At 67.9% G+C, this 112,467-nt stretch carries 111 protein-coding genes and 1 other RNA gene (1 of these 112 only partly in view); 63 read left to right on the top strand and 49 right to left on the bottom strand.

Features of this window, described 5'->3' with window-relative positions; all coding sequences use genetic code 11:
* A protein-coding gene (locus GVN21_RS05070; protein ID WP_166573635.1) for a hypothetical protein crosses the window boundary here: on the bottom strand, positions 1–129 show its start. It extends 606 nt beyond the left edge of the window; 129 of the gene's 735 nt are visible here — the first part of the coding sequence; the start codon lies at positions 127–129; its stop codon lies beyond the left edge, outside the window.
* A 9-nt stretch (positions 130–138) separates the two neighbouring features.
* Positions 139–2,106: a transketolase gene (gene tkt / locus GVN21_RS05065; RefSeq protein WP_166573634.1), complete on the bottom strand. Its 1,968-nt coding sequence runs from the start codon at positions 2,104–2,106 to the stop codon at positions 139–141.
* Between the two features lie 122 nt (positions 2,107–2,228).
* On the opposite strand from tkt, the gene GVN21_RS05060 reads away from it, so the two are divergent.
* From GVN21_RS05060 to GVN21_RS05020, 9 genes are all read left to right on the top strand, one after another.
* A complete protein-coding gene (locus GVN21_RS05060; protein WP_166573633.1) occupies positions 2,229–2,498 on the top strand; it encodes a DUF4164 family protein in 270 nt (89 codons plus the stop codon).
* A gap of 3 nt (positions 2,499–2,501) precedes the next feature.
* Entirely contained in the window at positions 2,502–2,834 is a 333-nt protein-coding gene (zapA, locus tag GVN21_RS05055) for a cell division protein ZapA (protein ID WP_166573632.1), read from the top strand.
* Positions 2,835–2,885: 51 nt separating this feature from the next.
* Positions 2,886–3,046, top strand: a non-coding RNA gene (gene ssrS, locus GVN21_RS05050) — 6S RNA.
* 13 nt (positions 3,047–3,059) lie between these two features.
* Positions 3,060–3,659 carry a 5-formyltetrahydrofolate cyclo-ligase gene (locus tag GVN21_RS05045; RefSeq protein WP_166573631.1) on the top strand — a complete coding sequence of 200 codons (600 nt, stop codon included), beginning with the start codon at positions 3,060–3,062 and terminating at the stop codon, positions 3,657–3,659.
* Complete coding sequence (locus tag GVN21_RS05040; RefSeq protein ID WP_166573630.1) at positions 3,660–4,499, top strand: TIGR00282 family metallophosphoesterase; 840 nt, start codon at positions 3,660–3,662, stop codon at positions 4,497–4,499.
* Positions 4,500–4,552: 53 nt separating this feature from the next.
* Positions 4,553–4,831 (top strand): AbrB/MazE/SpoVT family DNA-binding domain-containing protein, encoded by a 279-nt coding sequence (locus GVN21_RS05035; protein WP_166573629.1) that lies wholly within the window; start codon positions 4,553–4,555, stop codon positions 4,829–4,831.
* Positions 4,812–5,210 (top strand): type II toxin-antitoxin system VapC family toxin, encoded by a 399-nt coding sequence (locus tag GVN21_RS05030; protein ID WP_166573628.1) that lies wholly within the window; start codon positions 4,812–4,814, stop codon positions 5,208–5,210. Before GVN21_RS05035 ends, GVN21_RS05030 begins: the two co-directional genes overlap by 20 nt.
* A gap of 55 nt (positions 5,211–5,265) precedes the next feature.
* Positions 5,266–5,679, top strand: coding sequence for an organic hydroperoxide resistance protein (locus tag GVN21_RS05025; protein WP_166573627.1), 414 nt, complete (start codon positions 5,266–5,268; stop codon positions 5,677–5,679).
* 185 nt (positions 5,680–5,864) lie between these two features.
* Positions 5,865–9,119 (top strand): carboxyl transferase domain-containing protein, encoded by a 3,255-nt coding sequence (locus GVN21_RS05020; RefSeq protein ID WP_166573626.1) that lies wholly within the window; start codon positions 5,865–5,867, stop codon positions 9,117–9,119.
* Positions 9,120–9,123: 4 nt separating this feature from the next.
* On the opposite strand, the gene GVN21_RS21145 is transcribed toward GVN21_RS05020, so the two are convergent.
* Together GVN21_RS21145 and GVN21_RS05010 are read right to left on the bottom strand one after the other, a co-directional pair.
* Positions 9,124–10,194: a calcium-binding protein gene (locus GVN21_RS21145; RefSeq protein ID WP_166573625.1), complete on the bottom strand. Its 1,071-nt coding sequence runs from the start codon at positions 10,192–10,194 to the stop codon at positions 9,124–9,126.
* Positions 10,195–10,265: 71 nt separating this feature from the next.
* Positions 10,266–10,865 carry a TetR/AcrR family transcriptional regulator gene (locus tag GVN21_RS05010; protein WP_166573624.1) on the bottom strand — a complete coding sequence of 200 codons (600 nt, stop codon included), beginning with the start codon at positions 10,863–10,865 and terminating at the stop codon, positions 10,266–10,268.
* Positions 10,866–10,940: 75 nt separating this feature from the next.
* Here GVN21_RS05010 and GVN21_RS05005 point away from each other — a divergent pair, with 75 nt between their 5' ends.
* The 9 genes from GVN21_RS05005 (at position 10,941) to GVN21_RS04965 (ending at position 18,272) form a co-directional block, all read left to right on the top strand.
* The gene (locus GVN21_RS05005) at positions 10,941–11,996 is read left to right on the top strand and encodes a DUF2855 family protein (RefSeq protein WP_166573623.1); all 1,056 of its coding nucleotides are present in this window, start codon (positions 10,941–10,943) and stop codon (positions 11,994–11,996) included.
* Between the two features lie 13 nt (positions 11,997–12,009).
* Positions 12,010–13,407: a carotenoid oxygenase family protein gene (locus tag GVN21_RS05000; RefSeq protein WP_166573622.1), complete on the top strand. Its 1,398-nt coding sequence runs from the start codon at positions 12,010–12,012 to the stop codon at positions 13,405–13,407.
* Positions 13,408–13,594: 187 nt separating this feature from the next.
* On the top strand, positions 13,595–14,257 hold the full coding sequence (locus GVN21_RS04995) for a beta-ketoacyl synthase chain length factor (RefSeq protein ID WP_166573621.1): 663 nt from the start codon (positions 13,595–13,597) through the stop codon (positions 14,255–14,257).
* The gene (locus GVN21_RS04990; RefSeq protein ID WP_166573620.1) at positions 14,257–15,036 is read left to right on the top strand and encodes a lysophospholipid acyltransferase family protein; all 780 of its coding nucleotides are present in this window, start codon (positions 14,257–14,259) and stop codon (positions 15,034–15,036) included. The genes GVN21_RS04995 and GVN21_RS04990 overlap by 1 nt, the downstream gene beginning before the upstream one ends.
* A complete protein-coding gene (locus GVN21_RS04985) occupies positions 15,033–15,299 on the top strand; it encodes a phosphopantetheine-binding protein (protein ID WP_166573619.1) in 267 nt (88 codons plus the stop codon). The genes GVN21_RS04990 and GVN21_RS04985 overlap by 4 nt, the downstream gene beginning before the upstream one ends.
* Before the next feature lie 11 nt (positions 15,300–15,310).
* A complete protein-coding gene (locus GVN21_RS04980; RefSeq protein WP_166573618.1) occupies positions 15,311–15,553 on the top strand; it encodes an acyl carrier protein in 243 nt (80 codons plus the stop codon).
* Entirely contained in the window at positions 15,550–16,146 is a 597-nt protein-coding gene (locus tag GVN21_RS04975) for a hypothetical protein (RefSeq protein ID WP_205689936.1), read from the top strand. Before GVN21_RS04980 ends, GVN21_RS04975 begins: the two co-directional genes overlap by 4 nt.
* The gene (locus GVN21_RS04970; RefSeq protein ID WP_166573617.1) at positions 16,143–17,771 is read left to right on the top strand and encodes an AMP-binding protein; all 1,629 of its coding nucleotides are present in this window, start codon (positions 16,143–16,145) and stop codon (positions 17,769–17,771) included. The genes GVN21_RS04975 and GVN21_RS04970 overlap by 4 nt, the downstream gene beginning before the upstream one ends.
* Positions 17,772–17,927: 156 nt before the next feature.
* Positions 17,928–18,272: a hypothetical protein gene (locus GVN21_RS04965; RefSeq protein ID WP_166573616.1), complete on the top strand. Its 345-nt coding sequence runs from the start codon at positions 17,928–17,930 to the stop codon at positions 18,270–18,272.
* Between the two features lie 60 nt (positions 18,273–18,332).
* Here GVN21_RS04965 and GVN21_RS04960 read toward each other — a convergent pair whose 3' ends face one another.
* Positions 18,333–18,542, bottom strand: coding sequence for a cold-shock protein (locus GVN21_RS04960; RefSeq protein ID WP_166573615.1), 210 nt, complete (start codon positions 18,540–18,542; stop codon positions 18,333–18,335).
* 290 nt (positions 18,543–18,832) lie between these two features.
* Here GVN21_RS04960 and GVN21_RS04955 point away from each other — a divergent pair, with 290 nt between their 5' ends.
* The 3 genes from GVN21_RS04955 (at position 18,833) to GVN21_RS04945 (ending at position 22,386) form a co-directional block, all read left to right on the top strand.
* Positions 18,833–19,072 carry a hypothetical protein gene (locus GVN21_RS04955; protein WP_166573614.1) on the top strand — a complete coding sequence of 80 codons (240 nt, stop codon included), beginning with the start codon at positions 18,833–18,835 and terminating at the stop codon, positions 19,070–19,072.
* Positions 19,073–19,184: 112 nt separating this feature from the next.
* Positions 19,185–20,705, top strand: coding sequence for an ATPase domain-containing protein (locus tag GVN21_RS04950; protein ID WP_166573613.1), 1,521 nt, complete (start codon positions 19,185–19,187; stop codon positions 20,703–20,705).
* A gap of 118 nt (positions 20,706–20,823) precedes the next feature.
* Complete coding sequence (locus GVN21_RS04945; RefSeq protein ID WP_205689935.1) at positions 20,824–22,386, top strand: ATP-binding protein; 1,563 nt, start codon at positions 20,824–20,826, stop codon at positions 22,384–22,386.
* A 3-nt stretch (positions 22,387–22,389) separates the two neighbouring features.
* Here GVN21_RS04945 and GVN21_RS04940 read toward each other — a convergent pair whose 3' ends face one another.
* The 14 genes from GVN21_RS04940 to GVN21_RS04875 all read right to left on the bottom strand — a co-directional run bounded on the left by GVN21_RS04940 (position 22,390) and on the right by GVN21_RS04875 (position 36,495).
* Positions 22,390–23,583: an acyl-CoA dehydrogenase family protein gene (locus GVN21_RS04940; RefSeq protein ID WP_166573611.1), complete on the bottom strand. Its 1,194-nt coding sequence runs from the start codon at positions 23,581–23,583 to the stop codon at positions 22,390–22,392.
* 12 nt (positions 23,584–23,595) lie between these two features.
* Entirely contained in the window at positions 23,596–24,693 is a 1,098-nt protein-coding gene (locus GVN21_RS04935) for an acyl-CoA dehydrogenase family protein (RefSeq protein ID WP_166573610.1), read from the bottom strand.
* Positions 24,694–24,761: 68 nt separating this feature from the next.
* A complete protein-coding gene (locus GVN21_RS04930) occupies positions 24,762–25,370 on the bottom strand; it encodes a LysE family transporter (protein ID WP_166573609.1) in 609 nt (202 codons plus the stop codon).
* Entirely contained in the window at positions 25,370–26,587 is a 1,218-nt protein-coding gene (locus GVN21_RS04925) for a beta-ketoacyl-ACP synthase (protein WP_166573608.1), read from the bottom strand. Before GVN21_RS04925 ends, GVN21_RS04930 begins: the two co-directional genes overlap by 1 nt.
* Positions 26,587–27,327, bottom strand: coding sequence for a 3-ketoacyl-ACP reductase FabG2 (locus tag GVN21_RS04920; RefSeq protein ID WP_166573607.1), 741 nt, complete (start codon positions 27,325–27,327; stop codon positions 26,587–26,589). The genes GVN21_RS04925 and GVN21_RS04920 overlap by 1 nt, the downstream gene beginning before the upstream one ends.
* On the bottom strand, positions 27,324–27,779 hold the full coding sequence (locus tag GVN21_RS04915) for a 3-hydroxyacyl-ACP dehydratase (protein ID WP_166573606.1): 456 nt from the start codon (positions 27,777–27,779) through the stop codon (positions 27,324–27,326). Before GVN21_RS04915 ends, GVN21_RS04920 begins: the two co-directional genes overlap by 4 nt.
* A complete protein-coding gene (locus tag GVN21_RS04910; RefSeq protein WP_166573605.1) occupies positions 27,776–28,972 on the bottom strand; it encodes a beta-ketoacyl-ACP synthase in 1,197 nt (398 codons plus the stop codon). The genes GVN21_RS04915 and GVN21_RS04910 overlap by 4 nt, the downstream gene beginning before the upstream one ends.
* The gene (locus GVN21_RS04905) at positions 28,969–29,559 is read right to left on the bottom strand and encodes a DUF3261 domain-containing protein (protein WP_166573604.1); all 591 of its coding nucleotides are present in this window, start codon (positions 29,557–29,559) and stop codon (positions 28,969–28,971) included. Before GVN21_RS04905 ends, GVN21_RS04910 begins: the two co-directional genes overlap by 4 nt.
* A gap of 10 nt (positions 29,560–29,569) precedes the next feature.
* Positions 29,570–30,808 carry a tryptophan 7-halogenase gene (locus GVN21_RS04900; RefSeq protein WP_166573603.1) on the bottom strand — a complete coding sequence of 413 codons (1,239 nt, stop codon included), beginning with the start codon at positions 30,806–30,808 and terminating at the stop codon, positions 29,570–29,572.
* Entirely contained in the window at positions 30,792–33,071 is a 2,280-nt protein-coding gene (locus GVN21_RS04895; protein WP_166573602.1) for an MMPL family transporter, read from the bottom strand. The genes GVN21_RS04900 and GVN21_RS04895 overlap by 17 nt, the downstream gene beginning before the upstream one ends.
* 6 nt (positions 33,072–33,077) lie before the next feature.
* The gene (locus GVN21_RS04890) at positions 33,078–33,662 is read right to left on the bottom strand and encodes an outer membrane lipoprotein carrier protein LolA (protein WP_166573601.1); all 585 of its coding nucleotides are present in this window, start codon (positions 33,660–33,662) and stop codon (positions 33,078–33,080) included.
* Entirely contained in the window at positions 33,605–34,030 is a 426-nt protein-coding gene (locus tag GVN21_RS04885) for an acyl-CoA thioesterase (RefSeq protein WP_166573600.1), read from the bottom strand. Before GVN21_RS04885 ends, GVN21_RS04890 begins: the two co-directional genes overlap by 58 nt.
* A gap of 5 nt (positions 34,031–34,035) precedes the next feature.
* Positions 34,036–35,601 carry an aromatic amino acid ammonia-lyase gene (locus tag GVN21_RS04880; RefSeq protein WP_205689934.1) on the bottom strand — a complete coding sequence of 522 codons (1,566 nt, stop codon included), beginning with the start codon at positions 35,599–35,601 and terminating at the stop codon, positions 34,036–34,038.
* A 21-nt stretch (positions 35,602–35,622) separates the two neighbouring features.
* Complete coding sequence (locus GVN21_RS04875) at positions 35,623–36,495, bottom strand: lipid A biosynthesis acyltransferase (protein WP_166573598.1); 873 nt, start codon at positions 36,493–36,495, stop codon at positions 35,623–35,625.
* 242 nt (positions 36,496–36,737) lie between these two features.
* Between GVN21_RS04875 and GVN21_RS04870 the strand changes: the two genes are divergently transcribed.
* The 5 genes from GVN21_RS04870 (at position 36,738) to GVN21_RS04850 (ending at position 39,534) form a co-directional block, all read left to right on the top strand.
* Complete coding sequence (locus tag GVN21_RS04870; RefSeq protein WP_166573597.1) at positions 36,738–37,199, top strand: excinuclease; 462 nt, start codon at positions 36,738–36,740, stop codon at positions 37,197–37,199.
* A 79-nt stretch (positions 37,200–37,278) separates the two neighbouring features.
* Complete coding sequence (locus GVN21_RS04865) at positions 37,279–37,740, top strand: hypothetical protein (protein ID WP_166573596.1); 462 nt, start codon at positions 37,279–37,281, stop codon at positions 37,738–37,740.
* 28 nt (positions 37,741–37,768) lie between these two features.
* Entirely contained in the window at positions 37,769–38,218 is a 450-nt protein-coding gene (locus tag GVN21_RS04860; RefSeq protein WP_166573595.1) for a hypothetical protein, read from the top strand.
* 104 nt (positions 38,219–38,322) lie between these two features.
* Positions 38,323–38,766 carry a hypothetical protein gene (locus GVN21_RS04855; RefSeq protein ID WP_166573594.1) on the top strand — a complete coding sequence of 148 codons (444 nt, stop codon included), beginning with the start codon at positions 38,323–38,325 and terminating at the stop codon, positions 38,764–38,766.
* A 24-nt stretch (positions 38,767–38,790) separates the two neighbouring features.
* A complete protein-coding gene (locus tag GVN21_RS04850; protein WP_166573593.1) occupies positions 38,791–39,534 on the top strand; it encodes a glycosyltransferase family 2 protein in 744 nt (247 codons plus the stop codon).
* A 16-nt stretch (positions 39,535–39,550) separates the two neighbouring features.
* Here the strand turns inward: GVN21_RS04850 and GVN21_RS04845 are convergent, their stop codons facing one another.
* Positions 39,551–40,036, bottom strand: coding sequence for a 4'-phosphopantetheinyl transferase superfamily protein (locus tag GVN21_RS04845; RefSeq protein WP_166573592.1), 486 nt, complete (start codon positions 40,034–40,036; stop codon positions 39,551–39,553).
* 7 nt (positions 40,037–40,043) lie between these two features.
* The gene (gene secA, locus GVN21_RS04840; protein WP_166573591.1) at positions 40,044–42,812 is read right to left on the bottom strand and encodes a preprotein translocase subunit SecA; all 2,769 of its coding nucleotides are present in this window, start codon (positions 42,810–42,812) and stop codon (positions 40,044–40,046) included.
* 236 nt (positions 42,813–43,048) lie between these two features.
* Here secA and GVN21_RS04835 point away from each other — a divergent pair, with 236 nt between their 5' ends.
* From GVN21_RS04835 to GVN21_RS04825, 3 genes are all read left to right on the top strand, one after another.
* The gene (locus GVN21_RS04835) at positions 43,049–43,444 is read left to right on the top strand and encodes a DUF4282 domain-containing protein (protein ID WP_166573590.1); all 396 of its coding nucleotides are present in this window, start codon (positions 43,049–43,051) and stop codon (positions 43,442–43,444) included.
* A 9-nt stretch (positions 43,445–43,453) separates the two neighbouring features.
* Entirely contained in the window at positions 43,454–43,894 is a 441-nt protein-coding gene (locus GVN21_RS04830; RefSeq protein WP_166573589.1) for a hypothetical protein, read from the top strand.
* Between the two features lie 73 nt (positions 43,895–43,967).
* Positions 43,968–44,453 (top strand): hypothetical protein, encoded by a 486-nt coding sequence (locus GVN21_RS04825; protein WP_166573588.1) that lies wholly within the window; start codon positions 43,968–43,970, stop codon positions 44,451–44,453.
* On the opposite strand, the gene GVN21_RS04820 is transcribed toward GVN21_RS04825, so the two are convergent.
* From GVN21_RS04820 to cysS, 9 genes are all read right to left on the bottom strand, one after another.
* On the bottom strand, positions 44,450–45,502 hold the full coding sequence (locus GVN21_RS04820) for an endo-1,4-beta-xylanase (protein WP_166573587.1): 1,053 nt from the start codon (positions 45,500–45,502) through the stop codon (positions 44,450–44,452). The two genes, GVN21_RS04825 and GVN21_RS04820, sit on opposite strands and share 4 nt — an antisense overlap.
* Positions 45,499–45,909: a flagellar export protein FliJ gene (locus GVN21_RS04815; protein WP_166573586.1), complete on the bottom strand. Its 411-nt coding sequence runs from the start codon at positions 45,907–45,909 to the stop codon at positions 45,499–45,501. Before GVN21_RS04815 ends, GVN21_RS04820 begins: the two co-directional genes overlap by 4 nt.
* On the bottom strand, positions 45,906–47,243 hold the full coding sequence (fliI, locus tag GVN21_RS04810) for a flagellar protein export ATPase FliI (protein ID WP_166573585.1): 1,338 nt from the start codon (positions 47,241–47,243) through the stop codon (positions 45,906–45,908). Before fliI ends, GVN21_RS04815 begins: the two co-directional genes overlap by 4 nt.
* An 88-nt stretch (positions 47,244–47,331) precedes the next feature.
* Positions 47,332–52,221 (bottom strand): ELWxxDGT repeat protein, encoded by a 4,890-nt coding sequence (locus tag GVN21_RS04805; protein WP_166573584.1) that lies wholly within the window; start codon positions 52,219–52,221, stop codon positions 47,332–47,334.
* Positions 52,222–52,351: 130 nt separating this feature from the next.
* Positions 52,352–54,274, bottom strand: a complete 1,923-nt coding sequence (gene thrS, locus GVN21_RS04800) for a threonine--tRNA ligase (protein ID WP_166573583.1) — start codon at positions 54,272–54,274, stop codon at positions 52,352–52,354.
* Positions 54,271–54,516, bottom strand: coding sequence for a membrane protein insertion efficiency factor YidD (gene yidD / locus GVN21_RS04795; protein WP_166573582.1), 246 nt, complete (start codon positions 54,514–54,516; stop codon positions 54,271–54,273). Before yidD ends, thrS begins: the two co-directional genes overlap by 4 nt.
* 57 nt (positions 54,517–54,573) lie before the next feature.
* Positions 54,574–55,026, bottom strand: coding sequence for an iron-sulfur cluster assembly scaffold protein (locus GVN21_RS04790; RefSeq protein WP_166573581.1), 453 nt, complete (start codon positions 55,024–55,026; stop codon positions 54,574–54,576).
* A 7-nt stretch (positions 55,027–55,033) separates the two neighbouring features.
* On the bottom strand, positions 55,034–55,492 hold the full coding sequence (locus tag GVN21_RS04785) for an SRPBCC domain-containing protein (protein WP_166573580.1): 459 nt from the start codon (positions 55,490–55,492) through the stop codon (positions 55,034–55,036).
* Positions 55,492–56,904, bottom strand: coding sequence for a cysteine--tRNA ligase (gene cysS, locus GVN21_RS04780; RefSeq protein ID WP_166573579.1), 1,413 nt, complete (start codon positions 56,902–56,904; stop codon positions 55,492–55,494). The genes GVN21_RS04785 and cysS overlap by 1 nt, the downstream gene beginning before the upstream one ends.
* A gap of 182 nt (positions 56,905–57,086) precedes the next feature.
* Between cysS and folE the strand changes: the two genes are divergently transcribed.
* Together folE and hisI are read left to right on the top strand one after the other, a co-directional pair.
* Positions 57,087–57,719: a GTP cyclohydrolase I FolE gene (gene folE, locus GVN21_RS04775; RefSeq protein ID WP_166573578.1), complete on the top strand. Its 633-nt coding sequence runs from the start codon at positions 57,087–57,089 to the stop codon at positions 57,717–57,719.
* A gap of 18 nt (positions 57,720–57,737) precedes the next feature.
* On the top strand, positions 57,738–58,124 hold the full coding sequence (hisI, locus tag GVN21_RS04770; protein WP_166573577.1) for a phosphoribosyl-AMP cyclohydrolase: 387 nt from the start codon (positions 57,738–57,740) through the stop codon (positions 58,122–58,124).
* Here the strand turns inward: hisI and GVN21_RS04765 are convergent.
* Positions 58,121–59,782 carry an alkaline phosphatase D family protein gene (locus GVN21_RS04765; RefSeq protein ID WP_166573576.1) on the bottom strand — a complete coding sequence of 554 codons (1,662 nt, stop codon included), beginning with the start codon at positions 59,780–59,782 and terminating at the stop codon, positions 58,121–58,123. The two genes, hisI and GVN21_RS04765, sit on opposite strands and share 4 nt — an antisense overlap.
* A 66-nt stretch (positions 59,783–59,848) precedes the next feature.
* Here GVN21_RS04765 and GVN21_RS04760 point away from each other — a divergent pair, with 66 nt between their 5' ends.
* Positions 59,849–60,157: a ferritin gene (locus tag GVN21_RS04760; RefSeq protein ID WP_166573575.1), complete on the top strand. Its 309-nt coding sequence runs from the start codon at positions 59,849–59,851 to the stop codon at positions 60,155–60,157.
* 223 nt (positions 60,158–60,380) lie between these two features.
* On the opposite strand, the gene GVN21_RS04755 is transcribed toward GVN21_RS04760, so the two are convergent.
* Entirely contained in the window at positions 60,381–63,068 is a 2,688-nt protein-coding gene (locus GVN21_RS04755; RefSeq protein ID WP_166573574.1) for a TonB-dependent receptor, read from the bottom strand.
* Positions 63,069–63,240: 172 nt separating this feature from the next.
* Between GVN21_RS04755 and GVN21_RS04750 the strand changes: the two genes are divergently transcribed.
* Together GVN21_RS04750 and rpoH are read left to right on the top strand one after the other, a co-directional pair.
* Positions 63,241–64,224, top strand: a complete 984-nt coding sequence (locus tag GVN21_RS04750; RefSeq protein ID WP_166573573.1) for an RluA family pseudouridine synthase — start codon at positions 63,241–63,243, stop codon at positions 64,222–64,224.
* Between the two features lie 351 nt (positions 64,225–64,575).
* Complete coding sequence (rpoH, locus tag GVN21_RS04745) at positions 64,576–65,463, top strand: RNA polymerase sigma factor RpoH (protein ID WP_166573572.1); 888 nt, start codon at positions 64,576–64,578, stop codon at positions 65,461–65,463.
* A 202-nt stretch (positions 65,464–65,665) separates the two neighbouring features.
* On the opposite strand, the gene GVN21_RS04740 is transcribed toward rpoH, so the two are convergent.
* The gene (locus GVN21_RS04740) at positions 65,666–66,427 is read right to left on the bottom strand and encodes a response regulator (protein WP_166573571.1); all 762 of its coding nucleotides are present in this window, start codon (positions 66,425–66,427) and stop codon (positions 65,666–65,668) included.
* A gap of 211 nt (positions 66,428–66,638) precedes the next feature.
* On the opposite strand from GVN21_RS04740, the gene GVN21_RS04735 reads away from it, so the two are divergent.
* Genes GVN21_RS04735 through GVN21_RS04720 form a run of 4 tightly spaced genes read left to right on the top strand, consistent with a single transcriptional unit; the run spans position 66,639 to position 69,629 of the window.
* The gene (locus GVN21_RS04735; RefSeq protein ID WP_166573570.1) at positions 66,639–67,634 is read left to right on the top strand and encodes a peptidyl-prolyl cis-trans isomerase; all 996 of its coding nucleotides are present in this window, start codon (positions 66,639–66,641) and stop codon (positions 67,632–67,634) included.
* The gene (argJ, locus tag GVN21_RS04730; protein ID WP_166573569.1) at positions 67,631–69,064 is read left to right on the top strand and encodes a bifunctional glutamate N-acetyltransferase/amino-acid acetyltransferase ArgJ; all 1,434 of its coding nucleotides are present in this window, start codon (positions 67,631–67,633) and stop codon (positions 69,062–69,064) included. The genes GVN21_RS04735 and argJ overlap by 4 nt, the downstream gene beginning before the upstream one ends.
* Positions 69,064–69,471, top strand: coding sequence for a (deoxy)nucleoside triphosphate pyrophosphohydrolase (locus GVN21_RS04725; protein ID WP_166573568.1), 408 nt, complete (start codon positions 69,064–69,066; stop codon positions 69,469–69,471). Before argJ ends, GVN21_RS04725 begins: the two co-directional genes overlap by 1 nt.
* A complete protein-coding gene (locus GVN21_RS04720; RefSeq protein ID WP_166573688.1) occupies positions 69,456–69,629 on the top strand; it encodes a Flp family type IVb pilin in 174 nt (57 codons plus the stop codon). Before GVN21_RS04725 ends, GVN21_RS04720 begins: the two co-directional genes overlap by 16 nt.
* Here GVN21_RS04720 and GVN21_RS04715 read toward each other — a convergent pair.
* Positions 69,626–70,537, bottom strand: a complete 912-nt coding sequence (locus GVN21_RS04715) for a methyltransferase domain-containing protein (RefSeq protein ID WP_166573567.1) — start codon at positions 70,535–70,537, stop codon at positions 69,626–69,628. The genes GVN21_RS04720 and GVN21_RS04715 overlap by 4 nt on opposite strands.
* On the opposite strand from GVN21_RS04715, the gene GVN21_RS04710 reads away from it, so the two are divergent.
* From GVN21_RS04710 to GVN21_RS04695, 4 genes are read left to right on the top strand one after another with little or no spacing between them, the layout of a single operon-like run.
* Complete coding sequence (locus GVN21_RS04710) at positions 70,536–71,309, top strand: ComF family protein (protein ID WP_166573566.1); 774 nt, start codon at positions 70,536–70,538, stop codon at positions 71,307–71,309. The genes GVN21_RS04715 and GVN21_RS04710 overlap by 2 nt on opposite strands.
* 59 nt (positions 71,310–71,368) lie before the next feature.
* Positions 71,369–71,623, top strand: a complete 255-nt coding sequence (grxC, locus tag GVN21_RS04705) for a glutaredoxin 3 (RefSeq protein WP_166573565.1) — start codon at positions 71,369–71,371, stop codon at positions 71,621–71,623.
* Entirely contained in the window at positions 71,620–72,447 is an 828-nt protein-coding gene (locus GVN21_RS04700) for a carbon-nitrogen hydrolase family protein (RefSeq protein ID WP_166573564.1), read from the top strand. The genes grxC and GVN21_RS04700 overlap by 4 nt, the downstream gene beginning before the upstream one ends.
* Positions 72,444–72,875: a DUF1178 family protein gene (locus GVN21_RS04695; RefSeq protein WP_166573563.1), complete on the top strand. Its 432-nt coding sequence runs from the start codon at positions 72,444–72,446 to the stop codon at positions 72,873–72,875. Before GVN21_RS04700 ends, GVN21_RS04695 begins: the two co-directional genes overlap by 4 nt.
* Before the next feature lie 95 nt (positions 72,876–72,970).
* Here GVN21_RS04695 and ubiG read toward each other — a convergent pair whose 3' ends face one another.
* Positions 72,971–73,729: a bifunctional 2-polyprenyl-6-hydroxyphenol methylase/3-demethylubiquinol 3-O-methyltransferase UbiG gene (gene ubiG, locus GVN21_RS04690; RefSeq protein WP_166573562.1), complete on the bottom strand. Its 759-nt coding sequence runs from the start codon at positions 73,727–73,729 to the stop codon at positions 72,971–72,973.
* A 168-nt stretch (positions 73,730–73,897) separates the two neighbouring features.
* On the opposite strand from ubiG, the gene GVN21_RS04685 reads away from it, so the two are divergent.
* Both GVN21_RS04685 and GVN21_RS04680 read left to right on the top strand, forming a co-directional pair.
* The gene (locus GVN21_RS04685) at positions 73,898–75,145 is read left to right on the top strand and encodes an aspartate kinase (protein WP_166573561.1); all 1,248 of its coding nucleotides are present in this window, start codon (positions 73,898–73,900) and stop codon (positions 75,143–75,145) included.
* 346 nt (positions 75,146–75,491) lie between these two features.
* Positions 75,492–76,910 (top strand): MATE family efflux transporter, encoded by a 1,419-nt coding sequence (locus GVN21_RS04680; RefSeq protein WP_166573560.1) that lies wholly within the window; start codon positions 75,492–75,494, stop codon positions 76,908–76,910.
* Here the strand turns inward: GVN21_RS04680 and GVN21_RS04675 are convergent.
* From GVN21_RS04675 to GVN21_RS04650, 6 genes are all read right to left on the bottom strand, one after another.
* On the bottom strand, positions 76,889–77,710 hold the full coding sequence (locus GVN21_RS04675) for an enoyl-CoA hydratase-related protein (RefSeq protein WP_166573559.1): 822 nt from the start codon (positions 77,708–77,710) through the stop codon (positions 76,889–76,891). The genes GVN21_RS04680 and GVN21_RS04675 overlap by 22 nt on opposite strands.
* 12 nt (positions 77,711–77,722) lie before the next feature.
* Positions 77,723–78,496, bottom strand: coding sequence for an SDR family oxidoreductase (locus GVN21_RS04670; RefSeq protein ID WP_166573558.1), 774 nt, complete (start codon positions 78,494–78,496; stop codon positions 77,723–77,725).
* 59 nt (positions 78,497–78,555) lie between these two features.
* On the bottom strand, positions 78,556–78,705 hold the full coding sequence (locus tag GVN21_RS04665) for a hypothetical protein (RefSeq protein ID WP_166573557.1): 150 nt from the start codon (positions 78,703–78,705) through the stop codon (positions 78,556–78,558).
* Positions 78,689–79,708 carry a cytochrome d ubiquinol oxidase subunit II gene (cydB, locus tag GVN21_RS04660; protein WP_166573556.1) on the bottom strand — a complete coding sequence of 340 codons (1,020 nt, stop codon included), beginning with the start codon at positions 79,706–79,708 and terminating at the stop codon, positions 78,689–78,691. Before cydB ends, GVN21_RS04665 begins: the two co-directional genes overlap by 17 nt.
* Positions 79,708–81,099, bottom strand: coding sequence for a cytochrome ubiquinol oxidase subunit I (locus GVN21_RS04655; RefSeq protein ID WP_166573555.1), 1,392 nt, complete (start codon positions 81,097–81,099; stop codon positions 79,708–79,710). The genes cydB and GVN21_RS04655 overlap by 1 nt, the downstream gene beginning before the upstream one ends.
* Positions 81,100–81,226: 127 nt before the next feature.
* Positions 81,227–83,074, bottom strand: coding sequence for an ABC transporter transmembrane domain-containing protein (locus GVN21_RS04650; RefSeq protein ID WP_166573554.1), 1,848 nt, complete (start codon positions 83,072–83,074; stop codon positions 81,227–81,229).
* A 128-nt stretch (positions 83,075–83,202) separates the two neighbouring features.
* On the opposite strand from GVN21_RS04650, the gene rpmE reads away from it, so the two are divergent.
* Complete coding sequence (gene rpmE, locus GVN21_RS04645) at positions 83,203–83,427, top strand: 50S ribosomal protein L31 (protein WP_166573553.1); 225 nt, start codon at positions 83,203–83,205, stop codon at positions 83,425–83,427.
* A 519-nt stretch (positions 83,428–83,946) separates the two neighbouring features.
* Here rpmE and GVN21_RS04640 read toward each other — a convergent pair.
* Together GVN21_RS04640 and GVN21_RS04635 are read right to left on the bottom strand one after the other, a co-directional pair.
* The gene (locus GVN21_RS04640) at positions 83,947–84,465 is read right to left on the bottom strand and encodes a DUF1465 family protein (protein WP_166573552.1); all 519 of its coding nucleotides are present in this window, start codon (positions 84,463–84,465) and stop codon (positions 83,947–83,949) included.
* Positions 84,466–84,556: 91 nt separating this feature from the next.
* Positions 84,557–84,766, bottom strand: a complete 210-nt coding sequence (locus tag GVN21_RS04635; RefSeq protein WP_166573551.1) for a DUF1192 domain-containing protein — start codon at positions 84,764–84,766, stop codon at positions 84,557–84,559.
* Between the two features lie 86 nt (positions 84,767–84,852).
* On the opposite strand from GVN21_RS04635, the gene GVN21_RS04630 reads away from it, so the two are divergent.
* The 4 genes from GVN21_RS04630 (at position 84,853) to rplA (ending at position 87,981) form a co-directional block, all read left to right on the top strand.
* Positions 84,853–85,830, top strand: coding sequence for an NAD(P)H-quinone oxidoreductase (locus GVN21_RS04630; RefSeq protein WP_166573550.1), 978 nt, complete (start codon positions 84,853–84,855; stop codon positions 85,828–85,830).
* Between the two features lie 29 nt (positions 85,831–85,859).
* Positions 85,860–86,501: a glutathione S-transferase family protein gene (locus GVN21_RS04625; RefSeq protein WP_166573549.1), complete on the top strand. Its 642-nt coding sequence runs from the start codon at positions 85,860–85,862 to the stop codon at positions 86,499–86,501.
* A gap of 354 nt (positions 86,502–86,855) precedes the next feature.
* Entirely contained in the window at positions 86,856–87,287 is a 432-nt protein-coding gene (gene rplK / locus GVN21_RS04620) for a 50S ribosomal protein L11 (protein ID WP_166573548.1), read from the top strand.
* A gap of 4 nt (positions 87,288–87,291) precedes the next feature.
* Positions 87,292–87,981 (top strand): 50S ribosomal protein L1, encoded by a 690-nt coding sequence (rplA, locus tag GVN21_RS04615; protein ID WP_166573547.1) that lies wholly within the window; start codon positions 87,292–87,294, stop codon positions 87,979–87,981.
* A 74-nt stretch (positions 87,982–88,055) separates the two neighbouring features.
* On the opposite strand, the gene GVN21_RS04610 is transcribed toward rplA, so the two are convergent.
* On the bottom strand, positions 88,056–88,328 hold the full coding sequence (locus GVN21_RS04610) for a hypothetical protein (protein ID WP_166573546.1): 273 nt from the start codon (positions 88,326–88,328) through the stop codon (positions 88,056–88,058).
* Between the two features lie 160 nt (positions 88,329–88,488).
* Positions 88,489–89,427, bottom strand: coding sequence for an oxygenase MpaB family protein (locus tag GVN21_RS04605; RefSeq protein WP_240902764.1), 939 nt, complete (start codon positions 89,425–89,427; stop codon positions 88,489–88,491).
* A 66-nt stretch (positions 89,428–89,493) separates the two neighbouring features.
* Here GVN21_RS04605 and GVN21_RS04600 point away from each other — a divergent pair, with 66 nt between their 5' ends.
* The 4 genes from GVN21_RS04600 (at position 89,494) to rplL (ending at position 92,534) form a co-directional block, all read left to right on the top strand.
* Positions 89,494–90,168: a CerR family C-terminal domain-containing protein gene (locus tag GVN21_RS04600; RefSeq protein ID WP_166573545.1), complete on the top strand. Its 675-nt coding sequence runs from the start codon at positions 89,494–89,496 to the stop codon at positions 90,166–90,168.
* Between the two features lie 166 nt (positions 90,169–90,334).
* A complete protein-coding gene (locus GVN21_RS04595) occupies positions 90,335–91,273 on the top strand; it encodes a beta-1,6-N-acetylglucosaminyltransferase (protein ID WP_166573544.1) in 939 nt (312 codons plus the stop codon).
* Between the two features lie 307 nt (positions 91,274–91,580).
* Positions 91,581–92,096, top strand: a complete 516-nt coding sequence (gene rplJ, locus GVN21_RS04590; RefSeq protein WP_166573543.1) for a 50S ribosomal protein L10 — start codon at positions 91,581–91,583, stop codon at positions 92,094–92,096.
* Between the two features lie 51 nt (positions 92,097–92,147).
* Complete coding sequence (gene rplL, locus GVN21_RS04585; RefSeq protein ID WP_166573542.1) at positions 92,148–92,534, top strand: 50S ribosomal protein L7/L12; 387 nt, start codon at positions 92,148–92,150, stop codon at positions 92,532–92,534.
* Positions 92,535–92,646: 112 nt separating this feature from the next.
* Here the strand turns inward: rplL and GVN21_RS04580 are convergent, their stop codons facing one another.
* Together GVN21_RS04580 and GVN21_RS04575 are read right to left on the bottom strand one after the other, a co-directional pair.
* Positions 92,647–94,569, bottom strand: a complete 1,923-nt coding sequence (locus tag GVN21_RS04580) for a peptidase M61 (RefSeq protein WP_346764222.1) — start codon at positions 94,567–94,569, stop codon at positions 92,647–92,649.
* Between the two features lie 48 nt (positions 94,570–94,617).
* Positions 94,618–95,253, bottom strand: a complete 636-nt coding sequence (locus tag GVN21_RS04575) for a DUF2306 domain-containing protein (protein ID WP_240902763.1) — start codon at positions 95,251–95,253, stop codon at positions 94,618–94,620.
* Positions 95,254–95,364: 111 nt separating this feature from the next.
* On the opposite strand from GVN21_RS04575, the gene GVN21_RS04570 reads away from it, so the two are divergent.
* The gene (locus GVN21_RS04570; RefSeq protein WP_166573541.1) at positions 95,365–96,129 is read left to right on the top strand and encodes a LytTR family DNA-binding domain-containing protein; all 765 of its coding nucleotides are present in this window, start codon (positions 95,365–95,367) and stop codon (positions 96,127–96,129) included.
* On the opposite strand, the gene GVN21_RS04565 is transcribed toward GVN21_RS04570, so the two are convergent.
* Positions 96,121–96,576 carry a GFA family protein gene (locus GVN21_RS04565; protein WP_166573540.1) on the bottom strand — a complete coding sequence of 152 codons (456 nt, stop codon included), beginning with the start codon at positions 96,574–96,576 and terminating at the stop codon, positions 96,121–96,123. The two genes, GVN21_RS04570 and GVN21_RS04565, sit on opposite strands and share 9 nt — an antisense overlap.
* A gap of 336 nt (positions 96,577–96,912) precedes the next feature.
* On the opposite strand from GVN21_RS04565, the gene rpoB reads away from it, so the two are divergent.
* From rpoB to GVN21_RS04550, 3 genes are all read left to right on the top strand, one after another.
* On the top strand, positions 96,913–100,992 hold the full coding sequence (gene rpoB, locus GVN21_RS04560) for a DNA-directed RNA polymerase subunit beta (protein WP_166573539.1): 4,080 nt from the start codon (positions 96,913–96,915) through the stop codon (positions 100,990–100,992).
* An 88-nt stretch (positions 100,993–101,080) separates the two neighbouring features.
* Positions 101,081–105,259: a DNA-directed RNA polymerase subunit beta' gene (gene rpoC / locus GVN21_RS04555; RefSeq protein ID WP_166573538.1), complete on the top strand. Its 4,179-nt coding sequence runs from the start codon at positions 101,081–101,083 to the stop codon at positions 105,257–105,259.
* Between the two features lie 111 nt (positions 105,260–105,370).
* Positions 105,371–105,847 carry a hypothetical protein gene (locus GVN21_RS04550; RefSeq protein ID WP_166573537.1) on the top strand — a complete coding sequence of 159 codons (477 nt, stop codon included), beginning with the start codon at positions 105,371–105,373 and terminating at the stop codon, positions 105,845–105,847.
* On the opposite strand, the gene GVN21_RS04545 is transcribed toward GVN21_RS04550, so the two are convergent.
* Positions 105,844–106,527: a hypothetical protein gene (locus tag GVN21_RS04545; protein ID WP_166573536.1), complete on the bottom strand. Its 684-nt coding sequence runs from the start codon at positions 106,525–106,527 to the stop codon at positions 105,844–105,846. The genes GVN21_RS04550 and GVN21_RS04545 overlap by 4 nt on opposite strands.
* 125 nt (positions 106,528–106,652) lie before the next feature.
* Here GVN21_RS04545 and GVN21_RS04540 point away from each other — a divergent pair, with 125 nt between their 5' ends.
* The 6 genes from GVN21_RS04540 to GVN21_RS20755 all read left to right on the top strand — a co-directional run.
* Entirely contained in the window at positions 106,653–106,985 is a 333-nt protein-coding gene (locus tag GVN21_RS04540; RefSeq protein ID WP_166573535.1) for a zf-TFIIB domain-containing protein, read from the top strand.
* A 105-nt stretch (positions 106,986–107,090) separates the two neighbouring features.
* Positions 107,091–109,082, top strand: coding sequence for an alpha/beta fold hydrolase (locus tag GVN21_RS04535; protein ID WP_166573534.1), 1,992 nt, complete (start codon positions 107,091–107,093; stop codon positions 109,080–109,082).
* Positions 109,083–109,314: 232 nt separating this feature from the next.
* Positions 109,315–109,686: a 30S ribosomal protein S12 gene (gene rpsL, locus GVN21_RS04530; protein ID WP_166573533.1), complete on the top strand. Its 372-nt coding sequence runs from the start codon at positions 109,315–109,317 to the stop codon at positions 109,684–109,686.
* Between the two features lie 12 nt (positions 109,687–109,698).
* A complete protein-coding gene (gene rpsG, locus GVN21_RS04525; RefSeq protein WP_004624018.1) occupies positions 109,699–110,172 on the top strand; it encodes a 30S ribosomal protein S7 in 474 nt (157 codons plus the stop codon).
* Positions 110,173–110,252: 80 nt separating this feature from the next.
* Positions 110,253–112,331, top strand: coding sequence for an elongation factor G (fusA, locus tag GVN21_RS04520; protein WP_166573532.1), 2,079 nt, complete (start codon positions 110,253–110,255; stop codon positions 112,329–112,331).
* A gap of 50 nt (positions 112,332–112,381) precedes the next feature.
* On the top strand, positions 112,382–112,467 hold an 86-nt coding region (locus tag GVN21_RS20755), incomplete at its 3' end, for a GTP-binding protein (RefSeq protein ID WP_173315436.1).

Here is a 112,467-nt window from a genome sequence, read left to right as displayed (position 1 = left end):
GACGATGCGGGGGAAGGCGTCGGCCGTCTCGCTGAGCGGGTTCTGGCCCTGCAGGGCGATGCCGCCCGCGGCGAGGGCCGGGCCGGCAAGCAGGCCGAGAGCGGTCAGGGTGAGAAGGGTGCGGCGCATGAAGGGCTCCTAGAGCTTGGCCTTGGCGGCGGCGGCCACCGCCTCGGGCGTGATGCCGAACTCCTTATACAGCCGCTCGAACGGGGCGCTGGCGCCAAAGCCGGTCATGCCGACGAAGACGCCGTCCTCGCCGATGAAGCGTTCCCATCCGAAGCGGACGGCGGCCTCGACCGCCACGCGGACGGGGGCGTCGCCGATCGTGGCCTTGCGGTAGGCGGGGGACTGTTGCTCGAACAGCTCCCAGCAGGGGGTGGAGACGACGCGGGCGGCGATGCCATCGGTGGCCAGGATCGTGCGCGCGGCCAGGGCGACGCCGACTTCGGTGCCGCTGGCGAAGATCGTCACCTGGGCCTTGCCGTCGGCGGGGGCGATTTCATAGGCGCCCTTGGCCGACAGGTTCTCCGGCGCGAAGGTGCGGCCGACCGGGGTCTTCTGGCGCGACAGGGCCATGATCGACGGGGTGGTCTTCTGCTCCAGCGCCGTTTTCCAGCATTCGGCGGCCTCGACCGCGTCGGCCGGGCGGAAGACCAGCAGGTTGGGCATGGCGCGCAGGGCGGCCAGATGCTCGACAGGCTGGTGGGTCGGGCCGTCTTCGCCCAGGCCGATGCTGTCGTGGGTCATCACGTGGATGACGCGGACGCCCATCAGCGCCCCCAGCCGGATCGCGGCGCGGCTGTAGTCGCTGAACACCATGAAGGTGCCGCTGAACGGGATGACCCCGCCGTGCAGGGCCATGCCGTTCATGGCCGCGGCCATGCCATGCTCGCGCACGCCGTAGTGGACATAGGTCCCCGCGTAGTCGGGCGCGTCGAAGGGGATCATGCCCTTGACGTAGGTGTTGTTGGAGCCGGTCAGGTCGGCCGAGCCGCCGATCATTTCGGGGATCGCCGGGGTCAGCTTGGCCAGGGCCGAGCCGCTGTGGACGCGGGTGGCGTTGGCGACCGGCTCGTTCAGCAGGCCGGCGATGTAGGCGTCCAAGGCCTTGAAGGCGCCCTCGGGCAGGTCGCCCTTCATGGCACGGGTGAAGTCGGCGCCCTTGTCGCTGGCCTTGAGCCGGGCGTCCCACTTGCGGCGGACCGAGGCGCCCTTGCGCCCGGCCTTGCGCCAGGCGTCGGCGATGTCGTCGGGGATTTCGAACGGCGGCAGGGGCCAGCCCATGGCCTGGCGGGCCAGGGTCGCCTCCTCGTCGAACAGGGAATAGCCGTGGCCGTTGACGTCGCCCTCCTTGGCCCCGGCGCCCTTCGAGATCAGGGTGCGGCAGGCGATCATGGTCGGGACCGACTGGCGGGTCGCCCAGCGCATCGCGGCAGCGATCTTGCCATGGTCGTGGCCGTCGACGGCCTTCACCGCCCAGCCGGCGGCCTTGAACCGGGCCAGCTGGTCGCCGGTTTCGGAGATGGTGGCGGCGCCGTCGATGGTGGTGTTGTTATCGTCGAACAGCACCGTCAGCTTGGACAGCTTCAGCCGGCCGGCCAGGCTGATGGCCTCCTGTGATACGCCTTCCATAAGGCAGCCGTCGCCGGCGATGACCCAGGTGCGGTGGTCGACCAGGTCGTCGCCGTAGCGGGCGTTCATCGAGCGCTCGGCCATGGCCATGCCGACGGCGGTAGCGATGCCCTGGCCCAGCGGGCCGGTCGTGGTCTCGACGCCGGGCGTGTGGCCGTATTCCGGGTGGCCGGCGGTCTTGCTTCCCCACTGACGGAAGTTCTTGATCTCATCCATCGTCACGGCCTTGGAGCCGGTGAGGTGGAGAAGGCTGTAGATCAGCATCGAGGCGTGGCCGGCCGACAGCACGAAGCGGTCCCGGTCGGCCCAGTCCGGCTTGGCGGCGTCGTACTTCAGGAATTTGGTGAACAGGACGGTGGCCACGTCGGCCAGGCCCATCGGCGCGCCCTGGTGCCCCGATTTCGCCGCATGGACCGCGTCCATGGAAAGCACGCGGATGGCGTCGGCCATCTTCACGGGACTGACGGACATGGGGGACTCGCTCTGCTGCCGGTTTTCGGGGGCGTTCGCATGTGTGGGCCGCCTGCGCAACCCGCCTTCCGGCGCCGGGGCGACGCAGTCTATAGAGTCGTTGTGATCACGGAGCGGGACGAATGAGCGGAGAGTCGGAGGGCGGGGCCCTCGACCTGGCCGTGCGCCGCCTGGAGCGGGCGCTGGGTGTGCTGGAGCAGCGGATGAGCGAGCGGGTCCGCGAGGCGGGCGCCGAAGCCGGTGGGCTGTTCGACGCCGACCGCGCTCGGCTGGCTGCCGAACTGGACGCCAGCCGCGCTCGCGAGCGGGCGCTGGAAGAGGCCGGGGCGCAGGCGAGCGAAGCGCTGGGCCGGGCGATCGGCGAGATCCGTTCAGCGCTGGGGGAGGCGTAAGCGATGGCCCAGCTGAATGTGACGGTGAACGGCAAGCCCTTCCTGGTCGGCTGCGAGGATGGCCAGGAACGGCACCTGATGGAGCTGGCCGCGACCTTCGACCAGCAGGTGCGGGCCGTGGGGCAGGAGGTGGGGCAGCTGGGTGAGACCCGGTTGTTCCTGATGACCGCCCTTTTGCTGACCGACGAGCTGTCGGATCTGAAGCTGCGGGTCGGGCATCTGCAGAACGAACTGGCCAAGGCCCAGGCCGAACAGGCGCGGGTGGAGATGAAGGCGGCCGCGGCGCTGGAGAACGCGGCGAAACGCATCGAGAAGATGGGCGGCGGCGGGGCGTAGCACGCGCCGCCTTGAGAACGGCGCCGTCCGCGCCTACCTTGTCCGGTGGCGGGTCTGCTGCGGTTCGCGTCGGGAGCGATCTATCCTTCTGACCTTAATTCTCTCGAAGGGAGCTGTCCCTGTCTCTGGCCGTGGCTGGAGGTATATGGCGCCCACCTGGTTATCCGGGTCTGAGGGGATAAAACTGTCTTTCACGGTCCTCGCGGCGCCGCCACTCTAACCCCCATGACACACGATCCCGTCCTCGACGCCCAGAAGGCCGCCCTGCGGATCGAGGCGCGCAGGCATCGCAAGGCGCTGCAGGTGCAGCATCCCGAAGCTGATTGGATGATCGCCGACCAGGCGGACGCCGTGCTCGAGGTCTTTCGACTGAAGCCGGGGGTGGCGGCCCTCTACAAGGCGCTGGGGGCGGAGATCGATCCCCGGCCGCTGGGCGAGGCGCTGATGCGCAGGGGCTGGCGGCTGGCCCTGCCGGCGGTGATCGATCTGGAGGGACCGCTCGAGTTCCGCAGTTGGAAACCGCGCGACATCCTCGCCCACGACCTGGCGGGCCTGCCGGCGCCGCTGGACAGCGCTCAGCCGCTGGCGCCTAGCCTGATCTTCGTACCGCTGCTGGCCTTCGACCGGCGCGGCCATCGTCTCGGCCAGGGAGGCGGCTTCTATGACCGCACCTTCGCCGCCATGACGGACGGCGGAGCGGCGCCCAGGATCGGTCTCGCCTACCAGGGCCAGGAGGTCGACGCCGTGCCGCACGGACCGCTGGACCAGCCGCTGGATGGGATTCTGACCGAGGCGGGCTATAACCCCGCCCGAAAGGATTTCTGAATGCGTATCGCCTTCTTCGGGGATGTCGTCGGCCGGTCCGGCCGGGACGGGCTCTCCGATCATCTGCCCGGTCTTCGCCGCCGTCTCGGCCTCGACTTCGTGATCGTCAATGCCGAGAACGCCGCCGCCGGCTTCGGCATCACCGAGAACACCGCCCGCGAGCTGTTCGACGCCGGGGCCGACTGCCTGACGCTCGGCAACCACAGCTGGGACCAGAAGGAGGCGCTGACCTACATCGTCCGCGAGCCCCGGCTGATCCGCCCGGCCAACTATCCGATCCTGTCCGACGCGCCGGGCCGGGGTTCGAACCTGTTCGAGCTGCGGGACGGCCGCCGCATCCTGGTGGTCAACGTGCTGGGCCGTGTGCACATGGACGCCATGGACGACCCCTTCGCGGCGGTGAACCGCGAGCTGGACAGCGCCCCGCTGCAGGTCGTCGCCGACGCGGTGGTGGTCGACATGCACTGCGAGGCGACCAGCGAAAAGATGGCCATGGGTCACTTCTGCGACGGCCGCGCCAGCCTGGTGGTCGGCACCCACACCCACGTGCCTACCGCCGACGCCCAGATCCTGACCGGCGGCACCGCCTACCAGACCGACGCGGGGGCCTGCGCCGACTACGACAGCGTCATCGGCAACGACAAGGAAGAGCCGCTGCGCCGGTTCACCACCAAGATCAGCCAGGGCCGGTACCGCCCGGCGGACGGCCCGGCGACGGTGTGCGGCGTCTATGTCGAGACGGACGACAAGACGGGCCTGGCCAAGCGGATCGAGCCGATCCGGATGGGCGGGCGGCTGAAGGAGACGGTGCCGGAGGTCCAGGCGCTGGTCAGTGCGTGAAGCTTGATGGCCGTTGGTAAGATGGTTATCTTACCAGCTGAATGAGGTCGCCAATGGCTACGAAATCTTTGACAACGACCGTGTCGACAAAGGGGCAGGTTATCCTGCCCAAGGAGGCCCGCGAGATCACCCAGTGGGGCGCGGGAGCGAAGTTGCGCGTTGAGGTTTCGCCTAATCGGGTCGTGCTCACCCGGCAGCCGCTTTTCCCGGAGACCCGGCCGGAAGACGTTTTCGGCATCCTCAAATACGATGGGCCTCCGGTGTCCATTGAGGAGATGGACGCTGCGATTTCCGAGGAAGTGCTGAGCCGGCATGCTCGCGGTCGATACTAACGTGGTGATCCGCTATCTGGCGGCTGACCACCCGGACCAATCAGAGCGCGCTCGCGCCCTCCTGACCAGCCAGGACATCTGGATCCCAACGACCGTTCTTCTGGAGGTCGAATGGGTTCTCCGCCGTGCCTACAGACAGAGCCCCGTCCAGATCGAACAGGCGTTGAGGCAACTGGCCGGCATGCCGAGGGTGGCCGTAGAAGACGCCGAACTTCTTGCCCGCGCTCTTGAGGCCTTCAATGCCGGTATGGAAATGGCCGATGCCCTTCACTACGCCTCAGCCAGCGGCCGGGATGGCTGCCGGGGCTTTGCGACGTTCGATGAAGGTCTGATCCGCTCGGCCGCCGCCGCCGGCGCGCTGCCGGTTGTCAGGCCGTGAGGCCTTTCGCCTGACCGAGCAAGTTCTTACCTGCAATGTCGCAGAAGGAGCCCCCATGACCGACCCCATCTACACCGCCAAAGCCCACGCCGTCGGCGGCCGCGCCGGTACCGCCAAGTCCGATGACGGACATCTGGACGTCAAGCTTGGCTACCCGAAGTCGATGGGCGGCGATGGCAGCGGGACCAACCCCGAGCAGCTGTTCGCGGCCGGTTACGCGGCCTGTTTCCTCGGGGCGCTCGGTCTGGTGGCCCGGGGCGCGGGGGTGAAGCTGGGCGAGCACAGCCTCGACAGCGAAGTCGACCTGATCAAGGACGACACCAGTTTCCATATCGGCGTGCGGCTGACGCTCACCGCGCCGGACCTCGACAAGGCCCAGGCCGAAGAGCTGCTGCACAAGGCGCATGAGGTCTGCCCCTACTCGAAGGCGACCCGGGGCAATGTGAAGGTTGAGCTGGCCGTCGCCTGAGGGCGCTAGACGGTCAAAGTTATCGGGCCGACGGCGCCTGTGCGGACGCGCAGGGCGCCGCCGGCCTGACGTTCTTCCAGAGAAAGGCGGGGCGTCACGCCGTCCAGGACCCGCAGCCTCACCCTGGCGCGGACGGCGGCAATCCCTATGCTTGCGCCGAACACCTGTATGACACGGACCCCTCCATGGCTTTCAAGCGCCTGCTCATCGCCAATCGCGGCGAAATCGCCATCCGGATCGCCAGGGCGACGGCGGGGCTTGGCCTGACCAGCGTGGCCATCCACAGCCAGGACGACGCCGCCAGCCTGCATGTTCGGGCCGCTGACGAGGCGGTCGAGCTGCCGGGGACCGGAGCGGCGGCCTATCTGGACATCGGCGCTGTGGTGGCCGCGGCAAGGGCCGCAAAGGTGCAGGCGGTCCATCCGGGATACGGCTTCCTGTCGGAAAACGCCGCCTTCGCGCGGGCCTGCGCCGAAGCGAACTTGGTGTTCGTGGGGCCATCGCCCGACGCGCTGGAGACCTTCGGCGACAAGGCCGCGGCGCGGGCGCTGGCGGCTCGGCTGAATGTGCCGCTGCTGGCCGGGACCGGGGCGATCGATCTGAAGGGCGCGGAACGGTTCCTGGCCGAGCATGGGGCGATGATGCTCAAGGCGGTGGCCGGCGGCGGCGGGCGCGGCATGCGGATCGTCCGCCAGGGGGACGATGTCGAGGCGGCCTTCGGCGCCTGTTCGCGGGAGGCCAAGGCCGCGTTCGGCGACGGGGCGGTCTATGCCGAATGGCTGGTCGACAAGGCGCGGCACATCGAGGTGCAGGTGGCCGGGGACGCGGCGACCTGCGTGGCGGTCGGCGAGCGCGACTGCTCGGTCCAGCGGCGTCACCAGAAGATCATCGAGATCGCCCCGGCCCCGGCGTTGGGTGAGAAGCTGCGCGGCGCCCTGCACGACGCGGCGGTGAAGCTGTGCGCGGCCAAGCACCTCAAGGGGCTGGCCACGGTGGAGTTCCTGGTCGACGCCGGCTCGGGCCGGTTCGCCTTCATCGAGACCAACGCCCGGCTGCAGGTCGAGCACACTGTCACCGAGGAGGTCACCGGCCTGGACCTGGTGGCGATCCAGATCCAGCTGGCGGCGGGGGCCTCCCTGGCCCAGGTCGGCCTGAGCGAGACGCCGCCCTTCGCCGGGGCGGCGATCCAGGCGCGGGTCAATCTGGAGACGCTGGAGGCGGACGGGTCGGCGCGGCCGGGCGGCGGGCTGATCCGCGCCTATGAGCCGCCGACCGGCCCGGGGGTGCGGGTCGATGGCTATGGCTACGGGGGCTACGTCACCAGCCCCCACTATGACAGCCTGCTGGCCAAGGTGATCGGGCGGGGTCCCAGTCACGCCGCGGCGGCAGGACGCACCGAACGGGCCTTGATGGAGTTCCGGCTTGAGGGGGTGGAGAGCAATATTCCGCTGCTGCGGGCGCTACTGGCCGATCCGGCGGTGGCCCAGGGCAAGGCGACCACGCGCTTCCTAGAGGACAATCTCGAGCGTTTCCTGTCCGAGGCGCAAGCCCTGACCCCGGAGGGCGACGAGGGGGGCGGTTCGCAGCCGGTGGAGACGGCGCCGGCATTCGAGGCGGTGGCGGGGACCGACGCGGTGCCGGCGCCGCTGCAGGCCACCGTTGGACAGGTCGAGGTCACCGAGGGCGATCTTGTCCGAGCCGGCCAGACGCTGGTCATCCTCGAAGCCATGAAGATGGAGCATGTAGTCGCCGCGCCCGTCAGCGGTCGGGTCGTGCGGGTGGCGGCGACCAGGGGTGAGACACTGTTGAAAGGCCAACCCCTGCTTTTCATCGCTCCCGAGGAAGTCGAGGGTCTGGAAGCAGCGAAGGAGGAGGCAGTCGATCCCGATGCGATCCGGGGTGACCTGCAGGAGGTCATCGACCGGCATGCCTTCACCCTCGACGAACACCGCCCCGAGGCGGTGGCCAAGCGGCGGCGCACCGGCCATCGCACGGCGCGGGAGAACATTGCCGACCTGGTCGATGAGGGCAGCTTCATCGAATACGGCGCCCTGGCCATCGCGGCTCAGAGGCGGCGGCGCACGGTCGAGGACCTGATCGCCAACACCCCGGCCGACGGGATCATCACCGGCATCGGGACGGTCAACGCCGACCTGTTCGGGCCGGAGACCACGCGGGTGGCGGCGCTGAGCTACGACTTCACGGTGCTGGCCGGAACACAGGGCCATTTCAATCACAAGAAGACCGACCGGCTCCTGAGCATCGTCGACGAACAGAAGCTGCCCGTCGTCTGGTACGCTGAGGGCGGCGGCGGCCGGCCGGGGGATACCGACACCCCCGGCGTGGCGGGGCTGGACGTCACCACCTTTGGCAAGATGGCCGAGCTGGCTGGCGAGGTTCCGAAGATTGCCATCGTCGCGGGGCGGTGTTTCGCGGGGAACGCGGCCATCGCCGGGCTGTCGGAGATCCTGATCGCCACCCGCGACAGCAACCTGGGTATGGGCGGGCCGGCGATGATCGAGGGCGGCGGCCTGGGGGTATTCAAGCCGGAGGATATCGGGCCTTCGGCGACCCAGTGGTCCAACGGGGTGATCGACTTGCTGGCCGACGACGAGGCGCACGCCACGCGGATGGCCAAGCACGCGCTGTCGATGTTCCAGGGCCGCGTGCGCGACTGGAGCGCGCCGGACCAGCGGGCCTTGCGCCGGGCTATCCCGGAGAACCGGCTTCGGGTTTACGACATCCGGGCGGTGATCGAGGCGCTGGTAGACGCCGGCTCCTGGCTGGAGCTGCGCGGCGGCTGGGGCGCCGGCCTGGTCACCGGGCTGATGCGGATCGAGGGGCGACCGATGGGGCTGATCGCCAACGACTCCAAGCATATCGGCGGGGCGATCGATTGCGACGGGGCGGAAAAGGGCGCGCGGTTCCTGCAGCTGTGCGACGCCTTCAACCTGCCGGTCCTGAGCCTCTGCGACACGCCCGGGTTCATGGTCGGGCCGGAGAGCGAGGACGCCGGGGCCGTGCGGCGGGTGTCTCGCCTGTTCGTCGCCGGGGCCAAGTTCGGGCCGCCGCTGCTGACGCTTGTCCTGCGCAAGGGCTATGGGCTGGGGGCCCAGGCGATGGCGGGCGGGGGCTTCCACTCGCCGCTGTTCATCGCCAGCTGGCCGACCGGGGAGTTCGGCGGCATGGGCCTGGAGGGAGCGGTGAAGCTCGGCTACCGCAAGGAGCTGGAGGCCGAGACCGACCCGGTGAAGAACAAGGAGCTCTACGACCGGCTGGTGGCCAACATGTACGCTCGCGGCAAGGCGACCAGCATGGCGGCGGCCCTGGAGATCGACGCGGTCATCGACCCGGCCGATTCCCGGCGCTGGATCGTGGCGGGACTACAGGCCAGCCAGGCGCGCAGGCGGCCGGCGCGTCACTGGGTGGATATGGGGTAGGGGCTCAGAGCACCCAGTCGCCGGACTGCAGGGTCACGTCGCCGTTGATCTTCACGGTGAAGTCGGCCTTTCCATCCCCATCGACGTCCAGCTTCAGCAAGGTCTTGCCGGCCTTGTACTGCAGGCTCATCTCGCCGGCCGCACCGGTGAACTCGGCCACGGCGACAAAGGCCTGGTCGCCCTCGAGGCCGGCGTTGGCGTCGATGCCGGAGAGGTCCAGCTTGTCGCTGTCTCCGACCTTGAAGTCGGTGATGCGGTCGGTCTCGCGGCGGCCGATGCTTTCCTGCAGGAAGGCGAAGGTGTCGCCGCCGGCCCCGCCGATCAGGGTGTCGTTGCCGATGCCGCCGGTCAGGGTGTCGATGCCGCCGCCGCCGTTCAGCGTGTCGGCGCCGGCCTTGCCGAACAGCTTGTTGGCGCCGCTGTTGCCGGTCAGCTTGTTGCCGTCCGCGTTGCCCGTCCCGTCGATGGCGGTCGAGCCGGTCAGCTGCAGGTGTTCGAAATGGCCGCCCAGGGTCCAGATCACACCGGACTGGACCAGGTCACGGCCGCCGCGCTGGAACTCCTCGATGATGTCGCCCACCACGTCGACGACATAGGTATCGTTCCCGCCGCCGCCGCGCAGGGTATCGACCCCGGCCCCGCCGGTCAGCGTGTCGTCGCCCCAGCCGCCGAGCAGCAGGTCCTCGCCCGCGGCGCCGTCGAGCTCGTCGTTGCCCCGGCCCCCGTCCAGCAGATCGTCTCCCTCGTCGCCGCTGAGGGTGTCGCCGCCGCGGTCGCCCAGCAGTTCGTCCACGCCTTCGCCGCCGTTCAGGGTGTCGGCGTCCGCGCCGCCGAACAGGAAGTCGTCGCCCTCGGCGCCCGACAGGGTGTCCCCGCCGCGCAGGCCGCGGATGATATCGTCGCCTTCGCCGCCGCTGAAGGTGTCCGCGCCGCCGAGGCCGACGATCACGTTGTCCTCGTCGGGATCGCCCAGGGCGAGGCTGGGGGTCTCGGACAGGATCAGGCGCTGCGGGTCGTCGCTGCCGGCGGCCGCGGCGGCGGCGAGACGTTGGGCGGCGGTATTGGACGCGGACACGGTTTGATAATCCCCTGTTTGGACGCTCACCGATATCCCGGCCTTGGGCGGGCGGCAACGGGGTGAGGCGATCAGCCCTTGGCCAGGCCCTTCAGGATGGCCTGGAAGGTGTTGCGTCGCAGGGCCGAGGGATCGATCGAGGGGCCGAGCTTGCCGGCCAACTGGAGCACCAGACCGCCGTGCAGGGCGGCCCACAGCATATGGGCGATCAGCACCGGGTCGCCCTCGATCTGACCGGCGTCGACCATGCCCTTGGCCTGGCCGATCAGCATGTCTCGGGCCCGGCTGCTGGCGGCGACCAGCTCCGGATAGTCGGCCTCGTTCGGTTGGGAGAGGTCGAACATCAGGCGATAGGCGTCGGGCTGCTCGAGGGCGAAGCGGGCGTAGGCGCGGCCGACCGCCTCGGAGCGCTTCACCGGGTCGGGCTCGCCATGGAAGGCCGCCTCCATGGCCTGGGCGAAGCGGCCGAAGCCGGCGGCGCGAACGGCGGCCAGGATGTCGTCCTTGTCCTTGAAGTAGCGGTAGGGGGTCATTGGGCTGACCCCCAGTTCGGCGGCCAGCTGGCGCATGGTCACCGCCTCCGGCCCATGCTCAGCGAACAGATGCTCGGCGGCGGCGCAGAGGCGTTCGCGGAAATCTTCGACCTGGGCGGGAGAGAGGGCGCGGGGCATGGTTCGACACGGATACGGGGTTGTGACAGCCTATAGCTTACGATATAAGTTTACGACGTAAAATATAGGTGGACGATGAGTGCCTGGGATTTTCTGGTCGATAAGCGGGACCTTACGGCTGGTCAGCGCCGCGATTTTGCGCCGGCGCCTCTGGCCGCGGGCGAGGCGCGGCTGGCGGTGGAATCGTTCGCGGTCACCGCCAACAACGTCACCTACGGGGCGATCGGGGACGCCTTCGGCTATTGGAAGTTCTTTCCGGCCCCGGAGGGGCTGGGGCGGATCCCAGTCTGGGGCTTTGCGCGGGTAACCGAGTCACGGGCCGAGGGGATCGAACCAGGACTGCGCCTGTTCGGCTATCTTCCGATGTCGAGCGAGTTCACCGCCCGGCTGGTGAGGAGCGGGGGCGGGGTGGTGGATGCGGCGGCGCACCGGGCGCAGTTGCCGCCGACCTATAACCAGTATGCGGTGGCCCAGGAGCCTACCGCGACCGACGACCATCGCTCGCTGCTGCGGCCGCTGTTCGGAACCAGCTGGCTGATCGACGACATGTTCGAGGAGCATGGCGACTTCGGCGCCAGGAGCGTGGTGATCACCAGTGCGTCCAGCAAGACCGGGCTGGGCTTCGCCTGGCGGCTGGCCAAGCGGGGGGTGAAGGCCATCGGACTGACCTCGCCGGCCAGCAAGGCCTTCCTTGAGGGCCTGGGGATTTTCCATCAGGTCGTCACCTATGACGAAGCCGATGCGTTCGAGCCCGCGCGTCCGTTGGCCATCGTCGATTTCGCCGGCAATCGCGGGCTGATCGCGAAGCTTCACCGCCGGTTCGGCGACGACATCGTCCATAGCGCCATCATAGGGGTCACCCACTGGCAGGCCGAGGCGCCGGACCCCGAGCCGCTGGCCGGCCCACAGCCGACCCTGTTCTTCGCCCCGGACCAGATCCGCAAGCGGGCCAAGGAATGGGGAAGCGAGGGTTTCGACCAGCGGTTCACCGCCAACCTGGCGGAGTTCATCGCGGCCAGTCCCTGGCTGAAGCTGCAGACGGGCCGGGGGCCGGACGGGCTGGCGGCGAGCTGGGACGCGGTGGTGCGTGGCCGGGCTCCGGCCGATGTGGGGATGATCGTCAAACTATAAGGGGAGCGAGACCATGGACGGCGAGATCGACATCAGGGCGCAGAACCCGTTCCTGCGCGGCAACTTCGCGCCGCTGCGCAGCGAGGACGATTTCGAACTGGAGGCCAAGGGCGCCTGGCCGGAAGAGCTGTCCGGGACCCTGTATCGGATCGGGCCGAACCCGCAGTTCGATCCGACCGACAAGCGCTACCACTGGTTCGGCGGCGACGGGATGGTCCACGCCTTCGATATCGCCAAGGGCGCGGTGCGCTATCGCAACCGCTATGTCCGCACCCCACGCTGGCAGACCGAACATGCGGCGGGCCGGGTTCTCTATGGGGTGATGGGCAATCCGATGACCACCGACCCCAGCGTCATGGGGACCGACAGCGGGGTGGCCAACACCAACATCATGCTCCACGCCGGGCGGCTGCTGGCTCTGGAGGAGGCGCATGCGCCGTTCGAGGTGGCGATCGATGACCTCTCGCCGGTCGGGTATCGCGACTTCGGAGGCAAGGTGACCGCCCATCCCAAGGTCGATCCGCGCACCGGTGAGATGGTGTTCTTCGCCTACGCCGACGACCAGACGCCGCTGTCGAACAAGGTGAGCTGGGGTGTGGCCGACGCCGACGGCGTCCTGAAGAAGCGCGAGACCTTCGAAGCGCCCTACTGCTCGATGATCCACGACTTCGCCCTGACGGACCGGTTCGTGGTCCTGCCGGTGCTGCCGCTGACCGGGGATCTGTCGCGGGCGATGGGCGGCAAGCCGCCTTTCGCCTGGGAACCCGAGAAGGGGGCCATGCTGACCATCATCGACCGCGAGCGGGGTGTCGAAAGCCTGCGCTGGGCAAAGGTCTCGGCCGGCTACGCCTTTCACGTGACCAACGCCTGGGACCAGGGCGACACCGTGATCGTCGATGTGATGCGCTATCCCCAGGCGCCGTTCTTTCCCCTGGCCGACGGATCGCCGGGGAAGGAGACGGGGGCGGTGTCGCTGCGCTGGACCATCGACCTGTCGGGCGATGAGCCGGTGGCAACCGAGACCGTGCTGGACGACCTGGCCGGGGAGTTTCCGCGCATCGACGAGCGCCGCGCCCAGGTCCCGCACGGTCACGCCTGGTTCTCCGGCCAGGCCCGGCGGCCGGGCGACATCCGCGGCGACTGCCTGGCCCATCTGGACCTCCAGACAGGGGTGCGGGCGGTCTGGACACGGGAGGGCCTGGGCGGGGTCGGCGAGCCGGTGTTCACCCCGAAGTCCGCCGACGCGGCCGAGGGCGAAGGCTGGATTCTGACGATCCTCTACTGGCCGCGTGAGGACTACAGCGAACTGGCCGTGTTCGACGCCCTGGACGTCGCCGCGGGCCCGGTCGCGACCGCTCCGGTCCCAAGGCGCATCCCCTTCGGCTTCCACGCGAACTTCGTGGCGGCTTAGCGAACCCGGGGCTTCCAGATCCGCCGGGGACCGAGAGACACAGTGGCGCGAAGATACGCCGCCCACCCCCATTCCTAGGTTGTGCGGCGGTGCGCGAGGACTAGGATACGGGCAACGGTGGCAAGGGGGTCGCCGGGAGGGATTCGCCGGGCGCGTTATGGTCCGGCCAGTGTGCAGAATGGGGCAGATGAGCATCGCCACTCTGGCGGTCAGGGACTGGGGCGCAATCGTCATCGATGCGGCCGGCGTCGAAGCCGTGCATGGCCGGGCCGCGGGGCCTGACGCTGTGCCCATTGGGCTGCGCCGTCGGATGCCGAAATTCTCCCTGGCGGCGGTGCGCTGCGCGGCCGGGGTGGCCGCGCCCGGCTGCGAACTGGTTTTCGCCTCGCGCTATGGCGATGTCACCACGGCCCTGACGCTGTCGGAGACCATCGTTTCGGCAGAGCCGCTGTCCCCCTCGGCCTTCTCCGCCTGCGTCCATAATGCCGCGCCGGGCCTGGCGGCCCAGGTGCTGGGCGAGAAGTCCAGCCATACAGCGGTGGCGGCCGGCGAGGGCAGCCTGGCCGCTGGCCTGCTTGAGGCCTGGCTGCGGCTGTCGTCTGGCGAGGCGTCCGAGGTGCTGGTGCTGTTCGCCGAGCAGCCGCTGTCCGGCATCTATGGGGAGTTCGAGCACGAGCCGGGGGTTCCGTTCCTGGCCCTGGGCATGCGGGTGGGTCTTGGCAACGGCGTGGGCGACGGCGAGGGCGCGTCGGCCGGAACTGGAAGAGTGGGAGCTCTGGCGCTGCTCTCGGCGCTGGAGGCCGGTGTGGGCGCCATCCTTGTCCAGCCCATCCTTCGGGCCGCCGCGTGATGTGGGCGCCCCTGCGCAAGCTGGAACAAGGCGGCCGGGTGGTGACTACCGGCATCTCCTTTTTGCTGTTCGGCATTGGCGGCCTGGCCCTGGCCCTGGCGGTCTTCCCGCTGATCAACATCGGCTTTCACGCCCGAGACCTGCGCCAGCGGATCGCCCAGCTGATCGTCCAGCGCACCTGGCGCCTCTACATCCGCATCATGTGGCTGATGGGCACGCTCAGCTACGAGTGCCGGGGCGAGGACAAGCTCAAACGGGACCATGGGGTGATGGTCGTCGCCAACCATCCCAGTCTGCTCGACATCGTCTTCATGATGGCTTTCATGCAGCGCACCAAATGCGTGGTGAAGGCGGGGGTATGGAATAACCCGTTCATGGCCGGGGTGGTGCGGGCGGCGGGCTATATTCCCAACCTCGGCGACCCCGAGCGGCTGCTGGAAGACTGCGCCACAGCCCTGCGAGAGGGGAACAATGTGGTGATCTTTCCGGAAGGCTCGCGCACAGTACCGGGCCAGCCCCGGGTGATGCAGCGGGGCTTCGCCTATGCGGCGCTGAAGGCTGGCGCCCCGGTGCGGCTGGTCACCATCACCTGTGTGCCGCCCAATCTGCAGAAGGGTGTGCCCTGGTACCGTGTGCCGGTCACAAAGCCGCACTGGACCTTGACCGTGCATGATCGCATTGAAGTTTCTGAATTCGCGGGGCAAGACCCGCAACCTGTCGCCGCGCGCCGCCTGGTCACGCGAGTCGACGAGCTTATGGAAGAGAAGCTGCGCGCATGAGTGACCTGGAACACGACATCAAGGTGATGATCATCGATGTCCTGAATCTCGAGGACGTCAGTCCCGAGGACATCGACGCGCAGGAGAACCTGTTCGGCGACAACGGCCTGGCGCTCGACTCCATCGATGCGCTGGAGATCGGGGTCGGGGTGCAGAAGAAGTACGGCATCAAGATCAATGCCGAGGACAAAAGCACCCGGGCCCACTTCCAGTCGGTCCGCTCGCTGGCGGAGTTCGTCGCCGCGCAGCAAGCCGCTGCGTGACGGAGGGTAAGATGGACAGACAGGCTGTTTACAAGGAAATCGCCGACTTCCTGGTCGAGAGCTTCGAGGTGCCGGAGCATGAGCTGAGCCCGGACGCCGACCTGGTGGAGAACCTGGGGCTCGACAGCATCGATGCGGTCGACCTGATGGTGAAGCTGCAGGAGATCACCGGCAAGAAGGTGACTCCCGAGCAGTTCAAGACCGTGCGCACAATCAACGACGTGCTCGACGTGGTGGAGCAGCTGTCGAAGTGACGGCGGAGCCCGGCCCGGGCCCGGCCCGCCGGCGGTTCGACCCGTGGGCGCTGGCGTTGGCGCTCGTCACCCTCCTCTATCCCTTCGCTGCCCTGCTGGCGGTGAAGACGGTCGGTCCCGTGCCGGTCGTCCTGGTGCTGTGCCTGCTGCTGCTGCTGCGCGGGCTGTTCGGGGTCGGGCAGAAGATTCCCCTGCCGCTCGCCATTGCCCCGTTGGCGGTGGCGGTCGGCATGGGCCTCCTGATGCTGTGGAACGCCGAGCGGGCGGTCCGCTTCTATCCCGTGTTCATGAACGCGGCGATGCTGGCCGCTTTCGGCGCCAGTCTGTTCGTCGGCCAGAGCATGATCGAGCGGCTGGCTCGCATCGCTGAGCCGGACCTGCCGGAGGCTGGGGTGCGCTATACCCGCAAGGTGACCTGGGTCTGGTGCGGCTTCCTGCTGCTCAATGGCCTGGTGGCGCTGTGGACGGCGCTCTACGCCAGCCTGGAGGTCTGGACCCTGTACAACGGCCTGATTGCCTACCTCTTGATGGGCGCGCTGTTCGGCGGGGAGTTCCTGGTGCGGAAGGTGGTGCGCAGGGGCGAGGCGGCGTGAACGGGCTGATCGCGACGCTGCTGGCGGCTTCGGCCGATCGCGTCCTGTTCACCGGGGAGGCGCCGGTCACGGCCGGACAGGTGCGCGCGACCGCCGCCGCGCTGGCGGCCCGGATGGCTGGAGAGGCCCCGCTGTTCCTGCATACCGCTTCGGCCGCCCTGTTCACCGCGGCCCTGTTGGCCGCCGCCATCGCCCGGAGGCCGTTGGCCCTGCCGGCCCATACCCAGGGCGGCTATCTGGCCGAGGTCGGCGGGGCGGAGGCCCAACTGCTGGACGACGGGGCCATTGCGCTGGCCGACGCGGCGGACGCGACCCTGGGCGATGTGGCGGGCGACGTCGCCCTGACCTTCTTCACCTCCGGCTCGACCGGCGCGCCCAAGCGGATTGAGCGGCGGCTGGCCCAGCTGGAAACCGAGGCGCGGGTGTTGGAGGCGACCTTCGGGACCGAGGCGGGCGCCGTCCAGGCCACCGTCTCGCACCAGCATATCTACGGCCTGATCTACCGTATCGTCTGGCCGATGATGGCCGGGCGGCCCAGCGCCGAGCGGGCGGCGGAATACTGGGAACAGCTCGAGGGGCGGTTGGGCGCGGCCACCACCCTGATCTCCAGCCCGGCCCACCTGACCCGTCTGCCCCCGGCCATGGACCTGGCCGCCCAGGCGCCGGGGCTGATCTTCTCCTCGGGCCAGCTGCTGGCCACCCCCGCCGCCCTGGCCTGCACAGCCGCCTTCGGCCGGCCGGTCACCGAGGTGCTGGGCAGCACCGAGACCGGCGGCGTCGCCTGGCGCCGCCAGCAGGCCGGTGACGAGCCCTGGACCCCTTTTGCCGGTATCGGCATTGAACAGGACGCCGCCGGCGCCCTGGCGGTGCGGACGCCTTATCTCGACGGCGAGGAGCCCTTTCCGATGGGCGACCGGGTGGAGCCGCTCGATGGCGGTCGCTTCCGCCTGCTCGGCCGCGCCGACCGGATGGAGAAGATCGACGGCAAGCGCGTGTCGCTGACCCGCGTTGAAGAAGCCTTGGCCGGGCTCGACAGCGTGGCCGAGGCCGCCGCCCTGACCCTGCCGGATCGCAAGGGCGCCCTGGCCGCCGTGCTCGTGCTCAGCCCCGGCGGGGCCGCCGCCCTGGCCGAGGTCGGCGCCTTCCGCTTCGGCCGACAGCTGCGCGGCGCCCTGGCCGATAGACTGGAGCCCATCGAGCGGCCTAAACACTGGCGGTTCGTCGATCGGATGCCGACTGACGCCCAGGGAAAACGTCGCTTGAGCGATCTACGCGCCCAGTTCGAACCGATGCGCGTCCCGCCCCACGAGGTGGTGTCCCGCGAAGGCGATACCGTGCGGCTGTCTGTTGTCCTGCCGCCGGAGCTGGCCTACTTCCAGGGCCACTTCCCGGGTGAGCCGATCCTGCCGGGTATTTCCCAGGTCCACATGGCCGTGCTGTTGGCCGGCCTGACCCTCGACTTCCAGCCCGCCGGCTCGGAACTGACACGCGTCAAGTTCAAGGACCTGGTCCACCCCGGCGAGACCCTGGATCTCACCCTGACCGCCGACCGCGCCAAGGACCGGCTGACCTTCCGCTGGCTGCGCGCGAGCGGCGGCGAGGCCTCGTCGGGGACGGTCGGGTGACTCTTCGGCCGTTTTGGGGTAGAAGGTAACCATCGTTGGCAAAGGCCTTGGGCGCCAGCGGCTGAGAGATGCGGGTTCGCCCGCCTACTCCCGCCTGAAGGCTGTGGAATGGCGCTGATCGCGTCTCGTCGCGCCGTCTCAAGAACTGGATACAAGATGATCGAGGAAGGCTTCGTTCGCCTCTATGCCAACGACTTCGCCACCCTGGCCGCGCGGGCCGAGAGCGGAAGCGATGTCGAGCCCCTGGTCCGCAAGCGTATTGCCGAGGCGCGGTCGCATGCGGCGCTGATGGATGCCCGCAAGGGCGAAGGCCACCTGCCTGCCGTGGCCGAGCGGCTGGACCAGGAAGCCGTGCGCTCCAGCACCCGGGTGCTCCGCGAGAGCGAGGACGTCGCCGGCGCGATGGCTCGCCGCAAGGCCTTCCTGCAACGGGTGGCCGAGATCCTGCGCGCGCCGCTGATCGATGAGACCTCGGGCATCGCCCTGCGCGCGGTGAGATAGACAAAAAGAAAGGGCCGGCTCCGAAGAGCCGGCCCTTGGATGCATTCGGCGATGCGAGCCTTAGACGGCTTGCAGGCTGCCGGCCGACATCTTGCCGCTGCGGGCATCGCGTTCCAGCTCGAACGAGACCTTCTGGCCTTCGTCCAGGGAGCGCAGGCCGGCGCGTTCGACGGCCGAGATGTGGACGAAGACGTCATTGCCGCCGTCGTCCGGTTGGATGAAGCCGAAGCCCTTGGTTCCGTTGAACCATTTGACCGTGCCTTGGGCCATTGTGGGTAGTCCTTTAGTTCAGAGTTTTCGCCCACGCGAAGGTCGCGAGGGCGATCAATTTCGAGAAGGTCTGGGAGCAGGTCCGGGCGCTTCAGCCTGTGAAGCATTGGGGATATACGGCCGAACCGAAACGAATTCGATATGAAAGAATGGCAGATAATTCTGCTCAGGGCAAACCTAATATTTGAGAAGTATTTTTTGCGAGGAATCGTCTTCGCGCGGCATCCCGTTGGACATTCAAAACGTTTGATGAAACTGGCGGCGAATTTCCTCCGCCCATCGGAGCCCGCATGACCCTTATCGACCGCCTGCCTGGCCTGACCGACGCCGAGGTAACCAATCTGCTGTCCAACGCTCGCCGCCTCAGCGAGGGGACCGATATTCGGAAGGATGCTGCCGCGGAGATGCTGCCGGCGCTCGAGGCAGAGGCGGAAAGCCGCGCCGCCGCGCGGACTGCGACCCTGTCGGCCGCCCGCAAGGCGCGGGCGCCCGCCCGGCGGAAGGCGACTGACCGCCTGGTCGCGGCCTAGCCCCGATCCAGCCGGAAAATCCTCACCGACAGGCGCAACCCTGATCGCACGAAAGCCGTTCCACAACGCTTGGGCAGGGCGCGACTGTGTCCCGCGAGCGCTGGAGGGGGCCTTGGCTGCAGATGTAACGTCCTCGCTGGTTGAAGACCCGCCTCGGATTTCAACCGGCAACGAGGGGCTGGACGAGGTGCTGCTGGGCGGCCTCGATGCCGACCGCATGTACCTCTATGAAGGTCGGCCCGGCACCGGCAAGACGACCATCGCCCTGCAGTTTCTGCTGGAAGGCGCCCGTCGGGGCGAGCGGGTGCTCTACATCAGCCTGTCGGAAACCCGGCGGGAACTGGAGCTGATCGCCCGTCGCCATGGCTGGACCCTGGACGGCATCGATATCTTCGAGCTGTCGCCGCCCGAGAACATTCTCGATCCAGAGCGAGAGCTGACGGTTCTGCATCCGGCCGAGGTCGAGCTGTCCGAGACCACCAAGCTGATCTTTGAACAGGTTGAGACGATCAACCCGGCCCGGCTCGTGGTCGACAGTTTGTCGGAGCTGCGGTTGCTGGCCCAAAGCTCCCTGCGTTATCGGCGCCAGATTCTGGCGCTGAAGCACTTCTTCACCACACGCAAATGCACGGTCGTGCTGCTCGACGACCTGACGGCGCAGGAGACCGACCTGCAGCTGCATTCCATCTCCCACGGGGTGGTGCTGCTGGAGCAGCTTGCCATCGAGTACGGCGCCGAGCGGCGTCGCATGCGGGTGATCAAGATGCGCGGCATCAACTTCCGCGGCGGCTTCCACGACTTCAAGATCGAGAAGGGCGGACTGGCCATCTATCCCCGGCTGGTCGCGGCCGAGCACCACACCTCCTTCGCCGGCGACGTTACACCCAGCGGCAACCGCGAACTGGACAAGCTGCTGGGCGGCGGGCTGGAGCGGGGAACCAACGCTCTGCTCATCGGCGCCGCGGGAGTCGGCAAATCGTCGGTGGCCCTTAGCTATGCCATCGCGGCGGCGGAACGGGGCGAGCATTCGGTCTATTTTGCCTTCGACGAGGGGCGCGGCACCCTCGAGGCCCGGGCCCAGACCCTGGGCTTGGCGCTGAGGGGCAAGCTCGACAGCGGGATGATCCGCTACCAGCAGATCGACCCGGCGGAAATGTCACCGGGCGAATTCGCCGCCAATGTGGTCCGCAGCGTCGAGAATGATGGCGCCCGGATCGTGATCATCGACAGCCTTAACGGCTATCTCAACGCCATGCCGGACGGGCGTTTCCTGATCCTGCAGATGCATGAACTGCTCAGTTACCTGGCCCAGCAGGGGGTGCTGACCCTTCTGGTGCTGGCACAGCACGGGCTGGTCGGGCCGATGGATACGCCTCTGGACATCAGCTACCTGAGCGACGCGGTGATCATGCTGCGCTATTTCGAGCATGGCGGCGCCGTGCGCCGGGCCCTGTCAGTGGTGAAAAAGCGCAGCGGTAATCATGAGCACACCATCCGCGAATTCAAACTGTCGTCGGAGGGCATCTCGGTTGGCCCTCCGCTGAGCAATTTCAGCGGCATCTTCTCCGGCACCCCGACCTATCACGGTGACGAGGCGCCCCTGCTGGATGTCCGGGACCATGGCGACCACTGAGGCTCCTCCAAGTCGGGTTCTGGTCTTCGCTCCGATCGGCCGGGATGGACCGGCCTCGGCCGAACTGCTGAGGCGGGTGGGTATCGAGGCTGTGGTTTGTGAGGATCTGCCCTCTCTCATGCGCCACCTGCTTGAGGGAACGGCGGCGGTATTCGTGGCCGAGGAGGGCTTGTTCGGCAAGGACCTGGCGGCGCTGTCGGCCTGGATCGACGCCCAGCCAGCTTGGTCCGAAATGCCGTTCGTCGTGCTGACCAGCCGCCATGAACAGCCCAGGGTGGCGGCTTGGCGCAAGTCTATCGTCGAGACCCTGCGCAACGTCTCCCTGCTCGAGCGGCCGGTGCAGCCGATCACCCTGACCAGCGCCGTACAGGCGGCGCTGCGAGCTCGGTCGAGGCAGTACGAGGTGCAGGCCCTAATCCAGGCCCGCGAGAAAGCCGCCCAGGAACTGGAGGCGCTGGTCACCGCCCGGACGGAGCAGTTGAAGGAGGCCAATGCGGCCCTGGTCGACGAGATCGCCGAGCGAGCCCGGATCGAGGAGAACCTGCGCCAGGCCCAGAAGATGGAGGCTATCGGCCAGCTGACCGGCGGGGTGGCGCATGACTTCAACAACCTCTTGATGGTCATCCAGGGCGGTCTGGATATGCTCGACCGCCAGGAGGACCACGCGCGCCGCGCCCGCCTGTTGCAGGGCATGCGTCAGGCGGCCGACCGGGGCTCGGCCCTGACCCGCCAGTTGCTGGCCTTCTCTCGCCGTCAACCGCTGGCGCCGGAAGCGGTGGACTTGCGGGCCAGCATCGGTGGCATGCGCGAGCTGCTCGATCGGTCGCTGCGCGGCGACGTCCATGTCGATCTGGAGATCGAGACAGCTGTCTGGCCGGTGGAGGTGGACGCGGGGGAGCTGGAACTGGTGATCCTTAACCTGGCCTTCAACGCCCGCGACGCCATGCCCAAGGGGGGCGAGATCGTCATCTCCGCCAGCAACCTGGACGACTGGCGAGAGGGCGACATCATCGGTGACTTTGTCCGGCTGGAGGTGCGCGACACCGGCACGGGCATGAGCGAGGCGGTCCGCACCCGTGTGTTCGAACCCTTCTTCACCACCAAGGAGGTGGGCAAGGGCTCGGGCCTGGGTCTGGCCCAGACTTACGGCTTCGCCCGGCAATCGGGCGGTTCGGTGCGGATCGAGTCGGAAGAAGGCGAGGGGACCTCGGTCATCCTTATGCTGCCCCGCTCCCGCAAGCCGGTGAAGGACGCCCTGCGGTCCCAGCTCGACAGCCGGCCGGCCAAGGCGGCCGGCCGGTTCACGGGCTGCGTTCTGCTGGTCGAGGATGACGATGAAGTGGCCGCCCTGGTCACCGAGATGTTGCGGCAGATCGGCTTTGAGGTCACCCGCGCCGCATCCGCCGCCGGCGGGCTGGGGGCCTTGGCCAACGGGCGGATGATCGATGTGGTGTTCAGCGACATCATGATGCCGGGTGCGATGAACGGGGTCGACCTGGCCCGCGAGATCCACCAACGCCGACCCGACCTCCCGGTCCTTCTGACCAGCGGCTTCGCTGAGGCCTCGCGGCGGGCGGCCGAGGATGCCGGGGTGCGCGTGCTGCCCAAGCCCTACAGGTTGGAGGACTTGGCGAGCGCTATCCGCGAGACGATGGACAGGGCGCGGGGCTCGCGGCACTAAACTTCAGGTCAGCTCCTCGGAGGAGTAGCCGAGGATCTCACGCGCTATGATCAGGCGCTGGATCTGGCCAGTGCCTTCGTAGATGTCGCTGATGCGGCCATCGCGAAGGTACTTCTCCACCAGATGGTCGTGGCTGACCGACATGCCGCCCAGCACCTCCATGGCCCCTTGCGGGATGGTGCGGCAGACCTCGCCGCCCTTGGCCTTGCAGACGCTGCTTTCCAGGTTGTTGGGCCGGCGCTTGTCACTCAGCCAGGCGGCGCGCAGCACCGTCAGGGCGGCGGCCTCGGTGTCGGCCTCCATCTCGATCAGCTTCTGTTCGACCGCCGATCGCTGGTTGAAGCTTTTGGACCAGTCGACCTCGACCCCCTCCTTGGCCAGCGCCTCGGTGGCGAAGTCGAGCGCGCCCCGGGCCTTGGAGACCCCGCCGCTGGCCACGGCCGGGCGGGTCATGTTGAAGGTCTTCATCACCCCCTTGTACCCGGCCGAGCCGCCCTCCTTGGGCACGGTCTCGTCGCCGCCCAGCAGGGCGTCGCGCGGCACGCGACAGTCGCGGAAGGAATAGGCCGCCGTGTCAGAGGCGCGGATGCCCAGCTTCTTCTCCTGGCGGACCAGTTCGAAGCCGGGGGCGCCCTTGAGCACCAGAAACGATTTGATGCCGGCGCGGCCGGCCGACTTGTCGATGGTGGCCCAGACGATGGCGCCGTCGCACTTCACGCCGTCAGTGACGAAGATCTTGTCGCCGTTGATCACCCACTCGTCGCCGTCCAGGTAGGCGGTCGCCTGGATGGCCTTGGTGTCGGAGCCGACGTTGGGCTCGGTGATCGACATGGCCAGGAACAGGTCGCCCCACTTGGCCTTCTGCTCCGGCGTGCCGGCCGACTGCAGGGCGGCGTTGCCGAGGCCACTGGCCTTGCCCATCGGCATGGCCAGGCCCAGGCCCCGCACCACGCCGCGGGCGGAGCCGCGGGCGATGCTGACCGCCATCATGAAGGTCATCAACGGGGTGTCGTCGGGCTTGCGCTGGCCGAACAGCGGGAAGACCTCCTCGAAGCCGCGCTCGCCGTCGAGGCGGGCCGGTGGGGTCTCGTGCTCATGGTCCTCGTAGTAGCGGGTATGGGCCTGCGTGGAGTTCCCCACCTCTACGACCTTGGCGAGGATCTGCTGGTCGATCTCGGAGAAGCGGAAGTCAGCCATGTTCGTCTCTCCTCAGACCGAGACCGGACCGTCGAGGACGGTCAGGGTGCGGGCGTTGCGCAGCCACATTTCCAGCGGCAGGTCGCGGATGAAGCCGTGGCCGCCGAAGATCTGCAGGGCGTCGTCGGCGATCTTGATCGATTTGCGGCGGACGTAGTCCTGGGCCAGGACGCAGGCCTTGGCGGCGCCGGGATCGTCGTGCTCCAGCAGGCTGGCGGCCTTCCAGACCATCCAGCGCATGGACTCGCACTCGATGTGCATGTCGGCCAGCATGAAGGCGATCGACTGCTTCTTGCCGATCGGCTCGCCGAAGGCGACGCGCTCCTTGGCGTAGGGGATGGCGAAGTCGGTGGCCTGGCGGGAGAGGCCGACGGCCATGGCGCAAGCGCCAATGCGGGCCTGGTTCAGGAGCTTCTGGGCGTCGATGCCGGCGTCTCCGCCGAGCCGAGCCGAGCCAGGGAGTTCGACCGATTCGAGGGTGACCTTGGCCTGGGGCAAGGGCTTGAGGCCCATGCTGCCGCTCTCCGGCGTGACAGTCAGGCCCTTGGCGTCGCGGGGGACGACGAAGGCGGAGGCGCCCTCCGCATCGCCGGCCAGGACCAGGAAATGCTCGGCGCGGTCGCCGAACGGCACAAGCCGCTTCTCACCATCCAGCACCCAGCCGTTGCCGGATCGGCGGGCGGTGGTGCGAAGGGCCTCGGCGGCGAAGCCGAACTGGCTCTCCTGAAGGGCCAGGCTGGCGAAGACCGGTTCTGATCCGGTGAAGCGCGGCAGGTGTTCGGCCTTCTGTTCCTCGGTGCCGAAGTCGATCAGGGCGTTGACGAACTGCCCCGGCGCCATGATCGCCGCCCCCTGGCTGGCGCAGCCGCCGCCGAGCGCCTCGAGGATCACCGCGTTGGTCATGCAGGACCGCTCGCCCCCGCCGCCGCCATAAGCCTCCGGGATGGCCGCGGCGATGAGGCCAAGCGCCCAGCCCTGCTGGATGACTTCGTCGGGGATGGCCCCCGCCTCGTCCACAGCGCGAGCTTGTGGGGCCAGAACCTCCGCGGCGAAGCCCTGCAGGCTCTCGCGGATCATGGCCTGCTCTTCGGTCAGGTCGAAATCGATCATGGTGTCTCCGTCCCAGAGGAGGAGGCTGGCAGATCGACGGCGCGGAAGGCAAGGGGTCCGGAAGGCGCCTAGTGCGCCATGGCCGCGGCGGTGGACCAGGCCGAGCTGCCGAGGATGGCGGCGAAGACGACCAGGGCGCCGGCGCCGATGCGGCGGACCCAGCCGCCAATCTGGATGTCGCCGCTGCGGGCGCGCAGCCCCGCGCCGAGGGCGATCCAGCTGCCGCCGACCAGGAAGATCAGCGCGCAGAGGCCAGCCAGGTAGGGAATGGCCTGGAGCGGGCGGCCCTCAGCCAGGTGCGGGACGATCACGAAGGCGAAGATCACCGCCTTTGGGTTCAGGAGGGTGGTGGTGAAGACGCGCCGAAACTTGACCGGCGATGAGGAGACCAGGCTGCTGGAGCCTTCGCGCCAGAGCTTGACGGCCAGCCAGATCAGGTAGGTGGCGCAGGCGGCCTTCAGCACGATGCCGACGGCCGGGTTGTCCTTGACCAGCGGGCCAAGCACCACCCCGAGGGTGAGGATCGAGATCATGTAGCCGCCCAGCTCCGCGCCCAGCAGGCGCAGGGACGGCCGCAGGCCCGCCGCCGCGCCGGACATGGCCAGAAGGGTGTTGGTCGGGCCGGGGGTGGCCAGCAGGGTCAGAGCGGCCAGGATGAAGGCGACGGGATCGATCATCACGCGCGTCCGAAGATCACCGAGGTGTTGATTCCGCCGAAGGCGAAATTGTTGCTGGCGAAGAAGTCGCCCTGGATGTTGCGGCCCTCGCCGTCGATGTAGTCGAGCGCCGCGCAGCGCGGGTCGGCTTCCTTGAAGTTGGCGATCGGGGCGGCCCAGCCGCTGTTGAGCATCTCGATGCCCAGCCAGGCCTCGATGGCTCCGCAAGCGCCCAGGGTATGGCCGAAGTGGCCCTTGAGGGTGTGGAAGGGGACCTTGTCGCCGTAGACTTCAAAGGTGGCCTGGGCCTCGGAGGTGTCGCCCGCCACGGTGGCGGTGCCGTGGCCGTTGATGAAGGCCAGGTCCGAAGGCGACAGGCCGGCGTCGCGCAACGCCTCGCGCATCACCACGGCCTGGACCTCGCCGTTGGGGTGGCTGATGTGGGAGCCGTCGGCGTTGGTGGCGAAGCCCTTGATCTCGGCCAGGGGCTTGGCGCCGCGAGCCAGGGCGTGTTCCAGCTCCTCCAGCACCAGGAAGGCGGCGCCCTCGCCGGTGACCAGGCCGTCGCGGGAGACGTCGAACGGCCGGCTGGCGGTGTGGTCGTTGATCTTGCTGGTGGCGTAGAGGCGGTCGAAGACCATGGCCATGGTCGGGCAGAGCTCCTCGGCCCCGCCGGCCAGCATGATGTCGGCCTTGCCGGCCTGGATGGTCTCGACGCTGTAGCCGATGCCCTGGCTGCCGGAGACGCAGGCGCTGGAGGTGGTGATCACCCGGCCCTGCAGGCCGAAATAGACGCTGACGTTGACCGGGGCCGTATGGCTCATCATCCGGATGTAGCTGGTGGCGTTCAACTTGCCGGCCTTGCCGGTGCTGATGAAGTTGGTGAAGTCGATGGTCGGTTCGGTCGAGCCGTAGGACGACCCTGCGGCCACCCCCGTGCGGCCGGTCTTCAGCACCGGATCGTCCTTCAGCCCGGCCATCTGCAGCGCCCGGTCGGCGGCGTCCACCGCCATGACCGAGACCCGGCCCATCGAGCGCATGGCCTGGCGGGGGAAATGGCCCTCATGGTTGAACCAGTCGGCGCCGCCGGCGACACGGATGCCCATGTCGGTCAGCCGTTCCCATTCGGGCATGTAGCGGATGCCGGTCTTGCCCGCGCGCATCCCACCCTCGATCTGGGACCACTCCTGGCCCATCGAGGTGATGCCGGCCATTCCGGTCACCACTACGCGACGCATCACACCAATCCCCCGTTTACCCCGATCACCTGGCGGGTGATGTACCCTGCCTCTGGGGAAAAGAGAAATGCAATCAGGGCGCTAACCTCGTCCACCTGGCCGATCCGGCCCATCGGGATAGCCTGGATGACCTCGGGGCGAACCTCGCCGATCATGCCGGTGTCGATCAGGCCCGGCGCGACGGCGTTGACGCAGATCTTGCGGCTGGCCAGCTCGACCGCCAGGGCCTTGCAGGCGCCGATGATGCCGGCCTTGGCGGCGCTGTAGTTGACCTGACCCCGGTTGCCCATCACCCCCGAGACGCTGCTGAGGGCGATGATCCGGCCCCCGTCGCGGCGGCGGATCATCGGCATGGTGAGCGGGTGGACCACATTGTAGAAGCCGTCGAGGTTGGTGCGCAGCACCGCGTCCCAGTCCTCGCCGCTGATCGCCGGGAAGGCGTTGTCGCGGGTGATGCCGGCGCTGAGCAGCACGCCCCACCAGGCGCCCTTCTCCTCCAGCCGCGCGGTCAGGGCGGCGGTCACGGCGGCGCGGTCGGAGACGTCGAAGCTGATCAGCTCGGCTTCGCTGCCGGCCTCGCGGATGGCCTCGGCGGTTTCCTCGGCGCCCTTGCGGTCGCCGCCGTAGTGGACGGTGACCGGATGGCCGGCCTGGCCGATGCGGATGGCGCTCGCCCGGCCGATACCCTTGCTGGCCCCGGTGACCAGGACCGGGCGCTTGGCGTTCAGTTCACGGCTCACAGCTTGGTCCCTTCCAGATAGCCGGCGATGTCTTCGGGTTGGAAGACGTTGACCGTGGCGGTCGCCACCACTGCGCCCTCGGCATCCAGCACCCGGCAGTCGTAGCTGGAGGTCTCGCCGTCCAGCAGGCAGATGGCTTCGATGGTCAGCAGCTCGCCGGGCTGCAGCCAGTCACGGGCGGCCGCGAACTTTCGGCAACCCAGCAGGAAGCCCAGCTCCGGTCCCTGGCCCCGGCGCCAGCGGCGCAGGCCGTCGGTGGCGCAGATGCCCTGAGCCATCATCTCGAAGGCGATATAGGTCGGCACGCCCTTGCCGGGGACCAGAAAGAGGGAGTCGGCCGGAATGGCATGCTCGGCCCGGGTCACGGCGCCTTCTTCGCCGAGAATCCTGTCGACCAGCAGCATCGGGGCGCGATGAGGGACCAGGTGGTCGATGGTGGGATAGTCGGTCATGCGTGGGCTAGGATGATGGCCGCGTTGTTACCGCCGAAGGCATAGCTGGCCGACAGGGCGTGTTTGAGGCTCGGAACCCTGTCGCCGGGCGCGGCCAGGTTCACCTGGGCCAGTTCGGGATCGCGCTCGCCGTCCCAGATGTGCGGCGGCAGGGCGCCGCCGGCCTCGAAGGCCAGCAGGCAGAAGCTGGACTGCACCGCCCCCGCCGCGCCCAGGGTGTGGCCGGTCAGGGGCTTGGTGGAGCTGCAGGGCATGTCGGGGCCGAACACCCGGTTCACCGCGCCGGACTCCATCCGGTCATTCAGCTCGGTGCCGGTGCCGTGCAGGTGGACATAGCCGATGTCGGCGGGGCTGAGACCCGCCATGGCCAGCGCCTTGCGAGCCGCGCCCTCGGCGCCCGCGCCGGTGGGGTCCGGAGCGCTGATGTGGTGGGCGTCGCTGGTCTCGCCCCAGCCGGCGACCCGCACGGGCGCCTCGTCGATCGTCAGCAGGAACAGGCCGGCGCCCTCGCCGATATTGATGCCCCGGCGATTGACGCTGAACGGGTTGGTGACCTGGTCGGACAGGGCTTCCAGCGAGCCGAAGCCGTTGACGGTCAGGTCGCAGAGGGTGTCGATCCCGCCGCAGATCACCGCGTCGCACAGGTCGGCGGCGATCAGCCGAGCCCCGGCGGCGATCGCCTTCGCCCCGCTGGTGCAGGCGGTGGAGACGGCATAGGCCGGACCGGTGGCGCCGGTCAGCAGCTGGGCGACGGCGACCGGGTCGTCCAGCTCCTGGACGTCGAAATGGTAGCCGTCCGGCCAGGCCCCTTCGGCCAGCCTTCGGCGCAGGGCCTGTCCGCCCTCATCGACGCCGGACGTGCTGGTGCCCAGGACGACGCCGACCCGATGGGCGCCGTAGCGCGAGACGGCCAGCGCCACCGGTCCGTCGATGTCGGCCAGGGTGTGGGCCAGCAGGCGGTTGCTGCGGCTGCGGATCAGCCGGTCCTTGAAGTCGACGGGCGGCAGCTCGAAGCCCAGGGCGCCGACCGGGACCTGGCGGCCGTCTGCGAGGGTCCAGCGGCCGCCGACCGTCGAGGGAGCCGCGCTGAACAGCGCCTCCGCCACAGCCCGCTTGTCGGCGCCAAGCGCGCAGGCGACCGCATGGCTGCTGACGAAGGCTCGGCGTCCGAAGCTTTCCCGGGGGCCGGTCACTGGGGGTCCCGGCTGACGATGGTCAGGCTGTAGTTGAAATCGTAGTGGGTCAGAACCCGCTTGGTCGAGCCATCCGCGTCACGCACGGGCGGGGCGATATCGACCACCAGCTCGCGGCCGCGCACCAGTCGGCGGCGGCCGTCGGGATAGTCCCAGACCTCCAGCCTGCCGCCGAGCGCCTTCTCCAGCGCCGCTTTTGGCCAATGGGTCATGACCATGTCGGCCAGCACGTTCTCGGCCCGAAAGCCTGGCGGCGGCGTCCCTTCGGTCTTGGTGGCCACGCCCGCGGCCGTCCAGTCGATCTGGGCGACGCGGGGACCGGCGGGGGCGGTGACGATCACCGTCACTTTTTCCGGTCCCAGGCTGACCAGGGCGTCGAAGGCGGCCTTGCGGGGGCCATAGGCGGCCACGATGGACTGGGCCATCTCCCGCTCTTCCGGATAGCCGGGGGGCATGGGAAGGGTCAGGTAGAGCTGGTCGCGCGCCACCACCGCCACGCCCGCGGGCGGCGGTGGACCACTGGGCGCGGTGGCGCAGGCCGTGGTCAGGGCGGCCAGGGCACAGAGAAGAAGAAGACGGGCGGTCACGTCGTCCCGATCAGGACGCCATGGTGGTCAGGTAGCGGTCGACCGTCTTCAGGTACTTTTCCGGCTGCTGGACGATGGGGTTGGCGCGGTCCCAGGCGTAGCCGGCCAGGATCGAGGTCAGGTGGCGGACGATGTCGTTCACCTCCTCGGGTTTCTTGAAGATGATCCGCTGCAGGCTCTCGTCGTACCAGCCGGCGACGCAGGCGCGGAAGGTGTCGATGCCCACGTACAGCTCGTCGGCGAAATCCTTCTGCCAGTCCACGGTCTCGCCGTTGAGCTGACGATCGACCAGATCTGTGGCCAGCTGGGCCGACTTCAGGGCGATGGTCACCCCAGACGAGAAGACCGGGTCGAGGAACTCGGCGGCGTTGCCGAGCAGGGCGTAAGAGGGGCCATAGAGGCTCTTCACGCTGCAGGCATAGCCGTGGATCGTGCCGGGTTCACGGTAGGGCTGTTTGTTCTTCAGCACTTCGGCCATCCGGGTGGTCTGGCCGACCAGGTTGTCGAGCCGCTCCTGCTCGTTGGCGCCGGCCGCCGCGATGATCTCGGGCGAACCGACGACCCCCATCGAGGTGATGCCATCGGCCAGCGGGATCAGCCAGTACCAGACATGGCGATGCTCGGGGTGGACCGAGACGAGGATCTTGTTCCGGTCGAAGGTCGGGTCATCGATGTTGTCGATCACTTGGCAGAAGACGCCCTGGCGGGGCGGGAACTTGGAGGGGACCTCCAGGTCCAGCAGCCGGCTGAGGGTGCGGCCGAAGCCGCTGCCATCCAGGCAGAAGCGAGCCTCGATGGTGCGGACGCTGCCGTCCTCGTTCCTGACCGTCAGCTTGACGCCGTCCTCGTCGCTTTCGAAGGCGGTGACCTCCTCGCCGTAGGTCACCTTGGCGCCCATGTCGGCCGCGCCGTCGGCCAGCGCCTTGTCGAACCTGGACCGCAGCACCTGGTAGGTGGTGCCCGGCCCTTCCGCCGATTTGTGCGGGAAGTAGATATCGACGTACTCGTCCTTGTACTGGAAGGCGGCGCCATCCTTGAACTGGAACTGGTCCGGCTTGACGTAGGGCAGCAGGCCGGCGTCATCCAGGATGGCGATCGACTGGGCCAGCAGGCTTTCGCCGATCGAGAACCGCGGGAAGTGAGTTTTCTCGATCACCTCGACCGTCCGTCCCTTCTTGCGCAGGAAGGCGGCGGCGGCGGCCCCTGACGGGCCGGCCCCAATGATCACCACATCAAGCTTCTCGGACATCGGTATCCCCAACTCTTGCCGCGACTCTGGCCCCAAACCACGCGGCGACAAAGGAAAACCCGTAAGAGATGGCGAGGCCAGCCGCAACGGCTATGCCGAACGCTCTCACCGGATAGGTAGAACTAAGGCTTAGAAGACCCATGGAAAGGATGGCGGTCAGCGCCGTGATCAGGATCGGCAGGCCGGCCAGGGGCGAGCGTTTGCCGATCGCCGCCTCGTAGCGGAGGATCGAATAGTCGGCCCCGGTGCCGACCACTACGAAGGCGCCCATCATCGAGAAGAAGCTGAGCGGCGTGCCGAGCAGGGAGGCGGCGATGATCCCGCCGGCCACGCCCAGGGTTGGAGCGATCAGCACGCTGAGCGACGATAGGCGCCGGTAGACGGCCACCAGGATCACCCCGATCGCTCCGAAGGCGGCGACCACCGCCCAGCCGGCCAACCGGCGATAGGCGCCGAAGGCGTCGCTGTAGGCGTTGGCCGGATCGACGTAGGCGGCGTCTGCGCGGCCCTTGGTCGCGGCGATCACGGCGGGGGCGGCGGCCTCCGGGACCGGCGCGATCAGGTAGTTCAGCTGGCCGGCCTGGCCGCCCAGTCCGGCGATCCAGTCCGGCAGCTTGGCGTTCGGCGGGACCTCGAAGGGCTTGAGCTCCGCTTGCGGGATGCCGAGCAGGGCGGCGCGGGCAGGCAGGTGGGGGTCGATCAACTGGGTGCGGACGCGATCCTGGGTGGCCTTGCGTTCGGCGAGGGAGGGATCGAAACGGCCGGGCGCCAGGATGCCTGCCCGGGCCTCCGGCGGCAGGGCGGCCATGACCGACGCCTCGCTGGCCTTGGCCGCGTCCGCGCCTTGGCCCCAGGAGAGCAGGAAGTTCGGCGAGAAGCCGACGCCCGAGGCTTTGCGGACCGCCTCCTCCTCGGCGACCAGGGTCGGCGAGCGGGCCTGGAAGCGGCGCACGTCGTCCAGGGTGGCGGTGTGGGTGATGGTCCAGACCCCGCCGATGGCGAACAGGATCAGGAAGGCGGAGACGCCCCAGGCGTTCAGGGTCAGTCTGGCGCGCAGGGCCTCCAGCTTCGCCCAGACGGCGGCGAACCGCTCGGCCCGCTGGGGGCTGACGGCCGGGTCGAACAGCGGCACGACCAGGAAGGCGCAGGCCCAGGCCGACAGTAGGCCGCCGACCGCGAACACCGCCATCTGGCTGAAGATCGGCACCCCGAAGAGGCCGAGGCAGCCGAAGCCCATGGCCGAGGTGACCATGCAGACCGTGACCGGCCGGAAGACCAGGCGGTGGCGCTCGGCTTTCGACTGCCAGCCGGTCATCGGCCCGGTGGCCAGGTAGTAGATGGCGTAGTCGGCGGTGACCCCGACGAAGGCAGAGCCGAACACGAAGGTCAGCATGTGGACCGTCGGAAAGACCGCGAGCACCGCCGCCAGGGAGCCCAGATAGCCGGCCCCCACCACCAGGATGGTCAAGGGAAGGGCGCGGAAGCGGCGGAAGACCACCAGCAGCAGCAGCACGATGCCCAGGGTCGAGGCGACCCCCACCGTGGAGATGTCCTTGCGCGCGTGCCGGGCGCCGTCCTCGGCGTGGAAGGCGGCGCCGGCCCGGGCGATGGTCACCCCCTCGGACTCGTGGGTCTGGCGCCAGGCTTCGACCACCTCGGTGAAGCGGCCTTGCGTATCGAGGCGGAAGGCCGAGCCGGTCAATCGGCCGCTCACCAGAACAGAGCCGTCCTCCGACGGCGCCCCAAAACCGGTGGTCGGCAACAGGCATCCGGTCAGCCGCAGGGTCAGCAGGAAGGGATCGCGCTGCAGCATGTCGCCGCTGATCGGGGCGACCGGGGAATAGAGCTGGACCAGGGAGGACTGCACCACGCCCTCGGCCACCGCGGCGTCGAATTGCTCAGGCGTCGGCTCGCAGCGCAGCTGATTGCGGCCGGCGAACAGCCAGCGGCCGGTCTGTTCGCCGTCGATGGCGGAATCGATGAAGACGCCGCTGTCCTTCAACCGCCTGGAAAGGTCGGCGGCGGCGGCCTGGGCCTTCTCGGGCGTTGGGGCGGAGACCAGCATGGCCACCCGGCTGGAGGCCGCGGCGCCGGCCTGGACCATGGCTTCGCGGACAGGCGGCTTCAGCGCCTGGGCCGGCAGCAGGCTCTGGATGTCGGTGTCCAGCGCGCCGCCGCCCAGCAGGCGCGCGGCGATGAACACGGCCGCCAAGATGCAGGCGACCAGATAGGCCAGCAGGTATTTGGTCCGTCCCCCCAGCACGATCCCCTATCCCTTGCGCGACGCGCCCATCTCAATGGCAATGGTGTCGCCGTTTGCCTGGCGGATGGTCACCGCCTCGGCCCGGCTGCAGCCGGAAATCTCGATGGTGCTGAGGAAGCGGGCCAGGCTCGCGTCCTTGGGCTTGAGGCTGAGCTTCCAGGCCCCGCCCGGCGAGGCCGGGCCGCCGGTGACGGTGTAGTAGCGGCGCAGCGCGGCATAGTCGCCGGTCAACAGCTCGAACATCCCCGAGCTGCGCAGGAAGGGATCGGCGCTGGCCGGGCCGACGGCCTGGGCCGGGCCGCCCTGGACCGACTGGGTGATCTTGCCGGGCGTGATGGTCAGGCGCACGTCCACCGGCTTGACCACGCGCCAGTCGACGCGGCCCGGCCTGACGTTGGCCACGCCCGTGGAGACGAGAGGCGTCTTCATGCTGGCCAGGCGGCGGGTCTGCTTGAAGTCGAAGGTCCCGGTCTCGGCCTTGAGCTTGAACGGATCGACGCAGGCGGCGAAGGAGGGAGCCGCAGCAACCAGGCTCAGGCCGGCGACAGCCAGGGCGACAGCTTTTCGCGCAGAATCGGCGGGGTTTCCCAAAGCATGGTCTCCGTCTTGATCTCGACCGCCACCTGGACGCTCGAACAGCGGTTCAGCCGCTGGCCGGTGGCGGCGTCGCGGAATTCATAGTCGATTTTGAGGCGATTTTCCCACTCGACCACCCCGGCGACGATCTCGATCGGCTGATGCAGCCGCATCGGCCGAGCATAGCGGAAGCGCATGTCGATGATCGGCCAGCCGTAGCCCGACGCGATCATCTGCTCATAGCCGTAGTCGATCTTATCCAGGATCGCGACGCGGCCCAGTTCCATGAACTTCGGATAGTAGCCGTGCCAGACGATGTTCATCGAATCGATGTCGTAGAACTCCGGACGCGCCCGGACGCTGGCGGTGACGATCGCTTTCATCGGGGTCAGATGTCCGCCAGCGGACCCGTCCACTGGGCCGCCGCCAGGCCGGCGCAGAGGGTCCGCAGCGTCTTGTCCAGCGGGGCGTCCTCATCGATGAAGGGCACGATGTCGTCGGCGTGCTTGAGGAAGTCGCCGACCCGTTGACCCAGCTCAGCCTCCTTCAAACCGCCGTCGCGCAGGCGCAGGCGGACCGCCTGGGTGCAGGCGATGATGTGGGCGGCGGCGACCTGTTCGGTCAGCTCCAGCACCCGCAGGCAGTCGCGGGCGGCAATGGTGCCCATCGAGACCTTGTCCTGGTTGTGGCACTCGGTGGAGCGGCTGAAGACCGACGCCGGCATGGTCAGCTTCAGGGCCTCGGCGGTCCAGGCGGAGACGCCGATCTGCACGGCCTTGAGGCCATGGTTGATCGGGGCGCGATCGCCGGTGGCGCCGGAGAGGTTTGACGGCAGGCCGTTGTTGTAGCGGGTGTCGACCAGCAGGGCGAGCTGACGGTCCATCAGGTCGGCCAGGTTGGCGATCAGGTTTTTCAGGCTGTCCATCACGAAACAGATGTGACCGCCGTAGAAATGGCCCCCGTGCAGGGTGCGGCCGGTTTCGGGGTCGAACAGCGGGTTGTCGTTGGCGCTGTTGATCTCGGTTTCGATGACCTGCCGGAAGTGGCCGAGCATGTCCTCGAGCACGCCGACGACGTGCGGGGTGCAGCGGATCGAATAGCGGTCCTGCAGGCGGGTGGGGGTGTGCAGCCGGGCGAATTCCGCCAGGTCGGCGCGGATCCGGGCGCCGACCCGCATCTGGCCGGGGTGCGGCTTGGCGCTCATCAGCGCTTCGTCGAAGTGGGCCGGGTTGCCCAGCAGGGCCAGGCTGGCCATCGAGGTCAACCGGCAGACCAGCTTGGACATCTGTTCGGCGCGGTGGAAGGCCAGGGCGGCCAGGCCGGTCATCACCGCCGTGCCGTTCATGACCGCGAGCCCTTCCTTGGGCTTCAGCTTGATGGGGGCCAGGCCGGCCTTGGCGAAGGCCTCGGCGGAGGACATCACTTGGCCCTGGTAGAGGACGTCGCGCTCACCGGCGAGGGCGCCGGCGATGTAGCTGAGCGGGGTCAGGTCGCCGCTTGCGCCGACACTGCCTTCCGAGGGGATCAGCGGCAGGATGTCGAGCCGCAGCATGTCGGCCAGCAGCTTGACCAGGTCCAGGCTGACGCCCGACCAGCCGCGCATCAGGGTGACCAGGCGAACGGCCATCACAGCGCGGGTCTCGTGCGGGTCGAGGATGCGGCCCAGGCCACAGCCGTGGAAGCGGGTCAGATGCAGCGGCAGCTCGGTGACCAGCGGGTTGGGCACGCCGCGGGTGACGCTGTCGCCATAGCCGGTGGTGACGCCATAGATGACGCCCTCGCGGGCCAGGGTGTTGGCCACATGGTCGGCCGAGCGGGTGATGGCGGCCAGCGCGGCCTCGTCGGTGGTGAGACGCAGCGCCACCTGGCCGGTCGAGAGCGCCCAGACGTCCTCGATGGTCAGTTCGGAATCCCCGAACGTGATGCCCTGGCCGTAGCCCGAAAAATCGTTCACGCCGTCCATATCCCCCACACCCTACAGTCGCCAGAAATCATAAAAGTTGAACCATTGGAACGGGTTGGCGAGGGCCTGTTCCTCGAGCACGGCGGCAAAACGTGTCGCGGTGTCCTTCAGGGCTGCTTCGCGGTCCTTGCGCGGAAAATCAAGCCGTTCACTGAACTTGCGCAGCATCACCCGGTATCTGCCGTTCTGCCGTACGGAGAAGAGGGTGTAGACAGGGCATTTGAGCGCAGAGGCCAGGATGAACGGCCCCATGGGGAAGGGCGCCTCCTGGCCCAGGAAAGGCACCCAGACAGCTGGGCTCTTGCCATGGGGCGCGACGCGATCGGCCAGGATCACCGCCCATTCGCCGTTCTCCATCGAGGCTGCCAGGGTCATCGCGGCGCTCAGGCCCAGGTCGGAAACCTCGATGATCCGAACGCTCGACAGCGGGGCCATCTTGGCCATCAGCTCGGCGAACTTCACCGCATTGCCGCTGTGGGCCAGGATGTTGACGTTGCGCCGCTGGCCCAGGATGGCGATCGCCCGCATCACCTCCGGCACGCCCAGGTGCGCTGACAGCACCACCGCGCCACGCGGATCGGCGCGGGCCGCCTTGAACTCCTCGTCGTAGAGGCCGGTGGTCTTTTCCGGCGGGATATCGCCCAGCCAGGCGGAGAAGCGGTCCAGCGCTCCGCCGGCGAAGGTCATCATATGCTTGAAGCCGGTCCAGTGGTTGACCTCGCCGACGTCGGCGCCATGCGCCTTGGCCCGCCGCAGCCAATCCAGTGAGCCTTCCCGCTGACGCTTCCCGGTCAGGTAGAAATAGGCGACGAACGGGGCCATCACGGCCAGGCAGACGGTGCGCCCGAGCAGGCGATAGACGGTCGCCGCCAGCCAGAGGCCCACGAAAGCCCCCCTCTCAGCCGTCGACGCCCAGGTCGCCGCCATACGCTCGCACCGTTCCCTAATTCGCCCGCCTCGTCGCGGACGCCAGCCCCCAAGTCCGACCCCGGATCGTCGCGGTCGCACCGCGCGTCTCTAACCCGTTGAAAGCCGCCGCGTCCACGTTGAGTCCGGTCGGTCGGTGTGTATTCTGGCGTTGCTGTTGTTCGCGGGTCGCGGACCCGGTCAGGATCGGGAGTTTTGAGATGAAGAAGATTGCTGCCGTCGCGCTTCCACTGGCGCTGCTGTTCGCCGCTACGCCGGCGGCCATGACCCCTGGCGCCTGGGCCAAAGGTCGCAATGAACTGATCAACTTCCCGATCGCCGATGTGATGTCCAACCCGGAAATGCAGGCCAAGCTGCCGCAAGGTGTGAAGTTCTACTTCGGCACCCAGCGGGCGGGCGTCTCCAAGACCCTCGGTGAAACCAAGACCAGCAAGAAGACCAGCTCATTCAAGAAGTCCGACAAGACCGCATGCGAATGGGCCTTCCTGAGCGCCTTGATCGCCATCGGCGAAGACGCCAAGCAGCGCGGCGGCAACGCCGTGATCGGCATCAAGTCGAACTACGAGAACAACGAGACCTCCAGCAACGAGACCTTCGTCTGTGGCGCCGGCGGCATCATGGCGGGCGTCGCCCTGAAGGGAACCGTAGCGACCGTTCGCTAGGCGGGCCATACAGCGGTCTTAGAGAGCGGTGGGGGACCCGAGCCCGTGTCCCTCCGATGTGTCGCGTGAGGGGGAAACGATGAAGACGATAAAGGCCGCGGCTGCGGTCGCCCTGATCCTGGCGGCTACGGCCGGGGTGGCCACCAGCGCCGCCGCGCCGGGCCAGGGCGATGTTCTGACCTATGCTTTCAAGGCGGCGTTGGAGGACCCCAAGGTGGCCGCCAAGCTGACCCCCGACGTGAAGCTGTTCTTCGGCGACCAGCCGGCCAAGGTGGTCAAGGAGATCGGCCCGACCAAGACCAACACCCGGGGCGTTCGGCCGGCCCGCAAGACCCCGGTCGGCGAGCGCTGCGTCCGGGTTGCCGGCAATGCGCTGATCGCCCTGGCCAATGACGCCAAGGAAAGAGGCGGCAACGCCGTGATCGGCATCCGCTCCCACGCCGAAGGACGCCCCGCGGCCGCGCAAGGCAAGTTCGATTGCGTGCTGGGCCTGCAGATGGTGGTGGTCAACCTGACCGGCACGGTGGTCGTGGTCGAGTAGACCAGGGAAAAAATACGGGGGAAGCCGAATGAAGTTCGCGAAGATCACGGCGACCACGTTTGCCGCCCTGGCCCTGTCCATGCCGACCGCCGCGCCGGCCGCCAAGCCGCTGCCGACGGTCCAGACCTACGATCTGGCCGACGTCCTGAACGACCCCAGCCTGGCCAAGGAGTTGCCGGCCGGGGTGCGGTTCTATTTCGGCGACAAGCCGGCCAAGGTGGTGCGCACGATCGGCCCCGTGAAGGGCAGCAAGCGCACCGGTCTGGGCAAGGATCCCTCGGTCAGCTGCCGCAAGGCCATGGTCAATCTGATGGCCGCCTTAGCCCGCGACGTCCAGGACCAGGGCGGCAACGCTCTGGTCGCGGTCCGGTCGAACCTGTTCAACGCCCCGACCTCCAGCGACACCCAGTTCCGGTGCGCGCTGGGTGAAAAGAAGGTCAGTGTCGCCCTGACTGGTCAGATCGCAGTGGTAGAATAGAGGCCCCGGCGGTCGCGCGATTTGACCTGTTGGCGCCCGGTTTCCGAGTATAGATTGCGATGGCGACAGCGCCGTCGCTCAGTGAATCCTGGGGGAGTTTTTACGTGAAGAAGTCCGTTGCCGCCATCCTGCTGGCCGCCCTGCTGGCCGTTCCGACTGCCGCCTCGTCCGCCAAGGCGCCGCCGCCGGTTCAGATGATGGATATCTACAACGTCATGACCGACCCGGAGCTGACCAAGCTGCTGCCCGAGGGCGTGAAGTACTACTTCGGCAACCAGCCGGCCGCCGTGGTCAAGGTGATCGGGCCGTTGAAAGTGACCCGCCGCACCACCAAGGGCAAGGGCGAGGTCGTGGCCTGCCGCTGGGCGATGACCAGCGCGCTGATCGGCCTAGGGACCAACGCCAAGGTGCAGGGCGGCAACGCCGTGGTCGGCATCCAGTCCAACCTGGAGAACATCCCGAGCTCCAGCGACACCCAGTTCAAGTGCGCCCTCGGCGGAATGATGGTCAACGTCGCGCTGATCGGCAACGCCGCGGTCGTCGAGTAGCGCCCCGTTCGGTAAAGCACCGCCATGAGCTTCCGTCCGTGCGCGGTGATTCCCGCCTACAATCACTATCTGCGTCTGGGTCCGGTGATCGAGGGTCTGCGGGCGCTGGAGCTGCCGGTGTTCGTCATCGATGACGGGAACGTCGAGCCGGCCCAGTCCGGCCTGGCGGCCTTCCACGCGCCGGAGCGCGGCGTGGAGGTCGTCCGCAAGCCGGTCAACGAGGGCAAGGGCGCCGCGGTGATCGACGGCTTGCGGCTGGCGGCGGGGCGCGGCTTCACCCACGCCCTGCAGATCGACGCCGATGGCCAGCATGAACCGGCCCAGGCGGCCCGGTTCCTGGAGCTGGCGCGGGCCAACCCGACCGCTGTGGTGACGGGCGCGGCGGTCTATGACGAGACGGTGCCCAAGGCCCGCAAGTTCGGCCGCTACATCACCCACTTCTGGGTCTGGGTGGAGACAGCCTCGCTCGACATCGCCGACAGCATGTGCGGGTTCCGGCTGTATCCGCTGGGGTCAACGGTGAAGATGCTCAGCCAGGAGCGGATCGGGCCGCGCATGCAGTTCGACACCGAGATCCTGGTCCAGCTGCACTGGCGGCGCGTGCCGGTGATAAACGTGCTGGTGAAGGTGATCTATCCGCCGGACAACACCTCGAACTTCGCCATGCTGGAAGACAATGTGCGGATCAGCCTGATGCATCTGGGGCTCATCGTGCAGGCGCCGGTGCGGCTGGTGATGAAGCTGTTTCGGACGCGGCCGAAGCCGTGAAATTCCTCCCCCGTCGCTACGCGCCGGAGGAGGAATTGACGCTCCAGACGAGGCTGAGGGCGAACCCCGGCTCTGACAGGTCCTGCAACAGCCACGCCTCACCGATCTGAACCGGTTCTGCCGACACATTTTCCCCCGCTATCAGGATCAAATCCGGTGTCGGGTCAACGCCAAACGCCTTGAACCAGGCCTCGCCGAACGTCCAGCCGCGGAAGAACTGCTCAGGCGTCGGCTCAGCCGCCTCGCCCAGATAGTGCGCGGCGATGTCGGCCATCCGCCGGCGGGGATCGATCCACTCGATATCGATGCCCAGCCGTGTCACCGGCGGTCGCGCCACCGCAGCGGCGATCAGGCCACGGCCGTGGCTGCGGGAGAACAGTGGCGCGGCCGGGTCGAGTTCGGCCTGCAGTGCTCGGCAGGCGGCGCTTTCAACCGCCTTGGGCGGCCTCTGCCCCGGTTCAAATCCCGGCAAACAGCGGACGGCGTAGCGTACGCCGTCCATCACCGGATCAGACCAGCGAGCCGTGACAGTGCTTGAACTTGCGGCCGGAACCGCAGGGGCAGGACGCATTGCGGCTGGTGCGTTCCCAGCCGTCCGGCAGGGCCGAGATCGGCAGAGCGGCGCGCTGCTGGGCGTCCAGGTCGGCGCCGGCGCCGGCCAGGCTGAGCGCCCGCTCGTTCTCGCCGGTGTGCGGATCCATGTGGATTTCGGTCAGGCCGGCCAGGGGTTCGGGCTCCGGATCGGCGTACTGGAACTCCACCGTCATCAGCCAGCGGGTGGTGTTGACCCGCAGGTTGCTGAGCAGGGTCTCGAACAGGGTGAAGGCCTCGGTCTTGTACTCGTTCAGCGGATCGCGCTGGCCGTAGCCGCGCAGGCCGATGACGTTGCGCAGGTGGTCGAGGTGCATCAGGTGCTCGCGCCACTGAAGATCGATCATCTGCAGCAGGAAGTTCTTCTCGACCGACCGCATCTGTTCGGCCGACAGGATGCCCTCCCGCTCGGCGGCCCGGGCGTCGGCGGCGGCGTTGAGCCGCTCCTCGATCTCCTCGTTGGCGATGCCTTCCTCGGCCGCCCACTCGGCGATCGGCAGCTCCAGGCCGAGGATGGCCTGTACCCGCTCGGTCAGGCCGGCGACGTCCCACTGCTCGGCATAGGCCTTTGGCGGCAGGTGGCGGTTGACCATCTCCTCGATGGTGTCCTTGCGCATCTCGGTGATGAACTCGGACAGGTCGGTGGCTTCCATGAACTCCTGGCGCTGCTCGAACACGGCCTTGCGCTGGTCGTTGACCACGTCATCATACTTCAGGAGGTTCTTGCGGATCTCGTAGTTGCGCTGCTCGACGCGCTTCTGGGCGGTCGCGATGGCGCTGTTGAGCCACTTGTGGGTGATGGCTTCGCCTTCCTGGACCCCGAAGGAGCGCATGATGGCGTCCAGCCGGTCGCCGGCGAAGATGCGCAGCAGGTCGTCCTCGCAGCAGAGGAAGAACTTCGACTTGCCGGGGTCACCCTGACGGCCCGTCCGGCCGCGCAGCTGGTTGTCGATCCGGCGGCTTTCGTGCCGCTCGGTGCCCAGGACATAGAGGCCGCCCTCGCGCAGGGCGTGGGCCTTGGCCTCGGCGATCTGCGCCTCGAACGCGGCCTTTTCCTCATGCTCGACCGCCGGATCGGGCTCGATGCCCAGGCCCAGCTGCTCCTGGCGCCACTTGGCCATGTGCATTTCGACGTTGCCGCCGAGCTGGATGTCGGTGCCGCGGCCGGCCATGTTGGTGGCGATGGTCACCGCGCCGGGCACGCCGGCGTCGGCCACGATCAGCGCTTCCTGCTCGTGATAGCGGGCGTTCAGCACGTTGTGCGGGATGCCCTTGACGGTCTTGCCGTCCATTTCGAAGTTGTGGGCCTGCAGCAGTTCGCTGAGCTGCTCGGACTTCTCGATCGACACCGTGCCGACCAGGATCGGCTGGCCACGGCGGTAGCAGTCCTCGATCTGCTTGATGATGGCCGCGTTCTTCTCGGCGGCGGTCCGATAGACCTCATCGTCCTCGTCGATCCGCGCGATCGGCCGGTGGGTGGGGACCTCCAGCACGTCCATCTTGTAGATGTCGCCGAATTCCTGAGCCTCGGTGGCCGCGGTGCCGGTCATGCCGGACAGCTTCTTGTAGAGGCGGAAGTAGTTCTGGATGGTCACCGAGGCCAGGGTCTGGTTCTCGGGCTGGATGTCGGCGCCTTCCTTGGCCTCAATGGCCTGGTGCAGGCCCTCGGACAGCCGGCGGCCGCTCATCATCCGGCCGGTGAACTCGTCGATCAGGATCACCTCGCCGGCCTTGACGATGTAGTCCTTGTCCCGGGTGTAGATGACGTTGGCGCGCAGGGCCTGGTTGACGTGGTGCACGATGGAAACGTTGGCCGCGTCGTAGAGGCCGGTGGTGTCCTCGCCCAGGCGACCCTCGGCGATCAGCCGCTCCTCGATGATCTCCTGGCCCTTCTCGGTCAGCAGAACCTGGCGCTGCTTTTCATCGTAGTCGTAGGTTTCCTTATCCTTGATCAGGTCTTTCACCAGCACGTCGACGATCTGGTAAAACTCGCTGCGGTCCTCGGTCGGGCCGGAAATGATCAGCGGCGTGCGGGCCTCGTCGATCAGGATCGAGTCGACCTCGTCGACGATCACGAAGTTATGGCCGCGCTGGACCATCTCGTTCACGTCGTAGACCAGGTTGTCGCGCAGGTAGTCGAAGCCGAATTCGTTGTTGGTGCCGTAGGTGATGTCGCTGCGGTAGGCCTGCTGGCGCTGGTTCTGCGACAGGCCGTTGACGATGACCCCGACGGTCAGGCCCAGGAATTGATAGACCCGGCCCATCCACTCGGCGTCGCGGCTGGCCAGGTAGTCGTTCACCGTGATGACGTGGACGCCCTTGCCGGCCAGGGCGTTGAGATAGGTCGGCAGGGTGGCGACCAGGGTCTTGCCTTCGCCGGTCCGCATCTCGGCGATGCCGCCTTTGTGCAGGATCATGCCGCCGACCATCTGCACGTCATAGTGCCGCTGGCCCAACACCCGCTTGGAGGCCTCGCGGACCACCGCGAAGGCTTCGTTGAGAAGCTGGTCCAGGGTCTCACCCTTTTCCAGCCGGGCCTTGAACTCCTCGGTCTTGGCGCGGAGCTGATCGTCGCTGAGCGCCGCCATCTGCGGTTCGAGGGCGTTGATCTTGGCGACCTGGGCGGTGAAGCCCTTGACCTGACGGTCGTTGGCGGAACCGAAGAGCTTCTTTGCAAAGCCGAGCATGTAGGGATGACGTCCGTATAAGTGACTGGCGGGGGCGAAAGGGCCCTCAAGAACACGCCAGAAAAACCGCATTTCGAGCGCGCCGGAGACTTAAGCAGCGACCCCCCCGAAGTCAACGCGACCACCGGTCCTTCCCCTTGGCCGCGCGGCGCCATTGCGGGCCGGCGCTCGCGCTGATAGCCATGCGGCCAACGGGGCGGCCGCGTAGGGTTGGGGCGCCAGCCAAGAGGTTTGGGATGTCCAGGAAGCCTGTTCGCAAGTCCGGTGAGTTTGGCGACGTGTTGCGGGACGTGCTGACTTTCGAGCGGCTGCTGACCGGGCCGGTGATCCATCTGATCTACTGGGCGGGCCTGGGGGTGATCATCCTGGGCGCCTTCGGCTCGATCGGCGCGGCCATTGGGGTGGCGCTGAAGGAGCAGGAAATCCTCGGCAAGATCCTGGCGATTCCCCTGGCCGTGGCCGGGGTGCTGGTCTGTTTCGCCCTGGTGCTGCTGTGGCGGTCGTTCTGCGAATTCTATGTGGCGGTGTTCCGCATCGCCGATGACCTGAAGGGCCTGCGCGCCGCCGCCGAGCAGACGGTCGGCACGGTCGAGCCGGTGAACAACCCGCCCCGGCGCCCGTTCGCCGGCTAGCCGCGCTTCGTGCCGACCCTCGAGACGACCCACTTCCTGCTGACCCTGGCCGACGACTGGCAGCCAGTCGAGAGCGACGATCCCGACCGCTTCATCTTCGAGTCGGATCGGCGCGACACCAGCCTGACGCTGTCGCTGATGCGGATGGAGGCGACCTTCGAAGACCTGCCGGAGATCGCCGACAGCTTCGTCCAGTCCCGGATCGACGCCCACTATACCAACGCCCAGGAGCACGGCTGGCTGTTCGAGATGGCCGAGCCGCAGGTCTTCGACCGGGAGTTCGGACAGGTGGTCGTCTACCACGGCCGGCTGATGGCCGGCGGCCAGTTCGGCTTCACCGGCCTGGTGCTGCCGACCGGGGTGATCAGCATCTTCGTGGAGTCTGACACCGCTTCGGAGCAGGCGTTGAGCGAGACGCTCAGCGAGATCGCCGGCGGGATGGAAATCTAGGCCTCGGATCCGCGCGGGCGTATTGCGGTAGTCTGCAACCTCACGGATAGTCGCTTCCTTTCGGGAGCTTTCCATGGCCATCGCTGGATTGATTGCTGGCCTCGTGGCGTTGGCGGCGGCGGTTGATGCGCCGAACAACTGCGGCGTTGATGGGGCTCGCTACGTGATGCGGGGCGCCCCGCAGTTCACGGCGGTATTCCGGCAGGTGGAAGGCGCGCCTTCGGCGCACGACCTCATCCTCGACGTTTGGTCAGGCGACACCGGCCGCACCTACAGCTTCACGATCAACCGCGGGAATGGCTACGGCGAGGCGACCTTGAGCCCGATCGGTGGAACCATGCCGAGACAGGTGGAACTCTACACGGTCGACGAAGAGGGCATCTTCGTCGACTACTTTGGCGCCGTAGAAGGCCCCGCACCGAGGCAACTGCTGGCCCCAAAGCTCGGCCCCGCGCTCTGGTACGACGCGGATTCGCTGTCCGGCGAACAGACGGCGGGGCGCGTCCGGGAACAGATGCCGCGCGCCTTCTTCGACCGCGTGGCCTGCGGGCCGGCCTAGCCCCTGAGCGCCGCCTCCAGCGCCCGGAACGTTCCCTTGGCTCGTCCCTGCCCGTCGAACAGCAGCGGGGCGTCGGAGGCGTCTTCCCGCACCAGCCAGCTGTCGGGATCGCGGACGCCCCAGATGGTGAAGGCGAACTGCTGCTCCGGTCGCAGGGCGGCGAAGGCGGTGATGGCCTCCGCGTAGAGGCGGGCCTGGGCGGCTTCCTTCTCCTGGCGGCTGACGAACCGGCCGCCGGCGCGGACCAGGGAGACGTCGATCTCCGAGACGTGGACCTTCAGCCCGAAGCGGGCGAGGGCGTTGATCGTGCGGGTCAGGGACCCGGCGGGCAGGTCGGCGTTGCAATGGGTCTGGCAGCCGATGCCGGTCAGCGGGGCGCCGGCGCGCAGCAGCCGCTCGATCAGCCGCTGGTACTGGTCGAGCTTGGCCGGGTTGGATTCCAGATTGTAGTCGTTAATGAACAGCGGGATGTCCGGGTCCGCCGCCTGGGCGACCTGGAAGGCGCGGACCATGTGGTCGATCTCGCCGAGGCGCCGACTCCAGAGATGCTCGCGCAGGCCCGAGCCGTCATCGCGGATCGGCTCGTTGACCACGTCCCAGCCGCTGGCCTGGCCGCGATAGCGACCCACGGCGGCGGTGATGTAGCGATCATAGGCCTGGCCGAAGCTGGCGCGGGTCTCGTCCAGCCGCTGGAAAGCCGGCGGCTCCTGGGCGTACCAGACCAGGGCGTGGCCGAAGAGGCGCTGGCCCCGCGCCCGGGCGAAGGCGGCGATGGCGTCCGGGCGGTCGAAGCGGAAACTGCCGTCCTCGAGGACGGTATACTCCATCTTCATCTCCCACTCGGGCGTGAGCTGGGAGAAGTGCTCGGTGACCAGGGCGGCGAATGCCGGGTCGGTCAGCTGGCCGGCCTGGACGGCCGTGCCGATGGGGAAGGGCGCGAGAGACTTCAGCGGCGGGACAGGGCCGCCCGTCGGCTGGCTGTTGGCTTTCTGGGAGCAGGCGGCGAGGGCCAGGCCGGAGCCGAGGACCGCGCGGCGGGAAAGGCTCACCGCGCCGCCACCCGGCGCAGGCCAAGCTCGTCCAAGGCCGCCGTTTCACGCCTGGCGGTCTCCCGCAGCGCTGCGTTGGCCGCGCCCTCGGCGACCAGTTCGTACTTCTTCAGCGCCTCGAAGGCCTCGCTCAGCGCATCGCGGGCGCCTTCTTCCTCGGCGGCCAGGCTGTCGAGGGTGTCCTGGATAGCCTTGCGGCGGACCTTCACCCCCTCGCGGAAGCCGACTAGGTACCAGCCGGCCTCGGCGTCCGCGCGGGCGTTGGCCAGTTCCATCTCGGATTCGGCTTCCAGCACGGCCATCTTCAGCTCGGACTGGGTGCGGGCGTCGACGATCTGGGCGAGGCGCTTCTGGAGGTTCTCGACCTCGAAGGTGGAAATCCGGATCAGGGAGCCGACGGCCTTCATGCGAACTCACCCTGCAGGATCTGGTCGAGGTGGGCGAAGCTGTCCTCCAGCGAGGTCGCCTCATGGGCGTCCTGGCTCAGGAAGCCTTCGATGGCCGGGTTCAAGGCGATGGCCCGATCGACCACCGGATCGGCCCCGGCGCGGTAGGCGCCGATGCGGATCAGCTCCTCCATGTTGGCCCAGGCCGCCATCACCTGGCGCGCGCCCTTGACCACGTCGCGCTCGTCCATGTTCTGGCAGGCGGGCATGGTGCGGCTGATCGATTTGAGGACGTTGATCGCCGGGAAGCGGCCGCGCTCTGCGATGGCTCGCTCCATGACGATGTGGCCGTCGAGAATCCCGCGCACGGCGTCGGCGATCGGCTCGTTGTGGTCGTCCCCGTCGACCAGCACGGTGAACAGGCCGGTGATCGGCCCCGCCGTGGTGCCGTCCGGGCGGATAGGGCCAGGACCGGCGCGTTCCAGAAGCTTGGGCAGCTCAGTGAAGACGGTCGGGGTATAGCCCTTGGTGGTCGGAGGCTCGCCGGCGGCCAGGCCGATCTCGCGCTGGGCCATGGCGAAGCGGGTGACGCTGTCCATCAGGCAGAGGACCTCCAGGTCCTTGTCGCGCAGGGCCTCCGCGACCGCCAATGTCATGTAGGCGGCCTGGCGGCGCTTGAGGGCGGGCTCGTCGGACGTGGCCACGATGACCACGGCGCGCTTGAGGCCCTCTTCGCCGAGGGTCTCCTCGATGAACTCGCGCACTTCCCGGCCCCGTTCGCCGATCAGCCCGACCACGACCGCGTCGCAGTCGGCCTGGCGCGCCAGCATCGACAGCAGCACCGACTTGCCGACGCCGGAGCCGGCGAAGATGCCCAGCCGCTGGCCCCGGCAGGTGGTGGTGAAGACGTTCATCGCCCGCACCCCCAGGTCCAGCCGCTCGCCGACCCGGCCGCGGGCGTGGGCGGCGGGGGGGCTGGCGCGCAGGGGATAGCTGGCCTCGCCCTGGGGCAGGGGGCCCTTGCCGTCGATCGGATTGCCGAAGGCGTCGATGATGCGGCCAAGCCAGGCCTTGCTGGGGCGCACGCTGGCGCCGTCCGGCTGGATGCGGATCTCGGCGCCGGGAGCCACGCCCTCGACCGGGCCAAACGGCATCAGCAAGGCGCGGGCGTCACGAAAACCCACCACCTCGGCGGCCAGCGGCTCGGCCGCCCGCCGGACGATCTCGGCCCGGGCCCCGACGGCCAGGTGGGAAAGGCCGCCCCGGGCCTCGATCAACAGGCCGTTCACCGCCGCAACCCGACCATAGACGGTCAGCGGCTCGATACGCTCGACGGCGGCGATGAGACTGCGCAAAGGGGAAATCCAGCCCGGAATACAGGCTGCCGATTCTGGGCCGACCGCCTTAACCGGTGGTGAAGACTCCCGCGACCGACTGCCGCCTCTAGAGCAGCCACCCAGCCGTATCGCCGCGCACGTCTCCGTTGATCCGCAGCAGGTAGTCGGCCCTGCTGTCGCCGTCGATGTCGAGCGACAGGGTGGTCGTCCCGGCGGCGAACTGCAGGGTCATCCGTCCAGCCTGACCGTCGAAGACGCCGACCAGGGTGAAGGCGTTGTCCGCTCCGCCCGCGATGGCGTCGATCGCGGACAGGTCGATGCGGTCGACGCCGGCGACGAAGTCGGTAATGACGTCCGTCTCGAGGGCGCGACCCGCCGGGGCGGCACTGGAATAGACTGACGCCTGCAGCACCACGAAGCTGTCGGCCCCGCCGCCGCCGGTCAGGATATCGGCGCCGGTATCGCCCAGGATGGTGTCGTCGCCCAAGCCGCCGTTGATGTTGTCATTGCCGCCGCCGCCCGACAGCAGGTTGGCCCCGCCGTTGCCGGTGATCTGGTTGGCCACGGCGTTGCCGGTCCCGGCGATATCGCCGGTCCCCTCGAGGACCAGGCGTTCGAAATGGTCGGCCAGGGTCCAGCCGACCGAGGCGCGGACGGTGTCGGCCGTTCCCTCGCCGGCGGCCTCGACCAGGCTGTCTTCGTTGCTGTCGACATAGAAGGTGTCGTCCCCGAGCCCGCCGCTGAGCGTGTCGGTCCCGGCGCCGCCGCGCAGCACATCGTTGTCGGCCCCGCCGAACAGCTGATCATTGCCGTCGCCGCCCTGGATCTGGTCGGCCCCGGCCTCGCCATAGAGAACGTCCTCGCCGGTCCCGCCATCCAGGTTATCGACACCCGCCCCCCCGTAGAGGGTGTCGCTGTCGGCGCCGCCCTGGAGGATGTCGTTGGCCTCCCCGCCGTACAGCTCGTCGTTTCCATCGCCGCCCAGCAGCTGGTCGGCCCCGTCGTCTCCACCCAGTTCGTCCAGTCCGCCATTGCCGCGGATGAGGTCGTTGCCGCCGCCGCCGCTGAGGGTGTTGGCGCCGGCGTTGCCGTCGAGCTGGTTGGCCAGGGCGTTGCCCGTGCCGTTGAGGTCGGCCGTGCCGGTCAGCTGCAGGTTCTCGATGAAGGGTGACAGGGTGAAGTCGATGGCCGCCCGCACCCGGTCGGACCCGCCCCCGTCCAGCTCGATGACGGTATCGCCCGCGTCATCGACCACATAGGTGTCGCCGCCGGCCCCACCGCTCATCTCGTCCGCCCCGGCGCCGCCATCGAGCAGGTCGCCGCCAGAGCCGCCGACCAGGTCGTCGAGGCCATCGCCGCCGTAGAGCTGGTCAGCCAGATCGCCGCCGTCGAGGATGTCGTCTCCGCCCATGCCGTAGAGGATGTCTTCGCCGGCCAGGCCGTTGATGGTCTCGGCGGCGCCGCCGCCGGTCAGGCTGTCGTCACCGGGCGTGCCGACCGGGGTGGGAAGACCAGGCAGAAGGATCGCGCCTGTGGGAGAGGCGCTGTTCGGGGTGCTGGTCTCGGTGATCCGATGGGTCCCGGCCAGGGTGCCGTCGCTGGTCCACACCTCCTGCCCAACGCCGTCCGCCGAGGCGATGAACATCAGCCGGCCGTCGGCGACGATCAGGGACGTGATGCCGGACCCGCTGGTTCCGGCCGTCAGCTCAAAGGCGACGCTGGTGCCGGCGACCGTGCCGTCGGTCTTCCAGATTTCGCTTCCCGTGGTCGAGGCGGAGGCGGCGAAATAGATCAGGCCGTTGAAGACGACGAAGGATGTCGAGCTCGACCAGCCGCCGCCGACGTTGAGGTCGATCACCTGGGTTCCCGCGGTCGTCCCGTCGGTGACCCACAGCTCCTGCCCCTCGGCCGTGCTGCGGGCGGAAAACACCGCCCGGTCGCCCAGCACGGTCAGGCCGGAGACGAAACCGCTGTCCGAGCCCGTGCCGATTTCCTTGAGGACGGTGGTGCCCGCCGCAGTCCCGTCACTGACCCAGACTTCCGTGCCGGAGGTCGTGCTGGTGGCCAGGAACAGCGCCTTGTTGTTCAATGCGGCCCAGGAATGGACGTTGCTGGGATTGGCGCCGCTGTAGATGTCCTTGAGCAGCAGCGTTCCGGCCGCCGTGCCGTCGGTCACCCAGGGCTCTGCGCCCGCGGCCGACGTGGAGCCGATGAAGAACAGCTTATTGCCGACCAGCTTGTATTCGTAGTCGCGAAGACCGGAGAACCCATTGCCGGCGCCGCTGACGATGTCGCTGAGCCGCAACGTGCCGGCCGAGGTCCCATCGGTGACGTAGAGCTCGCGGCCATTGGCGGCGGTCGTCGCCGAGAAGATGGCCTTGCCGTTCGGCAGTCCGATGTAGGCCCCGGTCGCGGAGTCGAATCCCTCGGGAGAGGAGCTGGCCGAACCCGAGGCGATATCGCGCACCAGCATGGTGCCAGCCGCCGTTCCGTCGGACATCCACAGATCGGAGCCGGAGGTCGAGCTGGACGAGGCCGAGAAGAAGATCCGGTCGCCGACCACGGCCAGATCGCGGGGCGAGCCGCTGGAGGCGCCGGACCAGATGTCCTTGACCAGCGTCGTGCCGGCCGTCGTCCCGTCCGTGACCCACAACTCCCCGCCAGTCCCGGCGGCGATGCCGGCGAAGTAGGCCTTGCCGCCCATGACCACCAGGCTGCTGTCGCTGATCATGGCCTGGTGAACGGTGCCGGCGACCGTGCCGTCGGTCGTCCACAGCTGCATGGCGCCGTTGTAGTTGTCCCAGGTGGTGAAGATGATGTGGTCACCCAGGGCGACCACGCGTTCGATGTAGACGACAGCCTCGGCCTGGCTGGGAATCAGCTCACCCAGGCTGAAGGTGCCCGCGCTTGTGCCGTCTGAAATCCAGGGGCGATAGTCGCCAGCCGAATAGCCCGAAAAGAACACCTTGTCGCCGATCGCGGTCAGGCCGCCATTGATCACGCCATCGCCGATTCCCGGGGCGATATCGGCGACGATATGGGTGCCGGCCGGCGTCCCATCGGTGACCCAGACCTCGCGGCCCTGCAGGTCATTCTCCGCCAGGAAGAACAGCTTGCCGCCGGCCGCGACCGGTTCGCCGAAGGAGCCCGGGCTGAGCGGCCCCGGTTCGATCTCCGCAAGCAGGACGGCGGGCGAACCGGAGCCGTCCGTGAACCAGAGCTCGAGGCCGGTGGCCGGGGTCGAGGACTTGAAGACATAGCCGCCCGCCACCTCGCCGAACGCCTGCAGCGTGACGGCCGCGCCGAGGGTTTCGGTGGCGTTGATGTCCCGTACCATGGCCGAGCCCGCCACGGTTCCGTCGGTGGACCAGCGCTCGGATCCGCCATCAAGGGTGGTGACGGTGAAGTAGAGCCGGCCATCGTCGATCAGGAAGTTAGTATAGGCGCCGTCGCTGATGCCCGTCTGGGCGTCTAGCAGCAGATGGGTGCCTGCGGCCGTGCCGTCCGTGGCCCACAGCTCCAGGCCGTAGCGATCGCTGTCGATGGTCATGACGATCCGGTCGCCAACGAAGAATTTGTTGGTCACGGAGCCGCCGTTGCCGGCGGAGGCGTCGGAGAGCAGTTCTGTTCCGGCCTCGGTCCCATCGGTGGACCACAGCTCGCCGCCGTTGACGCCGTCATTGGCGGTAAAGACCAGTCGGTCCCCGATCACCCCGACGATGAACGGCGACGATCCGGTCGCGCCGGCGGCGATGTCCTTCACCAGGGCGGCGGAGCCGGTGGTGGTGTCCAGCACCCACAGCTCTCGACCTTCGGCCGTGGTTTGGGCGCTGAAAAAGACTAGATCCCCCATCCCGACATAGCCGGAAGGGAAGGCGTCGGCAGTCCCGGTCGCGATGTCGGCGAGCCGCTGGGTTCCCGCCGTCGTGCCGTCGGTGACCCACAACTCGAAGCCGGCGGCGCCGTCCGTGGCTGTGAAGCAGAGGCGATCGCCGACGACCGTGAACTGCTGGGCCTGCGAGCCGGTGGCGCCGGGAAAGACGTCCTTCAACCGCATCGTGCCGGCCGCCGTCCCGTCGGTGATCCAGGGCTCGCTGGCTGATAGGCCCGGCTCCTGGAAGACGTAGACGACCTTGCCCGCGAAGGCGGTGAACTGCTGGTAGTAGGCGGCCGCCGATCCCGCCGCCGCGTCCAGGGCCTGGGTCCCCGCGACCGTGCCATCGGTCGACCACAGGCGCGAATTGCCGCTGCCGTTGTTGGCCAGGAACAGGAGGCGCCCGCCGACCTCTTCCCTGACGCTGATGCTGCTGCTGGCTGAGCCGGCGTTGATGTCGGTGAGCCGGGTCAGGGTGACGCCGTCGGTGACCCACAGCTCCTGGCCATAGGTCGGCTCGCTGGCGACGATATAGAGCTTGTCTCCGGCCAGTCGGTAGCTGCTGTGGCTGGACGAGGCCGAGCCCGACCGCATGTCCAGAAGCTGGAACGTCCCCGCGGTCGTGCCGTCGGACACCCAGTACTCGACGCCGGTGGCGCTGGTGGCGGCCCGAAAGATCAGCTTGTCACCCAGGACCTGCAGGTTGGCGATGCTTGCGGAACCCGAGCCGGGATTGATGTCGGCGACCCTGAAGGTGCCATCCATCGTGCCGTCGGTCACATAGAGCTCGACGCCGCTGGTCCCGTCGCTGGCGGTGAAGAACAGCTTGTCGCCGACCAGGGTGAGGTTGGCGACGCTGGAGCTGGAGGCGCCCGGAAGGATGTCGCGCAGCTGCAAGGTCCCGAGGGCGGTGCCGTCGGTGACCCACAGTTCCGATCCGCCTGCCGCCGAGGTGGCGGTGAAGACGATGCGGCCGCCGACCAGGATGAAATTCGCCGGCGAGCTGCTGGCCGCGCCGGGATTGATGTCGGCCAGCAGGACCGTGCCGGCTTCCGTTCCGTCGGTGATCCACAGCTCGATGCCGTTGACCCCGTCGTTGGCGGCGAAAATCTGACGCGACATGCACTGTCCCCCACGCACCGCCCCACGCGGCGAGGGAACCGTGAACAAGGGGGCAGGGGGCGCCTATCCCCATTTGAGGTATGTCGTGGTCGCGACCCGCGCCGCCGAGGAGGCGACGCGGGTCTTTCGATCAACGCCTCAGGTCAGGCGGGGTGGCTTCCGCCGTCAGCAGGGCGATGGCTTCTTCTACCGTAACGATGGTCTGGTCCTGCGAGCCCAGCCGGCGGATGGCGACCTTGCCTTCCTCGGCCTCCTTGCGGCCGACCACGGCGATCACCGGCACCTTGGCCAGGCTGTGCTCGCGGATCTTGTAGCCGACCTTCTCGTTGCGAAGATCGGTCTCGACCCGCAGGCCGGCGGCCTTGAACTTCGCCGCCGTGGCCTGGGCGAAGTCGTCGGCGTCCGAGGTGATGGTGGCGACCACGGCTTGGACCGGGGACAGCCACAGGGGGAAGGCCCCGCCGTAGTTCTCGATCAGGATGCCGAGGAACCGCTCGAAGGTGCCGAGGATGGCGCGGTGGAGCATCACCGGGCGATGCTTCTGGCCGTCCTCGCCGACGTATTCGGCGTCCAGCCGCTCGGGCAACACGAAGTCGAGCTGCAGGGTGCCGCACTGCCAGGTGCGGCCGATGGCGTCCTTCAGGTGGAACTCGAGCTTGGGGCCGTAGAAGGCGCCTTCGCCCGGCAGCATCTCGACCGTCATGCCGGCGGCGATCGCGGCCCGCTCCAGCTTCTGCTCGGCGATGTCCCAGACCTCGTCCGTGCCGGCGCGCAGTTCCGGCCGCAGGGCCAGTTTCACGCTGTGCAGCTCCACGCCCAGGTCCTCGTAGACCTGGTAGAGCAGTTTGACGAAGGTCGTCGTCTCGCTCTCGATCTGGTCGTCGCGGCAGAAGATGTGGCCGTCGTCCTGGGTGAAGGCCCGCACCCGCATGATGCCGTGCAGGCCGCCCGACGGCTCGAACCGGTGGCAGCTGCCGAACTCGCCCATGCGCAACGGCAGCTCGCGATAGGACTTCTGGCCGACGTTGAAGATTTGCACGTGACCGGGGCAGTTCATCGGCTTGACGGCCAGGCTCTCGCCCTCGTCCGTTTCGCAGGTGAACATGGCGTGGCCGAACTTCTCCCAGTGGCCGGACTTCTCCCACAGCGAGCGGTCCAGCACCTGGGGCGTCTTGACCTCGACATAGCCGCCGGCCTCGGTCATGCGGCGCATGTAGTTTTCCAGCACCCGATAGAGCGTCCAGCCCTTGGGATGCCAGAACACCATGCCCTTGCCCTCTTCCTGGATGTGGAACAGGTCCATGGCCTTGCCGACCTTGCGATGGTCGCGCTTCTCGGCTTCCTCGACGCGCTTGAGGTGCGCCGCAAGGTCCTCGTCGCTGGCCCAGGCCGTGGCGTAGATGCGCTGAAGCTGGGCGTTGTTCTGGTCGCCGCGCCAGTAGGCGCCGGCCAGCTTGGTCAGCTTGAAAGCCTTGCCGACATGCTTGGTCGAGGGCAGGTGAGGGCCCCGGCAGAGGTCCTTCCAGTTCCCTTGGCGATAGACGGTGATCTCGTCCGTGCCCGGCAGGTCACGGATGATCTGGGCCTTGTACTTCTCGCCGATGCTTTCGAAGTGGGCGATGGCCTCGTCGCGGTCCCAGACCTCGCGCGTGATCTTCTCGTCGCGGTCGACGATCTCGCGCATGCGCTTTTCGATGGCTTCGAAGTCGTCCGTCGAGAAGGGCTCGTCGCGGGCGAAGTCGTAGTAGAATCCGTCCTCGACGTTCGGGCCGATGGTCACCTGAGCGTCGGGGAACAGCTCCTGTACCGCCTCGGCCAGCACGTGGGCGGCGTCGTGGCGGATGGTGTCCAGGGCGTCGGGGTCATTGCGGTCGACGAACTCCACCGCGCCGCCGTGGGGCAGGGGGCGATCGAAGTCGATCAGCTTGCCGTCCAGGCGGACCAGGAGGGTGCGCTTCTCGAGCGACTTGGAGATGGCGGCGGCCACATCGCGGCCGCTGCTGCCTTCGGGATACTGACGGACGCTGCCGTCGGGAAATTTCAGGTCGATCATGACACTTCGCATTTTCTTTTCGGCGGAGGGACGGGGTCGTAGCCCGAACCTCCCCAGGGATGGCATCTGCAGACCCGGCGGACGGTCAGGTAACCGCCTCTGATCGGGCCGTGCTGGATCAGCGCGTCGCGGCCGTAGTCCGAACAGGTCGGAAGAAAGCGGCATTGGCGCCCGATCCACGGGGACAGCGTCAGCTTGTAGGCGCGGTGCGCCAGCCGGACGCTGCGTTCATAGAGGGTCATGCCGACGCTGATATGGGTGAACGAAACCCGGCGCTTATCCCACGCGCAGGCGCAGGATCAAGCCGCGTCGGCGCCGCTAGTTCGGGCTTGGGCCTGTTGGACAGCCGCCAGCGCCGCCTCGAAAGCCAGCAGGCTCGAAGCGTGACGCGCGGGATAGTCCTTGACGGGCTGCAACACGGCCAGGTCCTTGAAACGTCCTTCGGGCGGGGGTCCGCCCTGTTTCAACATAGCATGGAATGCGTCGCGGGCCGTGGCGATTTCGTCACGGGTCGCCCCGATCACGTTCTCCCCGAGCACGGCGGCGGCGGCCTGGCCCAGCGCGCAGGCCTGGACGTCCTGGGCGAAGTCGGCGACGCGGCCGGCGTCATCAAGGCTCAGATCGACGACGATCCGGCTGCCGCACAGCTTTGCCGTCCGCTCGGCGGATCCTTGCGGCGCGGCCAGACGTCCGGCGCGCGGCATGTTGGCGGCCAAGCCTAGGATCCGGGCGCTATAGAGGTCGTCGAGCATCTTGCTGCTATCTGGGGGCCCGGCCACTGGCCTGCCACCGCTTCTCGGCCTCGGCCTTCAGCGCCTCGCTCATGGCTTCGAAGCCCTGGCGGATTTTCGGGCGGATGGCGCGGGGGACGGCGAAGTCGACCAGCAGGCCTGAGAAGATCTCGCCGTTGGAAAAAATGCAGCTGCCCTTGGTCAGCTCCTCGATCTCCATGAACCGGGTCGCGTTGACCCAGCCGCGCCACATCGCCGTCCGCCAGTGGATATGATCATAGGGCGCCCAGTCCAGGACGGTGGGCCGGATGTTGTGGACCTTCAGGCCCGGCACATGTTCGTCGATGTCCAGAACGGAGCCAATGCGGATGATCCCGGCGGCCCGGGGATAAAGTGGGTTCCAGTCGCCCCAGTGCTCCAGGTCCGACAGCACCTCCCAGATGCTGTCGGCGTCGGCCTGGATGCCGATGCGGTGCTCGATACGCATCAGACCGCCTCCTTCATCCGCCAGGTCGCCCCCTGCGGGCCGTCCATGACCACAACGCCGAGGTCGTCGAGTTCGGTGCGGATTCGGTCGGCGCTCGGCCAATCCTTGGCGGCGCGGGCTTCGGCGCGCTGGACCAGCAGGGCCTCGACCTTTTCCTTCAGCCCTTCGTCGGCGGCGCCCTGGAACCATTCGGCGGCCGGTTTCTGGATCAGGCCCAGGATGGCCCCGGCGGTGACCAGATCGTCGCGGGCCGCCGCGATGGCGGTCTTGTCCCCGGCGGTCAGGGCGGCGCGAAGGGCGTCGGACAGGGCGAAGAGGCCGCTGAGCGCCTTGGGCGTGTTGAGGTCGTCGAGCAGGGCGTAGGTGACCTGTTCAACGCCTTCGCCGGCCTCGGGACCGGGACGGCCGGTCCCGACCTCGCGGGCGGCGTCCTGCAGGGCGCCATAAAGGCGGTCCAGGGCCTTGCGGCTCTGTTCGATCAGGCTTTCGGTCCAGTCGAGGGGCTGGCGGTACTGAGCGCTGAGCAAGGCCCAGCGGAGCACCTCGCCCGGCACCCGCTTGAGCAGGTCGTGCGGGATGATCACGTTGCCCAGGCTCTTGCTCATCTTTTCCCCGTCCATGTCGAGGAAGCCGTTGTGCAGCCAGAAGCGGGCGAACTCGGCGCCGTGGTGGGCGCAGCTGGCCTGAGCCAGCTCGTTCTCATGGTGCGGGAAAACGAGATCGATGCCGCCGCCGTGGATGTCGATCGGCAGGCCTAGCACCTGTTCGATCATCGTCGAGCATTCGCTGTGCCAGCCGGGACGGCCGTCGCCCCAGGGGGAGGGCCAGCGCGGCTCGTGCGGCTTGGACGGCTTCCACAGCACGAAGTCGGCCGGGTTGCGCTTGTAGGGAGCGACCTCGACCCGGGCGCCGGCGATCATGTCGTCCAGAGACCGGCCGGAGAGCGCGCCGTAGTTCGACGCGGCCTGCGTGTCGAACAGCACATGGCCCTCGGCCTCATAGGCCCCGCCGTTGCGGATCAGGCCGGCGATCATCTCGACCATTTCGGCGATGTAGTCGGTGGCCTTTGGCTGGTGCGTCGGGCGCAGGGCGCCGAGCGCATCCATGTCCTCCAGATAGGCGGCCAGGTAGCGGTCGGTGATCACCCCGATCTCGACGCCTTCCTCGGCGGCCTTCAGGTTGATCTTGTCGTCCACGTCGGTGACGTTGCGGGCATAGACGACGTGGTCCTCGCCATAGAGATGGCGCAGGAGGCGGAACAGCACGTCGAAGACCACGACCGGCCGGGCGTTGCCGATATGGGCATAGCCATAGACCGTGGGACCGCAGACATACATCGTCACACGCTTATCGTTGGCGGGAACGAAGGGCCGCTTCTTGCGGGCCATGGTGTCGTACAGCTTGAGGGTCATCTGAACAGTTTTTCTGAGGTCGGTTACGCGACGTAGCGGCTTGCCCGCATACACGGCCGTCCCATATAGCTGTCGTCACCCAGGGAGGCCACGGCCTCCGGGACTTCAGTTGAGGTGGCACGCGTCATTCCGGAACGATCGTCGTTCCGGCGCAACTCAGCCTCAAGGGACCTTCCTTCGACATGGACGCCATCACCGAGCGAACCCTGGCCGCCTCCGGCCTTGATCTTGAACCCGTAAAGCGTCCGAGCCGCGAAGAGGCCATGGAGGCGGTCCGCACCCTGATCGCCTGGGCCGGCGACGACCCCCGCCGCGAAGGCGTGATCGATACGCCCAAGCGGGTGGTCGACGCCTATGGCGAGTGGTTCGAAGGCTACACGGCCGATCCCGGCAAGGAACTGTCGCGGATCTTCGAGGACGTGCAGGGCTATGACGACATCGTCTTCCTGAAGGACATCGAGGTCGAGAGCCACTGCGAGCACCACATGGCTCCCTTCCTCGGCAAGGCCTATGTCGCCTACATGCCGACCAACCGGGTGGTGGGAATCTCCAAGCTGGCGCGGGTGGTGGAGATTTTCGCCAAGCGGCTGCAGACCCAGGAAACCATGACCCAGCAGATCGCCGACGCGATCTGTGACAGCCTGAAGCCGGCGGGCGTGGCCATCCTGATCGACGCCGAGCATCAGTGCATGACCACCCGCGGCGTGCACCACCGCAATGTCTCGACCATCACCACCCAGTTCCGTGGCGTGTTCAAGACCGACAACAACCTGCGCGACCGGTTCCTCTCGTTCGTCGAGATGGCCAAGCGCTGATCCGCCAAGGAGGGGAAGGTGTTTTCCACCGCCCCTGATACCGAAGGCCTGGAGCGCGGGAGCGTCGTCGCCCCGCGCTTCGACGCGGCCGGCCTGATCGCCGCCATTGCGCAGCATGCCGACACCGGCGAGGTGCTGATGCTGGCCTGGATGAACGATGAAGCCCTGCGCCTGACCCTCGACACGGGCGAGGCCCACTATTTCAGCCGCTCGCGCAACGCGCTCTGGAAGAAGGGCGAGACCAGCGGCCAGTTGCAGGTCGTCACCGAAATCCGCCTCGATTGCGACCAGGACGCGGTGCTGCTCAAGGTGCGGCCGCAAGGAGACGGGGGCGCCTGCCACGTCGGGTTCCGGTCGTGCTTCTACCGGGCGGTGAAGGACGGCGCCCTGGTCGAGCGGCCCTAACTAAGCCGGCTGACCCCCGAGCCTTCTGGCTTCACCGTGAAGGTCGCTACCGTCTTGGTGTCGAACTCTCGGGCCTGGATGGTCGAGACCGCCACCATCTCGGCCGTCGCCTTGTCTTTGGTCAGGGTCAGCTTGACGAAGCCCTTCGACGCGGAGTCGGCAAACTTCACCTCCTTGTTGCGATCGACCAGGGCCTCGCCCAACGGCGCGCCGGGGATCAGGTCGGCGAAGCCGGGGCTGGTGACGCCGGTGGTCCCGAACTCGGCGGCCAGATACTGGCCGGCGTTGTCGTGCAGCTCGTTGGCCCAGAAGGAATGGCTGTCTCCGGCCAGGACGATGGGCCGGGCCTTGGCGGCCTTGAATAGGTCGTAGACCCGCTCGCGGGCGGCGGGATAGCCGTCCCACTGGTCGAGGTTGACCGGAATGTCGGTAAAGCTGAGCTGGGAGGACATGGCCACCGGCTTGGCCACGAAGTCCGGCAGCTTGGCCAGCATGGCGTTGAAGGCCTGCTCGCCCATCTTGGCCTTTATGTTGGGGTTCATCACCCGACCCATGACGATCTGGTTGCCGATCACCTGCCAAGTCTCGCCGGCGCCGACCGAGCGCTTCAGCTCATCCCCCAGCCAGGCTTCCTGGGCCGGGCCCATCAAGGTGCGGCCGGGGTCCTTCAGCTTGGCGTAAAAGCCGCGGAAGTCCGGCTTGCCGTCCGGGCCGACCAGGTCCTTTTCCAGGTCCAGCGGCAGGTTGCGCGCCGTCAGCCGGGTCTCGGTCATTATCACCGTGGCCAGATCCCCGAACCGGAAGGACCGGTTGATGGCCTCCGGCGCCTTGCCCTCGCGGATCGGCATCCATTCGAAATAGGCCTTCAGGGCGGCGGCCTTGCGCGTGGCCCAGTCGCCCTCGGTGGCGGGGGTGTGGTTCTCGGCCCCGCCCATCCACGCGTCGTTGACGGTTTCATGGTCATCCCAGACCACGATCCAGGGAGCGCGGGCGTGGGCGGCCTGCAGCTGCGGGTCAGCCTTGTAGCAGGCATGCCGGCGGCGGTAGTCGGCCAGGGTGACAATCTCATGCGGCGGATCGAGCGGCCGGTCCTTGGCTACCGGCGAGTCGCCGCCATAGCCGTCCGCGCCGTACTCATAGATGTAGTCGCCCAGGTGCAGCACCGCATCGACGCGGTCCATCTCGGCGATGGCCTGGTAGGCGTTGAAATAGCCCTGGACGAACAGCGAGCAGCTGGCCACGGCCAGCACGACATCGCTGGTCTTGCCGTTGGGCAGGGTGCGGCCCCGGCCGATCGGGGAGGCGGTCTTCCCGAAGTGGAACTGGTAGAAGTACTCCACGCCGGGCTTGAGGCCGGTCACGTCGGCCTTGACCGTCCAGTCCCGATCGGCGGCCGCGGCCACCTTCACCGTCTTGACGATCTTGCCGAGCTGGGCGTCCGTCGCGATGCGCAGATCGCCCTCGATGTCCTCCAGCCCGTGGCCGTCGTGCGGCGTCAGGCGGGTCCAGAAGATCATCCGGTCCTGCAGGGGATCGCCCGAGGCGACGCCATGCTTGAAGGCGCCCATAGCATGGCCGTCATGGGCGCCCGCGCGCCCGGCGATGGCGCCCGCGCCGAGGCCGAAACCGGCCAACAGACGGCGTCTGTCGATTCTCATGGAACTCCCCCTTTGACCTTCGCTCTTACGGCTGTCTGATACCTATCAGGCAACAAGGAGATGACAGTGTCCAGCGAAGGTCTTCACGTCCCCCGTGAGAAGCTGAAAAGCCATACCCTCAATATGCACTACGCCATCTCCTCGCTGATCGAGGAGCTGGAGGCGGTGGACTGGTACCGTCAGCGGGCGGATGACTGTGACGATGAGGAGCTGCGCAAGATCCTGCTGCACAACGCCCATGAGGAGATCGAGCACGCGGCCATGGCGCTGGAGTGGATCCGCCGGGCCGACAAGGAGTTCGACGACCAGCTGAAGGAATACCTGTTCACCGAGGGCTCGATCACCGGCCGGGAAGAGGAGGCGACGGGGAAGTAAGCGACGTCAGTCGCTCCCCCTCTGGGGGAGCTGGCCGGCGCGAATACGCGCCGGTCTGAGGGGGCAGCGCCGGCGTCTAGGGTTTATCCTGAACGCCGGCGTCAACGGCCGCGCCAGAATGCGGCCACCCCCACGGGCCGGCGCTGCCCCCACCACCACGCGCGTATTCGCGCGCGGTCCCCCTCCCCCGCGCAAAGCCCGGAGGAGGATTTTGTCCAGCGTCCTAGAACTTCCATCCCAGGCTCGCCCCGACCATCCGGGGGGCGCCCGGGATGAAGGTCGGCAGGCCGAGGCTGTCGCCGGTGTTGCCGGCGTCGATGATGTAGTCCTCGTCGGTCAGGTTGGTGGCGAACACTTCCACGGTGACGTTCGTACCGTCCGGCTTGTAGCTGGCTCGCAGGTTGACCAGGCCATAGGCGTCCTGCCGCTCGTCCTGGATATTGTCGGCGACGAAGGCGGCCGGCGGCTGCTGGAAGACGGCGCGGTCGTTGTCATCCTCGAAGAAGACTTCCGACTGCCAGGTGTAGCTGGGCCGGATGTTGAAGGTCCCGCCCAGGGCGTCGAAGCTCCAGCTGGCGGCCAACGAGAAAGTATGGTCGGGCGACAGGCGGAAGCTGTTGCCCTCATAGGCTCCTTCCGAGAACCGGGCGTGGCTGTAGCCGTAGGTGGCCAGTAGGTTCAGGCCCGGAACCACCCGCCAGTCCAGCGAGCCTTCGAAGCCGTACGCGTCGGCGGCGCCGGCGTTGGTGATCACGAACACCGTGCCCTGCTGCTCGACCGTCTGGAAGTTCTTGTAGTCGTAGAAGTAGATCGCGCCGTCGAGCCGCAGCCGGCCGTCCAGAAGGGCCGCCTTGGCGCCGACCTCGTAGCTGTCAACCGTCTCGGCGGCCAGGGCGTCGAAACGGGGGGGCATACCGGGTGTGCCGGGGGCGCCGACCGCCAGGACTTCCGGCAGGCGGCCCCGGGCGTAGGAGGCATAGAGGTTGATGTCGTCACTGACCGCGTAGCGCCCGACCAGGCGCCAGGTGAAGCTCTTGTCCTCGTGGCTGACCTTGTAGAGGTCGCCGTTGTTCGGGGTCGGCTGGAAGGTCAGGCCGAAGTTGGGCAACAGGCTTTCGGGGATGGCCTGGACGAAGGGACTGGCCAGGGCGCCGAAGATGGCGCTGGCCTGGCCGTTCAGGGCGGTCGCTTGGCCGTTCAGGGTGGCGGCCTGGGCCAGCAGGGCGTTGCCCTGGGTGACGTTGGCCGGCACGCCGGTGGCGATCAGGGCATTGCCCTGGGTGGTCAGCTGGGTGGCCTGGGCGGAGAGTTGGCCGGCCTGACCGGACAGCTGGGCCGCGCCGATGGTCCCCCCCAGCACGCTGCGGCCGCCGATGGTCGCCGAGCCGAAGCCGGTCTCTTTGTCGTCCATGGTGTAGCGCAGGCCGACCGAGATCTCGAACTTCGGGGTGATCTCGAAGGTGCCGTCAACGAAGAAGTCCCAGGCCTCCAGGTCGCTGGTCGTGGAGACCGCCTCGACGTGGTTCGAGCGCAGGTTGGTGGCGATCGCCTGGGCCTGGGTGTTGGACAGCAGGGTGTTGCCGCCGCTGACGCTGGCCACCACGCCCTGAACAAGGGCCCCCGTGAAGGCGGTGTTGCCGAAAAAGGCCAGCGGCGCCGGGGTGTCGGCGGGCAGGCCGGAGCCGGCGGCGCCGGCGTTCAATTGACCGGCCAGCAGGGCGATGCCAACCCGCTCGTCGAACTGCAGCGGGATGAAGTTGTCGCTGGACTCCTTGAAGTAGGAGAGGCCGGCGAAGGCCTTGAACCGGCCGCCGTTGTCGAAGTTGACGCGGAATTCCTGGCTGAACTGTTCGTTCTGGGCGTCGTTCAGGCCGGTCAGCAGCGGCAGGGAGAGGCCGTCGGCGTCGAAGCTCTCCTGGCTGTCGAACTCGCGGTAGGCGGTGATGGAGTTGAAGGTGAAGCTCTCGGAGAAGTCCCAGCTGACCAGGGCGGTCGCGCCCTGCACCGTGCGGTCGACGCCCAGCGGGCCGCCAATGAAGCCGGCCGGGGCAGCCAGCGCGGCGCCGTCGCGCACGCCCGTTCCGTCCAGCAGGGCGCCCGTGGTCGGGTCGGTCTGGTTGTAGCGCAGCGACTTGAAGGCGGTGCCGGCCGCGCGGTCCTCCTGCCAGTTGACCAGCAGGTCGGCGCGGAAGGCGTCGTTGGGCTCATAGGCCATCCCTAAGCGCCAGGCGGCGCTGTTCACCGACTGGAAATCCTCGCCGCCCAGCAGGTTGTCGACATAGCCGTCCCGCTCGCGCCAACGGCCGGACAGGCGGATGGCGAAGACCTCGCCGAAGGACTGGTTGATCATGCCGTCGAGCTGCATGAGCCCAAAATCGCCGCCGGTGACCTTCAGCGCGGCGTCGAAGCCGGCGGGATTGGCCTTGGCCTGGATGACGTTGATCGCCCCGATCAGGGCGCCGCGGCCGTAGAGGGTGGATTGGGGTCCCTTAGCGACTTCCACCCGCTCCAGATCGAACAGCTCGACATAGCTGCCCTGCGCCTTCGAAATGGAAACCCCATCCTGGAACACCGAGACGCGGGCTTCGGCGAAGCTGCTGGTGTCGTCCGAGGTGATGCCGCGCACCACGAAGCCCGGGTTGTTGGGCGACTGGTCCTGGACCTCCAGGCCCGGGGTGAACAGCGACAGGTCGTTGAAATCCTCGACCCCCAGCGATTCCAGCCGATCGCCGCTGTAGGCGGTCAGCGACATCGGCACATCGACCGCAGCCTGTTCGCGCTTCTGGGCTGTGACAATGACCTCTTCGACCACGTCCGTGGCCGGGGCCTCCTGCGCCTGGACGGTCGTCGCGCAGATCATGGCGGAAAGACCCGCTGCGGCGAGCAGCAGGCGGCGGTATGACGGCGTCATAGTTCGTATCCCCTCGAACCTGAACAGTGATCAGTCTGGGTAGGATCGTCGCGTGACGCTGTCACGACGAAATCGCGAATTCGGGGAAATAAAAGGGGTTGCGGGCCATCGGACGCGCCTGGCTCGATCGCGGCGCTGGCGCAGCGCGGCCCTGATGCGCTAGCCCTCGGCGATGACCGAGGATGACGATCCGCTGGCGGAAGACCTGGGCGTGCGCACTGTCGAGGTGACGCAGGCCGGCGGGCGGCTGGACAAGGTGCTGGCCGACCTGGCGCCGGAGCTGTCGCGGGGCCGGGTCCAGGCGCTGATGGCGGCCGGGCTGGTCAGCCGCGAGGGGCGGGTGCTGACCGACGCCTCGGCCAAGGCGGCGGCCGGCCTCTATCAGCTGTTGATCCCGCCGCCGGTGGCGGCCGATCCGCAACCTGAAGCCATTCCGCTGACGGTGCTGTTCGAGGACGCCCACCTGATCGTGGTCGACAAACCGGCCGGCATGGCCGCCCATCCGGGGCCCGGCACCCCCGGCGCCACTCTGGTCAACGCCCTGCTGCATCATTGCGGCGATAGCCTGTCGGGGATCGGCGGTGTGGCGCGGCCGGGGATCGTCCACCGGCTGGACAAGGACACCAGCGGGGTGATGGTTGCGGCCAAGACCGACGCCGCCCACGCCGGCCTGTCGGCCCTGTTCGCCACCCACGACATCGACCGGGCCTACATCGCCTTCACCCGGGGGGCGCCGAGCCCTGCGAACGGCACGATCCAGACCCAGATCGGCCGTAGCGCGAACGACCGCAAGAAGATGGCCGTGCTGAAGTCCGGCGGCCGCGAGGCGATCACCCACTATGCGGTGGAGCAGACGTTCGGCGGGGCCAAGCCGCTGGCGGCGCGGGTGCGCTGCGTGCTGGAGACCGGCCGCACTCACCAGATCCGCGTCCACCTGGCCAGCAAGGGCAGCCCCTGCCTGGGCGACCCCGTCTATGGCTCCAGCGCCCCGGCGATGGCGGTGCGGGAGGTGATCGAGGCGGCGGGGCTGGCGCGGCAGGCGCTGCATGCGGCCGTGCTGGGCTTCGTCCATCCGGTGACGGGCGAGAGGCTGCGCTTCGAGACCCCCCTGCCGGCGGACATGGCGGCGTTGGAGGCGGGGCTTGGCGAACTCTAGGGGGCTGGTTGCCCGCGGCAGCGGGCTACCTGTCCCCGGTCAGCGCCGGCGGCAACCTTCAGGCGCGCTCCAGGCATTGGGATCCGGTCGGTTGGATCCCGCGGTCCCGACAATCCGTGCTGACCGGGGACAGGTACGCCGCTTCGCGTCGAACCAGTCCCCTCCATCTTTTCTGACAACCCACCCAGGCCTTTTCGATACCTGACTCCCGCGCTCAGGATTACAAACGCGTCATGGCCTTTGAAAGGTCGCAACGGGTTCCTATGTGAACCATTGGAACGGGGGCGGGGTGGTCCATGCCGATCTTGGGTGGACCCAAAGGCGCCTGCCGATAGGGGAAAGAAAAGAACAATGGCTACCGCATCACTCTCGGTCATGTCGCCCGATGGCGGCCTGTCCCGCTATCTCAGCGAAATCCGCAAGTTCCCGATGCTGGCGCGGGACGAAGAGTTCATGCTGGCCAAGCGCTGGAAGGAACACCAGGACCCGGAGGCGGCCCACCGGATGGTGACCAGCCACCTGCGCCTCGTCGCCAAGATCGCCATGGGCTACCGCGGCTACGGCCTGCCGATCGGGGAAGTGATCTCCGAGGGCAACGTCGGCCTGATGCAGGCGGTCAAGAAGTTCGAGCCGGACAAGGGCTTCCGCCTGGCCACCTACGCCATGTGGTGGATCCGCGCCTCGATCCAGGAATACATCCTGCGCAGCTGGTCGCTCGTGAAGATGGGCACCACCGCGGCGCAGAAGAAGCTGTTCTTCAACCTGCGCAAGGCCAAGAGCCAGATCAGCGCGTTCGAGGATGGCGACCTGCTGCCCGAGCACGTGACCAGCATCGCCACCAAGCTGGGCGTGCAGGAGTCGGAGGTGGTGTCGATGAACCGGCGCCTGTCGGGTCCGGACGCCTCGCTGAACGCCCCCATGCGGGTCGATGGCGACGCAGAATGGCAGGACTGGCTGGCCGACGACACCCAGGTGTCCCAGGAAACCGAACTGGCCGACAGCGAGGAAAAGTCGCTGCGCATGGGCCTGCTGCAGGAGGCGATGGCCGAGCTGTCGGACCGCGAGCGTCACATCATGACCGAGCGCCGCCTGAAGGACGATCCGACCACCCTGGAAGAACTCGCCGCCCAATACGGCGTCAGCCGCGAGCGTGTTCGCCAGATCGAAGTGCGGGCGTTCGAGAAGCTGCAGAAGGCCATGCAGGCCGCGGCCCGTGACCGCAATCTGGTCGACGCATAGGCGCCGTCCCTAGGCGAGACGATCAGACCAACCCCGTCATCCGGGAAGGCGCGCAGCGCTTATCCGTGATCCAGGGTTGACGCGCACAGTCCGCAAAGCTGCGTTCGATAGCGAGATCACGCACCCCCTGGGCCCGGATAGTCCGCTTCGCGGCCTTCCGGGATGACGGGGATTTTTATGGCAAATTGCCTCCAGGAAGAGGCTAGGCCGCCTGCGCGGTGTCTTCCTTCGGCAGGAAGGCCATCACTGCCTTCACCGCCGGCTCCAGCCTGGCGCGATCCAGCGTATCGCCGACCGCGCGGTTCAGTCTCGCGGCGGCGTCCATCAGCTTCATGTCGCCGACCGCCACGGCCGCCTTCTGCAGGTCCACCGCCTGGGTCAGCAGGGCGCGGCGGGCCTGGGGCCAGTCGCTTTCCACCGCTTCCAGGGCCGAGCGGACGATCTTCAGGGCCTGAACGATACGGGCCTGGTCGGGGGTCTTGCGGGCGTCGGATCGGCGTTTGCGCGGGCCGACGTATTCGCCGCTGTTGAACCGCCGCCGGTCGGGGCCGACGTAATGCACCGCCTCGACCCAGTCGCGGGGCTTCAGCGCCACGGCCTCCAGCCGCCGCATCAGGTCCTTGATGGTGTAGGGCTTGCGCAGGAATTCATGAATGCCGGCGTCGCGCGCGCCCAGGATCGCCTGGGCCGTGGCCTCGGCGGTGACCATGATGATCGGAGCCTTGCGGCAGGGCAGCTCGCTTCGGCGCAGGGCGCGGGCCAGGCGGGCGCCATCCAGCTCCGGGCCGGCGTGCTCGACAAAGATGATCTGGGGATCGAAGGCGCGGGCGGCCTGAATCGCCTTGGCGTCGCTGGGTGCGGCCCAGACCTGGCACAGGACGATGCTGCGCAACAACTCCTGCAACAGCTTCACAGACGCCGCCTGTGAGTCGACGATCAGCACCCGCTGCAGATGCGGGGTCATACGCTGCACGATCTTCGGGTCGACATTGAACACGGGCAGACGGACTCACGGCTGGACAGGTTGACGACCGGTCTTCTCCCACGACGCGGTAAAGATCAGATTGAGGACCACCGCCGCGAATGCGCCGTTTCGTCCGGCTGGGGGCGGGCGCGCCGTTTCCTTCGCCGCCGAAAGGCCGTAAGCGGGTCCGGTGACGATCCGTGGAGCGCCCATGATCAGACGATCCGGCCTGATGTTCGCCCTGACCGCCGTTGTTATGGCGCTCAGCCTCGCCGCCTGCGGCGACAAGCCGATCAACGAAAAGCCGCCCGAGACCGGCGACGTCGTCGTGGCGCGGGTGGATGGCGAGCCGATCTGGGCCTCCGACGTCAAGCGCGAAGCCGTCGCCCAGGGCCAGATTGGCGAGGGCGAGCCACTGGACATCCAGTCCGACCTGTTTCGCCAGGTGCTCGACCAGGTGGTCGACCAGGAACTGCTGGCCGCCGAGGCGGTCCGGCTCGGTCTCGACAAGGGGCCGCTGGCTCAGCGCCGGCTGGCCTCCGCCCGCAAGCGGATCCTCGGCGCGATGCTGGTGGAGAGCGTGGTCGAGAAGGCGGTCACCGAAGAGAACATCCAGACCCTCTATCGCGAGCAGCAGAAGCTTTCGGCCCAGTCGGAGGAGTACAAGGCCCGCCAGATCGTGGTGGCCACGCCGGCCGCCGCCGAGGACATCAAGAAGCTGCTGGCCGCCGGCGCCAGCTTCGACGCCATGGCCATGGAGCGCTCGACCGACTCCGCCACCCGGTTCAGCGGCGGAGACATGGGAGGGTACTTCACCCTGGACATGATGAGCCCGCCGTATCAGGCGGCGCTGAAGACCGCCCAGCCGGGCCAGCTGGTCGGGCCGTTCGCGGTCGAGGGCGGCTGGGCCATCGTGCGGGTCGATGAGAAGCGGCCCGAAGAGCCGATCACCCTGGAGGCGGCGCGGCCGCAGATCGTCCGCTTCCTGACCTACGGCCAAGTCCGTGACCTGCTGGAAAAGCTGCGTGGCGGGGCCAAGGTCGAGACCCTCTTGCCGAAGGGCCAGAAGCTGCCGGGCGCGCCCAGCGAGCCGGCCAACGCCCCGCCCCCCAAGGCCGCGCCGCCGCCCGCGCCCGGCTCGGCCCCGCTGCCGACCGCGCCGGTCGCCCAACCCCCTGCCAAGTCCGAGACGCCGCAGCAGAAATGACCCGCAAGCCGACCAAAACCTCAGCCGCCAAGGAACTGTTGGAGGCCGCCGCCAAGCCGGCGGAGATCGTCGGCCACGCCGTCGAACGGGCGCTCGACCCGCTGGCGTCGGCGATCAAGCGCGCTACTCAGAAGCGGTCGCCGAAAGACGGCGAACCCGTCGCCGAGGCGCCGGCCGCCGCGCCGGGCAAACCCGGTCTGGCCGTCTCGCCTTTGGCCGTGCCGTTCCCGAAGATCGCCCCCGTCGCCGGGGTGGAGATCGCCACTGCCCGGGCCGGCTTCTACAAGCATGAGCGCGAAGACCTGCTGGTCATGCGCTTCGCCGAGGGAACTAACGCCGCCGGGGTCTTCACCCGCCACGGCGTCGGCTCGGCCCCGGTCGACTGGTGCAAGCGCCAGCTGGTCGCCAGCAAGGGCGCCGACGTGCGGGTGCTGGTGGTCAACGCCGGCTGCGCCAACAGCTTCACCGGCAAGCCCGGCGCCGACGCCGTGCGCCGCGTGGCCACCGCCGCCGGCAAGCGGTTCGACTGCCGCCAACGCGACGTGATGATGGCCTCGACCGGCGTGATCGGCGTGGTGCTGGACGACGCCAAGATCACCGCCCGCCTGGCCGAGGTCGAAGGCAGGCTCCACGCCGACGGCTGGGCCGAGGCGGCCGGCGCCATCATGACTACCGACACCTTCCCGAAGGGGGCGCAGGCCGTCGCCGAGATCGACGGGGTCAAGGTGCGGATCGCCGGCATCGCCAAGGGCTCGGGCATGATCGCGCCGGACATGGCGACCATGCTGGCCTTCGTGGCCACCGACGCCGATATTGCCCCAGGCGCCTTGCAGACGCTGGTCAGCCTCTATGTGCGCAACACCTTCAACGCGGTGACGGTGGACGGCGACCGATCGACCAACGACACCCTGCTGCTGTTCGCCACAGGCCAGTCGGGCGCGCCGAAGATTCACCGGGCCGGCGACAAGCGCCTGGCCGATTTCCGCGAGAAGCTGGAAGGGGTGTTGCTCGACCTGGCCCTGCAGCTGGTCCGCGACGGCGAGGGCGCCAGCAAGTTCGTCAAGATCAACGTTACCGGCGCTGAGAGCCACGCCTCGGCCCGCAAGATCGCCCGGACGGTGGCAGAGAGCCCGCTGGTGAAAACCGCTTTTGCCGGTGAGGACGCCAACTGGGGCCGCATCGTCATGGCCGTCGGCCGCGCCGACGAGCCGGTCAACCGCGAGAAGATGAGCGTCCGCTTCGGCAAGCTGGTCGCCGCGCAAGACGGCATGGTAGCGGCCGACTACAGCGAGGCGAAGATGAGCGCCTACATGAAGAAGCAGGAACTGGAGGTCAGCGTCGATGTCGGGGTCGGCCGGGGCCACGCGGTGATCTGGACCTGCGACCTGACCAAGCAGTACGTGGCGATCAACGGCGACTACCGAAGCTGATGACCGACAAGACAATCGTCCTGGTCGCCGCCGCGGCCCTGGTCGACGCCGACGGCCGGGTGCTGATCTGTCAGCGGCCCAAGGGCAAGCAGCTGGCCGGGCTGTGGGAGTTTCCGGGCGGCAAGGTGGAGGCGGGGGAGACGCCGGAGGCCTGCCTGATCCGCGAGCTGAAGGAAGAGCTGGACATCGACGTCAAGGCCGCCTGCCTGGCGCCGTTCGTCTTCGCATCCCACGGTTACGATTCGTTTCACCTACTCATGCCATTGTATCTGCTGAGGCGCTGGGACGGGGTTGTCACCGCGCGCGAGCATGAGGCGTTGGCGTGGGTAAAGCCCAACCAGATGTCGCAGTACCCGATGCCGCCGGCGGACCTGCCGCTGGTCGCCTGGCTCTGCGATCTGCTCTGAAGCGCTTCTGGCGTGACGAGAACGGCGCGACCGCCATCGAGTATGGCCTGATCGCCGCCCTGATCTTCCTGGTGATCGTCACATCGGTGACCGTCTTCGGCAACAAGACCACCGGCGTGATGGAATCGGTGTCGGCCGCGATCGACGCGGCGATCTAACCTGGCTTTTCCCCAGCGCTATGCTCCGTCGTCCTCAAGGCGTCGGCGAGGCGGGCCTTGGCGCTGCCGGGCTTCAGGGGCCTCTGCTGGCTGTCGTGCGGGGCCCAGCCGGTGACCGTGATGATCTCGAAACTGGCGGTGACCTTGCCGTCCGGCTCGGCGAACCGCTGTCCGTAGAGCTCCAATGCGCGAAAGAGCAGCCGGCGGGTCAGCGGCCCGCGGGGCCGTTCGAACAGCACATTGGTCTCGCCCATGGCCCGCAGGTCGCGCAACAGCGACAGCGGGTGGGAATAGCGGACGGTTACCCGGTCCACGTCGCTGACCGGCAGCGCGAAGCCGGCGCGCTGCAACAGCCCGGCCCCATCGAAACCGTCGGCGAAGGGCGAGACGCGCAGACCCGCCCCGCCGGCCAGTTCGGTCTCCGCTTCCAGAAGGCACTGGCGCAGCTCGGTCAGGGTCGCCCCGCCCAGGAAGGCGCCGATGAACAGGCCGTCCGGCTTCAGCGCCCGGCGCACCTGGACCAGGGCGCCGACCAGGTCGTTGGTCCAGTGCAGCGCCAGGCTGGAGACCGCCAAGTCCAGGCTCTCGGCCGCGAAGGGCAGACGCTCCTCGTCGGCCACCAGACGGGGACCGGTCCGCCCGGCCAGCATACGCCCCGACAGGTCGGTCTCGATCAGCAGGTCGATCTTCTCCGCCGCGTCGCTGACGGCGAGCGCCGCGCGAAAGGCGCCGTTGCGGGCCCCCAGGTCGACGGCGGTGGGAAACCGCCGCATGATGGCTTCCAGCCGCTGGACGATGTCGCCGGCGGCGCGCGCCTTGAGGAAACCGGCGTGATGGTAGCCGCTGGCGGCGCGGTCCAGTCGCCGGCGATGCAGAGCGCGATCGAACAGCAGGGGCGGGGCGGTCATGGCGGTCAGGGAAGTCCAGGCAAGGCGTCTTCTGCTCGGCCCGGGCTTTAAAGCATTCGGCCGTCGCCTGCTCGACCTCATTCTGCCGCCGACGGCGCTGGACGGTTCCCCGGCCCTCACCGGCGGACTGTCGGCGGAGGCGTGGTCTCGCATCCAGTTCGTCGAAGAGCCCGTCTGTGACGGCTGCGGCATGCCGACCGAGTATGAGACGCCCGGCCGCTGCCCGGCCTGCGAGGCGAGGCCCCATCAGTTCGGCCGGGCCCGCGCCGCCTGCCTCTATGACGAGCACAGTCGCGAGCCGATCCTCCAGCTCAAGCACGCCGACCGCACTGATCTCGCGCCGCTTTTCGCGCGCTGGCTGTCGCGGGCCGGCGCCACCCTGATCGCCGAGGCCGACGCGGTGGTCCCCGTGCCGCTGCACCGCTGGCGCCTGCTGTCGCGCCGCTACAACCAGGCCGCCGAGGTGGCCCGCCGGCTCGCCGCCGACAGCGGCCTGACCTATCTGCCCGACGCCTTAATCCGTCCCCGCGCCACGGCCAGCCAGGGCGGCCGTTCCGCTTCCGGCCGGCGGCGCAACGTGGCCGGCGCCTTCACCGTACCGCCAGGTCGCAAGCGGCTGATCGAGGGCCGGCGCATCCTGCTGATCGACGATGTGCTGACCACCGGCGCCACCGCAGACGCCTGCGCGCGGGCGCTCAAAAGCGCCGGCGCCGCCGACGTAAGTCTGGCTGTGATCGCGCGGGTGAAACAGAGGGCCACCGACACCCGTTAGGGAGGGACTACATAACCCTCTGAAACTCCCCTATCTGGAGGGTGCAAACCGGAGAACCCATGGCCAAGGTCGTCATCTACACCCGTCCCTTCTGCGGCTACTGCTCGCGGGCGGTCGCACTGCTGAACGAGAAGGGGGCTGACTTCGAAGAGATCGAGGCCGGCATGGACCCCGCCCTGCGCCAGGAGATGATGCAGCGGTCGGGCCGCAGCACCTTCCCGCAGATCTTCATCGACGACAAACACATCGGCGGCTGCGACGACATGCTGGCCCTTGACCGGTCCGGCAAGCTGGACGCGATGCTCGAGGCATGAGCTTCCGCGCCGCCCTGGTCCAGACCCGCACGCCCGCGACGCACGAGGCCGCATTGGCCCATGTCGCGCCGCTGGTGCGCGAGGCGGCGGCCGGCGGCGCCCTGCTGATCGTCACGCCGGAGGGGACCAACATCCTCCAGAAGCATCGGGAGACTCTGCTGCCGCTGCTGAAGACCGCCGAGGAGGATCCGGTGGTGCTGGGCCTGCGGGATCTGGCGCGGGAGCTGGGCGTCTGGCTCTCCATCGGCTCGGCCCTTGTGCGCCGCGCGGACGGCCAGGCGGCCAACCGGCAGATGCTGGTGGGGCCGGACGGCGCGGTGGTTGCGACTTATGACAAGCTGCACATGTTCGACGTCGACCTGCCGACCGGCGAGACGGCGCGGGAGTCGGAGGTCTACGCCCCCGGCGACCGGGCGGTGGCGGCGCAGACGCCGTTCGGCCCGCTCGGCCTGACCATCTGCTACGACATGCGCTTTGCCGCCCTCTACCGCGCCCTGGCGCGGGCCGAGGTGAAGGTGATCACCGTGCCCGCGGCCTTCACCCGCCCGACCGGCGAGGCGCACTGGGAAATCCTGCTCCGCGCCCGCGCCATCGAGACCGGCAGCTTCATCCTGGCCGCCGCCCAGGGCGGTTTCCATGAGGATGGCCGAGGCACCTGGGGCCACTCGATCGCCGTCGGCCCCTGGGGCGAGGTGCTGGGGACGCTCGACCACGATGAGCCCGGCGTGCTGCTTGTCGATATCGATCCGGCCCTGGCCGACAAGGCCCGCGCCGCCATCCCGGCGCTGAAGAACGCCCGCGACTTTACCGGACCGGCCCTGTGATCAAATACGCGCTCGCCTGCGACGCCGGCCACGAGTTCGAAGGCTGGTTCGGCGCGTCCGCCGACTTCGATGATCAGGCGGCGCGGGGGCTGCTCGAGTGCCCGGCCTGCGGATCGGGCAATGTGCGCAAGCAGATCATGGCCCCCGCCGTGGCCGGCACGAAGAACCGCGGCGGCGCCGACATCGCCCCGCAGATGCGCGAGATGATGATGCAGGCCCAACAGGCCGTCCGCGTCCATGTCGAACAGAACTTCGACTATGTCGGGGATGCGTTCGCCAAGGAGGCCCGCGCCATCCACGAGGGCAAGAGCGAGGAACGCGGCATCTACGGCGAGGCCAGCCCCAAGGAGGTCAAGGCCCTGGTGGAAGATGGGGTGCGAGTGGCCCCCCTGCCGCCCGCACCCCCGAAGAAGGAAGAGTTGAACTAGGGCTCGGGGAAGTCCCTGTCCGGTTTCGCCTTGTTCCGTCTTCGAGGCCTGACGTTAGGCCGGGCGTCGGGCGCCGACCGTGACGCGGCTCACGCTCAAGTGCCGCGCGTGACGGTCATCATGTAGTTGATGTCGCTGTCCGAGGTGCGGTCCCAGCGGCCGGTGATGGGGTTGTAGCTGACCCCGAACGGTCCCTCGATGTCGAAGGGATGGCCTTCCAGGAAGCTCCGCAGCTCCTCGGGCTTGAGGAACTTGTTCCAGTCGTGGGTGCCGGCCGGGACCCAGCGCAGCACATACTCGGCCCCGACTTTTGCCAAAGCGAGCGCCTTGAGCGTGCGGTTGAGGGTGGCGACGATCATCACCCCGCCGGGGGCCAGCAGCCGGGCGCAGGTGCGCAGGAACTCGCCCGGATCGGCGACATGCTCGATCACCTCCATGTTGAGGATCACGTCGAAGGGACCCGCGCCATCGGCCTCCAGCTGTTCGGCGGTGCTGGCGCGATAGTCGATGGTCAGGCCCTGTTCGGTCGCATGCGTGCTGGCCGTGCCGATGTTGCGCGGCGAGGCGTCGACCCCCATCACCGAAAAGCCCAGCCGGCTCATCGGCTCGCTGAGCAGGCCGCCACCGCAGCCGATGTCGAGCAGCCGCAGGCCCTCGAACGGCCGGCGCGCGGCGCCGTCGCGGTTGAAATGGCTGAGCGCCAGGTCGCGGATGAAGGCCAGGCGGACAGGGTTGAACTTATGCAGCGGGGCGAACTTGCCCTTCGGGTCCCACCACTCGGCGGCGATGCGCGAGAAGCGTTCGACGTCTTCCGGATCTATGCTGTGGGTCAGGGTGGGGGCGGCGCTGTCCATGGCTCATATCTAGTGCTGACCAGGCGGCTTGTCCCGTCTGCATGGCAATTTGACGATCCGCGCATTGCGGCGCCGCGCATCGGCCGCTAGAAGGCGGCTCCTTGCGCGGAATACGAGGTTTCGTCCCCGTGCGGGGCAAGAATTGTCTCGTTGTTCGGGGATCGCGGCTTGTCACGGCTGGTCATGAAGTTCGGCGGCACCTCGGTGGCCGACCTGGAGCGCATCCGCCGGGTGGGCCGGCTGGTGGCGGCCGAGGCGGCGACCGGCAAGAACGTCGCCGTGGTGGTCTCAGCCATGGCCGGCAAGACCAACGAGCTGGTGGCCTGGACCGATGGGGCCGGGGCGGCGGCCCAGGGCCTCACGCCCTCGGATGACGAATACGACGTGGTGGTGGCCAGCGGCGAACAGGTGACCGCCGGCCTGCTGGCCATGACCCTGCGCAACATGGGCCTTCGCGCCCGCTCCTGGATGGGCTGGCAGATCCCGATCATCGCCGACGACGCCCACGGCCGCTCGCGGATCGAGGAGATCCCGTCCGAAGCGCTTGGTGCGGCGATGGACGGCGGCGAGATCGCGGTCATCGCCGGCTTCCAGGGCGTCACCAAGGACGGCCGCATCGCCACCCTGGGCCGGGGCGGCTCGGACACCAGCGCGGTGGCCATCGCCGCCTCACTGGGCGCGGCGTGCGACATCTACACCGACGTGGACGGGGTCTACACCACCGACCCCCGCATCGAGAGCAAGGCCCGGCGGCTGGCCCGCATTTCCTACGAGGAAATGCTGGAGATGGCCTCGCTGGGGGCCAAGGTTTTGCAGACCCGCTCGGTCGAAATGGCCATGGCCCACAAGGTGCCGGTGCGGGTGCTGTCGAGTTTTGTCGAACCGGGCGAAGCGCCGGGGCAGGGGACCATCCTCTGCGACGAGGAGGATATCGTGGAAAAGCGGATCGTGAGCGGCGTGGCCTACAGCCGCGACGAGGCCAAGGTCACCCTGTTCGGCCTGCCCGACACCCCGGGGGTCAGCTCGCGCATCTTCGGGGCGCTGGCGGATGCCAACGTCAACGTCGACATGATCGTTCAGGCGCACGCCCGCACGGCCGACACCGCCAACATGGAGTTCACCGTCGGCAAGCGTGACGGCGCCCGCGCCATGGAGGTCGTCAACGGCCTGCAGGCCGAACTCGGCTTCGAGGGCGCAGTGCTGGACGAGGACGTCGCCAAGGTGTCGGTCATCGGCGTCGGCATGCGCAGCCACGCCGGCGTCGCCAAGACCATGTTCAAGGCCCTGGCTGACAAGGGGGTCAACATCCAGGTGATCTCCACCTCGGAGATCAAGATCAGCGTGCTGATTGAGAGCGCCTACACCGAACTGGCCGTCCGGGCGCTCCACGCGGCCTACGGGCTGGATCAGCTTTAAGTCCGGTCCCTCTCTTTCGGGGAGGGAGGATTTTGAGCAACACCGTCAAACAGCGTTCCCCCGCGGGTTGACCTCCCGTGCGACCCGGAATACCCATCCGCCACTCGGCCCATCCGGGCCGCACCTGAGAGCCAGTACCCGTGAACCGCAAATTCCTCACCCAATGCACGTCTGTGCCGTCCGCCTTTGGCGGTCGCATGGCCGCCTGCGCTCGCGAGGAATTCGCCTAGAGGATTCAGACACCCTGAAATCTCAGCCGCCCCCTCCCGAGCCCGACGCTCCGGAGGGGTTTTTTGTATCCCCATTGCGCGCGTCGGGCCCGGGCCACAAAACCCGAGAGACCGACATGAGCTTGACCTCACAAACCTTCTCCAGCCGCCTCAGTCCAGGCGGAAGCCTCGCCGGCTGGCTGGCCGAAGCCCGCGCCCTGTTGTGGCTGTCGGGACCGCTGATCATCACCCAGTTGGCCCAGATGGCCATCCTGGCCACCGACGTGGTGCTGCTGGGGCGCCTCAGTTCCCACGCCCTGGCGGCGGCGGCGATCGGCAATACCGTCTACTACTTCTGCTGGCTGATGGGCGGCGGGCCGACCGCCGCCGTGGCGCCGATGATCGCCCAGATGCTGGGCCGCAACCCGAACGACATCGACGGTCCCCGGGCGGTCACCCGCATGGGCCTGTGGGTGGCCATCGTGCTGCCGCTCCCGCTGATCCCCATCCTGCTGTCGGCGGGCTGGATCCTCAGCCACCTGGGGCAGGACCCGGCGCTGGCGCGGGACGCGGGCAAGTTCACAGCTATGCTGTGCTTCGGCCTGCCCTTCACCTTCGGCTTCCAGGTGCTGCGGAACTTCGCCACCGCCCTGGAGCGGCCGAGGGCGTCGCTCTACGTCATGCTGGCGGCCATCGCGTTCAACTTCGTGCTGGCCTGGGCGCTGATCTTCGGACACCTGGGCCTGCCGAAACTGGGCATCATCGGGGCGGGCATCGCCACCTCCAGTTCGGCGGTGTTCTCCTTCCTGGCCATGGTGGTGATCCTCTGGCTGGACCCGGTCCTGCGCCGGGTGCCGGTGTTCGAGGGCTTCCGGACGCCGGACTGGGGCCAGTTCAAGGAGCTGTTCCGGCTGGGCGTGCCGATCGGCCTGACCATGCTGTTCGAGGCCATGCTGTTCAACGCCATGACCCTGGTGGCCGGCACCTTCGGGGCCGCCACCCTGGCGGCGCACCAGGTGGCCCTGAACTTCGCCTCGGTGACCTTCATGGTGCCTCTGGGCATCGCCATGGCGGCCACCGTGCGCGTCGGCCTGTTCGCCGGCGCGGGCGACACGGCCGGCACGCGGCGGGCCGGGTTCGTGGCCATGGTCGCGGGCGGCGGGGTGGTGCTGCTGTTTGGCGTGCTGATGGCCTTCGCCGGCCATTGGATCGCCGGGCTCTACATCGCCGGGCGGGGGCCTGAGGACCTGCAGATCATCGCCCTGGCGGCGCTGTTCCTGAAGGTGGCGGCGGCCTTCCAGCTGTTCGACGCCCTGCAGGTGGTCGGCGCCCTCAGCCTACGCGGGCTGAAGGACGCCCGCTGGCCGATGATCCTGGCCGGCGGCAGCTACTGGCTCGCCGGGGCCCCGGTCTGCATCCTGCTGGGGGTCACCCTCGGCATGGGGGGCCTCGGCATCTGGATCGGCCTGGCCTTCGGGCTGGCGGTGGCGGCGCTGGCCATGTGCCTGCGCTTCCACCTCCTGACCCGTCCCGGTCAGCTTTCGCGGGTCTCGTAAACCGGCCGGCGTTTTTCCAGGAAGGCTCGCACGCCTTCCTGGAAGTCGCCGTCGGAGCTGGCCAGGATCTGGTTGCGGTCTTCCATGGCGATGGCCGCTTCCAGCCCTTGCGCGTCGATGGCGTGGTTGAGGCACTCCTTGGTCAGCCGCAGGCCGAGCGGTGTGGCGTGCAGCATGTCGTCGACGAAGCCCTGGGCCAGGCTCTGCAGATCGTCGGCCTCGACGATCTGGCTGATCAGGCCCAGCTCATAGGCCCGCTGGGCGGTGAAGAACCGGCCGGTGAGCATGTATTCCGCCGCCACCGAGCTGCCGACCATGCGCGGCAGGAAGTAGCTGACGCCGATGTCGCAGGCGGTCAGGCCGATGCGGATGAAGGCGGCGTTGGCTTTGAGCCGCGGCGTGGCGATCCGCACGTCGCTGGCCAGGGCAATAGCGAAGCCGCCGCCAGCCGCCGCCCCGTCGATGCAGGCGATGATCGGCTGGGGACAGCGGCGCATGGCGATTACGATCTCGCTGATCCGGCGCTGGGCTGTGAGGCCCGCGCCGATCGAACGACCGCCTTCGCTGTTGCTGCGCTCCTTCAGGTCCAACCCGGCGCAGAAGGCCGTGCCGGCGCCCCGGATCACCACCACCCGCACGTCGCGGCGCCAGTAGAGGCCGACGAAGAAGTCGCGCAGCTCCTCGACCAGCTTGCGGTTCAGGGCGTTCAGGCTGTCGGGCCTATTCATCGTCACCCAGGCCGTCTGGTTCTCCAGCCGGATGTCGAGGTGTTCGTAGGTGGCATCGTTGTTCTGGGTCATCGTCTGCACTCCTTATTTCGTCTGGCCGCCGTCGACGGGGATCACCGCCCCGTGGACGAAGCTGGCCTTGTCGCTGAGCAGGAATGCGGCCATGGAGCCGATTTCCTCCGGCTTGCCGAACCGCTGCAGCGGCACCTCGCGGCGGATCCAGCGGTTCCAGTTGTCGGCCCGCTCGCCGGTCGAGCGCGCCTCCCAGTCGCCGCCGGGGAAGATGATGTTGCCCGGCGCGATGCAGTTGACCCGCACCTTCTTGCGGCCGGTGATCTGGGCCAGTTCCTTGGTCAGGTGGTTCACCGCCGCCTTGGCGGTGCCGTAGGTCAGGGGCGTGCCGAGGGCGCCCAGGCCCGCGATCGAGCTGATGAACAGGATCGAGCCAGCGCCGCGCGGCTCCATCCGGGCATAAGCCCCGCGCGCCAGCCGCCACGCAGAGCCCAGGTTCTGGGAGAAGCCCGCGTCCCAGGTCTCGTCGTCCACCGCCGCTCCGGGCGGGCAGGGGTGGAGGCCGACGTTGGCCACCGCCCCGTGGATGGGGCCGAGGGCCTCTTCACAGGCGGCCAGGGCCTTTTCGATGACCGCCGTCTCGCGCAGGTCGCCGGCCATGGCCCAGAGGCGGTCTTCGCCGAACCGAGCGGCAAGGTCGCCGCGGGTGGCTTCCAGCGCTTCGGCGCCGCGGGCGGTGATGGCCACCTTGGCGCCCTCGGCCAGGCAGGCCTCGACGATCCCCAGGCCGATGCCGCGGCTGGCGCCGGCGACGAAGATGACCTTGTCCTTGAGGCCCAGATCCATGGCGTTCTCCCTTGTCGTTTTAGGGACAGTGGAGGCCCGGCCGTTAGGTCAGGCAAGCGCTACAGGCCGAGCATCGCTCTTAGCGCATAGGCCACCGCCGCCGTGGCGGCCAAGCCGCCGAGCGCCAGCAGGGCGAACCACATCAGGCGGCTGGGCCAGCTGGGGCGCGGGTCGTCCGCCTCGGGCGGGCCTTCAATGATATCCGGCATCGGCGGCGACCTTGCCTCGGAAGATCCAGTAGACCCAGGCGGTGTAGCCGAGGATCACCGGCAGCAGGATGGCGACTCCGACCAGCATGAAGGCCAGCGGCCCGTCCTGGTTGGCCGCCTGGCGGAAGGTGACGTCGTAGGGAATGATGTTGGGGAAGAAGCCGGCGGCGAGGCCCACGAAGCCGGAGAAGAAGACCAGCAGGGCGCCGAGGAAGGGGCCCTTGTGGGAGCCCTTGCGCAGCCCCCAGGCGATGACCGCCAGACCGGCCAGTCCGAGCAGCGGAATCGGGCTGAGCGGCAGGAAGGCGGCGAGATCGAAGGCGCCGCCCTCGTAGCCCCAGCGCTGGGCGATGCGCGGATGGACCAGCAGAGTGGCGAGGCTGACGGCGGCGAGCAGGGCGGCGACCAGACCGCCGCTGATCCAGGCCCAGCGGCGAGCGTCGGCCTGCAGCTGACCTTCAGAGCGCCAGATTACCCAGGTCGCGCCGAGCAAAGCGTAGCCGGCCGCGAGGCCCGCCGAGACCAGCAGGCTGTAGGGGGTGAGCCAGTCGAAGGGACCGCCGACGAAGGCGCCGTCCTCGACCTTGATGCCCTGGATGAAGCCGCCCAGCACCAGGCCCTGGGCGAGGGTGGCGGCGAGCGAGCCGCCGGCGAAGGCGGCGGTCCACAGGGCCTTGCCGCGCCGGCGTCCGTGCAGCCGGAACTCGAAGGCGACGCCGCGCAGGATCAGGGCCAGCAGCATCAGCATGAGGGGGAGATAGAGGGCCGGGCCGAGGATGGCGTAGGCCATGGGGAAGGCGGCGAACAGCCCGCCGCCGCCCAGCACCAGCCAGGTCTCGTTGCCGTCCCAGTAGGGGGCGATGGAGTTCATCATCGCGTCCCGCTCGGCCGGACTGCGGGCGAAGGGGAAGAGGATGCCGACGCCGAGGTCGAACCCGTCCAGCAGGACGTAGAGCAGAACGGCGGTGGCGATCAGCCCGGCCCAGATCAGCGGCAGATCCATCAGGGGGCCTCCTCGTCGGGCGCGGCGGCCAGGGGCGTGCCGGGGGCGCGGTCCTCCTGGGTCGGGGCCTCTTCGTGCGGGGCGGGGCCGCGGTTGAGCAGGCGCAGAATGTAGAGGGCGCCGGCGCTGAACACGATGGCGTAGATGACCATGAAGGCCAGCAGTGAGGCGCTGACCTGCCCGGCGCCGACCGGCGAGACGGCGTCCTTGGTCCGCAGCACGCCGTAAATCACCCAAGGCTGGCGGCCGACCTCGGCGACGATCCAGCCGGCGATCACCGCCACGAAGCCCATCGGCGCCATGAACACGCTGGACATCAGGAACAGGCGGTTGGCCTCCGGTCCCTTGCGCCAGCAGCACCAGGCGCCCCAGAGGCCGAGCCCGATCATCGCGAGCCCCAAGCCCACCATCACCCGGAAGGCCCAGTAGACCAGCCAGACCACCGGCCAGTCCTCGCGCGGCCAGGCATCGAGCCCCTTGAGCACTGTGTCGCGCGAGACGCCTTGGATCGGATTACCGATGCCGGGGATGGCGATCTCGCCGTGGGTCTTGGCGGCGTCCCGGTCGGGGATGCCCACCAGGCTCTGCGGCTGGTCGGCGCGGGTCTCCCAGTAGGCCTCGATGGCGGCCAGCTTCAGTGGCTGGTGATCACGGACGATCTCGCCCGAGGCATGGCCGACGACCAGCTGTAGCGGAGCCACGATGGCGAACATGCCGATGGCCATGCGCAGGGCCATGCGGCTCTCCGGCTGGTCCCTGTCGCGCAACAGCACCCAGGCGCTGGCCCCCCCGACCGCCAGGGCCGTGGTCAGGAAGGCGGCCAGGGCCATGTGGGCCAGGCGGACAGGGAAGGTCGGGTTGAACACCACGGCCCACCAGTCGGTGGCGGTCAGGGTCCCGTCGGGCAGGACGGCGTAGCCGGCCGGGGCCTGCATCCAGCTGTTGGCGCTGATGATCCAGAAGGCCGAGATCAGGGTGCCGATGGCGACCAGCACGGTGGAGGTGAAGTGGAGGCCCGGCCCCACCTTCTTCCAGCCGAACAGCATGATCCCCAGGAAGCTGGCCTCCAGGAAGAAGGCGGTCAGCACCTCGAAGGCAAACAGCGGGCCGATGACCGGGGCGGAGACCTGAGAGAAGACGCTCCAGTTGGTGCCCAGCTGGTAGCTCATGACGACGCCGGAGACGACGCCCATGCCAAAGCTGATGGCGAACACTTTTACCCAGAAGAGGTAGAGGTTGCGGAACACCTCCCGCCGGGTGGTCAGCCAGAGGCCTTCACAGACCGCCAGGAAGCTGGCCAGGCCAATGGTGAAGCTCGGGAAGATGATGTGGAACGCGATGGTGAAGGCGAATTGCAGTCTCGCCAGGACCAAGGCGTCGAGATTTTCCAACGTTCACGCCCCATGTTCGCACAACGACCGGCGAGGCGCCGGCCGACCCGACGCCGCGACGCCGGGCCAGGAAGGGTGCAGCGAGGTTTGCGCCGCCTGAACTCAAATCGACACTAAGGGAAACCCCTTAGGCCGCGTTGGCCGCGAACTGGAGGCCAGCCAGCTTTGCATAGAGGCCGCCTTTGGCGACCAGCTCGTCGTGTGTCCCTTCCTCGACCACCCGGCCGCCGTCCATGACGATGATCCGGTCGGCGCGCAGGACGGTGGCCAGGCGGTGGGCGATGACCAGGGTGGTGCGGCCGTCCATGGCCTCGTCCAGGGCCTTCTGCACCAGGCGTTCGTTCTCGGCGTCCAGGGCGCTGGTCGCCTCGTCGAGCAGCAGGATGGGGGCCTCGCGGACCAGGGCGCGGGCGATGGCCAGGCGCTGCTTCTGGCCGCCGGACAGGGTCTTGGCGCGTTCTCCGACCGGGGCGTCATAGCCGCCGGGCAGGGCGGCGATGAAGCTGTCGGCCTCGGCGGCGCGGGCGGCGGCCTCGACCTCCTCGTCGCTGGCCTCTTCGCGGCCGAAGCGGATGTTGTCGCGGGCCGAACCGCTGAACAGGGCGGCGTCCTGGGCGACCAGGGCCATGCGCTTGCGCACCTCGCCCGGATCAGCCTGGCGCAGGTCGACGCCGTCCAGGCGGATGGCGCCGCTTTGCGGATCGTAGAAGCGCAGCAGCAGGCGGAAGACGGTCGACTTGCCGGCGCCCGAGGGGCCGACCAGGGCGACGGTCTCGCCAGGCTTCACCGTCAGGGTCAGGCCCTTGAGCGCCGGCAGGTCCGGGCGGCCGGGGTAGGCGAAGGTGACGTCGTCGAAGGCCACCTCGCCCCGCGGCTCGGGCAGCACCACGGGCAGGGCCGGGGCGGCGATGTTGGGCCTGGAAGCCAGCAGCTCGCTGATCCGCTGGGTCGCGCCGGCCGCCTTCTGAACGTCGCCCCAGACCTCACCCAGCATGCCGACGCTGCTGGCGGCCATCACCGACAGGATGACGAACTGCAGCAGGGTGCCGGCGCTCATGTCGCCGGCCACCACCTGGCGGGCGCCGACCCAGAGGACCAGGGTCACGCCACCGAAGATCAGGGCCATGACCATCAGGGTCATGGCGGCACGGGCCTGGGTGCGGGCCATGGAGCGGCCGAAGGCCATTTCCACCGCCCGGCCGAAGCGGGTGGTGGCATAGGTCTCGCGCCCGAACGCCTGCACGGTCTCCAGGGCGTCGAGGCTCTCGCCCGCATAGGCCACGGCGTCGGCGAAGCGGTCCTGGGCTTCGGTGGAGAGTTTGCGCACCCGGCGGCCGAACACGAACATCGGCACGATGACCACGGGGCCGATCAGCATGACGAACAGGGTCAGCTGCCATGAGACATGGGCCAGCAGGATGGTGGCGCCGATCAGGCTGAACAGGTTGCGCAGGGCGATGGAGACCGAGGAGCCGACCAGGGTCTCGATCAGGGTGACGTCGGTGGTCATCCGCGACAGCACCTCGCCGGTGCGGGTCTTCAGGAAGAAGGCCGGGTCGAGGGAGAGGATGTGGCCATACAGGGCCTTGCGCACGTCGGCGACGACCCGCTCGCCCAGCTGGGTGATGAAGTAGAAGCGGAAGGCGGTGCTGACCGCCAGGGTCAGGGCCACGGCGCCCAGGCCCAGGAAGGCGGCGTTCAGCTGGCCGGCGCCGCCCTGCAGGAAGCCCTGGTCGACCACGATGCGGGCGGCGCCGGTGATCCCCAGGGTGGCCGAGACCGAGACTAGCAGGAAGACGAAGGCGCCCGCCGCGTAGGGCCAGTGGGCGCGCATGAAGGGCCAGAGGGTGGCCAGGTTGCGGACATCGCGGGATTTCGGCCGCCGGGCGGCGTCCTCGCTGATGCTGGAGACCAGGGCGGCGCCGGCGCCGGGGCGGCCATCGACGACGGCCTGATCGATCTCGGTGGTGCTCATGATCCCTGACGTCTGGTTCCGGCGACTCTTGCTTGCCTTGTCGCGCCGCCTTCTGTATAGCCGCGCGTCTCCGCGGGCGACCCCGCGCTCACACCTAATTTGCCGCACTCTGTCGGTTGGACCGCCCGATGAAACAAGACACGCACCCCGACTATCACTTCATCAACGTCGTGATGGTGGACGGCACCACCTACAAGACCCGTTCGACGATGGGCAAGGAAGGCGCGACGCTGAACCTCGACATCGACCCGAACACCCACCCGGCTTGGACCGGCGGCAACCAGACCCTGCTGGACCGCGGCGGCCGCGTCAGCCGGTTCAACGCCAAGTTCGGTGCCTTCACCAAGAAATAAGCTGCTCCACGTCTGTGGACGACAGAGGCCGGCCCGGTTGGGCCGGCCTTTTGCGTTGACGAAGCGGGCGATTCTACCACGGCCGGCTACGAAACATCCGGCGATTTTGTTGGCGGGGTCGATCGACCCAGCCCTGTTGGCTTTGCGGTAGCCAGAGGACTTGCTGGTGTGGGGCCGGGCGTAGCCCGAGGTATAGGTCGACTGTTTGCGGATGTAGCCTGGTTTGAGGGGGGCTGGGGCTACGGACGACGGGTGCTAAAAGTGACGGCTCGGTGGGTGCGGAGCGCGGTTTGAATTTCACCCGGGTAGAATTATCGCCTCCCACCCCATGTCATGCTTCGGCCGCGTAGCGGACCGGAGGACCCACTCGTCCGCTTGGCGCATGTCGTTTGAGGGATGGGTGCGGCCCTCGGTGACGGCCTTTGGGCTCCAGGCGGTTCCGCCCTTGGCGTGGGTCCTCCAGTTCGCGCTCCGCGCGCCCGAAGGATGACAGCTATGGTGTAGAGGAAGGGGGTGAGCCTAACCCACCGCTCCGAACGCATCGCGCAGGCGGTCGAACTGGCTCAGCACGGCGTTGGGGACTTCTTCTTCCTGGGACTCCACATACATGCGGCGGTCGAGGTGGCGGACGCGGTCGTAGAGGCGGCCCGAGCGTTCGAGCAGGACCAGGAGACCCACGGGCAGGGTTTCAGTCGGGGCCTCAGCGTCATGGACGGCTTCGGCGCTAAGGCGGTAGCGGTCATCGCAGGCGGCGTCCGGGGCCATGTCGCCTTCGCGGACGGCGCGCTGGACCAGCAGCCAGCTGGCCACCTGCATCAGACGGGTGGTCAGGCGCATGCTTTCGGCGGCGTAGGACAGGGCGGCGTTGCGGCTGAGCAGCTTGCTGTCCTGGCGGCCGGCCCCATCGAGATAGGCGGCGGTCTCCTCGACCAGGTCCATGCCTTCCTGGAAGGTGCGCTCGAACAGTTCGGAGCGGGCGAAGTCGGAAATCACACCGGCTCGCCACGGCGCCGTCGCCAGTGCGCTGAGATCGTTCATCAAGACTTCCGCCCCTAACTGTTACGCGTTTGCCGGCCGAACTGGCCGTCCGCCAACGGACTGCAACCCGCGTGCCAACCCCTTACCCTGTTCAGCCGTTCTTGAAGTTGAACAGCGCCTCCGCGGCCGATTTTCCCGCCTGTTTCTTGTCGATCTGAGCCCTGCAGCGGGCGATTTCCGCCTGTAGCGCCTCGATGCGCTCCTCCAGCTCCGACACCCCGTAGATGTCCAGGTCCTCGCGGCCCAGGGCCTTGAGGGTGTCGCCGCGTCCGGCCCGGGGGCCGAGGGGTTCGTCGATCATTCGCCGTCTCTCCTATCGCGAAGGGCCGGATTTGGTCCTATCTGACGCCGCAACCGCGCCGCGCGCAAGCTTTTGGGAGCCCCAGGATGTCCGACAAGACCATGACCGCCATCGGCATCGAGGGCGGCAAGGGGCCCGCCGAGGCGCTGCGGCCCGAAACGGCGCCCATTCCCGTGGCGGGCGAGGGGGACGTCCTGATCCGGGTCAAGGCGGCAGGGGCCAACCGACCCGACATCGTCCAGCGGCTGGGCGCCTATCCGCCGCCGCTGGGGGCCTCGCCGGTGCTGGGGCTGGAGGTGGCCGGCGAGGTGGTCCAGGGCGCCGGGCGCTGGAAGGCGGGCGACCGGGTCTGCGCCCTGCTCGGCGGCGGGGGTTATGCAGAGTACGCGGTGGTCGACGCCCGGCACGCCTTGCCGGTCCCGGCCGGATTGTCCCTGGAAGAGGCGGCCGGGCTGCCGGAGACGGTGTTCACGGTCTTCGCCAACGTCTTCGAGCACGGGGCGCTGAAGGCCGGCGAGACCCTGATGATCCATGGGGCGACCAGCGGCATCGGGGTCACCGCCATCCAAATGGCCAAGGCGGCTGGGGCAAAGGTGATCGCCACCGGCCGGGGGGCGGACAAGAAGACCAAGGCGCTGGAGATCGGCGCTGATGTCGCGGTGGACGTCACCGCCGAGGATTTCGAGGCCGTGGCCAAGGCGGAGGGCGGCGTCGATGTGGTCCTCGACATGGTCGGCGGTCCCTACTTTTCGAAGAACCTGGCGGCCCTGAACACCGGCGGCCGCATCGTCTACATCGCAGCCCAGGCCGGGCCGATGATCGAAGTCCCGGTGTTCGCCATCATGCAGAAGCGGGCGACCATCACCGGCTCCACCCTGCGGCCTCGCAGCGCCGACGAGAAGGCGCGGATCGCCGCCGAGGTAGAGCGGGTGGTCTGGCCCTGGGTAGCAGCGGGCAAGGTGAAGGCGGTGGTCGACCGGACCTTCCCCCTGGCCGAGGCGGCGGAGGCGCACGCCTATCTGGAAGCCGGGGCGCATGTGGGTAAGGTGGTGCTGACCACCTGATCGGGTCACTCTCTATAGGGGCAGCAGGAATGATCACCGTCTGGGGCGAGGGCAGGGGGTTTCGGGTTGTCTGGCTGCTGGAGGAGATGGGCCTTCCCTATCGCCTGCGGGACGTAGACCTGTTGAAGGGGGCCGAGAGCGATCCTGAGTTCATGGCCGTCAACCCCGGCGGGTTCATTCCGGCGTTGCAGGACGAGCATGGGGTGGTGGTCGAGTCGGTGGCCATCCTGCAGTACCTGCTGGGGCGGCATGGGCCTTCTCCTTTGGCGCTGGAGCCGACGGATGCCGGTTACGGTGCGTGGCTTCAGTTCCTGCATCTTGGGGAGGCGGGCCTGATGGGGCCGGCCTTCTTTGCCTGGGCGGGCGGCGGGTTTGGGCCGCCGGGGGCCAAGGAGGACTGGACCGGATCGATGGCGCTGAGCCTGCTGAACAGTCGCCGGCGGCTGGTGGCGCGGCAGCTGGAGCGGGCGCCCTACATGGCGGGCGAGGTGTTCACGGCGGCGGATATTTCGGTGGCCTACGCGCTGATCTGGGTTCGGCGGCAGGGGATGGCGGCGTTGACCGCGGATGAGGAGGCGTATCTAGAGCGGTGCGCCGCGCGTGAAGGATACCGGCGGGCGATGCAAGCCTGCCCCGCGACGCGGGGGTGGGCGGAGGCGGCGGGGCGCTAAAAAGGTCCCCGTCTCAATTAGGTTCGGGGCGGTCGTTCCAAACCAGGACCGTCATCCCGGACAGCCCGCAGGGCTGATCCGGGACCCAGGGGGGCAGCGCACCGGCCGCCAAGCGGCGTTGAATCGCCAGATCAAGCACCCCCTGGGTCCCGGCTCTCCGCGCATCGCGCTCCGGCCGGGATGACGGAGAAGGGTGGGCAGGTTTGCGATTCCATTTTGCCTCTGCTACAGAGCCGGCCCCCGCGCCCTAACCGGCGCGGCTTTCGCCTTTACGGGTGAAATCAAATCCGTGGGAGGGACGCCAAGCCCGCACCACGGCTCACAACCGCCGGCCCGTCCGGCATAGGAGAAACCATGGCCAAGAAGATTCTGGGCTACATCAAACTGCAGGTGGCTGCCGGTTCCGCCACCCCTTCGCCGCCCATCGGGCCGGCGCTGGGTCAGCGCGGCGTCAACATCATGGGCTTCTGCAAGGAGTTCAACGCCCGCACCGAGAACGTGCCGAAAGGCACCCCCCTGCCGACGGTGATCACCGTCTACCAGGACAAGAGCTTCACCTTCGTCACCAAGACCCCGCCGGCGACCCACTTCATCAAGGAAGCCCTGGGTCTGAAGTCGGGCTCCAAGACCCCGGGCCGCGACAGCGCCGGCAAGATCACGCAAGCCCAGCTGCGCGAGATCGCCGAAAAGAAGATGAAGGACCTGAACGCGAACGACGTCGAGCAGGCGACCAAGATCATCGCCGGTTCCGCCCGTTCGATGGGCCTGACCGTGGTGGAGGGCTAAGCACATGGCCAAGCAACCCAAGCGCATGAAGGCCTGGACCGGCGACCGTAACGCCGTCCACACCGTCGAAGAAGCCGTCAAGCTGGTGAAGGCCAACGCCACCGCCAAGTTCGACGAAAGCATCGAGATCGCCGTCAACCTGGGCGTCGACCCGCGTCACGCCGACCAGCAGGTCCGTGGCGTCGTCAGCCTGCCGTCGGGCACCGGCCGTGACGTCCGCGTCGCGGTCATCGCCAAGGACGCCAAGGCCGAGGAAGCCAAGGCCGCCGGCGCCGAAGTCGTCGGCGCCGAGGACCTGGTCGAGCGGATCCAAGGCGGGTTCATGGACTTCGACCGCGTCATCGCGACGCCGGACATGATGGCCCTGGTCGGCCGTCTGGGTAAGGTTCTGGGCCCGCGCGGCCTGATGCCGAACCCGCGCGTCGGCACCGTGACCCCGAACGTCGGTCAGGCCGTGAAGGACGCCAAGGGCGGCGCCATCGAGTTCCGCGTCGAGAAGGCGGGCATCGTCCACGCCGGCATCGGCAAGGCCTCGTTCACCGAGGAAGCCCTGCTCATCAACGTCCGCGCTCTCGTGGACGCACTCAACAAGGCCAAGCCGTCGGGCGCCAAGGGCACCTACGTGAAGCGGATCTCGGTCTCCTCGACCATGGGTCCGGGCTTCAAGGTCGATACCGGCAGCATCGGCGTCTAGGCGCCTCACTGCCTTTCAAGTCCAGCGACGGGCGGTCCCACATGGGGCCGCCCGTTTGCTATTCGGCCCGTCTGCTATTCAGGAAGGGGGCTGAAGCTCTTCTCTTCGCGCCAGGCGCGGGCCTTGCCGAGGGCGGAGGGCGCGACCGCCTTCCAGTAGTCGGCGTCTTCCGGGCGGGCCTCTTCGAGGCGCTCGATGGCGCGGCGTCGGCGGGCGGCGGCGATGGCCAGCATGCGGGCATGCTCGCCGCGCGGGGTCGGCTGAGGCTCTGGCCGATAGCGGCGCAGGCGTTTCGCGTCGAAGGCGCGCCAGACCGCGGCTTCAAGCTGTTGGGTGCTGTGGAACATCAGGGCGACTCACAACCCTGGCGGCGCTTTTGCGGGGCCGGGGGAAACAGCGATCGCGCTTCTATCGATCGCACCTTCAACCCGCCGATCCGGCGGGACGTTCCGCACCCTGTGGATAAATTGTGGAAGAAATAAGGACTTAGGTGGTTAACGTCGTCGCTCAGGCGGCCAGGGCCTGGGCGGGGTCCAGGCCGGCGGCCGCGATAAGGCGCAGCTTCTCCGGCTCGCTGCGCCAGACGAAATTGCCGGGCAGGCCCAGGCGCAGGGCGGCGTCCCAGGCGGGGGAGCCGGGGACGGGAACGCGATCGGCCAGCTTGCCGACCGCCTTGAGGGCCGCCGTCTCGGACCAGCTGAGGTTCCACTCGGGGCCCAGGCCCAGCCGCTCGCGCACGATCGGCGGCAGCAGGGAGACGGAGGCCTTGGCCAGCGCCCTGTGCAGGAATTTCGGTACGGCCGGCGCGGCCTGGCCCGAGACAATGATGGCCAGGAACTCGTCGACGATCGGGTGGGGCTCAAAGCGCGGGGCCAGCTTTTCCATCATCGCCATGAAGTCGGCGGTCGAGCGCAGCGGCGCCTTGACGCCGTAGAGGGCGCCGATCTCGGCCCCCTCGGTATAGAACCGGGTCTTGTCGGCTTCCGACAGCGGGGCAACGAAGCGGTCGTAGGCGTTGAGGAAGCCGTAGCCGGCGGTGGCGGCCACCCAGTCGAGCAGCTCGGTGTCCAGCGCCTGATAGGCCTCGCCGCCGGGCGTCTTGCCCTTCACCTGGCTGTGCATGTTGGTGACGCCCTGGATCACCCGCCGGGCGGCGCTGGCCGGACCATAGACCCCCACCATGGCGGCCACGCCGGTGCGCTTGGAGCGGCCGATCGGGTCGACCTTATAGGTGGAATGGTCCCAGACCCCCGAGCGGATCCGGGCGTCGGCGAACTCCAGCAGCACCGCCGCCACTCCGCCGATGCCCAGCGCGATAGGGTTCTTGTAGACCCGCCAGGCCATCGAACCGGGGTGACAATAGGCCGCCTCGTCTTTCGGACTGGCGAAGTCGATCTTCCAACCTAGGTAGGAGGTCATGTCGAGCATGGCGAGCACCAAATTCATATCAGTTGATACATTTCTATCAGCCGGCGTCTTTTGTGACAACCCGGCCCGTGGCATAGCTGGCTGATGTCCAGCCGAGACGCAGAGGTCAGGGAGATCGCGGGCGGCTATCGCAAGGGCGAGGCCGCGCGGCAGAGGATCCTCGATGCCGCCCTGGACGCCTTTGGGGCTGGTGGCTTCAAGGGGGCCACCACCCGGCAGATCGCTGAGGCCGCCGGGGTCAACCTGCCGGCCCTGAAATACTATTTCGGCGGCAAGGAGGGGCTGTACCTCGCCTGTGCCGAGGACATCGTCGAGCGCTACCGCAGCCAGATGGTCGCGCCCATCACCGAGGCGCTGGAAGGCCTGCAGGCCGATGAGACGCCGGCCCAGGCCCGCGTCGCCCTCAAGCGGATCATGACCGCCCTCGCCGACCAGCTGATGGTCACCGGGGAGGCCAATGCCTGGACCGGGTTCGTGCTGCGGGAGTTCGCCGAGCCGGGGCCGGCATTCGCGGTGCTGTACGAGCATGTCTGGGCGCCCGGCACCGAGTTGGTCGCCCACCTGATCATCCGGGCGAGGGGCCAGAAGATCAGCCTGGAGGCCGGCCGCATCGAGGCGTTGATGCTGATCTCCAGCCTGTCGGCCTTCGGCATCGGCCGGCCGGTCTCGCTGAAATTCCTCGGGTGGCCGGACTCCGGCGACGGTCGGTTCGATCAGGTGATGGCGGCCGTCTTCGCCCGGATCGACGCCATGAGCTGACGGCCTTCGGGCGGGATCGGCGCATTTTCCGACATGTGCCGGTGAAGGGCGGGCGGGGCCTATCTATTGCGGCGCCGTCGCCCCATCTGAAGAGCGTGGCCGCCGGCAGCGAACTGCATTGCAGTTGATCCGCTCGGGTTTGGCCCCCTCACGAAATGACGCCACCATGCCCGACCCGTCGGAACTCCCTGCCGCGCGCGGGACCCGCGCGCCGATTCCGCCGTTTCGTGCGGTCAAGCCGGTGGCCTCGATCGGCTACCTGATCCTGGTCCACCGCTTCCCCGAGCAGTTCGAGCGGATGTTCCGGGCCATCCACGATCCCGCCAATCGCTATGTGGTCCACGTCGACGCCAATGCAGACCCGTCGGTCGGCGCGGCCATCGCCGCCTTCCTGGCCGACTATCCGAACGCGGCGATGCTGGACAGCCGGCCGGCCCTCTGGGGCGGCTACAGCCTGGTCGACGCCGAGCTGCGCGGCATGGCCAGGCTGCTGGAGATGGGCGCCGACTGGGAGTTCTTCATCAACCTCAGCGGCCAGGACTTTCCGCTCAAGTCGCAGGCCGAGATCCGCGCCTTCCTGTCGCGCAACCGGGGCAAGGAGTTCATCGTCGCCCGAGACCAGGCCCTCCACCGGCCGGAGACCATGACGCGGGTCACCCGCCTGGTCATCGAGACCCGCAAGCGGATCTTCCGCACCCCGCTGCCCCGGTTCTTCCTCGGCGGGGCCAAGCCCTACATCGGCAATCAGTGGATGATCGTCAGCCGGAAGTTCTGCGCCTTCGTCACCGGCGATCCGTCGGTGGACCGGTTCAAGCGCTTCTATCGCGGCAGCTTCATCGCCGACGAAGGGTTCTTCCAGACCGTGATCCGAAACACCCCCGGGCACGGCGAGGTGACTGGCGATGACCTTCGGATGATCGACTGGGTTCCGGACGGGGCGATCAAGTTGCGTCCGCGCACGTACGGTATCGCCGATGCGCCCGCCCTGCTGGCCAGCGACAACCTGTTCGCCCGGAAGTTCGATGCCGCGTTCGACGGGGAGATCCTGGACGTCCTCGAGGCGCATCTGGCTGAAATCGACGCGTCCCCGAAACAGGCGGCCTGACCAGCCCTTGAGTTTGGGCAAGCCTTCCGCTATACGCGCCGCCTTCCACGGACGGACTCGTCCGGCCGTGGTCCTGTCCGTGAACAGCGGGGCGGTGGGGTCACCACAGCCTTTATCCAGGAAGAGCCCTTCCTGACCGTTCGGAGACGGGGATGCAAAAGAGATTTCGCGCCGGCCGCCCATGCGCGCCGTGGCGGGTCCGCTGCTTCCTTCGGACAGTTCGAGACGGCTCAAGGCGTGGGTTTCCCGCGCCTGGAGCCACATTCGGCATCCGGGCGACCGGATGTCATCCGAGTAGGAGACCGCAATGGACCGCGCTCAAAAGCAGGCGACGATCGATACGCTCAAGGGCGTGTTCGCCGACGCCGGCGCCGTGGTCGTGACCCACAACCTGGGTCTGACCGTTGCGGAAATGACTGCCCTGCGTGGCCGCCTTCGTGAAGAAGGCGCCAAATATCAGGTGGTGAAGAACACCCTGGCCATCAAAGCCCTGGCGGGCTCGGAATCGGAAGCGGGCTCCAGCCTGTTCACCGGCCCGGTCGCCGTGGCTTACGCGGCCGATCCGGTGTCCGCCGCCAAGGTCATCACCCAGTTCGCCAAGGAAAACGACAAGCTCGTGGTCATTGGCGGCATGATGGGTGCGACCGTTCTGGACGAGAGCGGCGTCAAGTCGCTGGCTTCGCTGCCCTCGCTCGACCAGCTGCGTGGCAAGCTCATCGGGCTTATCCAGGCTCCGGCGACCAAGGTCGCGGGCGTCCTGCAAGCTCCGGCGGGCCAGCTGGCGCGGGTGTTCAACGCCTACGCCACCAAAGACGCCGCGTAATCGCAAGTCATCTCCGCAAGACACCTCCCATCCCTGTAACAGGAACTGAAAATGTCCAAGCTTGAAAAACTGGTCGACGAACTGTCGACCCTGACCGTCCTGGAAGCCGCTGAGCTCTCCAAGCTGCTCGAAGAAAAGTGGGGCGTCAGCGCCGCTGCTCCGGTCGCCATGATGGCCGGCCCGGCCGCCGGCGCCGCTGCTCCGGCCGAAGCCGCCGAAGAGCAAACCGAGTTCACCGTTGTTCTGACCGCCGGTGGCGACAAGAAGATCAACGTGATCAAGGAAGTCCGTGGCGTCCGTCCGGACCTCGGCCTGAAGGAAGCCAAGGACCTGGTCGAAGGCGCGCCGCAGAACGTTCTCGAGAACGTCTCCAAGCAGCAAGCCGAAGAAGTGAAGAAGAAGCTGGAAGAAGCCGGCGCCACCGTCCAGATCAAGTAATCTGGCGGCCGCGCAAGCTGTCCAAAGAGAAGGGCCCGTGGAGCGATCCACGGGCCCTTTTTCCGTCCGGGCCGCCTGGGCGGAACAGCGGGTCGGGCGCCGCCCCGGACCCCTACGGACGGGGGCTGAGCAGGGCGCCCAGCCGGTCGGGAGTCCCCTCGATCCGTTCCAGGCGGGGATAGCGCAGCCCGCCGTTCCAGACGATGTCGACCACGCGGTAGCGGTCGCCGTCCTTGACGATCAGCTGGATGGGCTTCTTCCCGCCCTTGGCGCGGGTAATGGCCGCCTTCATCCGGCTTTCGCTGTAGGCCTCGCCATCCACCGCCACCACGGTCGCGCCGACGATCAGCCCCTGCTTGAAGGCAGGGCCGTCCCACTGCACCCCTTGAATCTCGCCGGCGGGCTTCAGGTTGAGGCCGATGGAATAGGTGAAGTCGTGGCGCTTGGCGGCGGTATCGGCCGCCTTCTGATAGGCGGTGGGGGTGTCGGCGTAGACGAGCTTCCAGCCGCCCCGCTTGAGGCCGTCCAGCGGCGCCGGCCGGCCCCGGCCCTCGATCCGGTCCTTGAGGAACCCCGCCCAGTCATAGGGGGTCACCGCGTTGAGGGCGGCGACCACGTCTTCGAAAGTGTAGGTCTTGGGCACATAGGAGCCCTCCTCGACGCCGAAGAAGGCGCGGGCGAAGTCGTCCAGGGACTTCTTGTCGCCGGTCCGCTCGCGGATCAGGCTGTCGGCGTCCAGCCAGACCAGCAGGCCATCGACGTAATAGTCCTCGTTCCGCTGCCAGCTGAGCCATCCCTTCGGCTTGCGGGCGCTGATGATCGGGTCGTTGGTGGTGTCGCCGATGTCGCGCCATTCGCGCCCGACCCGGTGCTCATACAGGGCGGCGATCATCGCAAAGTTGCTCAGCGCCTGCTCGCGGGTGATGAGGCCCGACCGGGCGGTCAGCACCTCGCCCCAGAACTGGGTCTGGCCCTCGTAGACCCACATCAGGCTATCGCGCATCGGGGTGGTGTAGTCGGGAGTCCACAGGTCGGCGGCGCGGCGATACTTGCCGTTCCAGCTGTGGACGTACTCGTGGGGCAGCAGGGTCCGGGAGGCGGGCAGGCGGTCCCAAGAGAGGAAGTATTCCGGATCGCGGCTATTCTCGCTGGACCGGTGATGCTCCAGCCCGATGCCGCCCATCCGGTCGGTCAAGGCCAGCAGGAAATCGTAGCGGTCGAACTGGCGCGTGCCGAACAGGCGGTCGGCCTGGACGACCAGGTTGCGGTGCTTGGCGATCTGCTCCTCGCTGGCCTCCAGCAGCTCGGGCCGGTCGGCGACGATGTTCAGCCTCACCGGGCTGCGGCCGCCGGGGTCCAGGTCGATCTGACGATAGTGGCGGCCGGCGAACATCGGCGAGTCGACCAGGGTCTCGAAACTGACCGGCTTGAAGGTATGGCTGTCACCGTTCTTCGAAGCGGGGTCGAGCGCCACGCCGTACTGCCAGCCCTCGGGCAGGATCACGGTCGGCTCGACCATGATGTTCCGGGTGAACCAGCCGGCCGGATAGAACGCGGTGGAGTTCCACTGCAGGTTCAGCATGTCCTGGGTCATCACCACCCGGCCCTGGTCGGTGGCGGTGGCCGACAGGAACTGGAACTCCAGTTCGACCTGTTTGGCGCCGGCCGGCACGTCGATATGCAGGGCGTAGACATCGACGGTGTCCCGCCGCCAGTCGAGCACCTTGCCCCCGGCGGTGACCTTCAACCCGGCCACCTTCTCCAGCTGGCCGCGCGGCGCGTGAGTGCCGGGTAGCCATTTGGGATAAAGCAGCACCATCGGCCCCGGCCCAGCGACGGGGATGGTCTGCTTCACCGTCATGATCCGCCGGTTCAGGTCGGTTGCATCGACGGTCAGCTTCATCACGCCGGGGTAGGGAATGTCCCGGGCTGCGGGGATGGTGGATTCGAAGGGCAGGGGCTGCGGCTGGGCGGAGACGGCGCCGGCAAGGCCGACGAGGAGCAGCAATGCGGCTGCGATGGACGGTTTGACCACGGAACAGGACCCTCTTGACGCCAGGGAGGGCCTCCGTATGGCCGCCGCTCATCCCAAGGGCAACCCAGCGGAGTGCGGCTGCCGAACGCGCAGGTAGGCCTCGGCGACCAGAAGGTTGGGGATCCAGCAGAGAAAGGAAATGGCGATGTAGGCGCCCGGCATCGGCAAGCCGTTCATCACCGCCAGCGGCAGGTAGAGGCGCAGGGTGACCGCCGCCAGGGTCAGGGCCCAGGAGCGGATCATCCAGCGGCGGTGGGCGTCAAAATCACGCTGCATCGCGGCCCGCCAACCGAGGGCGGTCGTGGCGATCCAGACCACGGCGAGAAGCCCGAACCCGACCCCGGCGATCGGCCCACCGGTCGAGCCGAGGGAGAGGACCAGGCCCGCGCCGCCGCCGACCAGGCAGCCGACGGCATAAACCCGGCCGGTCCAGCGGTGCGCCGGCGGCAGGCGTCGCCGCAGCGGCCCGACGAACTGCGCCGCCCCGACCAGCAGGGCAAGCATCGCCCCCGCCACATGCACCGGCAGCCAGGGGGCGGCGAAGGGATTGCCGCCCATCGGCCCGACCCCGTCGCCGATCAGGTAGCGGGCCGCATAGAGGGTCACCCCCACCGACGCCAGGGCCATCAGCCCCCAGCCGCCGCCACCCGCCAGTCGCCCGGCCGTCATCCCTCCAACCCGCATCGCATCGCTCCCTCGCTTCGAGGGGCCCACCGATTGCGCCGTCCGGCCCGCCCCGCTAGGCCTGGTTTCGCGAACGGCGCCGTCCCTTCGCCAATGGAGCCGCCGCCTCGTATGCCCCTGCCGCGCCTCAGCCGTGAAGCCGTCCGGCGGATCGCCATCGATGTCGCGGTTCTGACCGCCTTCGGGCTGATCGTGGCGCTGCTCGGGCCTTGGGGTTCGGTCGGGCTCTCCTGGCCGGTGCGCTTGAGCTACTGGCTGGCCTGCATGATCGGCGGCGGACTGATCGGCATCTTCCTCGATGAGACCCTGGGCCGCCGCATTGCCCCGACCTGGCGCAGGGTGCTGGCCATCACCGTGTTGATGACGCCCCCTGTCACTGTCTATGTCCTGATGACGGCCTGGTTGATCCAGGGGGAGTTCTGGGGCTGGCGCGCGCTCCTCGAACTGAGCTGGCAGGTGGCCACCCTCTGCCTGCCGATCATGGTGCTTCGGGCCCTGGTCTGGCGCGCCCCCAGGGTCGAGACCCGCACCATCGTCGAGCCGCCCCTGCCCGAAGCCGAAGCCGCCTTCCGCCGCCGCCTCTCGGCCCGCCGCCGCCAGGCCAGGCTGATCGCCATCGAGGCCGACGACCACTACCTCAAGGTCCACACCGATGCCGGCGAGGAACTGCTGACCCTGCGCCTGCGCGACGCCCTGGCCGATCTCTCCCGCGCCCACGGCTATCAGGTTCACCGCTCCTGGTGGGTCGCCGCCGACGCCATCCGCGAGGTCCGCTGGCGGCGCGGGAGCGGGGAGGTGCGGCTGGAGGGCGACCTGATCGCGCCGCTGAGCCGGACCTACGCGCCGGTGCTTCGGGAGGCCGGCTGGCTAGGCTGAGGTCAGCTCGGCATACTCTTTAAGCAGGCCCTCGTACGCCTCCATCGGCGGGAAGGTCTCGTAGGAGTGCCGCGCGGGCGTCTTGGCCCAAGGCAACGCTTCGGACGTGAAGGTCTCGATGAAGGGCTCGTAGCCGGTGGTGTCATCCAGCATCGTGGCGCGGACGTTGACGAACCAGTCGAGGCCCGGCGGGCGGGTGAACAGCCAGCTCATGCAATAGCCGCAGTGGAAATGCGGCAACTCGTGCAGGCCGCCCAGGACCGGCTCGCCCTGGGTGACCTTGAAGCCCTCCGAGGGGACTGCCAGGCTCAGCGAATAGGGGCCGGCCGTCATGCGCTGACAACTAGTGCAGTGGCAGGCCGAGGTGAACAGCGGCGGGGCCAAGATCTCGAAGCGGACTTGGCCGCAGCGGCAGCCGCCGGTCCAGGGCAGGGGAGGGGTGGTCACGGCTTGAGGTCTCCGGCTTCCCCCGTTCTAGGCCGGATCGGCTGCCCATGCGAAGCGCGGCTTCTCCGGGCCGGCGGAAATGTCAAATTAAACTCAGCCTCCCCCTTCCAATCGCTGTGGATTTGCCTTATCTCGCGCGTCTCGCGAAATTTCCGTCTTCTTTAGAGATGCGATCTCTCGCGCGCCTATGCCCGATGGCCTGACCGCTCACCCTGCGGTCCGAGCGAAGGGCGGCCCCGGCGGATTGGGGCCTGTCAGCGTCCGGCGCGCAGCGCCGAGGGTGGACGCGAAAGACATTCTTATGTGCGGACTCCGTCCGCGCTCGCAGGGAAAAACATGGCGCACTCCTTCACCGGCAAGAAGCGGATCCGCAAGTCGTTCGGCCGTATCCCCGAGGCCGTGCAGATGCCGAACCTCATCGAGGTTCAGCGGTCCTCGTACGAGCAGTTCCTCCAGCGCGAAGTCCGCCATGCGGACCGCCGCGACCAGGGCGTGGAAGCTGTTTTCAAGTCGGTGTTCCCGATCAAGGACTTCAACGAGCGCGCCGTGCTCGAGTACGTCTCCTACGAGTTCGAGGAGCCCAAGTATGACGTCGAGGAGTGCATCCAACGCGACATGACCTTCGCCGCGCCGCTGAAGGTCAAGCTGCGCCTGATCGTGTTCGAGATGGAAGAAGAGACCGGCGCCAAGTCGGTCAAGGACATCAAGGAGCAGGACGTCTACATGGGCGACATCCCGCTCATGACGGACAAGGGCACCTTCATCGTCAACGGCACCGAGCGGGTCATCGTCTCGCAGATGCACCGCTCGCCCGGCGTGTTCTTCGACCACGACAAGGGCAAGACCCACAGCTCGGGCAAGCTGCTGTTCGCCGCCCGCGTCATTCCCTACCGCGGCTCCTGGCTGGACTTCGAGTTCGACGCCAAGGACATCGTCTACGTCCGTATCGACCGTCGCCGTAAGCTGCCCGCCTCCACCTTCCTGATGGCGCTGGGCATGGATGGGGAAGAGATCCTCACCACCTTCTACGACGTCGTCCCCTTCGAAAAGCGCACCGGCGCCGCCGAAGGCTGGGCCACCCCCTACAAGGCCGAGCGCTGGCGCGGTGTGAAGCCGGAATTCCCGCTGATCGACGCCGACACCGGCGAGGAAGTGGCCCCGGCCGGCACCAAGATTTCCGCCCGTAACGCCAAGAAGCTGGCCGACGGCGGCCTGAAGACCCTGCTGCTCGGTCCGGAGGCCCTGACCGGCCGCTACCTGGCCCGCGACGCCGTCAACTACGAAACCGGCGAGATCTACGCCGAGGCCGGCGACGAGCTGGACGCGACCGTGATCGAGGTTCTGGAAGCCCAGGGCCTGACCACCATCGACGTGCTCGACATCGACCACGTCACGGTCGGCGCCTACATGCGCAACACCGTCCGGGTCGACAAGAACGTCACCCGCGAAGACGCCCTGTTCGACATCTACCGCGTCATGCGTCCGGGCGAGCCGCCGACGGTGGAAGCCGCCGAGGCGATGTTCCGCTCGCTGTTCTTCGACTCGGAGCGCTACGATCTCTCCTCGGTCGGCCGCGTGAAGATGAACATGCGCCTGGAGCAGCAGACCGACGACGACCTGCGCGTGCTGCGCAAGGAAGACGTGCTGGAAGTGCTGAAGGTGCTGGTCGGCCTGCGTGACGGCCGCGGCGAAATCGATGACATCGATAACCTCGGCAACCGCCGGGTCCGTTCGGTGGGCGAGCTGTTGGAAAACCAGTATCGCGTCGGCCTGCTGCGCATGGAACGCGCCATCAAGGAGCGCATGAGCAGCGTCGATATCGACACGGTCATGCCGCACGACCTGATCAACGCCAAGCCGGCCGCGGCCGCCGTGCGTGAGTTCTTCGGCAGCTCGCAGCTGTCGCAGTTCATGGACCAGACCAACCCGCTGTCGGAAATCACCCACAAGCGCCGCCTCTCGGCGCTTGGCCCGGGCGGTCTGACCCGCGAGCGCGCGGGCTTCGAAGTCCGCGACGTGCACCCGACTCACTACGGCCGGATCTGCCCGATTGAAACGCCGGAAGGCCCGAACATCGGCCTGATCAACTCCCTGGCGACCCACGCCCGGATCAACAAGTACGGCTTCATCGAAAGCCCCTACCGCCGCGTCACCGACGGCCGGCCTCAGGAAGAGGTCGTCTACATGTCGGCCATGGAAGAGGCCAAGCACGTCATCGCCCAGGCCAACATCTCCATCACCGATGGCGGCATCACCGACGATCTGGTCCCCGGCCGGACCAACGGCGAGCCGGGCCTGCTGCAACGGGCCGACGTCGACCTGATGGACGTTTCGCCCAAGCAGGTCGTGTCGGTCGCCGCCGCCCTGATCCCGTTCCTGGAAAACGATGACGCCAACCGCGCCCTGATGGGTTCGAACATGCAGCGTCAGGCCGTGCCGCTCGTCCAGTCCGACGCCCCGCTCGTGGGCACCGGCATGGAAGACGTCGTGGCCCGCGATTCCGGCGCCGTGGTCATCGCCCGCCGCACCGGCGTCGTCGAACAGATCGACGGCACCCGGATCGTGCTGCGCGCGACCAACGAAACCGACCCCACCAAGCCGGGCGTCGACATCTACCGTCTGAGCAAGTTCCAGCGTTCCAACCAGAACACCTGCATCAACCAGCGTCCGCTGGTGCGGGTGGGCGACAAGATCAACGCCGGCGATATCATCGCCGACGGCCCGTCCACCGACCTCGGTGAACTGGCGCTGGGCCGCAACGCCCTCGTCGCCTTCATGCCCTGGAACGGCTACAACTTCGAAGACTCGATCCTGATCTCCGAGCGGATCGTGCGCGATGACGTCTTCACCTCGATCCACATCGAGGAGTTCGAGGTCATGGCCCGCGACACCAAGCTGGGCCCGGAAGAGATCACCCGCGACATTCCCAACGTCGGCGAAGAAGCCCTTCGCAACATGGACGAGGCGGGCATCGTGGCGATCGGCGCCGAGGTCATGCCGGGCGACATCCTGGTCGGCAAGGTGACTCCGAAGGGCGAGAGCCCGATGACGCCGGAAGAAAAGCTCCTGCGCGCCATCTTCGGTGAAAAGGCCTCCGACGTTCGCGACACCAGCCTGCGCCTGCCCCCGGGCGTCGCCGGCACGGTCGTCGAGGTTCGGGTGTTCAACCGGCACGGGGTCGACAAGGACGAACGGGCCCTGGCCATCGAGCGCGCCGAAATCGACCGCCTGGGCAAGGACCGGGACGACGAGTTCGCCATCCTGAACCGCAACATGACCGCGCGTCTGCGCGAGCTGATCACCGGCAAGGTCGCCGTCTCCGGTCCCAAGGGCCTGGGCCGCGGCGAAGTCACCGCCGAAAAGCTGGGCGAGATCGCGCCCGGCCTTTGGTGGCAGATCGCTCTGGACGACGAAAAGGCCATGGGCGAGCTGGAGGCCCTGCGCCGCCAGTTCGACGAGGCCCGCAAGCGTCTGGACCGCCGGTTCGAGGACAAGGTCGACAAGCTGCAGCGCGGCGACGAACTGCCCCCCGGCGTGATGAAGATGGTCAAGGTCTTCGTGGCCGTGAAGCGCAAGCTTCAGCCCGGCGACAAGATGGCCGGCCGTCACGGCAACAAGGGGGTCATCTCCAAGATCCTGCCGATCGAGGACATGCCCCACCTGGCCGACGGCACCGCCGTCGACGTGGTTCTGAACCCGCTGGGCGTGCCGTCGCGCATGAACGTCGGCCAGATCTTCGAGACCCACCTCGGTTGGGCGGCTGCCGGCCTCGGCAAGCAGATCGCCGGTCTGCTGGAAGCCTGGCAGCATGGCGGCCAGAAGGCTGCGCTGATCGAGCGTCTGTCGGACATCTACGGCCCCGACGTCCCGCTGCCCGAAGAAGAGGAAGAGCTGGTAGAACTGGCCCGCAACCTCTCCAAGGGCGTGCCGTTCGCCACGCCAGTCTTCGACGGCGCCCACATCGGCGATATCGAGGATCTGCTGGAATCGGCGGGCCTGGCCCGTTCGGGTCAGTCGATCCTGTTCGACGGCCAGACCGGCGAGCAGTTCAAGCGTCCGGTCACGGTCGGCTACATCTACATGCTGAAGCTGCACCACCTGGTCGACGACAAGATCCACGCCCGCTCGATCGGTCCCTACAGCCTGGTCACCCAGCAGCCGCTGGGCGGCAAGGCCCAGTTCGGCGGTCAGCGCTTCGGGGAGATGGAGGTCTGGGCTCTGGAAGCCTACGGCGCCGCCTACACCCTGCAGGAAATGCTGACGGTGAAGTCGGACGACGTGGCCGGCCGGACCAAGGTCTACGAAAGCATCGTCCGCGGCGACGACACCTTCGAGGCCGGCATTCCGGAAAGCTTCAACGTGCTGGTCAAGGAAATGCGTTCGCTTGGCCTGAACGTCGAGCTGGAAAACAGCTGATCGGACCTATCCCGGACGGCCTGGCGGCCGTCCGGAGTTCGCCGATCACACTGAAATTTTTGGCGGGTCATCCCGCACTGAGGCACCGATGAACCAGGAAGTCCTGAACATCTTCAATCCGGTCCAGGCCGCTCCGACCTTCGACCAGATCCGTATCGCGCTCGCCAGCCCGGAGAAGATCCGTAGCTGGTCGTTCGGCGAGATCAAGAAACCGGAAACCATCAACTACCGCACGTTCAAGCCCGAGCGTGACGGCCTGTTCTGCGCCCGTATCTTTGGCCCGACCAAGGACTACGAATGCCTTTGCGGCAAGTACAAGCGCATGAAGTACAAGGGCATCATCTGCGAGAAGTGCGGCGTCGAGGTCACCCTGGCCCGCGTCCGCCGCGAGCGGATGGGCCACATCGAACTGGCCAGCCCGGTCGCCCACATCTGGTTCCTGAAGTCGCTGCCCAGCCGCATCGCCATGATGCTGGACATGCCGCTGAAGGACATCGAGCGGGTCCTCTACTTCGAGCACTACATCGTCACCGAGCCGGGCCTGACCCCGCTGAAGCTGAATCAGCTTCTGTCGGAAGACGAGTTCATGCGCTTCCAGGACGAGTTCGGGGATGACAGCTTCAGCGCCGAGATCGGCGCCGAGGCCATCTTCGGCCTGCTCAAGGCCATCGATCTGCCGAAGGAAGCCGAGAAACTGCGCGAGGAGCTGGCCACGGTCACCTCCGAGATCAAGCAGAAGAAGGCGTCCAAGCGCCTGAAGATCATCGAGGCCTTCATCGAGTCCGGCAACAAGCCGGAGTGGATGATCCTGACGGTCGTACCGGTCATCCCGCCGGAACTGCGCCCGCTGGTGCCGCTGGACGGCGGTCGTTTCGCGACCTCCGACCTGAACGACCTCTACCGCCGGGTGATCAACCGAAACAACCGCCTCAAGCGCCTGATCGAGCTGCGCGCCCCGGACATCATCATCCGCAACGAAAAGCGGATGCTGCAGGAGTCGGTCGACGCCCTGTTCGACAACGGCCGCCGCGGCCGGGTCATCACCGGCGCCAACAAGCGTCCCCTGAAGTCGCTCGCCGACATGCTGAAGGGCAAGCAGGGCCGGTTCCGCCAGAACCTGCTCGGCAAGCGCGTCGATTACTCGGGCCGTTCGGTCATCGTGGTGGGTCCGGACCTGAAGCTGCATGAGTGCGGCCTGCCCAAGAAGATGGCGCTCGAGCTGTTCAAGCCGTTCATCTACTCGCGCCTGGACGCCAAGGGTCTCTCCGGGACGGTCAAGCAGTCCAAGCGCATGGTCGAGCGCGAACAGCCGCAGGTCTGGGACATCCTGGAAGAGGTGATCCGCGAGCACCCGGTTCTGCTGAACCGCGCGCCGACCCTTCACCGCCTGGGCATCCAGGCCTTCGAGCCCAAGCTGATCGAGGGCAAGGCCATCCAGCTGCACCCGCTGGTCTGCGCCGCCTTCAACGCCGACTTCGATGGCGACCAGATGGCCGTGCACGTCCCGCTGAGCCTCGAGGCCCAGCTGGAAGCCCGCGTGCTGATGATGTCGACCAACAACATCCTCAGCCCCGCCAACGGCCGCCCGATCATCGTGCCGTCGCAGGACATCGTGCTGGGTCTCTACTACCTGAGCCAAGCCCGCGAGGGTGAGCCGGGTGAAGGCAAGATCTTCGCCGATCTGGGCGAAATCGAAGCCGCCCTGGGTTCGGGCGTCGTCACCCTGCACTCGAAGATCAAGGCCCGCTTCTCGGAAATGAACGCCGAGGGTGAGGTTGTCCGCAGCCTGATTGAAACCACCCCGGGCCGGATGAAGATCGCCGCCCTGCTGCCGCATCACCCGGCCATCGGCCACCGGCTCATCGCCAAGGCGTTGACCAAGAAGGAGATCGGCAACCTGATCGACGTGGTCTATCGCCACTGCGGCCAGAAGGCGACGGTCATCTTCGCCGACCAGATGATGGGTCTGGGCTTCAAGGAAGCGGCCAAGGCCGGCATCTCCTTCGGCAAGGACGACATCATCATTCCGGAGTCGAAGGAAAAGATCGTCAACGACACCCGCAAGCTGGTCGAAGAGTACGAGCAGCAGTACGCGGACGGCCTGATCACCAAGGGCGAGAAGTACAACAAGGTCGTCGACGCCTGGGCCAAGTCTACCGACCTGGTGGCCGACGCCATGATGGGCGAGATCTCGACCGCCAAGAAGGACGAGAACGGCCGTGAGCTGGAGATCAACTCCATCTACATGATGGCCCACTCCGGCGCCCGGGGCTCGCAAGCCCAGATGAAGCAGCTGGGCGGCATGCGCGGGCTGATGGCCAAGCCGTCGGGCGAGATCATCGAAACGCCGATCATCTCGAACTTCAAGGAAGGCCTGACCGTTCAGGAGTACTTCAACTCCACCCACGGCGCCCGTAAGGGCCTGGCCGACACCGCCCTGAAGACGGCGAACTCGGGTTACCTGACCCGCCGTCTGGTCGACGTCGCCCAGGACAGCATCATTACCGAGGAAGACTGCGGCACCACCCGGGGCATCACCCTGCGGGCCGTGGTGGATGGCGGTGACGTGCTGGTCTCGCTGGGTCTGCGCGTGCTGGGCCGCTTCACGGCCGAGGACGTCAAGGATCCGAGCACGGGCGAACTGGTCCTGCCGGCCGACACCTACATCACCGAAGACCAGGCCGACCTGATCGAAAAGGCCGGCGTGCAGTCGATCAAGGTGCGCTCGGCCCTGACCTGTGAAGCCAAGATCGGCGCCTGCGGGGCCTGCTACGGCCGCGACCTGGCCCGGGGCACCCCGGTCAACATCGGTGAAGCGGTCGGCGTCATTGCCGCCCAATCCATCGGTGAGCCGGGCACCCAGCTGACGATGCGGACCTTCCACATCGGCGGCACCGCCCAGGTGGCCGAACAGTCGTTCTTCGAAGCCGGCACGGACGGGGTGATCAAGGTCGCCGGTCCGACCGTCAAGGCGTCGGACGGCGAGCTGGTCGTGATGAGCCGCAACGTGGCTCTGACCGTGCTTGTCGACGGCAAGGACCGCGAGTCCTACAAGCCGCCGTACGGCGCCCGCCTGAAGGTCAAGGACGGCGACAAGATCAAGCGCGGCCAGCGCATCGCCGAATGGGACCCCTACACCACCCCGATCATCACCGAAGTCGGCGGCAAGATCCGCGCCGAAGACCTGGTGGAAGGGTTCTCGGTCCGCGAGGAAACCGACGAAGCGACGGGCATCGCCCAGCGCGTCGTCAGCGACTGGCGCACCGGCTCCAAGGGCACGGACCTGCGTCCGGCGCTCGCGGTGCTCGGCGAGGACGGCTCCTACAAGCGCCTCGCCTCGGGCGGCGAGTCCCGCTACCTGCTGTCGGTCGGCGCCATTCTGTCGGTGGCTGACGGTGATGAAGTGAAGCCCGGCGAGATCATCGCCCGGATCCCCACGGAAGGCGCCAAGACGCGCGACATCACCGGCGGTCTGCCGCGTGTTGCCGAGCTGTTCGAAGCCCGCCGTCCGAAGGATTGCGCGGTCATCGCCGAGATGGACGGCCGGGTCGAGTTCGGGCGCGACTACAAGAACAAGCGCCGGATCAAGATCACCCCGGAGGACGGCGGCGAACCCGTCGAATTCCTGATCCCGAAGGGCAAGCACATCGCGGTGCACGACGGCGATATCGTCCGCAAGGGCGAGTACATCATCGACGGCAACCCGGATCCGCACGACATCCTGCGCATCCTGGGCATCGAGGAGCTGGCCAACTTCCTGGTCAACGAAATCCAGGAAGTCTACCGCCTCCAGGGCGTGCCGATTAACGACAAGCACATCGAGGTGATCGTTCGCCAGATGCTGCAGAAGGTGGAAATCCTCGAGCCCGGCGACACCGGCCTCATCAAGGGCGACCACCTCGACAAGTCGGAATTCGACATTGAGAACGCCAAGACCGAAGCCCGCGGCGGCCGCCCGGCGATCACCCAGCCGGTTCTGCTGGGCATCACCAAGGCCTCGCTGCAGACCCGTTCGTTCATCTCGGCCGCCTCCTTCCAGGAGACGACCCGGGTGCTGACGGACGCCTCGGTCCACGGCAAGATCGACACCCTCGAAGGCCTCAAGGAAAACGTCATTGTCGGCCGGCTGATCCCGGCGGGCACCGGCTCCTACCTGCGCGGCCTGCAGCGCATCGCCACCAAGCGTGACGAGCAGCTGGCGGCTTCGCGTGAAGCGGCCATGGAGCCGCTGCCGGTCGAGATCGCCGAAGAGGCGGTCGCCGAGTAGGGTTCTTCGCTACAGTCACGAGACGGCCCGGGAGCAATCCCGGGCCGCTTTCGTTTGGATCGTCGGGCGGGCGGAGGTTGACGGCGTTGCCGCCGCGCTATCTCTCGCCCCATGGCCATGCTCCCCGGCGTCACCCGATCCTTGACCACGGCGGAGCGCGACGCGCTTTCCCCGGGCCTGTGGGACGCCCTGCTGGCCGCCGGCGCCTTCCCGCGCATCGTTGCCGCCCCCTCGCCCCTGGCGAAGATCGCCTACCTGTGGCGGCGGCACACCCCTGTCCTCACCCTCGGCGACCGCATCTACTGGGGCCGGGCCCCTGACGACTGCTCGCGCCAGCCGGCCGCCATGGCCCTGCTCCAGCACGAGCTGCAGCACGTTCTCGACTACGCCGCCGGCCGGCTGACCTGGGCGGGCTATGCCATCGATCCCCGGAACTGGTCCTATGACCTGCCGCCCGCCGACCGCTGGGACTGGTCCCGCCTCGGCGCCGAACAGCGGGCCGTGCTGACCGAGCAGCTTTGGCGCGCCGAACGATCGCGCGATCAGGCCCGGATCGCTCAACTCCGCGCCGTCATCCCCTGGGGTTAGAACGGGGTCTTGAAGGTCGCGGTCGCCGGCGTCTCCCGCCCCAGACCCGCCGGCCGTCCGGGTCCCTGTGACTCATCTGTCCCGACCGGCACCGTCGGGTTCTCGCGCCATTCCCGGTCGGCCCTTTGCTTGGCCGCCTGCCGGTCCCAGCGGCTACGCTTGTCGCCGGGCGTAGCCAGGCCCACCGGCGGGGCCGGCCGGTCGGCGTAGCGCTTCCTGCAGTCTTCCCGCTCGGCCGGAGTCAGGTCCAGGTCGTCGGCATAGGCGCAGCCATAGGTCCCGCGCAGAACCCGCCGGGCGTCCGGCGAGTCGTCGATGAACGGCGCCGCCGCCCGCCGCTGGATGTCGTTAGCGCCGGGGATGGCCCGCCCCTGATCGGGCGAGGGAGCCAGGATCGGCGAGGGCAGGGGGGCGGAAGGAGGAACATAGGCGGGCGGGGCGATCGCCTGCCGGCCAGGCTCGCCGATCCGCGGCTGCCCGTCCGGCCCGGCCGGCAGCGGCCGGGGTTGGAGATTGGGCGAGACCAGGCTGAGCTCGAAGGCCTCGACGTCGTTCTGAGCGGGCGCCCGCAGCCCCGGACTATCCAGCCCGAGCAGCAGGAAGACCAGCCCGTGGGCCACGACCGACCCGGCCGTCAGCGCGACCAGCCGCCGCTGTCCCTGTTTCCGGCCCTGCGCCACGCCCACTCCCGTCCCGACAGGGAGGACGCTGAGCGCCCGGCGCGGCCAAATTCTGTCCGCGCTCTGGCGAGGATCGGGCGAATGCCTAAATGCAGGGAGCCCCCTTGGCCGTGAGGAGACGCCCTTTGCCCCTGCTGATGTGCCCGAACGACAATTCGTCGATGCAGAAACTCGTCCGTGACGGGGTGGAGATCGACATGTGCCCGACCTGCCGTAGCGTCTGGCTGGACCGGGGCGAGCTGGAGAAGATCATCGCCGGCGGCCGCGAGACGGTGCAGCACGTCGAGCAGGATCGCGAACGCTTCACCCGCGAGGTCGACACCTTCCACCGCGACCCGGAAGCCTGGCGCCGCAGCCACTCCTACGACGAGCGCGAGAAGCGCTATCGCTATGATGATGATTACCACTACCGGAAGAAGAAGAAGGACCGCTTCGACATCTTCGACATCTTCGATTGATGCCGCGTCCGCGCGGCTCTGGACAGGGCCGCGCGCCATCCCCTAACGTCCTGCGCGAGCGTCCGTAGCGACGCTCGCGTTTGCGTATCCGGGGGGACTATCGACATGTTTCGTTCGCTCGCGGGGCTCTGCGCCCTGTCGCTGGCCGCGTTCGCGCCGCTGGCGGTGCAGGCCCAGGCGCCGGCCAGGCCGCCGGCCTCCGCCTACGCCCGGCTGCCCGCCGTCCAGCAGGCCGAGATCTCCCCGAACGGCCAGCGGATCGCCATCCTCGGCGGCAGCCCGATCGAGCGGACCATCACCCTCAACCCCATCGACGGGGCTGTGGCAGTGACCATCCCGCTGGGCGCGGTGGACGTGAACGGCATTCGCTGGGCGGGCGACAACTACATCATCGCCACGGTGCGGGTGTACGACAGCCGCACCAACATGAGCGACGGCCGCGTCTACAGCTACAACCTGCAGCGCGACATCGTCTTCGACATGACCGGCAAGATCGTCGGCCTGCTGCTCGACGGCATCAACTGGTCGGGCCTGGCGGTCAGCCGCCCGATCCTCGGCGAGATTGACGGGCCCAAGCCCGCCGTCGCCATGCTGGGCCTCAGCGAAGGCACCAAGATGGGTGACCAGTTCAGCAAGCTGAAGCAGAAGGGCGGCGGCCTGACCATGGCGGTCTACAAGGTCGATGTCGCCACGGGCCAGGGCCGGATGGCCGACAAGGGCAATGACGCGACGGTCTGGTTCGCCGTCGACCGCCAGGGCGACGCCCGGGTGCGCATCGATTCCGCCCAAGGCCAGACCAGCCTCTGGGTCCGCCGCAAGGGCGCCGCCACCTGGACTGAGATCGACCGTTCCCCCAGCATGGCGCTGAAGGTCGCCCTGATCGGCTATTCCGACGCCGAGGACGCCGTCTACCTGCGCAACGAGGTGGCGGCAGGCGCCCAGATCGTTCGCCTCAACCTGGCCGACAACAGCCGCACCGTGGTCGGACCGGCTGGCCCGGCCCGTGAAGTCGGCCTGATCAGTGACCCGCGCACCGGCAAGCCGGTGGCCATCGTCACCGGGGCCGAGCGGCCCGAGTATCACTGGCTGGACGCCCAGCTGGGCGCCGTCCACGGCCGCATCGCCAAGGCGCTGAAGACTCGCGACGTCCAGCTGATGGGCTGGTCCGCCGACCGCAGCCGCCTCATCCTGCGCGCCGAAAGCCCCAACCATCCGCCCGCCTGGTACCTGTACGAAACCGCCACCAACCAGGCCTCGCAGCTGGGGGACGAGTATCCCGAGCTGGCCGGCGCCGCCTTCGGCAAGACCCGCTGGATCACCTACAATTCGGCCGACGGGATGGAGCTCTACGCCTACCTCACCGTCCCCTCCGGGCTGGGGCCGGGCCAGAAGGCCCCGCTGGTGGTCATGCCCCACGGCGGCCCGGCCGCGCGCGACGACTTCGCCTTCGACTGGTGGGAACAGTTCCTGGTCAGCCGCGGCTATGCGGTGCTGAAGCCCCAGTTTCGGGGTTCGAACGGGTTCGGCGAGGCCTTCGAGCGGTCCGGCTTCAATGAATGGGGCGGCAAGATGCAGTCCGACATCGCCGACGCGGTCGGGGCGGTGGACGACCCGGCCGTGGACAACGCCCGCGTCTGCATCATGGGCGCCAGCTTCGGCGGCTACGCGGCCCTGCACGGCGCGACCTCGCGGCCCGACCGCTACCGCTGCGCCATCTCGGTCAACGGGGTCTCCGACCTGCCCTCGATGATCGGCCACGCCCGGGTCTATGGCGGGGCCGAGTCGGGCGAGATCCGCTACCTGCGCGAGGTGATCGGCGATCCCCGCGTCGATGCGGAAAGCCTGAACCGCGCTTCGCCCTACCGCCGGGTGGGCGGTCGGACGGCGCCGGTGCTGCTGATCTACGCGGTGCAGGACACCACCGTCCCGGCCACGCAGTCGAAGCTGATGGAGAGCGCCTTGAAGGACGCCGGCGTGCCGCACCAGGTGCTCATCCTAGACGGGGACGACCACCACTTCTCCAGCACCAGGAGCCGGCTGCAGACCCTGGAGGCGACGGAGGCCTTCCTGACCAAGCACCTGCCGATCGCGCCTTGACCGCCAAGCCCTTGAGAAGACTCCGCAACCCTTGACCTTGTGGGGCCTCGCGCGTATGTAGCCCGCTCTTTCGAGGCAGGGTCTTAACGGATCCTCACCCGGGGAACCCAAGGACCCGTCGGCCGCGCACAGCAGCCGGCGAGTTTGCGCGTTCAGCGGCTCGAGCGAAACCCTATAGGACCCCTGAAGCGCTTCGGCCGAAAGGCACACGCTTCCACGAGCACAGAGATAGATGCCTACAGTCAACCAGCTGATCCGTAAGCCGCGGCAACCCAAGCCCGTGCGCAACAAGGTTCCCGCCCTGAAGGGCTGCCCCCAGCGCCGTGGTGTTTGCACCCGCGTTTACACCACCACCCCCAAGAAGCCGAACTCGGCTCTGCGGAAGGTGGCCAAGGTCCGCCTGACCACCGGCGTCGAAGCCGTGTGCTACATCCCCGGTGAAGGTCACAACCTTCAGGAGCACAGCGTCGTGCTCATCCGTGGGGGCCGCGTGAAGGACCTTCCCGGCGTCCGCTACCACATCCTGCGTGGCGTCCTCGATACCCAAGGGGTCAAGGACCGCAAGCAGCGCCGTTCGCACTACGGCGCCAAGCGCCCGAAGTAAGGAAGAGATCGTATGTCCCGCCGCCGTCGCGCCGAGAAGCGTCAGGTTCTGCCCGATCCGAAGTTCGGGGACCTGGTCGTCACCAAATTCATGAACTACGTCATGTACGAAGGCAAAAAAGCCGTCGCCGAGAACATCATCTACGGCGCCTTCGACATCCTGGAAGCCAAGCGCAAGGACCAGGGTCCCCTGGAAACCTTCCACAGCGCCCTGGACAACGTCGCCCCGGCGATCGAAGTCCGGTCGCGCCGCGTCGGCGGCGCCACCTACCAGGTGCCGGTTGAAGTCCGTCCGGACCGTCGCCGCGCCCTGGCCATTCGCTGGCTGGTCACCGCCGCGCGCAAGCGTGGTGAGAACACCATGACCGAAAAGCTGGCCGGTGAGCTGCTGGACGCTTCGAACAACCGCGGCACCGCGGTCAAGAAGCGCGAAGACACTCACAAGATGGCCGAGGCAAACCGCGCCTTCTCCCACTACCGCTGGTAACAGCGCCGCAAGTCTTGAAGGGGCGGGCGGTTTGAAACCTCAAACCGCCCGCTCCGCTCATTCAAACACCAGGCTCCATCATGGCCCGCACGCATAAAATCGAAGACTACCGCAACTTCGGAATCATGGCCCACATCGACGCGGGCAAGACCACGACGACCGAGCGGATCCTCTACTACACCGGCAAGTCGCATAAGATCGGCGAAGTCCACGACGGCGCCGCGACCATGGACTGGATGGAGCAGGAGCAGGAGCGCGGCATCACCATCACGTCGGCCGCGACGACCGCCTTCTGGAACGACAAGCGCCTGAACATCATCGACACCCCCGGGCACGTCGACTTCACCATCGAAGTCGAACGCTCGCTGCGCGTGCTCGACGGCGCCGTGACCGTGCTCGACGGCAACGCGGGCGTTGAGCCCCAGACCGAGACCGTCTGGCGCCAAGCCGACAAGTACAAGGTTCCGCGTATCGTCTTCGTCAACAAGATGGACAAGCTCGGCGCCGACTTCAACAAGTCGGTCGAGTCGATCCGCGACCGTCTGGGCGCCAAGGCCGTTCCGATCCAGCTGCCGATCGGTTCTGAAACCAACCTGAAGGGCCTGGTCGACCTGGTCCGCATGAAGGCGGTTGTCTGGGACAATGACGGCCTGGGCGCCACCTACCGCGACGAAGAGATTCCGGCCGACATGAAGGACGAGGCCGAAGCCGCCCGTCACTACATGATCGAGAACGCCGTCGAACTCGACGACGAGGCCATGGAAGCGTACCTCGGCGGCGACGAGCCCTCGATTGACGTCATCAAGAAGTGCATCCGCAAGGCCGTGCTGACCGGCGCCTTCTACCCGATCCTCTGCGGCTCGGCCTTCAAGAACAAGGGCGTCCAGCCCCTGCTTGACGCCGTGGTCGACTACCTGCCCTCGCCGGTGGACATCCCGCCGACCAAGGGCATCGACTTCCGCACCGAAGAAGAAGTCAGCCGCAAGGCCTCGGACGACGAGCCGCTGTCGGTTCTGGCGTTCAAGATCATGGACGACCCCTTCGTCGGCTCGCTGACCTTCTGCCGCATCTACTCGGGCAAGCTCGAGACCGGCATGGGCCTGCTGAACTCCACCCGTGACCGCAAGGAACGGGTTGGCCGGATGCTGCTCATGCACTCGAACAACCGCGAGGACATCAAGGAAGCCTACGCCGGCGACATCGTCGCCCTGGCCGGCCTGAAGGACACCCGCACCGGGGACACCCTGTGCGACCCGAACAAGTCGCCGGTCATCCTCGAGCGCATGGAATTCCCGGCCCCGGTCATCGAGATCGCCGTCGAGCCCAAGTCCAAGGCCGACCAGGAGAAGCTGGGCGTCGCCTTGGCCAAGCTGGCCGCCGAGGATCCGTCCTTCACCGTCTCGACCGACCACGAGTCGGGCCAGACGATCCTGAAGGGCATGGGCGAGCTGCACCTCGACATCAAGATCGACATCCTGAAGCGCACCTACAAGGTGGAAGCCAACATCGGCGCGCCGCAGGTGGCCTACCGTGAATCGCTCGGCCGCAAGGCGGAGATCGACTACACGCACAAGAAGCAGACCGGCGGTACGGGCCAGTTCGCCCGCATCAAGCTGGTGTTCGAGCCGGGCGAGCCGGGTTCGGGCTTCGTGTTCGAGTCGACCATCGTCGGCGGCTCGGTGCCGAAGGAATACGTCCCGGGCGTGGTGAAGGGCCTGGAGTCGGCCAAGGAAAACGGCCTGCTGGCCGGCTTCCCGCTGATCGACTTCAAGGCGACCCTGATCGACGGCGCCTACCACGACGTCGACTCCTCGGTGCTGGCCTTCGAAATCGCCGCCCGCGCGGCCTTCAAGGAACTGCGCGAGAAGGGCGGGCCCAAGCTGCTCGAGCCGATCATGGCCGTCGAGGTCGTGACCCCGGAAGACTACCTGGGCTCGGTCATCGGCGACCTGAACGGCCGTCGGGGCATGATCCAGGGCCAGGACACGCGCGGCAACGCGATCGTGGTCAACGCCTTCGTGCCGCTGGCCAACATGTTCGGCTATGTGAACACCCTTCGCGGGATGTCGCAGGGCCGCGCCGCCTTCACCATGCAATACGACCACTACGACCCGGTGCCGCAACACGTCGCCGACGAAGTGATCAAGAAGTACGCCTAAACACATCCAACCCTAGTTAGAGGACAGGCCCTAAAGGGCTGGAGCTTGAAATGGCTAAAGAAAAGTTCGAACGCACTAAGCCGCACTGCAACATCGGCACCATCGGTCACGTTGACCATGGCAAGACGACGCTGAC

Origin of the sequence: Caulobacter sp. SLTY (assembly GCF_009905535.1) — a bacterium.
Lineage (GTDB): Bacteria > Pseudomonadota > Alphaproteobacteria > Caulobacterales > Caulobacteraceae > Caulobacter.
The sequence above is the reverse complement of the archived record's forward strand: the minus strand, read 5'-3'. Positions and strand labels throughout refer to the sequence as shown.

Coding starts and splice junctions, on each gene's coding strand:
- tkt (WP_166573634.1), bottom strand. CDS start 2,106: ATGTCCGTCAGTCCCGTGAAGATGGCCGACGCCATCCGCGTGCTTTCC.
- GVN21_RS05060 (WP_166573633.1), top strand. CDS start 2,229: ATGAGCGGAGAGTCGGAGGGCGGGGCCCTCGACCTGGCCGTGCGCCGC.
- zapA (WP_166573632.1), top strand. CDS start 2,502: ATGGCCCAGCTGAATGTGACGGTGAACGGCAAGCCCTTCCTGGTCGGC.
- GVN21_RS05045 (WP_166573631.1), top strand. CDS start 3,060: ATGACACACGATCCCGTCCTCGACGCCCAGAAGGCCGCCCTGCGGATC.
- GVN21_RS05040 (WP_166573630.1), top strand. CDS start 3,660: ATGCGTATCGCCTTCTTCGGGGATGTCGTCGGCCGGTCCGGCCGGGAC.
- GVN21_RS05035 (WP_166573629.1), top strand. CDS start 4,553: ATGGCTACGAAATCTTTGACAACGACCGTGTCGACAAAGGGGCAGGTT.
- GVN21_RS05030 (WP_166573628.1), top strand. CDS start 4,812: ATGCTCGCGGTCGATACTAACGTGGTGATCCGCTATCTGGCGGCTGAC.
- GVN21_RS05025 (WP_166573627.1), top strand. CDS start 5,266: ATGACCGACCCCATCTACACCGCCAAAGCCCACGCCGTCGGCGGCCGC.
- GVN21_RS05020 (WP_166573626.1), top strand. CDS start 5,865: ATGGCTTTCAAGCGCCTGCTCATCGCCAATCGCGGCGAAATCGCCATC.
- GVN21_RS05010 (WP_166573624.1), bottom strand. CDS start 10,865: ATGCCCCGCGCCCTCTCTCCCGCCCAGGTCGAAGATTTCCGCGAACGC.
- GVN21_RS05005 (WP_166573623.1), top strand. CDS start 10,941: ATGAGTGCCTGGGATTTTCTGGTCGATAAGCGGGACCTTACGGCTGGT.
- GVN21_RS05000 (WP_166573622.1), top strand. CDS start 12,010: ATGGACGGCGAGATCGACATCAGGGCGCAGAACCCGTTCCTGCGCGGC.
- GVN21_RS04995 (WP_166573621.1), top strand. CDS start 13,595: ATGAGCATCGCCACTCTGGCGGTCAGGGACTGGGGCGCAATCGTCATC.
- GVN21_RS04990 (WP_166573620.1), top strand. CDS start 14,257: ATGTGGGCGCCCCTGCGCAAGCTGGAACAAGGCGGCCGGGTGGTGACT.
- GVN21_RS04985 (WP_166573619.1), top strand. CDS start 15,033: ATGAGTGACCTGGAACACGACATCAAGGTGATGATCATCGATGTCCTG.
- GVN21_RS04980 (WP_166573618.1), top strand. CDS start 15,311: ATGGACAGACAGGCTGTTTACAAGGAAATCGCCGACTTCCTGGTCGAG.
- GVN21_RS04965 (WP_166573616.1), top strand. CDS start 17,928: ATGATCGAGGAAGGCTTCGTTCGCCTCTATGCCAACGACTTCGCCACC.
- GVN21_RS04960 (WP_166573615.1), bottom strand. CDS start 18,542: ATGGCCCAAGGCACGGTCAAATGGTTCAACGGAACCAAGGGCTTCGGC.
- GVN21_RS04955 (WP_166573614.1), top strand. CDS start 18,833: ATGACCCTTATCGACCGCCTGCCTGGCCTGACCGACGCCGAGGTAACC.
- GVN21_RS04945 (WP_205689935.1), top strand. CDS start 20,824: ATGCGCCACCTGCTTGAGGGAACGGCGGCGGTATTCGTGGCCGAGGAG.
- GVN21_RS04940 (WP_166573611.1), bottom strand. CDS start 23,583: ATGGCTGACTTCCGCTTCTCCGAGATCGACCAGCAGATCCTCGCCAAG.
- GVN21_RS04935 (WP_166573610.1), bottom strand. CDS start 24,693: ATGATCGATTTCGACCTGACCGAAGAGCAGGCCATGATCCGCGAGAGC.
- GVN21_RS04930 (WP_166573609.1), bottom strand. CDS start 25,370: ATGATCGATCCCGTCGCCTTCATCCTGGCCGCTCTGACCCTGCTGGCC.
- GVN21_RS04925 (WP_166573608.1), bottom strand. CDS start 26,587: ATGCGTCGCGTAGTGGTGACCGGAATGGCCGGCATCACCTCGATGGGC.
- GVN21_RS04915 (WP_166573606.1), bottom strand. CDS start 27,779: ATGACCGACTATCCCACCATCGACCACCTGGTCCCTCATCGCGCCCCG.
- GVN21_RS04900 (WP_166573603.1), bottom strand. CDS start 30,808: ATGTCCGAGAAGCTTGATGTGGTGATCATTGGGGCCGGCCCGTCAGGG.
- GVN21_RS04885 (WP_166573600.1), bottom strand. CDS start 34,030: ATGAAAGCGATCGTCACCGCCAGCGTCCGGGCGCGTCCGGAGTTCTAC.
- GVN21_RS04870 (WP_166573597.1), top strand. CDS start 36,738: ATGAAGAAGATTGCTGCCGTCGCGCTTCCACTGGCGCTGCTGTTCGCC.
- GVN21_RS04865 (WP_166573596.1), top strand. CDS start 37,279: ATGAAGACGATAAAGGCCGCGGCTGCGGTCGCCCTGATCCTGGCGGCT.
- GVN21_RS04860 (WP_166573595.1), top strand. CDS start 37,769: ATGAAGTTCGCGAAGATCACGGCGACCACGTTTGCCGCCCTGGCCCTG.
- GVN21_RS04850 (WP_166573593.1), top strand. CDS start 38,791: ATGAGCTTCCGTCCGTGCGCGGTGATTCCCGCCTACAATCACTATCTG.
- GVN21_RS04845 (WP_166573592.1), bottom strand. CDS start 40,036: ATGGACGGCGTACGCTACGCCGTCCGCTGTTTGCCGGGATTTGAACCG.
- secA (WP_166573591.1), bottom strand. CDS start 42,812: ATGCTCGGCTTTGCAAAGAAGCTCTTCGGTTCCGCCAACGACCGTCAG.
- GVN21_RS04835 (WP_166573590.1), top strand. CDS start 43,049: ATGTCCAGGAAGCCTGTTCGCAAGTCCGGTGAGTTTGGCGACGTGTTG.
- GVN21_RS04825 (WP_166573588.1), top strand. CDS start 43,968: ATGGCCATCGCTGGATTGATTGCTGGCCTCGTGGCGTTGGCGGCGGCG.
- GVN21_RS04815 (WP_166573586.1), bottom strand. CDS start 45,909: ATGAAGGCCGTCGGCTCCCTGATCCGGATTTCCACCTTCGAGGTCGAG.
- GVN21_RS04805 (WP_166573584.1), bottom strand. CDS start 52,221: ATGTCGCGTCAGATTTTCGCCGCCAACGACGGGGTCAACGGCATCGAG.
- thrS (WP_166573583.1), bottom strand. CDS start 54,274: ATGATCGACCTGAAATTTCCCGACGGCAGCGTCCGTCAGTATCCCGAA.
- yidD (WP_166573582.1), bottom strand. CDS start 54,516: ATGACCCTCTATGAACGCAGCGTCCGGCTGGCGCACCGCGCCTACAAG.
- GVN21_RS04790 (WP_166573581.1), bottom strand. CDS start 55,026: ATGCTCGACGACCTCTATAGCGCCCGGATCCTAGGCTTGGCCGCCAAC.
- GVN21_RS04785 (WP_166573580.1), bottom strand. CDS start 55,492: ATGCGTATCGAGCACCGCATCGGCATCCAGGCCGACGCCGACAGCATC.
- cysS (WP_166573579.1), bottom strand. CDS start 56,904: ATGACCCTCAAGCTGTACGACACCATGGCCCGCAAGAAGCGGCCCTTC.
- folE (WP_166573578.1), top strand. CDS start 57,087: ATGGACGCCATCACCGAGCGAACCCTGGCCGCCTCCGGCCTTGATCTT.
- GVN21_RS04765 (WP_166573576.1), bottom strand. CDS start 59,782: ATGAGAATCGACAGACGCCGTCTGTTGGCCGGTTTCGGCCTCGGCGCG.
- GVN21_RS04755 (WP_166573574.1), bottom strand. CDS start 63,068: ATGACGCCGTCATACCGCCGCCTGCTGCTCGCCGCAGCGGGTCTTTCC.
- GVN21_RS04750 (WP_166573573.1), top strand. CDS start 63,241: ATGACCGAGGATGACGATCCGCTGGCGGAAGACCTGGGCGTGCGCACT.
- rpoH (WP_166573572.1), top strand. CDS start 64,576: ATGGCTACCGCATCACTCTCGGTCATGTCGCCCGATGGCGGCCTGTCC.
- GVN21_RS04740 (WP_166573571.1), bottom strand. CDS start 66,427: ATGACCCCGCATCTGCAGCGGGTGCTGATCGTCGACTCACAGGCGGCG.
- GVN21_RS04735 (WP_166573570.1), top strand. CDS start 66,639: ATGATCAGACGATCCGGCCTGATGTTCGCCCTGACCGCCGTTGTTATG.
- argJ (WP_166573569.1), top strand. CDS start 67,631: ATGACCCGCAAGCCGACCAAAACCTCAGCCGCCAAGGAACTGTTGGAG.
- GVN21_RS04725 (WP_166573568.1), top strand. CDS start 69,064: ATGACCGACAAGACAATCGTCCTGGTCGCCGCCGCGGCCCTGGTCGAC.
- GVN21_RS04710 (WP_166573566.1), top strand. CDS start 70,536: ATGGCGGTCAGGGAAGTCCAGGCAAGGCGTCTTCTGCTCGGCCCGGGC.
- GVN21_RS04715 (WP_166573567.1), bottom strand. CDS start 70,537: ATGACCGCCCCGCCCCTGCTGTTCGATCGCGCTCTGCATCGCCGGCGA.
- grxC (WP_166573565.1), top strand. CDS start 71,369: ATGGCCAAGGTCGTCATCTACACCCGTCCCTTCTGCGGCTACTGCTCG.
- GVN21_RS04700 (WP_166573564.1), top strand. CDS start 71,620: ATGAGCTTCCGCGCCGCCCTGGTCCAGACCCGCACGCCCGCGACGCAC.
- ubiG (WP_166573562.1), bottom strand. CDS start 73,729: ATGGACAGCGCCGCCCCCACCCTGACCCACAGCATAGATCCGGAAGAC.
- GVN21_RS04680 (WP_166573560.1), top strand. CDS start 75,492: ATGAGCTTGACCTCACAAACCTTCTCCAGCCGCCTCAGTCCAGGCGGA.
- GVN21_RS04675 (WP_166573559.1), bottom strand. CDS start 77,710: ATGACCCAGAACAACGATGCCACCTACGAACACCTCGACATCCGGCTG.
- GVN21_RS04670 (WP_166573558.1), bottom strand. CDS start 78,496: ATGGATCTGGGCCTCAAGGACAAGGTCATCTTCGTCGCCGGCGCCAGC.
- GVN21_RS04665 (WP_166573557.1), bottom strand. CDS start 78,705: ATGCCGGATATCATTGAAGGCCCGCCCGAGGCGGACGACCCGCGCCCC.
- cydB (WP_166573556.1), bottom strand. CDS start 79,708: ATGGATCTGCCGCTGATCTGGGCCGGGCTGATCGCCACCGCCGTTCTG.
- GVN21_RS04650 (WP_166573554.1), bottom strand. CDS start 83,074: ATGAGCACCACCGAGATCGATCAGGCCGTCGTCGATGGCCGCCCCGGC.
- rpmE (WP_166573553.1), top strand. CDS start 83,203: ATGAAACAAGACACGCACCCCGACTATCACTTCATCAACGTCGTGATG.
- GVN21_RS04640 (WP_166573552.1), bottom strand. CDS start 84,465: ATGAACGATCTCAGCGCACTGGCGACGGCGCCGTGGCGAGCCGGTGTG.
- GVN21_RS04635 (WP_166573551.1), bottom strand. CDS start 84,766: ATGATCGACGAACCCCTCGGCCCCCGGGCCGGACGCGGCGACACCCTC.
- GVN21_RS04630 (WP_166573550.1), top strand. CDS start 84,853: ATGTCCGACAAGACCATGACCGCCATCGGCATCGAGGGCGGCAAGGGG.
- GVN21_RS04625 (WP_166573549.1), top strand. CDS start 85,860: ATGATCACCGTCTGGGGCGAGGGCAGGGGGTTTCGGGTTGTCTGGCTG.
- rplK (WP_166573548.1), top strand. CDS start 86,856: ATGGCCAAGAAGATTCTGGGCTACATCAAACTGCAGGTGGCTGCCGGT.
- rplA (WP_166573547.1), top strand. CDS start 87,292: ATGGCCAAGCAACCCAAGCGCATGAAGGCCTGGACCGGCGACCGTAAC.
- GVN21_RS04610 (WP_166573546.1), bottom strand. CDS start 88,328: ATGTTCCACAGCACCCAACAGCTTGAAGCCGCGGTCTGGCGCGCCTTC.
- GVN21_RS04605 (WP_240902764.1), bottom strand. CDS start 89,427: ATGAATTTGGTGCTCGCCATGCTCGACATGACCTCCTACCTAGGTTGG.
- GVN21_RS04600 (WP_166573545.1), top strand. CDS start 89,494: ATGTCCAGCCGAGACGCAGAGGTCAGGGAGATCGCGGGCGGCTATCGC.
- GVN21_RS04595 (WP_166573544.1), top strand. CDS start 90,335: ATGCCCGACCCGTCGGAACTCCCTGCCGCGCGCGGGACCCGCGCGCCG.
- rplJ (WP_166573543.1), top strand. CDS start 91,581: ATGGACCGCGCTCAAAAGCAGGCGACGATCGATACGCTCAAGGGCGTG.
- rplL (WP_166573542.1), top strand. CDS start 92,148: ATGTCCAAGCTTGAAAAACTGGTCGACGAACTGTCGACCCTGACCGTC.
- GVN21_RS04575 (WP_240902763.1), bottom strand. CDS start 95,253: ATGCGGGTTGGAGGGATGACGGCCGGGCGACTGGCGGGTGGCGGCGGC.
- GVN21_RS04570 (WP_166573541.1), top strand. CDS start 95,365: ATGCCCCTGCCGCGCCTCAGCCGTGAAGCCGTCCGGCGGATCGCCATC.
- rpoB (WP_166573539.1), top strand. CDS start 96,913: ATGGCGCACTCCTTCACCGGCAAGAAGCGGATCCGCAAGTCGTTCGGC.
- rpoC (WP_166573538.1), top strand. CDS start 101,081: ATGAACCAGGAAGTCCTGAACATCTTCAATCCGGTCCAGGCCGCTCCG.
- GVN21_RS04550 (WP_166573537.1), top strand. CDS start 105,371: ATGGCCATGCTCCCCGGCGTCACCCGATCCTTGACCACGGCGGAGCGC.
- GVN21_RS04535 (WP_166573534.1), top strand. CDS start 107,091: ATGTTTCGTTCGCTCGCGGGGCTCTGCGCCCTGTCGCTGGCCGCGTTC.
- rpsL (WP_166573533.1), top strand. CDS start 109,315: ATGCCTACAGTCAACCAGCTGATCCGTAAGCCGCGGCAACCCAAGCCC.
- rpsG (WP_004624018.1), top strand. CDS start 109,699: ATGTCCCGCCGCCGTCGCGCCGAGAAGCGTCAGGTTCTGCCCGATCCG.
- fusA (WP_166573532.1), top strand. CDS start 110,253: ATGGCCCGCACGCATAAAATCGAAGACTACCGCAACTTCGGAATCATG.